This is a genomic window from Candidatus Erwinia haradaeae, from assembly GCF_900698955.1.
GTDB lineage: Bacteria > Pseudomonadota > Gammaproteobacteria > Enterobacterales > Enterobacteriaceae > Erwinia_E > Erwinia_E haradaeae_G.
This window is the reverse complement of record NZ_LR217720.1, coordinates 230686-346028: the sequence shown is the minus strand read 5'-3', so window position 1 is coordinate 346028 and position 115343 is coordinate 230686. Positions and strand designations below refer to the sequence as shown.

The 115343-nt window shown below is 34.3% G+C and carries 66 protein-coding genes, 3 tRNA genes and 2 pseudogenes; 26 read left to right on the top strand and 45 right to left on the bottom strand.

The features are described 5' to 3' along the window. Nucleotides 1-1224: 1224 nt before the first annotated feature. The 4 genes from ERCILAFE3058_RS01065 to rsmH form a co-directional block, all read right to left on the bottom strand. Nucleotides 1225-1312: transfer RNA gene (locus ERCILAFE3058_RS01065), tRNA-Ser, on the bottom strand. A gap of 1054 nt (nucleotides 1313-2366) precedes the next feature. After that, complete coding sequence (mfd, locus tag ERCILAFE3058_RS01060; RefSeq protein ID WP_157989638.1) at nucleotides 2367-5816, bottom strand: transcription-repair coupling factor; 3450 nt, start codon at nucleotides 5814-5816, stop codon at nucleotides 2367-2369. Between the two features lie 856 nt (nucleotides 5817-6672). Beyond that, the gene (gene ftsL, locus ERCILAFE3058_RS01055; protein ID WP_157989637.1) at nucleotides 6673-6942 is read right to left on the bottom strand and encodes a cell division protein FtsL; all 270 of its coding nucleotides are present in this window, start codon (nucleotides 6940-6942) and stop codon (nucleotides 6673-6675) included. Continuing rightward, complete coding sequence (rsmH, locus tag ERCILAFE3058_RS01050; protein WP_157989636.1) at nucleotides 6939-7880, bottom strand: 16S rRNA (cytosine(1402)-N(4))-methyltransferase RsmH; 942 nt, start codon at nucleotides 7878-7880, stop codon at nucleotides 6939-6941. Before rsmH ends, ftsL begins: the two co-directional genes overlap by 4 nt. 1785 nt (nucleotides 7881-9665) lie before the next feature. Here rsmH and ERCILAFE3058_RS01045 point away from each other — a divergent pair. After that, nucleotides 9666-11009 carry a UDP-glucose dehydrogenase family protein gene (locus ERCILAFE3058_RS01045; RefSeq protein WP_157989635.1) on the top strand — a complete coding sequence of 448 codons (1344 nt, stop codon included), beginning with the start codon at nucleotides 9666-9668 and terminating at the stop codon, nucleotides 11007-11009. Nucleotides 11010-11561: 552 nt separating this feature from the next. On the opposite strand, the gene tldD is transcribed toward ERCILAFE3058_RS01045, so the two are convergent. The 17 genes from tldD to rpsB all read right to left on the bottom strand — a co-directional run bounded on the left by tldD (nucleotide 11562) and on the right by rpsB (nucleotide 32945). After that, nucleotides 11562-13013 (bottom strand): metalloprotease TldD, encoded by a 1452-nt coding sequence (tldD, locus tag ERCILAFE3058_RS01040; protein WP_157989634.1) that lies wholly within the window; start codon nucleotides 13011-13013, stop codon nucleotides 11562-11564. A 364-nt stretch (nucleotides 13014-13377) separates the two neighbouring features. Further along, nucleotides 13378-14352: an acetyl-CoA carboxylase carboxyl transferase subunit alpha gene (gene accA, locus ERCILAFE3058_RS01035; protein WP_157989633.1), complete on the bottom strand. Its 975-nt coding sequence runs from the start codon at nucleotides 14350-14352 to the stop codon at nucleotides 13378-13380. A gap of 12 nt (nucleotides 14353-14364) precedes the next feature. Next, nucleotides 14365-17850: a DNA polymerase III subunit alpha gene (dnaE, locus tag ERCILAFE3058_RS01030; protein WP_157989632.1), complete on the bottom strand. Its 3486-nt coding sequence runs from the start codon at nucleotides 17848-17850 to the stop codon at nucleotides 14365-14367. Nucleotides 17851-18442: 592 nt separating this feature from the next. Beyond that, entirely contained in the window at nucleotides 18443-19588 is a 1146-nt protein-coding gene (gene lpxB, locus ERCILAFE3058_RS01025) for a lipid-A-disaccharide synthase (protein ID WP_157989631.1), read from the bottom strand. A gap of 3 nt (nucleotides 19589-19591) precedes the next feature. Next, nucleotides 19592-20380 (bottom strand): acyl-ACP--UDP-N-acetylglucosamine O-acyltransferase, encoded by a 789-nt coding sequence (gene lpxA, locus ERCILAFE3058_RS01020; protein ID WP_157989630.1) that lies wholly within the window; start codon nucleotides 20378-20380, stop codon nucleotides 19592-19594. Between the two features lie 3 nt (nucleotides 20381-20383). After that, complete coding sequence (gene fabZ, locus ERCILAFE3058_RS01015; protein ID WP_157988364.1) at nucleotides 20384-20839, bottom strand: 3-hydroxyacyl-ACP dehydratase FabZ; 456 nt, start codon at nucleotides 20837-20839, stop codon at nucleotides 20384-20386. 126 nt (nucleotides 20840-20965) lie between these two features. Continuing rightward, nucleotides 20966-21994 (bottom strand): UDP-3-O-(3-hydroxymyristoyl)glucosamine N-acyltransferase, encoded by a 1029-nt coding sequence (lpxD, locus tag ERCILAFE3058_RS01010; protein ID WP_157989629.1) that lies wholly within the window; start codon nucleotides 21992-21994, stop codon nucleotides 20966-20968. Between the two features lie 3 nt (nucleotides 21995-21997). After that, nucleotides 21998-22495, bottom strand: a complete 498-nt coding sequence (locus tag ERCILAFE3058_RS01005) for an OmpH family outer membrane protein (RefSeq protein ID WP_157989628.1) — start codon at nucleotides 22493-22495, stop codon at nucleotides 21998-22000. A gap of 135 nt (nucleotides 22496-22630) precedes the next feature. Beyond that, the gene (bamA, locus tag ERCILAFE3058_RS01000) at nucleotides 22631-25048 is read right to left on the bottom strand and encodes an outer membrane protein assembly factor BamA (protein WP_157989627.1); all 2418 of its coding nucleotides are present in this window, start codon (nucleotides 25046-25048) and stop codon (nucleotides 22631-22633) included. 46 nt (nucleotides 25049-25094) lie between these two features. Continuing rightward, complete coding sequence (gene rseP, locus ERCILAFE3058_RS00995) at nucleotides 25095-26447, bottom strand: sigma E protease regulator RseP (protein ID WP_157989626.1); 1353 nt, start codon at nucleotides 26445-26447, stop codon at nucleotides 25095-25097. Between the two features lie 21 nt (nucleotides 26448-26468). Then, nucleotides 26469-27323, bottom strand: coding sequence for a phosphatidate cytidylyltransferase (locus tag ERCILAFE3058_RS00990; protein ID WP_157989625.1), 855 nt, complete (start codon nucleotides 27321-27323; stop codon nucleotides 26469-26471). A 26-nt stretch (nucleotides 27324-27349) separates the two neighbouring features. After that, complete coding sequence (uppS, locus tag ERCILAFE3058_RS00985; protein WP_157989624.1) at nucleotides 27350-28093, bottom strand: polyprenyl diphosphate synthase; 744 nt, start codon at nucleotides 28091-28093, stop codon at nucleotides 27350-27352. Between the two features lie 119 nt (nucleotides 28094-28212). Next, nucleotides 28213-29445 (bottom strand): 1-deoxy-D-xylulose-5-phosphate reductoisomerase, encoded by a 1233-nt coding sequence (gene ispC, locus ERCILAFE3058_RS00980; RefSeq protein WP_157989623.1) that lies wholly within the window; start codon nucleotides 29443-29445, stop codon nucleotides 28213-28215. A gap of 111 nt (nucleotides 29446-29556) precedes the next feature. Beyond that, the gene (gene frr / locus ERCILAFE3058_RS00975) at nucleotides 29557-30114 is read right to left on the bottom strand and encodes a ribosome recycling factor (protein ID WP_157989622.1); all 558 of its coding nucleotides are present in this window, start codon (nucleotides 30112-30114) and stop codon (nucleotides 29557-29559) included. 67 nt (nucleotides 30115-30181) lie between these two features. Further along, a complete protein-coding gene (gene pyrH, locus ERCILAFE3058_RS00970) occupies nucleotides 30182-30907 on the bottom strand; it encodes a UMP kinase (protein WP_157989621.1) in 726 nt (241 codons plus the stop codon). A 223-nt stretch (nucleotides 30908-31130) separates the two neighbouring features. Next, nucleotides 31131-31937, bottom strand: coding sequence for a translation elongation factor Ts (gene tsf, locus ERCILAFE3058_RS00965; RefSeq protein WP_157989620.1), 807 nt, complete (start codon nucleotides 31935-31937; stop codon nucleotides 31131-31133). A gap of 282 nt (nucleotides 31938-32219) precedes the next feature. Further along, entirely contained in the window at nucleotides 32220-32945 is a 726-nt protein-coding gene (rpsB, locus tag ERCILAFE3058_RS00960; protein WP_157990053.1) for a 30S ribosomal protein S2, read from the bottom strand. Nucleotides 32946-34322: 1377 nt separating this feature from the next. Between rpsB and map the strand changes: the two genes are divergently transcribed. From map to serS, 4 genes are all read left to right on the top strand, one after another. Beyond that, nucleotides 34323-35117 carry a type I methionyl aminopeptidase gene (map, locus tag ERCILAFE3058_RS00955; protein WP_157989619.1) on the top strand — a complete coding sequence of 265 codons (795 nt, stop codon included), beginning with the start codon at nucleotides 34323-34325 and terminating at the stop codon, nucleotides 35115-35117. A gap of 2600 nt (nucleotides 35118-37717) precedes the next feature. After that, nucleotides 37718-38299, top strand: a complete 582-nt coding sequence (gene gmhB, locus ERCILAFE3058_RS00950) for a D-glycero-beta-D-manno-heptose 1,7-bisphosphate 7-phosphatase (RefSeq protein ID WP_157989618.1) — start codon at nucleotides 37718-37720, stop codon at nucleotides 38297-38299. A 736-nt stretch (nucleotides 38300-39035) separates the two neighbouring features. Then, the gene (gene asd, locus ERCILAFE3058_RS00945; protein WP_157989617.1) at nucleotides 39036-40142 is read left to right on the top strand and encodes an aspartate-semialdehyde dehydrogenase; all 1107 of its coding nucleotides are present in this window, start codon (nucleotides 39036-39038) and stop codon (nucleotides 40140-40142) included. A 944-nt stretch (nucleotides 40143-41086) separates the two neighbouring features. Continuing rightward, on the top strand, nucleotides 41087-42385 hold the full coding sequence (gene serS, locus ERCILAFE3058_RS00940; RefSeq protein WP_157989616.1) for a serine--tRNA ligase: 1299 nt from the start codon (nucleotides 41087-41089) through the stop codon (nucleotides 42383-42385). Between the two features lie 548 nt (nucleotides 42386-42933). Here serS and thiL read toward each other — a convergent pair. From thiL to ERCILAFE3058_RS00900, 8 genes are all read right to left on the bottom strand, one after another. Further along, nucleotides 42934-43926: a thiamine-phosphate kinase gene (gene thiL, locus ERCILAFE3058_RS00935; RefSeq protein ID WP_157989615.1), complete on the bottom strand. Its 993-nt coding sequence runs from the start codon at nucleotides 43924-43926 to the stop codon at nucleotides 42934-42936. A 51-nt stretch (nucleotides 43927-43977) separates the two neighbouring features. Then, nucleotides 43978-44397, bottom strand: a complete 420-nt coding sequence (gene nusB, locus ERCILAFE3058_RS00930; RefSeq protein WP_157989614.1) for a transcription antitermination factor NusB — start codon at nucleotides 44395-44397, stop codon at nucleotides 43978-43980. 14 nt (nucleotides 44398-44411) lie between these two features. Beyond that, nucleotides 44412-44885, bottom strand: coding sequence for a 6,7-dimethyl-8-ribityllumazine synthase (gene ribH, locus ERCILAFE3058_RS00925; protein WP_157989613.1), 474 nt, complete (start codon nucleotides 44883-44885; stop codon nucleotides 44412-44414). Nucleotides 44886-44975: 90 nt separating this feature from the next. Then, the gene (gene ribD, locus ERCILAFE3058_RS00920) at nucleotides 44976-46076 is read right to left on the bottom strand and encodes a bifunctional diaminohydroxyphosphoribosylaminopyrimidine deaminase/5-amino-6-(5-phosphoribosylamino)uracil reductase RibD (RefSeq protein WP_157989612.1); all 1101 of its coding nucleotides are present in this window, start codon (nucleotides 46074-46076) and stop codon (nucleotides 44976-44978) included. A 673-nt stretch (nucleotides 46077-46749) separates the two neighbouring features. Further along, nucleotides 46750-47775 carry an NAD-dependent epimerase gene (locus ERCILAFE3058_RS00915; protein WP_157989611.1) on the bottom strand — a complete coding sequence of 342 codons (1026 nt, stop codon included), beginning with the start codon at nucleotides 47773-47775 and terminating at the stop codon, nucleotides 46750-46752. A gap of 197 nt (nucleotides 47776-47972) precedes the next feature. Further along, nucleotides 47973-50417 carry a glycerol-3-phosphate 1-O-acyltransferase PlsB gene (plsB, locus tag ERCILAFE3058_RS00910; protein WP_157989610.1) on the bottom strand — a complete coding sequence of 815 codons (2445 nt, stop codon included), beginning with the start codon at nucleotides 50415-50417 and terminating at the stop codon, nucleotides 47973-47975. 2971 nt (nucleotides 50418-53388) lie between these two features. Beyond that, entirely contained in the window at nucleotides 53389-54030 is a 642-nt protein-coding gene (yfhb, locus tag ERCILAFE3058_RS00905) for a phosphatidylglycerophosphatase C (RefSeq protein ID WP_157989609.1), read from the bottom strand. Nucleotides 54031-54543: 513 nt separating this feature from the next. Then, nucleotides 54544-54879: a Grx4 family monothiol glutaredoxin gene (locus ERCILAFE3058_RS00900; RefSeq protein ID WP_414973850.1), complete on the bottom strand. Its 336-nt coding sequence runs from the start codon at nucleotides 54877-54879 to the stop codon at nucleotides 54544-54546. Nucleotides 54880-55344: 465 nt separating this feature from the next. Between ERCILAFE3058_RS00900 and ERCILAFE3058_RS00895 the strand changes: the two genes are divergently transcribed. Next, complete coding sequence (locus ERCILAFE3058_RS00895; RefSeq protein WP_157989608.1) at nucleotides 55345-56244, top strand: sugar phosphate nucleotidyltransferase; 900 nt, start codon at nucleotides 55345-55347, stop codon at nucleotides 56242-56244. 95 nt (nucleotides 56245-56339) lie between these two features. Here ERCILAFE3058_RS00895 and rluB read toward each other — a convergent pair whose 3' ends face one another. Further along, nucleotides 56340-57134, bottom strand: coding sequence for a 23S rRNA pseudouridine(2605) synthase RluB (gene rluB, locus ERCILAFE3058_RS00890; protein ID WP_157989607.1), 795 nt, complete (start codon nucleotides 57132-57134; stop codon nucleotides 56340-56342). A 442-nt stretch (nucleotides 57135-57576) separates the two neighbouring features. After that, a complete protein-coding gene (gene pgm / locus ERCILAFE3058_RS00885) occupies nucleotides 57577-59223 on the bottom strand; it encodes a phosphoglucomutase (alpha-D-glucose-1,6-bisphosphate-dependent) (RefSeq protein WP_157989606.1) in 1647 nt (548 codons plus the stop codon). Between the two features lie 2283 nt (nucleotides 59224-61506). Between pgm and ERCILAFE3058_RS00880 the strand changes: the two genes are divergently transcribed. Together ERCILAFE3058_RS00880 and ERCILAFE3058_RS00875 are read left to right on the top strand one after the other, a co-directional pair. Continuing rightward, on the top strand, nucleotides 61507-62634 hold the full coding sequence (locus ERCILAFE3058_RS00880) for a glycosyltransferase family 4 protein (RefSeq protein ID WP_157989605.1): 1128 nt from the start codon (nucleotides 61507-61509) through the stop codon (nucleotides 62632-62634). Between the two features lie 3 nt (nucleotides 62635-62637). Then, nucleotides 62638-63738 carry a glycosyltransferase gene (locus tag ERCILAFE3058_RS00875; protein ID WP_157989604.1) on the top strand — a complete coding sequence of 367 codons (1101 nt, stop codon included), beginning with the start codon at nucleotides 62638-62640 and terminating at the stop codon, nucleotides 63736-63738. 552 nt (nucleotides 63739-64290) lie between these two features. On the opposite strand, the gene ubiA is transcribed toward ERCILAFE3058_RS00875, so the two are convergent. Further along, the gene (gene ubiA / locus ERCILAFE3058_RS00870; RefSeq protein ID WP_157990051.1) at nucleotides 64291-65160 is read right to left on the bottom strand and encodes a 4-hydroxybenzoate octaprenyltransferase; all 870 of its coding nucleotides are present in this window, start codon (nucleotides 65158-65160) and stop codon (nucleotides 64291-64293) included. 1240 nt (nucleotides 65161-66400) lie between these two features. Here ubiA and clpP point away from each other — a divergent pair. From clpP to ERCILAFE3058_RS00855, 3 genes are all read left to right on the top strand, one after another. After that, nucleotides 66401-67027, top strand: a complete 627-nt coding sequence (gene clpP, locus ERCILAFE3058_RS00865; RefSeq protein ID WP_157989603.1) for an ATP-dependent Clp endopeptidase proteolytic subunit ClpP — start codon at nucleotides 66401-66403, stop codon at nucleotides 67025-67027. Nucleotides 67028-67158: 131 nt separating this feature from the next. Beyond that, nucleotides 67159-68457: an ATP-dependent protease ATP-binding subunit ClpX gene (gene clpX, locus ERCILAFE3058_RS00860; protein WP_157989602.1), complete on the top strand. Its 1299-nt coding sequence runs from the start codon at nucleotides 67159-67161 to the stop codon at nucleotides 68455-68457. 828 nt (nucleotides 68458-69285) lie between these two features. After that, the gene (locus ERCILAFE3058_RS00855) at nucleotides 69286-69960 is read left to right on the top strand and encodes a DedA family protein (RefSeq protein ID WP_157989601.1); all 675 of its coding nucleotides are present in this window, start codon (nucleotides 69286-69288) and stop codon (nucleotides 69958-69960) included. A gap of 244 nt (nucleotides 69961-70204) precedes the next feature. On the opposite strand, the gene ERCILAFE3058_RS00850 is transcribed toward ERCILAFE3058_RS00855, so the two are convergent. From ERCILAFE3058_RS00850 to rplU, 7 genes and pseudogenes are all read right to left on the bottom strand, one after another. After that, entirely contained in the window at nucleotides 70205-71944 is a 1740-nt protein-coding gene (locus tag ERCILAFE3058_RS00850) for a proline--tRNA ligase (protein WP_157989600.1), read from the bottom strand. Between the two features lie 908 nt (nucleotides 71945-72852). Continuing rightward, nucleotides 72853-73470 carry an outer membrane lipoprotein periplasmic chaperone LolA gene (gene lolA / locus ERCILAFE3058_RS00845; RefSeq protein WP_157989599.1) on the bottom strand — a complete coding sequence of 206 codons (618 nt, stop codon included), beginning with the start codon at nucleotides 73468-73470 and terminating at the stop codon, nucleotides 72853-72855. 645 nt (nucleotides 73471-74115) lie between these two features. Continuing rightward, on the bottom strand, nucleotides 74116-75648 hold the full coding sequence (murJ, locus tag ERCILAFE3058_RS00840; RefSeq protein WP_157990050.1) for a murein biosynthesis integral membrane protein MurJ: 1533 nt from the start codon (nucleotides 75646-75648) through the stop codon (nucleotides 74116-74118). A 1116-nt stretch (nucleotides 75649-76764) separates the two neighbouring features. Beyond that, nucleotides 76765-78075 (bottom strand): annotated as a pseudogene (locus tag ERCILAFE3058_RS00835) (TerC family protein); the annotation flags it as partial. Between the two features lie 592 nt (nucleotides 78076-78667). Beyond that, nucleotides 78668-79705, bottom strand: a pseudogene (cgtA, locus tag ERCILAFE3058_RS00830) (Obg family GTPase CgtA); the annotation flags it as partial. Nucleotides 79706-80666: 961 nt separating this feature from the next. Then, on the bottom strand, nucleotides 80667-80930 hold the full coding sequence (gene rpmA / locus ERCILAFE3058_RS00825) for a 50S ribosomal protein L27 (RefSeq protein WP_157989597.1): 264 nt from the start codon (nucleotides 80928-80930) through the stop codon (nucleotides 80667-80669). Further along, nucleotides 80920-81264, bottom strand: a complete 345-nt coding sequence (rplU, locus tag ERCILAFE3058_RS00820; RefSeq protein ID WP_157989596.1) for a 50S ribosomal protein L21 — start codon at nucleotides 81262-81264, stop codon at nucleotides 80920-80922. Before rplU ends, rpmA begins: the two co-directional genes overlap by 11 nt. A gap of 266 nt (nucleotides 81265-81530) precedes the next feature. Between rplU and ispB the strand changes: the two genes are divergently transcribed. After that, on the top strand, nucleotides 81531-82505 hold the full coding sequence (ispB, locus tag ERCILAFE3058_RS00815) for an octaprenyl diphosphate synthase (protein ID WP_157989595.1): 975 nt from the start codon (nucleotides 81531-81533) through the stop codon (nucleotides 82503-82505). Nucleotides 82506-82928: 423 nt separating this feature from the next. Here the strand turns inward: ispB and ERCILAFE3058_RS00810 are convergent. From ERCILAFE3058_RS00810 to dnaK, 4 genes are all read right to left on the bottom strand, one after another. Then, nucleotides 82929-83004, bottom strand: a tRNA-Asn gene (locus tag ERCILAFE3058_RS00810). A gap of 267 nt (nucleotides 83005-83271) precedes the next feature. Beyond that, nucleotides 83272-84000: a bifunctional 2-polyprenyl-6-hydroxyphenol methylase/3-demethylubiquinol 3-O-methyltransferase UbiG gene (gene ubiG, locus ERCILAFE3058_RS00805; RefSeq protein WP_157989594.1), complete on the bottom strand. Its 729-nt coding sequence runs from the start codon at nucleotides 83998-84000 to the stop codon at nucleotides 83272-83274. Nucleotides 84001-84924: 924 nt separating this feature from the next. Next, nucleotides 84925-86067: a molecular chaperone DnaJ gene (gene dnaJ, locus ERCILAFE3058_RS00800; protein WP_157990049.1), complete on the bottom strand. Its 1143-nt coding sequence runs from the start codon at nucleotides 86065-86067 to the stop codon at nucleotides 84925-84927. 110 nt (nucleotides 86068-86177) lie between these two features. Continuing rightward, a complete protein-coding gene (gene dnaK / locus ERCILAFE3058_RS00795; protein WP_157989593.1) occupies nucleotides 86178-88091 on the bottom strand; it encodes a molecular chaperone DnaK in 1914 nt (637 codons plus the stop codon). A gap of 968 nt (nucleotides 88092-89059) precedes the next feature. On the opposite strand from dnaK, the gene ERCILAFE3058_RS00790 reads away from it, so the two are divergent. The 8 genes from ERCILAFE3058_RS00790 to thiI all read left to right on the top strand — a co-directional run bounded on the left by ERCILAFE3058_RS00790 (nucleotide 89060) and on the right by thiI (nucleotide 102449). Beyond that, nucleotides 89060-89136: transfer RNA gene (locus ERCILAFE3058_RS00790), tRNA-Pro, on the top strand. A 2140-nt stretch (nucleotides 89137-91276) separates the two neighbouring features. After that, nucleotides 91277-92557 (top strand): lipid IV(A) 3-deoxy-D-manno-octulosonic acid transferase, encoded by a 1281-nt coding sequence (waaA, locus tag ERCILAFE3058_RS00785; protein WP_232037570.1) that lies wholly within the window; start codon nucleotides 91277-91279, stop codon nucleotides 92555-92557. Further along, nucleotides 92558-93334 (top strand): glycosyltransferase family 2 protein, encoded by a 777-nt coding sequence (locus ERCILAFE3058_RS00780; protein ID WP_157989592.1) that lies wholly within the window; start codon nucleotides 92558-92560, stop codon nucleotides 93332-93334. Continuing rightward, nucleotides 93331-93807 carry a pantetheine-phosphate adenylyltransferase gene (coaD, locus tag ERCILAFE3058_RS00775; protein ID WP_157989591.1) on the top strand — a complete coding sequence of 159 codons (477 nt, stop codon included), beginning with the start codon at nucleotides 93331-93333 and terminating at the stop codon, nucleotides 93805-93807. The genes ERCILAFE3058_RS00780 and coaD overlap by 4 nt, the downstream gene beginning before the upstream one ends. Nucleotides 93808-94965: 1158 nt before the next feature. After that, a complete protein-coding gene (gene gndA / locus ERCILAFE3058_RS00770) occupies nucleotides 94966-96369 on the top strand; it encodes an NADP-dependent phosphogluconate dehydrogenase (RefSeq protein ID WP_157989590.1) in 1404 nt (467 codons plus the stop codon). A gap of 1524 nt (nucleotides 96370-97893) precedes the next feature. After that, nucleotides 97894-100182: a class 1a ribonucleoside-diphosphate reductase subunit alpha gene (nrdA, locus tag ERCILAFE3058_RS00765; RefSeq protein WP_157989589.1), complete on the top strand. Its 2289-nt coding sequence runs from the start codon at nucleotides 97894-97896 to the stop codon at nucleotides 100180-100182. Nucleotides 100183-100254: 72 nt separating this feature from the next. Continuing rightward, nucleotides 100255-101388, top strand: coding sequence for a class Ia ribonucleoside-diphosphate reductase subunit beta (gene nrdB, locus ERCILAFE3058_RS00760; protein WP_157989588.1), 1134 nt, complete (start codon nucleotides 100255-100257; stop codon nucleotides 101386-101388). Between the two features lie 686 nt (nucleotides 101389-102074). After that, nucleotides 102075-102449 (top strand): thiazole biosynthesis protein, encoded by a 375-nt coding sequence (thiI, locus tag ERCILAFE3058_RS00755; RefSeq protein WP_157989587.1) that lies wholly within the window; start codon nucleotides 102075-102077, stop codon nucleotides 102447-102449. A 471-nt stretch (nucleotides 102450-102920) separates the two neighbouring features. Here thiI and ERCILAFE3058_RS00750 read toward each other — a convergent pair whose 3' ends face one another. Further along, nucleotides 102921-103319, bottom strand: a complete 399-nt coding sequence (locus ERCILAFE3058_RS00750) for a Z-ring associated ZapG family protein (RefSeq protein WP_157989586.1) — start codon at nucleotides 103317-103319, stop codon at nucleotides 102921-102923. Nucleotides 103320-104985: 1666 nt separating this feature from the next. Here ERCILAFE3058_RS00750 and rplM point away from each other — a divergent pair. The 5 genes from rplM to glyS all read left to right on the top strand — a co-directional run bounded on the left by rplM (nucleotide 104986) and on the right by glyS (nucleotide 110792). After that, entirely contained in the window at nucleotides 104986-105414 is a 429-nt protein-coding gene (rplM, locus tag ERCILAFE3058_RS00745) for a 50S ribosomal protein L13 (protein WP_157989585.1), read from the top strand. Between the two features lie 15 nt (nucleotides 105415-105429). Next, nucleotides 105430-105822, top strand: a complete 393-nt coding sequence (gene rpsI, locus ERCILAFE3058_RS00740) for a 30S ribosomal protein S9 (protein WP_157989584.1) — start codon at nucleotides 105430-105432, stop codon at nucleotides 105820-105822. 980 nt (nucleotides 105823-106802) lie between these two features. Further along, on the top strand, nucleotides 106803-107315 hold the full coding sequence (locus tag ERCILAFE3058_RS00735; protein ID WP_157989583.1) for a ClpXP protease specificity-enhancing factor: 513 nt from the start codon (nucleotides 106803-106805) through the stop codon (nucleotides 107313-107315). 483 nt (nucleotides 107316-107798) lie between these two features. After that, nucleotides 107799-108713, top strand: a complete 915-nt coding sequence (gene glyQ, locus ERCILAFE3058_RS00730; RefSeq protein WP_157989582.1) for a glycine--tRNA ligase subunit alpha — start codon at nucleotides 107799-107801, stop codon at nucleotides 108711-108713. Between the two features lie 6 nt (nucleotides 108714-108719). After that, nucleotides 108720-110792, top strand: a complete 2073-nt coding sequence (gene glyS / locus ERCILAFE3058_RS00725; protein ID WP_157989581.1) for a glycine--tRNA ligase subunit beta — start codon at nucleotides 108720-108722, stop codon at nucleotides 110790-110792. A 3359-nt stretch (nucleotides 110793-114151) separates the two neighbouring features. Here glyS and ERCILAFE3058_RS00720 read toward each other — a convergent pair. Beyond that, nucleotides 114152-114430: a hypothetical protein gene (locus ERCILAFE3058_RS00720; RefSeq protein WP_157989580.1), complete on the bottom strand. Its 279-nt coding sequence runs from the start codon at nucleotides 114428-114430 to the stop codon at nucleotides 114152-114154. Nucleotides 114431-114744: 314 nt separating this feature from the next. Here ERCILAFE3058_RS00720 and rsmD point away from each other — a divergent pair, with 314 nt between their 5' ends. Further along, complete coding sequence (gene rsmD, locus ERCILAFE3058_RS00715; RefSeq protein WP_157989579.1) at nucleotides 114745-115335, top strand: 16S rRNA (guanine(966)-N(2))-methyltransferase RsmD; 591 nt, start codon at nucleotides 114745-114747, stop codon at nucleotides 115333-115335. The last annotated feature ends 8 nt before the right edge of the window (nucleotides 115336-115343 follow it).

The following is a 115343-nucleotide window of genomic DNA, read 5'->3' as shown; positions in this document are numbered from 1 at the left end:
TATTTAAAAAAATATAACTATTATTCTTATTTCGCTGTAAGATATATTTTTCTTAATTATGAAAATTTTATTTTAGTGCAGCACCCTGCATTATTTTATGCTAATGTCTCAACTCTAGCATAGAGCGATTATCTTGCAAGAAAATAACTACCACGAATTATGTTATGTATGGTTATTAGAACCATCTCATAAAGATGTGTAATATAGCAGAAAAAATATTTTTTCCCTAGTGAGTTACTATATAGAAAAATATTAAGAAAAAGAAATTAATGAAGGAATACTAACGTTGAGAAGATAATAGATACAATGACAGAAGTAACTTTAAACAACTGGTAACTTACATTAGTTTATCACTAAGATAATGCAATATTCTCTGATATAGAACATGCAATTCACTGTATAGTAGAGACTTCTCTAAACACTCATACCATATTCTAAGGTGATTGATACAGCATCCTTATGTAGCGAAAAATTACTACCAAAACACTATAAAGACATTTATGCATAAAAATGGGAAGATATTAGTAAACAAACTAAACATATACGCATACTTCTTCACACTCGTATGCTATGCAATGAACTGTCAATTCATATGATCACGTTAATAACTTATCATCATCAATCCACATTCTGTGGAGATATTAAAATATTTTTTTATAAATGCTTGCGTAATGAATACAACTGCATTTAATATATATAAACAAAACAAGCACAATAGTAAAAAGTGAAATATTAAATACATATACATCAGATATATAATGAAAAAGATGATGCAAGCAATACACACAATAGCTAATAAATGCAAAAACCTCTAATAATACAGAAATTTTCTCATATGCATGCCTCTCTTTCTATCATTCAATATTTATATCTCGCAAAGAGAAATGCGGCGCGTATAATCACCATCATGTATGCAGTGCTCACATAAAATTTTTATATTTAGAGGGTAATTCTATACGAAATAATTATAAGAACAAAAGTTATAAAGATCACTTTTTCGAAAAACTACTGTATTACGTAAAATACGCGCTGTTATAGGTCGATCTTGTCGCGCTTCGTTAGCCATTTAATATCTAAAAATATACATACTGTGTGATCGTTATAAACTTCTTAATACAGATAGAATGGATGCATATAATATTATGTATAAATCAATCTAGATTGGATACTGTATGGGGAGGAAGATATGTACAACTATCTTAATAGTACCAAAATAGCATTTTTTGGCGGTGAGAGAGGGATTCGAACCCTCGATACGTTTCCATATACACACTTTCCAGGCGTGCTCCTTAAGCCACTCGGACATCTCACCTAATGTAGTTGTGAATTGTTTGAGAAATTTTATCCTTGATACAAAAAATAGTCAATGCAATCCTCTCAAAACATATAGAAGTTTCTCGAAAGTAATCCACTTATATGCTTGTTGCAATAATACTTTTGTATATTAGAAAGCTTCTATATAACGAGTATATATCAGCACCATAATGGCATTTTACAAAATTACCACTGAGTTAGTACAGAACGCGATATCAATAATATATTACAAGAAATACATGCCAAATATACGCGTTATATTTCTCCGTAAAATATTAGGGGAATAACAATTATAAATATCCCTTCTATACCTTGTATATATAAACACTACTAGATTAGATACAGCAACATTACCTATGATATTTATCATACAGAAAAGTGATATATTTAGTACATATTGAACTTATGATATATGTTATCCAAATATTTTACTATCATATTCATTTTCTTCACCTTTATATATCCTACCACCCATTAAGCGGAAAAACTCACTAATGATTCACATCGCATGTTACAGATTTACTAAAATATAAAAAAACGTGGAAATTTATAAAACATCAACATAAGATATTGTCATAGAGTACTGAGGTGTGCAGTATACTCATCGTATACATTATGCCATTAGAGAAAAAAAATAGCATATTGCTATATAATAGAATTCATTAATTGATGTTTCAGACGACATGATATAACTATAAGGTGATGCTTTGATGACACTATTTATTAATGATTTTTATCATTTATCATGTTAAAATATTCACTTTAAAAAGCATCTTGAATATAACTTTCAATCTATCTATATTTTCAACCTTAAAATCACGCAATATATTTACAATTAACACCTTTTCGTACTAACATTATATAATATCGCTATACAGTAAGTTACACGTACCATGTCATGTCAGAAAATACAGACTAGGTCTCTTTTAATATTCAGAAGACATGATCAATAATATACACATTACTTGTGATAAATTATATCTTTAAACCACGCAGTTACTAACAGTGCGGTTATAAAACACAGAAAATATAGGAACCTAAAGTCGAATACGTTATATAACAGTTTTATTTTTTGCTATTTTATAAACAAACTCAGTCACCCATTTCATTCTGACTGTGTATTCTGATAAATCACAGATAAACCGGATGCGTGTTGGACCATCCAGTACCCATGAATGTGGTTCTTGTGTTAATAAATCGATAAATAATGCAACATCTACTTTATTATCTTTATCTAACTCTATAACCCCCCCTCTTGCACTAGCTTCGATCTTTCTTATTCCCAATTTTTTCGCTATTATACGTAATTTAGAAATATCTAAGAAAGTACGAGCAGTATCTGGTAGTAACCCAAAACGATCAATTAAATCTATCTTAATTTTTTCTAATACATTGCAATTTTGTGCGCTAGCAATAAGTTTATAAAATGATAATCTAGTATTGACATCAGGAATAAAATCACTTGGAATATAAGAAGGAATTCTGAGCTCAATATCAGTCTGGTTGTATGTTAAATCTGCTAATGATGGCTCACGTCCCATTTTCAAAGCATCAACAGTATTATCTAAAAGCTCTGTATAAAGTGAAAAACCAATATTTTCTATTTGACCACTTTGCCCTTCACCAAGTAATTCCCCTGCCCCGCGAATCTCAAGATCATGAGTAGCAAGTGCGAGTCCGGCTCCTAAATCCTCTATTGCTGTAATAGCTTCTAAACGCTTATGTGCGTTAACAGTCATCACTTTTGGATGTGGTGTTAATAACCAAGCATAAGCTTGATGATGGGAGCGCCCCACCCTACCACGCAATTGATGTAGCTGTGCAAGACCAAATCGATCAGCACGGTCAATGATGATGGTGTTAGCAGTAGGTACATCTATGCCAGTTTCAATAATAGTCGTGCATACCAATACGTTGAAACGCTGATGGTAAAAATCATGCATTACTTGTTCTAATTCACGCTCGTGCATCTGACCATGACCGAGTGAAATACGTGCTTCAGGTATTAACTCAGAGAGTCGTTTCGTGACTTTTGCAATATTATCAATATCATTATATAAATAATATGCCTGTCCACCACGTAAAACCTCACGTAAAATTGCCTCACAAACTATCCGTTCATCATATTCATGCACAAAAGTTTTTACCGGCAAACGACGAGCTGGTGGCGTTGCAATAATAGATAAATCACGGATACCATGCATAGCCATATTTAAGGTACGCGGGATAGGTGTGGCAGTAAGGGTAAGAATATCAACATTAGCTCGCATCGCTTTAATACGTTCTTTATGACGTACACCAAAACGATGTTCTTCATCAACAATAAGTAAACCTAAATCATGCCATTTTATCTTATTTTGTAAAAGCTTATGAGTACCAATGAGTATATCTACTTGCCCACTTAATGCGTACTCCAATACCTGAGACTGCTCTTTATCAGTACAGAAACGTGATAACATCTTGATGCAAATAGGCCAGTTAGCAAAACGATCACGGAAATTATCGTAATGTTGCTGAGCTAGCAGTGTAGTGGGTACTAATACTGCTACCTGCTTTTGATTAATCACCGCTAAAAACGCAGCGCGCATAGCTACTTCTGTCTTACCAAAGCCCACATCACCACACACCAACCGATCCATAGATACAGGCTTACACATATCGTTCAATACTTCATTAATAGCTCTTTCTTGATCGATAGTAGTGATGAATGGAAAGCTCTCGCAAAATAATTGATACTGTTTTTGGTCATGCTTAAAAGAAAACCCAGATCTTGCTGTACGTTGTGCGTAAAGATCTAATAACTCAACCGCTACATCGCGTACTTTTTGAACAGCCTTTTGTCTAGAGCGCGACCAGGCGTCTCTTCCTAACTTATGTAGCGGGACATCTACGTTAGAAATTCCAATATAACGAGTAATCAAATGTAGTGATGATATAGGCACGTATAGTTTAGTATCCCCCGCATATACTAGCATTAAGTATTCTACTGAAATGCCATTGGTGTCAAGCGTTACTAGACCCATATAACGCCCAATACCATGTTCAGTATGTACCACAAGTTGACCAGGGTTAAGCTCTGAAAAGTGATGAATGAAGATATTTTTGTTCATCTGATGAAGAGGATCTGGCTCATAACAAACAAAGTTTTCACCAAGAAGGTTACTTTCACATATTAAAGCACGATTGCGCCGCTTATCAATAAACCCTACCTCACTGGCGCTAATTAACAAATAATTTTCTATCGCTTGTGCCTGCGCTAGTGAGTGGATAATATTTAATTTTAGTGGAATATGTGCTAAGCGCTCTTGTAATACCTCTCGGCGTCCTTCACTTTTTACTGAAAATACCACTTGACCTTTAAAAGAAGCTAAAAACTGACATAGTCCGTCAAGTGGTTTTTTAGAATGCGCATGTATTGTCAGGTTCGGTATGGGTGCGTACTCTAGATTAGTATTAACACTATTCTCTACTAGTCGTTCAGTGCTAAATTTTATAGATGGCCAACCATTTAATTCATGTAATAATTCATCGCCGCTAAACCACAAAGAAGCAGGAGGCAATAAAGGGCGTAGAGCATTAGCATGATTTTTTATATAACGACTATTAATATCATCCCAAAAGGATTTTGTACTAGTTTTTAAATCATCTGTCATTACTATTAGTGTACGCGATGGTAAATAATTAAAGAGCCCAGAAAGTGGTTGTGCAAAAAACAATGGCTGCCAATATTCAATGCCAATAGGCAATACTCCATTTCTAACTTGCTGATATATAAAAGAAGACTCACATTGCACCCCAAAATACTGATGCCATTGCTTTAAGAAAAGTGCAAGCATTTCTGGGTGAGTTGGAAACTCATTCGCTGGTAGTAAATTTATTACAGTTACCTCTTCCTCTATATCTTGACTATCAATATTAAATACATGCAAACTATAAATACTATTTTTAGAAAAAGTAATACGGCAAGGTTTCTCACTGCCCATGGGATAAATATATAATAACATTCCGCAATGAGAAAACTCACCGTGTTCCATTAAATGATGGACGCTGCGATAACCAGCTTGTTTCAGTTCAGTACATACTTGATGAAGAGCAATATTTTGCCATTTTCTGATTACACATCTAGAATTATTTAAAAAAACACGAGGACAAACACGCTGCATTAATGTACTAATCGGTAATATAAGAATACCGCTTGTTAACATAGGAAGTTGGTATAGAATAGATAGACGAGTGGAGATAATTGCCTTATCTGGTGAAAATTTATCAAACGGGAGCGTTTCCCAACTTGGAAATCTTATGACCCTCTTCTTAGTAAACTGTTTAATTTCTTCATATAAACGCTGCGCCTTCTGTATATCTTGTGTGATTAGCATCACTAAACCATCATGACGTTCTACTATTTCGGCGCATTCAATAGCGTAGGCTGCACCGGTAAGTTGTCCTATATGGCGTTTATCACCTGCTCCAGATGGCAAATCATAACAATAGATTTCTAACATAATTAATTAAGAAGTATCTTCGCAAAATAAATCAGCTATACCCTGATTAAAACAATGGTTTTATACAAGCTAACAAGGCGTTATGTATGCCTGATTGTCCTATCATAAACATAACAACTAGACAATATAACATTAAAAATAACTTTTCATATATTATCAGATTGTGAGAAAAATTCTTGTATCGCAGAACTAAAATATTCTACGTTATTATCTTGGTCACCAAGATCTATGCAATTAGAAAATAAGCTACGTATCAAGATACGATACCCCCGGGGATACTGTCTACTATATCTTTATATGCTAATATGAATCATATTAATCTCTCGCAGAGAAAATATTAATTATTAAAAATCATTTCCCTGTTGCTTGAACATTAATCGAACATAAGTAATATGTATCGCAATGTCAAAAGAACAAGTGCATATCTGTAATGCTTATTACATGTACACGCTGCTAGCTCGCTAACCATATTTCAAATTATTTTCAGAGAAATCAAAATATTTTACCAATATAAATGCATATAAGTTCCATTAAACATCATAATGCATGTTAATGAAATGCGTAGTAATAGCCATGTTCTGCCTGTACTGTATACATGACATGCCTACACATACTATAATAGTTTATTTTTATTTTTTAGTGGAATTAGCAAACCTATATCATTCAATATAGTCACATGTATGCATAGCCTAACATAAAACTAATATTCAACTTATGATAATTTATCACAATATCAAACAATGAAAAAGTGCTTCATAGAGTGTGAATAATGCATTTTATCAAATCATGAAGCACAAATGATATATTACTACATACTCTAAGTATTTTTTTCTATTGAGATACGCATACCCTACATCTATTTTTCCTTCATAGTAGTTATAGACATTTGATGATGATAAATTAATGCATTTTCTTCAAGAATTAAATTACGCCACTCAGTGTCTAAAATCTGACGTTCTAAAAATAACTTCTCACGATGAACCGTATATAAACGTGTTTGATATGTAATAATCACCACTAATAGTGCCGAGATAAGTATTGCTATTAATAACAATAAAGGAACCTTACCATGGTGCATTAAATCTATAAAAATAATCTGTGGTAAATTATATCGTCTATTTTTCATTCTCTAATACGCTCAGCAACACGCAAAACAGCGCTACGTGCACGTGGATTGCTAATAACTTCAGCTCTACTCGGTGTGATTTTACATATTTCCTTTAGATGATGCATCTCTAGTAGATGGATCTGTGTTTCTGATATCGGTAAACCATTTGGTATCTGTACCCTGCCACTGTGCGATCTTATAAAACGTTTTACCAAGCGATCTTCTAGTGAATGAAAAGTAATAATGGATAAACGACCACCATCTTTTAAGATATTTAATGCACCATGCAGTACCTGTTTTATCTCCTCGATTTCATTATTAATCACGATACGAATTGCTTGAAAGCTACGCGTGGCGGGATGCTTGAACGTATCTTTACGTGGTATTGCAGTATTAATGACATTAGCAAGATCGGCAGTACGAACAATGAGACGTTCCTGATTTCGTTGTACAATAGCATGCGCGATACGTTTGGAAAAACGTTCTTCGCCGAAAGTCCTTAATGCCAGGGAAATTTCCTTTTCTTTAGCATAACGTAACCATATAGCAGCTGACTTTCCACACGTTGGATCCATCCGCATATCTAATGGTCCATCTCGCATAAAAGAAAATCCACGTTGCGCATCGTCTATTTGAGGGGAAGACATACCAAAATCTAAAATAATTCCGTCAATTTTTCTTGTCAATCCACGCGCTTCCATACATTTAGCCATAGATGAAAAGAAACCATGAATAATAGTAAAGCGAGAATCAGTGAGCTCAGATGCAGCAATAATTGCCTGTGGATCGCAATCCATGGCATATAAATGACCACCGGCACCGAGCTGCGCAAGAATTACACGCGAGTGCCCGCCTCTGCCAAATGTACCGTCTATATAAATACCGTTAGGCTGAATATTGAGCCCATTCACGGCCTCATCGATTAATACTGGTATATGTTTAAAAATCTCCCTCATTATACTCTCATCAATACTTAAATAATCTAATATAAATATCATAATTACTATGATGCATATATCTTGTATGGTTCTGTTGCGAAATAGACCTTCTTTTCACTCAAAAAATTCTTTATATCTCGTACATATACATAACTATATACCTGAATAATAATACTGATAGTATATATATACTATGATGATCACACAATCAGTCAAAAAATCATTGTAGACTTTTATATAAGAAGCATCCTATTAACATACACTGAAAATATTCTCTATGTCTACATTCAAGTTTTATTTTCTGCGTTAAATATTGTACCAGAAATGCACCCCAGTACATTGTACATTGATAAGGATTAATGTGAGTAAAATAATACTAAAAAAGGAACACATACATGCATACAATGCAATCCCATTCGATTGCTGTGAATATCCAACACATATGAGGAAATAAGATAGACAACTACCCTTTAATATGAGACATCAATTACACATCTATATATCATATGTATACATAGCATCTTATGTTACAGCGCGCACAAATTTGTCTACAGTATCCAATAGCTCAAAAAGAATCATGGTGTCAATATACTATAGTAAGCACATTAAGATACCATCACTGCCCTTTATTAAAAATAATATACACCTGATTAATCTCAATATATATTGTAGCTCATGCTAATTAGCCCCGTACTATACGATATATAATGATCTTTAAAAATCATACGTACTAAAAAGTTATCCTTTACTTAGCTATGTCTCAGATGACTACTAAATATACGCAAGCATATTATTACACCATAATATGAAAATACATCCACTACTAAGTGATCAGTACAATAGTTATCTTATATATCTATCAATATCCTGTGCACAAAATGGACATATACATAATATCACATATACTTCATAGCCATATCATCCTCAACATTAACTATCTCTAGTATTTACCATAATGGTATAATTATAGGACTTTAACCACTAATGAATTAATACTTTACATAGAAGAAATGAATATTCTGTACTCTAGCATAGTTTAGTGGTATCTTATTGAAACGCAGAAAATAAAGATAATAGAATGACTGTGTGTACATTCAATGAGATATTGTCAATGTTATGTAATACTACCTGTAATATGTTGTACCTTATTTACCGATAATGTACATAAAGTAATCACATACGATAAAAAGATATAATCTCTATTATCTCTATGCCATATTAGAAATCTACGTCACATATGATATTGTATAGACTTGTGTGCAATAAGAATAGACAATGATGCACGCATAGTTCTGCGAACCAAGATAAATTACCAAAAAGAAATTTTCTTTTGTACCTTATAGTTTGCAGAACAATACATCACAATGGATATTGTGGATGAAAAACAACTTCGATTACAATGCGATAACAGCTACTAATTATGCTTGGCATCAAGTATCATGTCTACAAAAATAAAAATATAATATAGTATATGAGGTAATGATGTTGAGTATACACTCAGCTTCTGATTCGCTCCTCTCAAAACCTTCTGTAATTATAGTTCATCATCCTCCGGTGCATCAGTAACCTCTATATGCTGATATCCATCCAAAAATATTGCTACAAGTGAGAGAGATGATAATAATACACTATTAAAAATAAATGCAATCATTCTATCGCACGTATACAACAACTACACTTACTTATGCGATAAATGAGCACAAACATAATAATAAATCAACAGACTAAAATATATACATATTATGTATAATTTTACTTTACTAATTTCTATTGACTTACAGCATTATTTTATCGGAAAAACTCATGAAAGTTACAGTATTTGGTATTGGTTATGTGGGTTTAGTGCAAGCTGCTGTTTTAGCGGAAGTTGGCCATAATGTCCTCTGCATTGATATTGACGATATCAAAATTAAAAAACTAAAGAAAGGTGATATTCCTATTTTTGAAGCTGGTTTACAGACCCTTATTACACAAAATTATCAGTCAGGACGCCTGCAGTTTTCCTCTCATGCAGAAGAAGGTGTGCAGCACGGGTTGGTGCAGTTTATTACTGTTGATACCCCCGCAGAGAAAGATGGATCCGTAGATATAAAAAATGTGTTATCTGTATCACGCACTATTGCTCAATACATGCAAGATCAAAAAATAGTACTGAATAAATCTACTGTGCCTGTTGGAACAACTGAATATATACGTCAGGTAATCAAAAAAACACTACAAGGTCGCGGTGTAAACTTTCTCTGTGATGTGGCCTCTAATCCAGAGTTTTTAACAGAAGGCACAGCTGTTAATGACTGTATGAACCCGGAACGCATTATCATTGGTACTGATAATGGTAATATTATTGATCTCCTACATGAATTATACAAACCATTTAATCAGAGTCATAATTGTATATTATTCATGGATATACGTAGCGCTGAACTCACAAAATATACTGCAAATTGTATGTTGGCGACAAAAATTAGTTTTATGAATGAAATATCTAATGTAGCAGAACGACTAGGTGCTGATATTGAAAAAGTGCGTCAAGGTATTGGTGCTGATTCACGCATTGGATATTCCTTTATTTATCCAGGTTGTGGTTATGGAGGATCTTGCTTACCAAAAGATATGCAAGCCTTAATACGCACTTCTCAAAATATAGGGTACTCTCCAAGGATCCTCCAGGCAGTAGTAGACGTCAATTCTTTCCAGAGAAATAAATTGCCCACTTTAATTAAGCGTCATTTTAGAGATGACTTACGAGGAAAAACTTTTGCCTTATGGGGGTTGTCCTTTAAACCTAACACAAACGACATGCGTGATGCTTCGAGCAGAGTATTAATGGAAGAACTATGGAAAGCGGGCGCTGTGATACAAGCGTTTGATCCAGAAGCTATGCATGAAACAAAGCGTATTTACGGTCTTCGTCATGATCTTAAACTTATGGAAAGTAAAGAACTAGCTCTACAAAATGCAGACGGTCTTATTATCTGCACAGAATGGCAACATTTCCAATATCCTGATTTTACTTTGATGAAAAACAAACTTAAAACCCCTGTAATTTTTGATGGTCGTAACATTTATGACCCAGAAAAACTTAAACAATACGGATTCATTTATTATGCTATTGGGCGGGGGGCATCGCTTCAAAAAAAACTATAATCAGATTATATATCACTCATAAGTACGTATCAGAAGAATCATTAAAATTTTACCCTATAAAGATAACATGTCTCTTCAATTAATATCCATGAATACCCCTTATAACCATTGCATCAATATCAACCTTATGAAAGTTCTTACCTGTACTGTCTGTTAGAAAACTATGCGCTACTGTGATACAAACATTACAGTATATAGCACATATAAACATATCAATACTCATGCTGATACTCTAATTTAGGAGACTTGAAAACTAAGAGTATAGGGTAATTTTAATAAAAACAACTCTCTTGCATTACATTCGTAATCAATATACTTTAACTAAAATGCCCAATATTTTGCAAAACAACATGGGAAAATACACACTATACATCTAGATGTTATATATCAATATATCTACTATACATATCATATATATTACTTCTATACTATTGAATTTTACATCATATAATCATGTTTAATGCATGATCTCGCCAGTATTTATAAAATTATTTTATAAATCTATCACTACATCATGAGAAAAAACATTCTATCTATGCATAATTACAGACTCTAAGAAGTGCCTCCCACTGTTAGATGATCTACTTTTAAAGTCGGCTGACCAACACTGACAGCTATATTTTGTCCTTCTTTGCTACAAACCGAAACCCCAGTATCTAGTGCAAGATCACTGCCAATCATTGAAATATTCTGCATCACTTCAATACCAGACCCAATCAATGTAGCCCCCTTAACGGGTTTAGTCACCTTACCATTTTTAATTAAATAAGCTTCCGAAGTAGAAAATGAAAATGAGCCGGATGTGATATCCACCTGACCACTGCTTAATGTGGTGATATATAAGCCAAAATCAACACTTTCAATGATTTCTGCAGGTGTTGAATTTCCAGATAATATATATGTATTAGTCATACGTGGTATTGGTAAATATGCATACGATGCACGACGTGCATTACCAGTGGATACAACACCCATTAGACGTGCATTCATTTTATCTTGCATATAACCTTTTAAAATACCTTTTTCAATTAGTATGTTATACTTACCTGATACACCTTCATCATCAATGGAAAGAGACCCTCGTAAACCATCGAGAGTACCGTTATCGACTACGGTACATAGTTCAGATGCTACTTTCTCACCTATCTTTCCGCTAAACAAAGATGTGCCGCGACGATTAAAATCGCCCTCTAAACCATGGCCAACTGCTTCATGCAAAAGAACCCCAGGGCATCCTGCTGCTAAAACAACAGGGAATGAACCTGCCGGAGCTGATACAGCATAAAAATTTACTAACGCCATTCGTACTGCATTTCGAGCCCATGAGATTACCCGAACTTCACCGTCTATTTGATCTAAAAAAAACTCATAACCATAACGACCACCGCCACCATAAATACCTTTCTCAAACTTTCCATGATCCTCTATTTGTACGCGCATAGATAATAAAACAAGAGGGCGAATATCAGCTGCTAACGTACCGTCAGTTGCTGCAATTAATACTTGTTCATACGCCCCTGTTAAATTGATTGTCACATCCTGAACACGTTTATCCACCTGACGTGCTGCCATATCAATCTGATGTAGTAAACTAATTTTATCTTCATTGGTTAGGCTATTTAATGGATCCTGTGTGCTATAACGAGGATAATGTGTCTCTTGTTTAAAAACACTACACTTACACTGTCCATTATTAGGTTCTAATATAATACTACGCGCAGCCAGTGCGCTTTGACGTAAAGATTTTAGTGTAATACTATTAGCATAGGCAAAGCCCGTTTTTTCACCCACGATAGCTCGAACCCCTACACCATTCTCGACAGAATATGAAACATTTTTAATAATCCTATTCTCCAGCATCCATGATTCATTATAAATATATTGAAAATATAAATCACCGTAAGTTAACTTTCGTTCGGAAAGATAACCTAAAACGGAAGTTAAATCTTTCTCACTTAAATTATTTACAGAAAGTAATTGCTCACTTACTATATGTATACTCATGCATATTCTCTTAAATTATAGATAGGTTCACAAATATCTAGCACTATCATGGATCATGCTATAACTGAAATTATAATGGTATTATTATCATCAGGATTATTTTTTGCAAAATTTGTCACTGTTCATACTACATCTACTATAAGTTATAAAATGCATTATATACTCCTCCATCATTATTGTGTTTTTAAGAAAACATGCAAAATATCTATCTTCATAGAATCTCGAAAGACACATAATATTCCTGCATATCCCTCTGCACACAAGTATTGTATTTAACACTCTATTATACTGTAGCACATAGCATCGGCACATCAAAACGATTGCACCTACAATAAATCAGTACACATATACACGCATTATTAGTTTATGCTGAATAAAAAGAAGTGGTACCATAGCTCATTAAACGCTTAAAGCGACGATCTAGTAATTCTTTTATACTAAGTGATTCCAGATCAGATAAATCAGTTAAGAGTTGGTTCTTCAATGTCTCGCTACTGACTAGTGGATCACGATGTGCTCCACCAAGAGGTTCAGGAATAACGGAATCAATGAGATTTAACTCTTTTAAACGAGGCGCAATAATAGCCATTGCTTCAGCCGCTACAGATGCCTTATCTGTGCTCCTCCATAGGATCGAAGCGCAACCTTCCGGGGAAATTACCGCATATATACTATACTGTAACATGTTCACTTTATCGCCTACACCAATTGCTAACGCTCCTCCTGATCCACCTTCACCAATAACCGTACAGATTACTGGAACTCTTAATCGAGACATCTCACGCAGATTATGAGCAATAGCCTCTGCTTGTCCGCGCTCTTCAGCACCCACACCAGGGTATGCACCAGGTGTGTCAATGAATGTAATAATCGGCATTTTAAAACGCTCAGCTAATTCCATAAGACGTAATGCCTTACGATAACCCTCAGGCGCTGGCATACCAAAGTTACGACGAATTTTTTCTTTCGTTTCACGCCCTTTCTGATGTCCAATGATCATTACAGGGCGCCCAGAAAGGCGCGCTAAACCGCCAACAATAGCTTTATCATCTGAATAAACGCGATCGCCTGCTAGCTCATCAAAATCAGTAAATATAGTATGAATATAGTCTAAGGTATGGGGGCGCAAAGGATGTCGAGCTAATTGCGCAACTTGCCAAGCACTTAAACTAGCAAAAATCTTGCGTGTCATATCGACACGTTTATGACGTAAGCGCTGGATTTCTTCATCTAGATGTAGATGAGTATGTGTATCCTGACGACTTACTGCTTTTAATGAATCAATTTTTTCTTCAATCTCTATTAGAGGTTGCTCAAAATCAAGGTAATGCAAACTCATGCTAATCCTATTTTAATCAAATTCTAGTGTTACTTCTTTGGATCCTATTAATGATCTTAAATCATTTAATAAAGAATCGTTAAATGTAATTTTCCAAGATGCACCTATACGTAAATTTTCTGTAGTCGCCCCTTTCTTATAGTATAAGTTAACAGGAATACCCTCTTCTTTTCGATATGGTACAAGTAAGACATATATACGCTGTATGAACTGTTTACCTATTTGTCCATCGTTAAGATATAGTCCAAGACTGCGTACATATCTTTTGCGAGCCATATGAAGATCGATAATATCACGGGCTACTATCTTCATCCCTCCAGTAAAATGATCTAAACTCACCTCGCCACGAACAATCAGAATACGATCTTTTTCTAAAAAATGCTGCAATTTATCTAAAACATCAATAAATATTTTTAATTCAATACGACCTGAGTGATCTTCTAGTGTACATACTCCTATTCGATTACCATTTTTAGTGTCTATAACTCGAGCGGATACCACTAAACCTGCAAGAGTAGTCATTTTTCCCCTTTTAGTGGGGGATATATCCTTCAAACTCTGTTCGCTCACATAGCGCTTTATTTCTTCTAAATATGGATTAATTGGATGACCCGTTAGATAAATCCCTAATGTTTCTCTCTCGTAATTCAATCGGATATTTTCTGGCCATGGCTGCACTTCTAAATATTTTTCTTTTACTCGCTCATGAGGTCCCGATAGCACCCCGAATATATCTGTCTGTCCAATCTCTAATGCCTGAGTGTACTGGTTAGCAGTTTTTAAAGCATCTGGTAAAGCCATCATTAAAGCAGCACGATTTTGACCAAAACAATCTAAAGTCCCAGACATAATTAATTTCTTGAAGACTCTATTAGTGACTTTTTTAGTGTTTATACGGCCACACAATTCAAAAATATCATAAAAACAACCGCCTGTATTACGTGCTTGCGTAATATCTAGGATGGGATTAGCGCCAACTCCTTTAATTGCTCCCATGCCATAAACAATCTCCCCTTGATCATTAACATGAAAGTTATATAAACTGGCGTTAATATTCGGTGGTAACACCCTTAAACCCATTCGTAAACATTCAGCTATCAAAACAACAATTTTATCCGTATTATCCATATCAGTATTCATTACGGCTGCCATAAATTCAGCTGGATAATGCGACTTTAACCATAAAGTCTGATAAGATAGTAGAGCATAAGCAACAGAATGTGATTTATTAAACCCATATCCCGCAAACTTCTCTACTAAATCAAAAATTTTTACTGCCAACGCACCATTTATGCCATTTTTTCTTGCGCCATCTTCAAATATTTTTCGTTGTCGCGCCATTTCTGTCGGATTTTTTTTCCCCATGGCGCGACGTAACATATCTGCAGCACCTAAGCTATACCCAGAGAATACTTGAGCGATCTGCATAACTTGTTCTTGGTATAAAATGATTCCATAAGTTGATTCCAGCACTGGTTGAAGTAACTCATGCTGCCATTGTACATCCGGATACGAAATATTTTCTCGTCCGTGCTTACGATCAATAAAATTATCTACCATGCCAGATTGTAATGGTCCAGGACGAAATAAGGCCACTAACGCAATTATATCTTCAAAGCAATCAGGCTTTAACCTGATCATTAAATCTTTCATACCACGTGATTCAAGCTGAAAGACCGCAGTGGTTTCCGCGCGTTTTAACATATCAAAACTTTTTTTATCTTTGAGAGAAATGGAAGCAAGATTAATCAATGTATCCGCACTTTTTTTCCGACGGGTGTTGATCATGTCTAATGCCGCATCAATAATGGTTAAAGTACGTAAACCCAGCAAATCAAACTTTACTAAACCGGTATATTCCACATCATTTTTATCAAATTGAGTAACTGGATTATTCCCTTTTTCATCACAATATAAGGGTGCAAAATCAGTAATCTTTGTTGGGGCAATCACCACACCTCCAGCGTGTTTACTAGCGTTACGAGTGACGCCTTCGAGCTTTCTAGCCATATCAATCAAAGCTTTAACTTCTTCATCTCTCTTGTATAGCTCTATTAAATGAGAAGAATATTTCAATGCTTTTTCTAGTGTCATACCAGGCTCTAGTGGAACCATTTTAGATATACGATCAACAAAACTATAAGGATGTCCTAATACACGTCCTACATCCCGAATGACTGCTTTCGCTGTCATAGTGCCAAAAGTAATAATTTGTGAAACCGCTTGACGACCATACATTTCTGCTACATGTTCAATTACTAAGTCTCGTTTGCTCATACAGAAATCGATATCAAAATCCGGCATGGATATACGCTCAGGATTCAGAAAACGTTCAAAAAGTAAATTAAACGCTAGTGGGTCTATATCTGTAATATTTAACGCATATGCAACTAATGAGCCTGCACCAGAACCACGCCCGGGACCAACTAGCACAGAATTTGCCTTAGCCCACTGAATAAATTCCATAACAATTAAAAAATAACCTGGAAAACCCATCTTATTAATCACTTGTAACTCACTATCAAGTCTTTGATCATAATTAATGCGATGCAGAGCACGAATTTTCTGATTTGTGAATAAAGACGCCAGGCGTACTTCTAAACCTTTTTTAGACTTTTCAATAAGAAAATCTTCCGTAGAGACCATGCCAGTTGGGAATTGTGGTAAAAAGTATGCACCGAGCTGGAGGGTAACATTGCAACGACGAGCAATTTCTACGCTATTTTCTAATGCCTCTGGAATATCCGAAAACAGATAGCACATCTCCTCCTCAGTACGCAAATATTGCTGTGGACTATAAAATCGAGGACGTTTGAGATTATTAAGAGTGTATCCATGGTGAATGGCTACTCGAATCTCATGAGCATCAAAATCTGATTCAGAGATAAAGCATACTTCATTGGTGGCTACAATAGGAAGACCTAGTGATACTGCTAACTCTACTGCTTGATGCAAGTATATCTCTTCATCTCGTCGTCCCGTACGACTTAATTCAAGATAGTAGTGCTGAGGAAAATATTTCTGATAAAATTCCATAAACACTTGCACGTTGTTCTGATCACCACGTAATAAGGCTTTACCAACATCACCTTTATATCCACCGGATAGCAAAAGTAAACCTTTATGGTGCTCAACTAACCAATGCCGTTCGATTGTGGGACCAGATACAGCATAACCCCTGCGGTAGGCCCTAGAAATTAATAAAATTAAGTTTTGGTAGCCATGATTGTTCATTGCTAGAATAGTAATTTGTGCTAGCTCCTTTCCTAGTTCTTTGCAATTCATGTTCAAATCAACACCAATGATTGGCTTAAGACCTATTGCATGTGCTGCATTATAAAACTTAATTAAACCAAACAGATTATTAAAATCCGTAAGACCCAGAGCTGGCATCCCAATATTAGCTGCATGATATACCAGTGACTCTATTTTTGATAATCCATCTATCATTGAGTAATCACTGTGGACGCGTAAATGAATAAAACGAGGTTCCGGCATCGTAATTCCTATGTAATCTTGAGGAAGGGGTAATATCGATGCTGCAATAATTTTGAAAATATTAGCATAAAATGAGATACTAACATGATAGAGAAAAATTAGAATAATACATCGAAAATATAGCATTACACCATTTTAATAATCGTAATGTACGGTGCATGATTATTGCGTCAGTTATACTGACTATCATATGGACCAGCGATACATATCAAAGATTTTTATCGACAAAGGCTCCCATGTTAGACATAAACCTACACTGAGCTCGCCATAACTCATCTCAATTAAAGATATACATGCAATAGTACAAGAATAATGAGCAGCTCTTATGAAGGATCAAATCTTTAGCTATAATGATTCTGACAAAGATCGTGAATGATAGTGTCATCCCTCTAAAAATAAGGCCAGTTGACCTCAACGCTAGAAGGATGATCCGAATATGATACCGCAATGTTCTTGTATATAATTTCAGAATACCATCATACTAAAAAATGTTATAAGCATTATCATATAATAAAATACATATGCACGAATGTAGCATAGCGCCAAAAGTGTTAACTCTATACTATGGATAATATAGTATAGACGAAATATATCATGTGCACAGCTCTAGTACTGCCTCTGCAGCCTGCTTGTTTGCATTCCGGCGAATTTTCTGATGTAAGTCCAAAAAGGTTGTATGCAATAACGAAGAAGAGTATTCTTTTCTTAAAAAAGGTTCTAGTGCCATTGCTAGTTTTAATGGGTGACATTCGTCTTGTAAGAACTCTGGCACTACAGCACCGCCTGCTAGTATATTAGGTAAAGATATATAATCTGTTTTGACTAATCGTTGTGCAACCCAAAAAGTAATAGCTGTCATACGATACGCGACGACCATGGGACATTTTGCCAGCATACATTCTAATGTGGCTGTACCAGAAGCTAATAAAGAAGCGTCGCTAGCTTGCATCACCTTATGCGATTGTCCATCTAACAAACGCATAGGTAAATTTGGCGATACTAAAGCCTTGATTGCTTCAAATTGTACTCGACGCTGCGGGTTTACTAACGGTACAAGAATTTCTAATTGTGGGTGTTTTTCTCGTAAAACCAGTGCGGTTTTTAAGAAACCTTGACTTAATGTCTGTACTTCAGTGCTACGACTACCCGGTAATAAAGCTAAACACAAAGCTTCCGGCTTAATGCCTAACTCGTGACGTGCAGACAATTTATCCGGCATTAATGGCATTTCATCCGCTAATGTATGTCCGATAAACCGACAAGCAACATTAAAACGATCATAGAAAGCTTTTTCAAATGGAAACAACACCAAGATAAGTTCAGCAGAACGAGCGATTTTAAATATACGACGCTGCCGCCATGCCCACAATGATGGACTAACATAATGAATAGTACGAATACCGTAACTTTTTAGATATCGCTCTAATGTTAGATTAAAATCTGGGGCATCAATGCCAATAAACACATCCGGCTTTAAAAGTATTAAGCGACGTAAAAGGGTGTGACGAATGTACCAAAGGCGTCTTAAGCTTCCAAGCACCTCAAAAATGCCCATCACAGATAACTCATTCATATCATACCATGCTATACATCCCTCTGATTTCATCAACGGTCCAGCTATCCCAACAAAAGAAGTATGAGGATGTATTTCTTTCAATGCACGGATCAGTCCAGCTCCAAGTATATCCCCGGAGGGCTCTCCTGCAACAAGAGCAATGGTTAAAGAAAATGGAGACATCAGTTAACGAATTAGGCCTCTGGTCGAGCGAGCAAAAAAATCATAAAATGGTTGAACTTCTGGGTGAGCACTAGCAATACTGGCAATCTCAGGCTTAACCTTATCAAGTGTTTTTCCACTACGATATAGCATCTTGTAAGCAGAACGAATGGCATTTACGGCCTCCTTGCTAAACCCATGTCGTTGTAAGCCTACCATGTTAATTCCAAACGGTCTTGCATGATTACCTTGTGCTATAATATAGGGTGGCACATCCTGAGCGACACCAGAACATCCACCTACCATAACATACGAACCAATAATGCAAAATTGATGAACCGCTGTCATCCCCCCAATAATTGCAAAATCATCCACACGCACATGTCCAGCTAATGTAGCATTATTAGACAAAATGCAGTTACTTCCAACTACACAATCGTGAGCAATATGTGCGTTAACCATTAATAAATTATCATCACCAATACGGGTGATTCCAGAAGCTTGTATGGTCCCACGATGAATCGTCACACTTTCACGTATATGATTACGATCACCAATCTCCACGCGCGTAGGCTCACCGGCATATTTCCGATCTTGATTAACGTCCCCAACTGAAGCAAATGGCCAAAGAGTATTATTTTGTCCAATAGCAGTATGACCATGAACTACAACATGTGATTTCAGAACCGTGCCTGCTCCAATTCTAACGTTAGCGCCAATAACACAAAACGGATCAATCCGAACACCAGCGCCAATCACAGCACCTTTTTCAATAATTGAACTAGGGTGAATAACGGCTGTAGTATCGATCAAAAGTTAAACCTCCCGGCTGCGGGCACACAGCATTGTTGCTTCACAGACAATTTTACCATCAACGGTAGCGCCACCCTTGAAGCGCGTCAATCCACGACGAGTTTTTTCAAAATGTACTTCCATGATCATTTGATCACCAGGTACTACTGGACGCTTAAAACGCGCTTCATCGATACCTGCAAAATAATAAAGTTCACCTGGCTCTAATTTACCAACACTTTTAAACGCAAGGATTCCAGTAGCCTGAGCCATCGCTTCTAAAATCAACACCCCTGGAAAGATGAGCTTTTCAGGAAAATGACCTTGAAAAAATGGTTCATTTGCTGACACATTTTTTACTGCCCTGAGATATTTATTTTCTTCGAATGCAATCACTCTATCCACTAAAAGAAATGGATAGCGATGTGGTAAAAGTTCAATAATCTCTTCAATTTTTAGAGTATGAGTGTTAGTAGTCAAAATACTCTTCCCGTCCTAAAAGCTAATAGCTTTAGTAATACGACCTATCACAATCTCTATTCTTTGCTGTGCTCATTTTTACATGTTATATCTCATCCATTCCAGATAGATAGAATAGTGCCATCCTTATTTTTTAAGATTCGTAACTTCAAATTCAAGCTTTTTCAAACGTGTCCTAATATTATCAATATTCATTACTAAAGCAGCGGTTTTACGCCAGATTTTATTAGGTTGGACTGGAATCCCGGATGAATATACGCCAGGTTCAGTGATGGACCGCATCACCATTCCCATCCCGGTTACAATGACTTTATCACAAATTTCTATATGACCATTAATTACGCTTGCACCACCAATCATACAATAGCGACCAATTTTTAAGCTTCCAGCCATAATTACACCACCAGCCACTGCAGTATTATTTCCAATGACGACATTATGTGCAATTTGGCATTGATTATCTATAACAACATCATTACCAATTTGAGTATCATCAAGAGAGCCACGGTCAATAGTAGTGCAGGCACCAATCTCTACATCATTTCCAATAATAACCGTACCAAGCTGAGGAATTTTTACCCAATGGCCACGAGCATTAGCATAACCAAATCCATCGCTACCAATGACGGCTCCAGATTGAATGAGACAATTACAACCAATTTCCACTTCATGATAAATAGACACATTCGCCCACAGACGACTACCATCCCCAATGTGAGCATTCTTACCAATAAAACAACCTGCACCAATTACAACATGATCACCCAATACCACATCAGACTCAATAACTGTATTAGCACCAATGGCCACATTTTTCCCAACACAGGCTGTCGCGTTAATCACGGCACTAGGAGAAATATCTGTAGCTGGCTCCGGTGTGGTATCTAGTAATTGTGCTATACGAGCATATATTAGATAAGGATTACTGACCACCAATACAGAACCATGATAAAACTCACGATCAGATGGTGTTAAAACTACAGCTGAAGCTTGACAATCCACAAGATTCTTACGGTATTTTCTATCTGAAAGGAAGGTTATCTGACCTTTTCTTGCGGATCGCATAGATGCAATACCGGAGATATTTATATCTCCGTCGCCATATAATTCCGCATCCAACTGCTGGGCTAAATCAGCTAGTCGAATTGAAAGCATAAGTTATTTAACCTGCTTTAAAACATCGGCGGTGATGTCTTTGGATTTAGTACAATAAGCAATTGCACTTTGATCGATGACTAAATCGTAACCTTGAAGATTAGCAACTTTCTGCACAGCATTTTGAATTTTGTGTAAAATTTTATTACGCTCTTCTATCTGACGCCGACGATTATCTTGTTCAAAAATCCGTGCTTTAGTATTAAATTCTTCACGCTGTTGCAGAATATCTTTTTCCATACGAAGCTGCTCACTCTCCTTCATGGTTAATCTGTCACGTTGCAGATGCTGGATTTGAGTTTTTAGCTCGCGCTCCATACTTTGTAAAGTATTTGTGCGATCTCTAAACTCATTTTCTAATGTTTGTGTAACTGTTACAAACTCTGGTAATTGTTGGAAGATATCCACAACATTTACTACTGCAATTTTATTAGCGGCTTGAGCAGATATAGAAACTATTAATGCACAGCCTAGAGTTACAGCATATAAGACCTTCTTCACTATCCAGCTCCTTTACTCTTTTAACTGGCAATATAATCACACGGATACTGACATTTTACTCTATCGTATATTACATACAGCCTGTTCCACTCATGTAGATCCACCTCATTTTTTAACCTTGCGCACAAGCACATATTACCAAGTCTTCCCTATATAAAACTGGAACGGTTCTGATTTATCTCCATCGATAGGATGAATAGGTTGTGCATAAGAAAATACTAACGGTCCAATTGGTGACATCCACTGTAATGCCAATCCAGCTGATATACGAATCTTATTATGTTTACGATAATCTGGAATATGAGATATGCTCATTTCTTGAGAATGTTCCCAATGTGTATCCCATAATACACCTGCATCAACAAATAAAGAAGTACGCATTAAATTTGTATATTTGTCACTCAAGAATGGTGTTGGTGTAATTAATTCAGCGCTTACAATAGCGATAGCATTTCCTCCTACAGCATCATTGGATTGGCAAGTGCTATACGGATGACTCATAGAACACTTAGACGATCCATTTTTATAATATACAGCCTTAGGACCAATAGTGTTGGATCGCAAACCACGTACTGTACTTAAACCACCAGCATAAAAATTTTCATAGAATGGTAATTCTTTATTACCAAAACCATCTCCGTAACCAAAACGACCACGACCTAATAGAATCCACGTGCATTTTGAATTAAGCGGTAAGTATTGTCTTGCTTGAATCATGACTCTATAAAAATTATTTTTTAAGCCAGGAACGGTTATTTTCCCACTCAGATTTACGTGATGACCCATAGTTGGGAAAAAGCCACGATCTAATGTGTTGTATGTCCATCCATAATTCACAGTGATGTCATCTGTGGAAAATTCTTCATTAGATGATAAAGATGGATTTTCTCCATAAGAGTGCAAGTATCTCCACATAGATACTTGTGGTGTCATATTAGAAAGGCTGTGGTGCAAATAACCTAACCCAATATTCACAGTATTAGTTTCACTTAATGGAAAACCTAAGGTACTATCTAAACCATAATGCTTGTTAGCATAATCTGCAAGATCAGAATTGTTAACCTTAAAATCATTATACATCAACCTACCACCAAGACTAACACCAAATGTTGTAAAATAAGGGTCAATCAGTGAGATTTCTGCGTAAGTCATTGAATCGTTTTTTGTACCATTGATACCAAGAGAATTACCAGTCCCTAACCAATTCTCCTGAGTAAGACCAACCTGAAAGTTTACACCATTTTCAGTACCATACCCTACGCCTAAGTTAATTGTTCCAGTATTACGTTCCTGGACTGTATAAATCACATCTACTTGATCTACCGAACCAGGGAGACGTTGTATACGTTGAGTAACTGAATTAAAGTACCCCAGACGAGATAAATGCTCTGTACCTTGTTCCACTAAATCACCAACTAACCATGTTCCTTCAATTTGTCGTATTTCACGACGAAGAACGGCATCTTTAGATACATGATTACCTTCAAATCGTATTTCATGTACATGATACCGGTGTCCTGAATTAACATTCAGAATCAATTTTACTCTTTTTGTCACATCATCAAAAACTAACTTACTCTGAATTTGCGGATATATGTATCCTTGATTTCCTAATATCTTTTTAATTAAATTCTCTATATGCAGACTGTTCTCTCTATTATACAAAGAGTCACACTGTTTTTCTATTATCTTGTCTAGCTCCACTGATTTTATCTTTACATTACCGTCAATTGACACATCAGACACTTTATACTGAGAGCCTTCTGTAATATTAATAGTAATATACATACCTTTTTTATCTGGTGTTAAGCTAACTTGAGTCGAATCAATGTTAAAACGTGCATAACCATGATCCAGGTAGAAATTCTGTAACACTTCTAAATCGGAATTTAATTTTTCTGTTTGATATTGATCATGGTGTAATATTTTCGACCAAAAATCTGTATTCTTGTCACGCAGTTGTAAAAGAGAAATTAAATGATCTAAAGTAAATGCTTTATTTCCTACCACGTTAATCTTTTCAATATATGTAGAAACACCCTCAGCAAAAATAAACTTTAAATCCACACGGTTACCTGGTAGTGAGGTGAAAAAAACTTTTACACTTGCGTGATAATGACCGATACTTTCATAAAAATCTCCTAATCCTTGCTCAATCAGTCTAATAGTAGCACGATTAAGCACACCACCAACATACACCCCGTAGGAAGATAAATGCTTCTTTAATACCTCCTCTTTCATTATTTTATTTCCGGTAAAAGTAATACTAGAAATAATGGGACGTTCTTTTAGTCGCACAAGCAACGTACTACCATCACGAATCAGGTGCACATCATCAAAATTTCCGGTTGCAAAAAGTGCAGGGATGATCTTTCTAATATCTTCATTAGAAACGACTCCTGAAATTCGCACCGGAATACTATGTAATGCAGATGCAATAGAAACTCGCTGAAGTCCTTCAAAATAAATCTTATTTACTATGAAGCTATCTGCACCATATACAGTAGCGCTGCTAAAAAGCAGAGATGCTATGAGAAAATTTTTCATCGCCATCCTTATGATACATGTAGCTAGGCTTGCTTCGCAGATCATAACATGATTAGAAATGCGAAAGATCATTAAAAAACGCTAGTCCGGTCAACAACATTAGAATAATTAAACTGACACTGTAACTCAGCTGATAAATGACCTCAGACACAGGTCTTCCTATGATTTTTTCAATGAACAGAAACAGGAGATGCCCGCCATCTAATACTGGTAATGGCAAGAGATTCATGATTCCAAGATTAATGCTAATAAGCGCAAGAAACATCATATAATAGATTAATCCATATTCTGCTGACTTTCCTGCACCCTTTGCAATCGAAATAGGTCCAGAAATATTATGGAGCGTCACCCCCCCAGTCATCATAGTTTTTAACATACTTGTCGTAAGATTGATAATCTTCCATGTTTGCATACTAGCTTTACCAAAAGCATCGAATATACCATATTGGCGCAATATTCGATATTCATTAGGCAATGATATAACACGCGGCGCTATACCGGCAAACCCTTGAGTATTATGATACGGATCCATTTCGGGTATTAGTATACATGTTATCTTTCGGCCTTCCCGCTCTACTTCTAATGGAATGGGTATTCCTGGATTTTGACGCACTATCGCATTAAAACTATACCAATCTTTCTGTAGCCGACCGCTAGCCGTAATGATTATATCACCAACCTGTAAACCAGCACGACTACCTGCAGAGTATTTCTGCACCGCGGCTAATACTAATGAACTTGATGGTAAAGTTGGTTGAATGCCTAAAGATAGTACAGGATCCCGTTCATCTATTATATTGCAATTATTCTCATGCATATGAATGATTTTGTGACTAATTTCTGTACTATGCAAGGGAGCCACTTTTATATCAATCACTTGATCACAAGTTGTTTCTGATAACACTGCATACACAGCATCCCAATCAGGCGTCTCTATACCATTAATAGACCTTAGTTCCATACCTGGAGAAACACCTGCTTCTGCTACGGGCGAACCTTCTATGATACTTGCAATCACTGGGCGAACCCCTGGTACTCCAATAACAAAGACCACCCAGTAAGCAAATAAGGCAAAAATAAAATTAGCAAGGGGTCCTGCTATAACAATAGCTGCACGTTGCCAAATACTTTTATTATTGAAAGTTTGGTGGGATCGCATACTAGACACAGTCTCTACGCGATTATCTAGCATTTTAACATAGCCACCTATTGGAATTAAAGCGAGCACATATTCAGTACCTTTTTTATCTATACGACGCCATAGTACCTTACCAAACCCAATTGAAAATCTTTCTACTTGCACCCCACACCAACGTGCCACCAAAAAGTGCCCAAATTCATGTACAGAAATTAAAACGACTAATGCCAAAATAAAAAATAACAAACTCCAGAAAAAACTTAGCATGATATTTTCCTAGAAGGCTCCTCACATAAGCCATGGTAAACTAGCAAAAACTGGAGCGGCAGCGGTAAGACTATCAATGCGATCTAATACCCCCCCGTGTCCGGGAAAAAAGTTACCGCTATCTTTAACATCAGCTTCACGCTTAAACATGCTTTCATTTAAATCACCCAGAAGAGATGCGAACACCACTATAATAGTGTAAAATAATAAGCGTATACATGGTATGCTTACTGAGGACAATCCGCTCAATAAGACAAAAAATAAAAAAGAGGTGCAAAAGCCACCCATCAAACCCTCCACAGTTTTTCCTGATGAAAGATTTGGTGCTAATTGATGCTTTCCAAATAACTTACCAAATACATAAGCACCAGAGTCCGCGCCCCATACTACAATTAATAAATAAAACAAAAGCCAAACACCGGCATTATGATCTACTGCATAGTGATACTTCCGGATAGCAAGCATACCACAAAAAAATGAAAAAATAGTCAAAAAACCAAACAAAATACGTAATATACATGATCTACGCCAAAAAATAGCTGAATGGGGATAATAATACACCAGTGGTATTGCTATCACCCACCAACATAGTGCAATCCATAAGAACGTAGTCGTATTTAAGAAAGATATTCCATTCTGTATATTAGCATCAGACAGTATACGTAACATACACCCTAATAATATCACCCCACATGATGTGGTTAATAGAATCTTCATGGGGTAAGAAGATAGTCCTGCTAATACACTCCATTCCCACGCAGCTAACATGCTTATCGCTAGAATAGCGATAGCAAATGCTATCATAGACAGGTAGCAAAGTGCTATAATAATCACTGGCATTGATATCAACGCAGTTATTAAACGTAACTTAAACAAAACCCCTCCAAAATTTCTGAGGTCATTTAAATAGTCATACTACCAAATCGGCGTTCACGTTTTAAAAACGCATTGATTGCACCCTCAAAAACACCCTCATCAAAATCAGGCCATAAAATCTCTGTAAACCAAAACTCCGCATAGGCTACCTGCCATAGCAAAAAATTACTAATACGGCACTCCCCTCCTGTCCTAATAACTAGATCTACAGGAACCATTTTATTCAAACATAAATACGCACCTAATGTTTTTTCTTCTATTTGATCTGGATGCAACCGTCCATCTTGCACTTGCGCTGCTAATATTCTCACGCCGCGGATGATATCCCAACGCCCGCCATAATTGACAGCAATATTAAGAATCAACCCCTTATTGTGTTGAGTTTTTTCTTCAGCACAACGAATACAAGCTTGTAAGCGCGTGCTCAAACGACTTGTATCACCAATAATATTGAGACGAATGTTGTGCTTGTCTAAATTTTTAACTTCAGTCTCAAGTGCTCTTATAAATAATTCTAATAACGCCACAACTTCTTGATGTGGACGCTGCCAATTTTCACTACTAAAAGCATATAAAGTTAATGCATCTAAATGATAACTAACAGCAAAACTCACCGCACGACGTACCGATTCCACTCCCGCTTGATGACCAAAGATCCGTAACTTCCCTTTTTTATGAGCCCAACGACCATTGCCATCCATAATAATCGCTACATGATGAGGTTTTATACCTCTTTGGTTATGATGTTTGAATTTATTTTCGGATGACATAACGTGTTATGCTTCCCTTAATACAGACTGGTGTAGCTGCTAAATGTTTTACTCCCTATGTAAGATAGTATATTTAGAGCATCTACACCACCTTCACTTAGTCACTGCTACCATATATTTTATTCATATCGTGGTATAACATGATCTATAGCACCTTTTGTCATGAATTTTTGCAAGAACATACAAGCTACCGATCGAGCTTCACAGTCAATAGCAAGCACCTCTTCAATACTTGTTGGTTCACGATACACTAGGCGATCTAACACCGCTATATTCAGCGAAAAAATATCGGTAAAGTTAATATCTGAGGATAAAAATGCCGCTACCGCAACCTCATTAGAGGCATTTAATATTGTAGTAGCCGCCTGCCCTACTTGACTAGCTTCTATTGCTAACTGCAAACACGGATAGCGTACGTAATCAGGTTCTAAAAAAGTTAAAGATGCCATCCGTTTAAAATCTAATATGGAAGCCCCTGAATGCACGCGTTGAGGCCAGCCCATTGCATAAGCAATGGGTATGCGCATATCCGGAGAAGCAAGCTGTGCAATCACGCTTCCATCAAGGTAACGAACCATTGAGTGGATAACAGATTGTGGGTGAATGATTACTTCTATCTGTTTATGAGTAGCATTAAATAACCATCTTGCTGCGATATACTCTAAACCCTTGTTCATCATCGTGGCTGAGTCGACTGATATCTTACGCCCCATTAACCAATTTGGATGTGCACAGGCTTGATTAGGTGTCATATAACGTAACCGTGATAATGGGGTTTCGCGGAATGGACCGCCAGATCCTGTAAGCACAATACCATCAATTCCACTGCATTCTAAAGAATAATATCCAGATTTTTCCTGTAAGGATAGAGGTAAGCTTTGAAATATGGCATTATGCTCACTATCTATTGGTAAAATATGAGCTTTTGAGGAATGAACTGCTTCAAAAAAAAGACGACCGCATGTTACAAGTGACTCTTTATTAGCCAGCAAAACCTGTTTACCTGCCCGCACAGCGGATAGCGTGGGCAACAAACCTGCTACACCAACAATGGCGGCTACAACTTGATCGACATCATCGAGTGCAGCCACATCACAAGCTGCTTGATTACCACTTAGCACCTCAGTAGCAATATAAAGATTATTTAGTTGACATCGCAGTTCATGTGCAGATTCTTCATCTACCATAACCGCAAAATCTGGACAAAACTCTAAGCATTGCTGTGTCATTAGTTTAATATTACGCCCTGCAACTAATGCTTTAACAGAAAATAGTTGCGGATTCTCTCGAATAACAGATAAAGTGCTGTTACCAATAGAACCAGTGGAGCCGAGAATAGTTAATTGCTTCATACGTTTCTCAGCCAATGAAGATGAAATTGTGATCGAATAGAGAAAAGATACATCTCTTGAGTATAGGTAATGGACACGTCATACTAATGCACAACCACTGATAGAAAAATATTAAAAATCTAATATTTCCATCTCTTTTTCGGATAGAATTTTATCTATTTTTTTTATGAAAGCGTCAGTTATTTTCTGCACTCTTTCTTGAGATCTATGCTCATCCTCTTCACTAATCTTTTTATTTTTTACTAAAACCTTAACTTGATCGTTAGCATCACGCCTGATATTGCGAATCGATACACGCCCTTGTTCAGATTCACTGCGCACCACTTTAATTAATTTATGTCGACGCTCTGTGGTGAGAGAAGGTAGTTGTACACGAATATCACTACCTATTGAGCTAGGATTTAAACCTAAATCTGAGGTCATAATGGCTTTCTCAACAACAGAGATCATAGATCGATCAAAAACATTAATCTTTAAAGTCAACGAGTTTTCCACTGTAATATTAGCTAATTGTAATAAAGGTGTAGGCGCACCATAATAATCAATTATGATACCATCAAGTATAGATGGTGAAGCACGACCAGTACGAATTTTTCTTATGTTTTGGATGAAAACCGCTACGCATTTTTGCATGCGCATCTCTGTATCATTTTGAATCGTATTAATCATGCTAATAACCTTTGGTTCTATGTAATAAAAGTAATAGTGTCTACCTAATCATATGCTAACATTACTATTACTTCACAATTAATGTCCCTTCTTTTTCACCCATCAGAACACGAAGTAGTGCACCTGGTTTATTCATATTAAATACACAAATAGGTAACACATGATCGCGTGCTAAAGCAAAAGCTGCTACATCCATGACTTGAAATCCATTCTGTAATACTTCAGAATAAGTTAATTTTTCGTATAAAACTGCTTCTGGGTGATGCATTGGATCGGAAGAATAAACACCATCCACTTTAGTGGCTTTGAGCATTATATCCACTTGCATCTCAATACCACGTAAACAGGCAGCCAAGTCAGTAGTAAAGAATGGATTAGCAATGCCAGCAGAAAAAATCACTACATAATTATTGTGTAATAAACTAATGGCTTCATTCCAATTATACATATCGCACATACCATTTAAAGGGATGGCAGACATTAGTCTGGAATGGACATGCACACGATGCAAAGCATCACGCATTGCCAAACCATTCATCACTGTCGCTAACATCCCCATATGATCAGCAACAACACGATTCATACCGGACTTCTCCAAACTAGCTCCGCGGAATAAATTACCTCCTCCGATAACTATACCTATCTGAATCCCTAATTCTACCAAATCTTTAATTTCTTTGGCTGTGCGGTTCAATACAGCAGAATCAATACCAAAATTTTCAGAACCTTGCAGCACTTCCCCGCTTAATTTTAGCAATATACGCTGATATATAGGTGTTATATTAGTCGCCATAGCGATTTCCTAGATGATATCCGTAACCATGGATACTATATTTAATACTAGTCTTATCTTCCAGAACTCACAAAATACTTCTTACTATACTTATTTTTATACAGGTTTTGATATAGAGCACGCTTTTGCGTTATAATGAATAAATATCTAAGCGGGAAGCCTCATCATATCTATTTATTGAAAATTCCTAGTAAGTGCTTCCCCTAAACTCTAAGGGATATCATTAGGCCCCTCTAATACCCTCACCTACTTCAAATCGTATAAAATTGGTAACGGAAAGATTTCTCTCATTTAAAAATGTCCCTACAGTTTTTTCTGGAGCTAAAATAAATGGCTGACCCACCAATGAGATCTCTTTCATAAATTTCTGCATGCGACCTTGAACGATTCTATCCGCAATCTCTTTTGCTTTTCCAGACTGCATAGCCATCTCTAATTGTAATTGATATTCTCTTTCGATCACTATAGACGATATATCTTCTGGATAAATAAATTCAGGTTTACTCGCTGCGATATGCATAGCGATCTGCTTCATATATTCTATATCAAAAGTATTCATAGAAACCAAAACCCCAATACGCTCACCATGAACATACTGCCCTACATACGCACCATCCAAAAAACCTATGCGTCGAATATTAATATTTTCACCAAGATAAGTTATCAGCTCCATACGTTCTTCTTGAAACTGTGCCGCCAAAACTCCAACATCATTGGATTTATTTAAAAAAGCAAAATCTAATATTTTATCTGCAAATAATTGAAAACTCGCGTTTTTAGCCACAAAATCTGTCTGACAATTCACTTCTATGATGACGCCGTAATTATCTTGCACTTTACTTCTAATCATGCCCTCTGTTGTTATATGACTTGCTTTTTTTGCTGCCTTAATCATACCAGATTTACGCAGATTTTTAATAGCTAAATCAATGTCGCCATTAGCTTCAGATAGTGCCAACTTGCAATCCATAATACCTAAGCCTGTGCGTTCGCGTAAGTCTTTTACTAGCGCAGCAGTAATATTAGACATTCTCTTTCTTCTCCTCGATCAACAAATGTATACACATATCAAAAAACATATACATAGGTTTACTAAAATACATTATTAAAACATTTTTTGAAAAGCCATCTTTCAGTATCAAAACACCATTATCATTGAGATAATGCTAATTAATTAGTGTATAGAAGAATCTGCATACCCCTCCCACATTATGTCGTATTCATCAACTATTTTTATAGTATTCATGATTCCTTAACGTATACATGGTTATCGACTCAATTATAACCCATTTCTAATGATATATTAAATTTCTCAATTAATAGATGCACTAGATTTATCCGATGTATGCACTAAAGTGTGAGAGAGACCTGTACGAATAGTATCTTCTACTGCTGCAAGATATAAGTTTACTGCACGAATGGCATCATCATTACCCGGGATAATAAAATCTACCCCATCTGGGTTAGAATTAGTATCTACAATAGCGAATACTGGGATACCTAAATTATTTGCTTCTTTTATAGCGATATTTTCATGATGAGCATCAACCACAAACAGTGCATCTGGTAGGCCACCCATGTCTTTAATACCACCTAAGCTGTTTTCAAGCTTAGATAATTGTCCTGCACGGATAAGTACTTCCTTCTTAGTAAGTTTGTCAAAAGTACCATCCTGAGATTGTACTTCCAGATCTTTTAGGCGTTTAATCGATTGACGAACAGTTTTCCAATTAGTCAGCATACCACCTAACCAACGATGATTAACAAAAAACTGATCACAACTTATAGCGTACTTTTTGACAGCTATGTGTGCAGAACGCTTAGTACCCACAAATAAAATCTTACCTTTACGAGAAGAAATTTTTTTAATCTCTGCTAAAGCCTCATTAAACATTGGTACAGTTTTCTCAAGATTAATAATATGAACCTTGTTGCGAGAACCAAAAATAAACGGCTTCATTTTTGGGTTCCAATAACGAGTCTGATGACCAAAGTGCACGCCAGCTTGGAGCATATCATGCATTGAAATCGTAACCATCATTACCTCTATGATATAATATTTTAGAGTGCAGCCTGCATGTCTCCTATACGCAAGACATTATTAGTGCTGCAAAATGAAAAATAAACACTTTAAAAATTCCAGTGTAACCTGATCATGCATGTAACTAGAAATAGCATTATTTCCTTTGATCGATCATATCTTGATATATTTGAGTGTTTCCATGTCTAGCCCTATCCATCTTCCATAGAAACTCATTATTAACACAAACCCAATAGAATGTGATTCTATATCAATATTTTTGTAGATAAAAAAGAAAAAATGATGATCTCTGTATCATCTCCTTTTACATCAGTCTACACGGACATTACCGCAAAATAATCGAAGACAAATAACTTCTATCAATGGTCACGCACGTATTTTATAAAATATAAATCCTCTCCTTAAATATAATATATATTAAAATACGTGTACGTTGGTACTGCGTCAATCTTGTTATCAATTTTCTTCTAACATCTCTATATGCCTTCCTAGAGCCTTCCTACAAAAAACAAAACACAACTTAACTTATTGCTACTTAAGATTCACTAATGTGTAAAGAACTTGATAGGGTATACTAGTAATAAAAAATCCTACAAAAACAATAAAATTCTAAAGTGCTATACACTTAATGAAACTGGTGTGCAATTAATGAAATTAATGACTAAGACAAACAAGCTGCGTGCAGTAGTCTATAATGACTTACATTGATATTAAAGTGATACGACAGGAACAGTGTTATATCTAAAAAAAATAAAAAGCATCCTCTCAGTATTTAAAATTCTACTATATTTTTTCCTTTCAGGTAAAATAAAATGAAAAACATAGATGGAGTTATGAATATACGCCATAAAATAAATGCAGCTCCGATCCCCAGTAGTTTTTATATATCATCATGTATTATTTTATAATAAACGTAGAAGTCATATGTAAAATGACATGAGATATTAGAAACTCACTAATAATGATGAGAATGCATGAGAAATATAAGTATGTATATTTATGAAAACAGTATAATATATCATATCAAATCTCATTCAATTGATATATTAAAATCATTCTATGTTATCATAATAAATAGATACAATATAAAAAGTGCATAATATGCATGAAATAGTTACCTTCATGCTCAGTCATATTCTTACATCTCGTAAAAATCTACATTCTAATTATGATATAACCACTTTCTTATCTGAAAGTAAGACATTTATATACCATTACTAGCATAGGCAAACAGTAACAGTATAAAAATATAAAATTCTTTAGATAAAATATAGTTTTTTACTTGACTCTCCACCATTTGGTACAGCGATAATAATTATTCTAATTATGCTACTACCGCTTGTAGCGCTTACACTAAAATTCACGGATAAATATATGGCAATTATAATTAAAACCCCTAAACAAATTAATAAAATGAGAATAGCTGGTCGCTTAGCAGCAGAGGTTCTTGAAATGATTCAAGCATATATTATTCCTAATATTAGCACAGCTACACTAGATCGCCTATGCCATCAGTATATTACTACAAAGCAAAACGCATTATCTGCCTGTCTAAATTACCATGGGTTCCCAAAATCTGTATGCATCTCCATAAATGACGTGGTGTGCCACGGTATTCCAAGTGAGGACGTGATCCTCAAAGAAGGTGACATTGTGAATGTTGACGTAACTGTTGTAAAAGACCAATATCATGGAGATACCTCTGCCATGTTTATGGTAGGACAACCGACTACCCACGGTCAATATCTATGTCAGATCACACAGGAAAGTCTCTACCTCGCCATACATATGGTTAAACCAGGAATCCGTCTGCGTACTCTAGGCATCGTAATTCAACGTTTTATTGAAAAACAAAATTATTCAGTAGTGCGCGAATACTGCGGACATGGTATTGGAAAGCAATTCCATGAAGAACCTCAAGTCCTGCATTATGATGCAGACGATGGTGGTGTAGTGTTGCAGCCAGGTATGGCTTTTACTATTGAACCTATGATTAATGCCGGTGACTCTAAAGTGTATTGCATGTCAGATGGGTGGACGGTGAAAACTCAAGACTCTAGCTTATCAGCACAGTACGAGCATACTGTAGTCGTAACGCAGAATGGGTGTGAAATCTTAACATTACGTCAAGACGATACTATTCCTAGGATAATAGTACATAAACACTAATAGGACAGAAATTTTACATCTTGTATCATATAACATCCAAAAAACTTTTAAGAGATATCTAAGACTTTATATCACATACAGAATTCATTACGATGCATAATAAAATATTATAATATTTAATTTTATTAAAAATATCATTTTACTAAAAAGAGTTTGAATTCCAAGCATTAAATATCCTATCTAAAGTCTAGGAAAGGTGGATCATCGGCAATTAGCAGCACGTTATACCGGTTAAGTATACTATCAGCGTTTAAAATACCATACACAGTTGACTTCTTTGTGTACCTCAGAATAAGCCAGCTATGTTTATGTGCACAAACAATATTTAAATATATTTATCAAGCTCTGATATATAATAAAATTAATAATGGGTGTTATCCGATATCTATAATATCATAAAAAGTGTAATCTAGAATCAACCTCAAGACCAGTACTAGAACTTTTACCGATTTGTGGTAAATTAACTTGCATTTTTATATATCAGGAATTCTAATATTTCCCTCTATAGATGCCATACAAGACATATGTTACCTCAACATAACGTACTATACTCATCATCTTACTCACTATTAGTCAAGTGCCTTTATGTGATCAAACTAAATATTTTTGCCATTACCACCTTTGGCAAAATAACTAACATTACCGGGTTCGTTTCTAAAGACCCCCACAAAACTTCAATGAAATAAGTGATAGATGTTATCCCATTTATGCTATTATCTATTACGTGAGTAATACATAAGAAAATCTCAGATTTTACGCCATCTCTCTTAAAAGTTGCTCTGCTTCAAGGCGATATAGTCACACTATAGTGCAATGATGAAACGCGCTGCTGTCTGTAAGTTTGACTCTATCTTGGTTATGTAATAAATGCAATATACATATCCGTCGAAATAGAAGAATTATTCTAATTAATGCTACCTACGAAATATGTGAGAGGTATACAAATAAGCACATACTCCACCCCTCATTTCATAATATTCACATGTCTAATAAAACACTCACATCAACAACTTATTGCATAATAAACCAAACAAAAAATTATATAGGCATGTGATTTTATTGTGTATCCATGTGTTATAGCTATGGCTATTATGTAGCACCTGACTGTCCACTTACTTATCAAGTGATCAGGTACACTTTAACCATCATAACAACTAACAAGAATTACATTTTCAAAAAAATCAACCGATGTCATGATCTATACTTCGTACAATAAAACCTAAGAACCCTTACAAAGTATACTGGAGAGCATTTAAGTTATAAAGAGATTTGCCGGATAAAAAATCCTTATCACGCTCACCTGAGAAAAATACACCTCTTATAATACGCTATATTACTTTCGTGAAGCTATGCTATTTTCATGTTATTATGACTATTGTGACTTATCACAATGTTGCGACATTGACTATAAAGAAAGAGTCCTGTACAAATTATAGTATGTTTACATAAAATACATATAGTGGATAATTACTTCACTCTGTATTATATTACAGTTGATCAAAAATAAAGGATAGAGAAACACTTACTTCGTTCTCTTATGATATGTTATTTTTCTATCTGCGTTCAAACACCCGAACGATCACCACTAATGTATATATTATTTTTTCATTTTTATAGAAAGTGATAAGGGCTCAATGACGTTCACGCCATGTATATTTTCTTTACTTTTATCACATGTTACCGAACAGACTTATATATTTTATTGACTTGAATTCAGATTGGCGGTTCATATGATTTTCATATATATAGTCATATTAACACATCATTGTGTCTAGACTCCTTGCTGTAACAAAAATATTTCTTCCGTTTTTAATAAGAAATACCAGTAAACTCTCAATCTTCATTTTTAATTTTTACAAATTATATTTATATTGTATTGTCATATTATTTACTTATTTATAATAATATTATAATCTATTATTATAATTTAATTACATTAATAATCTGATACAGATATCATGATATGATTCATTATTATGATAACCTTTTATATTTACTATTGTGTATAGTAAACAAAGGTATCATTGTATGCTATAATTATTAATAGATAGATTTATATATTGAATATATTCATATTATATAATTATGAAGATATCAACACACCTATAGCATATACTACATGTACACACCGCTTCATATCAAATGTTTAATCTTGATTAAATTCTCACACCTTTACTTACAATATGACTTTATTTTCATTCAAATCACTTTATAACACTTAGTGAGAATAAACTCTGCCTTTATTCTTTATAATATCATATATAAGCTTATCCATACTCAAATATTTCATTTAAAATATTTAGCATCACACATTCAACATTAATAATTATTGGAAATATCAGTAATGTTTAATAACATACAGAAAATATACATGAATTAATGAATTCTAATCCAAGAATAAAAGATGATTACTACAGAGATGATTTTAGAAGTGATATATTCTGACTCGAAAAATTATAGACTATGTTTTATATAATATATATCAATAATGAAAAAAATTCTCATTTACTATACATATATTGTATACTTTTAAAAAAAATACAATATCAGGAAAGACTACGATCCTTACATTTGATACTGTCAAAAAAATAGGAGCTCTCATGCTTTTTTATAATACCAATCCTGCCATCTTTGTAGATAGAGATGGCACTATTAATCTCGATCATGGCTACGTTTTTCAAATAGACCATTTTCAATTTATTGACGGTATTATCAATGCAATGCAGGAATTAATACTTATGGGTTTTTCTCTCGTGATCGTCACAAATCAATCAGGTATTGCACGTGGTGTATTTACCATAACGCAATTTATTATATTAACTACATGGATGAAAAAAAGTCTATTAGAACATGATGTTCACATAGATGGTGTATATTTTTGTCCTCACCATCCTATGGCAGCGATAAAAGAATGGAGACAATTATGTAGTTGTCGTAAACCGAAACCAGGGATGCTGCTAACCGCAAAAAAAGAATTGCATATTGACATGTCAGCTTCTTATATGATAGGCGATAAAATAGAAGATATGCAAGCAGCGCAAGCAGCTGGAGTAGGAAAAAATATATTAGTGCGTAGTGGTAAGGTGATCCCAGAAGAACATATCCACAGCGCTGATTATATACTAAATAGTTTCAAAGACCTACCTCAGTACATTAAAGAATCTGCAGGATCTATACGTTAGTTTGATATAAAACTACACGATTGAGGTATTTATTTTATTCTTATTTCTAAAATGGTGTGAATTATTGGGGTCACAATACAAAATATGATTCTCTAAAAGAGAACAAATGATACAAGATCTCAGAAAAACGTGTAATATCTACAAATAAATTGAATAACATCTACAAATAGATTATATTCTGACAAAAGAATAACCAAAGTCATTATTTTCCTACATAACACATATCATATGTTCTAACATTACAAACTAAATCATGCAACAGAAATTGACTTAAATACTTGGGATATGTTATACGTGTTCATGAACTCTTTATGATTCTCATCATATGGTATTATCATCAATACCGCTATCGCTTTTGACAACTCAAAATTATCACGCATAATAATAGGCATTATTCCACATCATTAAATGGAAGAACAGGTACAGAATAACTTAATATAAAAATATACAATATTCATGAACGTGAGCTTACCAAGCTATATTATTTTTATTTGGATGAGGTTAATATAGTTATAGTACACCCCTCTTTTTGTGGTACGCGTAAATATTTTGACTAAAAGTAGAAAGAGTTTTACTCACTACCAAATGAAGGCAACCATCTGATACGCATATCTGAAATCATGCATACCCGAAATATAGTAATATATATAAATCACCCACTTGATCTTGCATCAGATAAGGGTTGTCTTAAAAATAAAATTTACCATAAGCACCACATAAAAAAGCACTACATAAAATGAAAACTCTAGGATTAATTGGATGGCGGGGAATGGTCGGCTCTGTGCTGATGCAGCGTATGCGCGAAGAAGGTGATTTTAATGTAGTCAATCCAGTATTTTTTTCTACCTCGCAGCACGGACACGCCGCGCCTTTATTAAGTGGAAAATCATGTGGAGTCTTACAAAATGCCCACGACATTGATGCTCTAAAAGCACTTGATATTATTCTTACATGCCAAGGTAGAAGCTATACGGAAAAAATATACAATCAGCTTCGGAAGACAGGGTGGTCTGGTTATTGGATTGATGCATCTTCCACGCTTCGTATGACAGAAGATGCTGTGATTATTCTCGACCCTGTTAATTATCAGGTGATTGATGATGCATTAAGTGTTGGAATAAAAACTTTTGTTGGCAGTAACTGTACTGTGAGCTTAATGTTGATGTCTCTAGGTGGGCTTTTTGCCAATAATTTAGTTGAATGGATATCTGTTGCCACATATCAAGCCGCGTCTGGTGGGGGCGCACATCATGTGCGTGAATTGCTCACTCAGATGGGGGCAATACATCATTGTATCGCTCAGGATCTAAGTGATCCCTCCGCTACGATTCTAGATATGGAACGCAAGATTACTAAAATAAATAATCAAGGGATACAGATAGGGAGTAGTACCGTCCCCCTAGTAGGGAATATCATCCCCTGGATTGATAAAAAATATAAAAATGGACAAACTTTTGAAGAATGGAAAGGGCAAGCGGAAACTAATAAAATTCTGCAAACTTCTCACATTATTCCAATAGACGGTATATGTGTACGTATTGGAGCATTACGCTGTCATAGCCAAGTATTTACTATAAAATTAAGAAAAGATATCCCATTGTGGGAAATTAAACAACAAATCGCAGCACATAACTCGTGGGTTAAAATAGTACCAAATGATCTAGATCATATTTTACGTGAACTAACACCATCAGTAGTATCTGGTACACTATGTATCCCTATTGGTCGATTACGCAAGTTGAGTATAGGGGCAGAATACATCTCCGCCTTTACTGTTGGTGATCAATTACTATGGGGAGCTGCTGAACCACTGCGACGCATGCTTCGTTTATTGGTAGATTAATATATTGTTACAACTGTGTCCTTCTCATTACGCGTCTGTAAGAATACATAACGTGATACTAATAAAAAAATTCTCAATCTCTCAGAGATATGATTGCAAAATATTTTACAATCAATATCTGGTATTACAGGGGATCAAAAACTACAGACACAGTTTGAAATCAGAACCCAATGCATAATGTCATTATATACAAGGACGATATTTATATTATACTACGCAAATGGATATAATATAGAAAATATGACGATCAAATACTTGCACACCATATAACTTCTATATTGATAATAGACAATTCTTTATATGTGCTTATTTTAGTAAAAATAAAATAATTGAATAGCGCACACTCATTGTATCTTCAGAAAAATAAAAACTACAGATCTTGTTATAAGATAAAATCACCATTTTAATACATAAAGTTCTAAATTAAATAAAGCTATAAATATTTATAGATGTTTATGTGTGATGCACACCATGACCTCTTATTCGCTCTCTGCATAAACATAACACATAATCTAATACGAAGATATATTGAGAGGATATCACAATTATTATTTAAAATGAGATTCATCACTATTATGTATGAGAGCAAACTATCTAATGCACGTACTACAAGTAAAAAATTAGAAAACATGAAAATAACATTTACAACTTTTACATAGTAGAACATCGCTAATAAATCAAATTTTGTATAAAAATATCATATCATAAATAGAATACCTTTAGTGCATACACTGATATTGATTACTATTACCGATATAGCATTAACTTATAGTTTTTAGTACCATTGCTTACTTATCAATATAAGTTTTGGCAGACATCAGATACACTAATGCAGTCATTAAACCTATGATCAATACAGTCATACCTATGAATTTCTATATCTACATTTGTAACATTACACGGTATTATTCTTTAATCATTCATGCTTATTATATAGGATCATTATGATTGATATCCACTTACTACGTAGTATTCCTGAAATAATCTCTACAAAACTAGCAAGAAGGGGATATCACTTAGATATCACTACTCTACATGCGTACGAAGAAAAGCGTAAAATACTACAAATAGAAACGGAAAGTATTCAAGCCCAGCGTAAAATAAAATCTAAGTTTATCGGACAAGCAAAACAAAGAGGAGAAACGACAGAGCTCTTATGTCAAGAGGTAAAAATACTATCCAAGCAACTTGATGTAGTGAAAAAAGAGCTATCAGTAGTATTGACTAATATCCATACAATCTTAGTTACAATCCCAAATATTCCAGATGATATAATTCCCATAGGGAAAGATTCCAGTGATAATCAAGAACTTTACCGATGGGGTCAACCAAAAAAATTTGATTTTCCGGTGAAAGATCATGTTGTATTAGGTCAACAAATGGAAGGTTTAGACTTCGATACTGCTGTAAAAATAACAGGTTCGCGTTTTGTGGTTATGAGGGGACATATAGCACTTATGTATCGTGCATTAGGTCAATTTATGCTCAATTTACATACTGAACAACATGGGTATCAGGAAACTTACGTACCATATTTAGTTAACAACACGAGCCTATATGGTACCGGACATCTTCCAAAATTTAGTCAAGATCTATGCTACCTCAATCCATCAGACGCCATAAACTCTAATATAAATTACGCACTCATACCGACGGCTGAAGTATCTCTTACCAATATAATCCGAAATAAAATTATAGAAGAAGATTCCCTACCATTAAAAATGGTAGCAAAAACACCTTGTTTTCGTTCTGAAGCTGGTAGTTATGGTCGCGATACACGAGGTCTCATTCGTATGCATCAATTTGATAAAGTAGAAATGGTACAGATCACTCGCCAAAAAGACTCAATGAATGCACTGGAGGAATTAGTTGGACATGCTGAGAAAGTGCTACAACTTCTCCAACTACCGTATCGGCATGTACTACTATGTACGGGCGATCTTAGTTTTAGCGCACAGAAAACCTATGACCTAGAAGTATGGTTACCTGCTCAAAACACATATCGTGAGATCTCTTCTTGTTCAAATATGGGGGATTTTCAATCTCGTCGTATGCAAGCTCGTTGGCGTGTAAATGGTCAAAAAAAGACTCACTTTGTACATACTATAAATGGCTCTGGTTTGGCTATAGGACGCACTTTAGTCGCAATACTAGAAAATTACCAAGAGAAAGATGGTCGAGTGAGAGTACCAGAGATCCTACGACCGTATATGAATAATATAGATTATATAGGACAAATTTAGTTAATAGTTATATGAGTATCACCAATCATAACAAAACAGCAAACATTAATCCCATCACTGACATGTCACTGATGTGGAAATGAATGCAGTATATTTTTAATCACAGCCTGCCTTTCTATTTTATTGCACCATATCTCCCTATTAAGTGGGAATTGTAGCTCATTATGTATGTTGATAGTATCTTTAAATAATTAAGTATGTTGCATATAATAAAGATTTATACAAAACATAAAATTTTATTAGTTACAATTCTGTCACTCATATCTTTGACTGGATGCATGCTTATGAATCACACCAGTATTCTGTATAGAAAATTAGAAAGATAAATATGATTGTATTGGTGCGATATAACTTTACTATATACTTATAGTCACTGCGGTAAAAACTATTTTTTTAAAATCCTGATTGAGCATAATACCTTTAACTTAACGATTCATTGTAGTGATATGATCCAATCATCAAGCATAAAACAGAAATGACTATTGAGACCACTATAATTCTCCACATTTTTTACAAAACGATACTCTTTGTCACCGGGAATATCCAAGCTATTGATGACCTTCTGAATGTATACTAAAATGATCAAAACCTTTGAGAATGATCTGAACCGGCTGTTTATTTTGAAAAAATGTCAATCCATTCCTCTGTGACGAAATTTTCCCAATACAAGTATATAATATTCCGTGATCTCTGAATGCTATATCTAAAGCACTACGATTTTCTTCTGGAATAGTAAAACATAACTCATAATCTTCTCCACTACTTAGCGCCCAGCTTAAAACTTTCTGTTCTGGAAAATTTTTCCTCATCACCAATGAAAGTGGTAATACATCAAGATTCAGTATTGCTCCACAAGCACTAGCTTTCAAGATGTGTCCAAGATCCGCAATTAAGCCATCTGATAAATCAATAGCAGCACTAGCTAAATCACGTAACACCTGACCTTGTAAAACGCGAGGTATAGGGCGTAAGTGGCGCTGAATCAGCTTGTCTCGAGCAACCTTATCGTGAATATTTACTTTATTCTGTAATAATTCAAAACCAGCAATGCTATCACCTAAAGTGCCTGTCACATAAATTGCATCGCCAATACATGCACCACTTCGCTTTAAAGCTCGCCCCCGTGGTACGGTGCCGTAAATACCTAACGTTACACTTAAAGGACCACGTGTAATATCCCCGCCAATAAGTTGCATCTGATAATGAGCTAAAAGATCAAATAAGGTGTCACTAAAAGATTGTAACCAATCATCATTAACCTTAGGCAATGTAAGTGCCAGGGTTAACCATGTAGGCTTCGCCCCCGTCGCCGCTAAATCACTAAGATTTACCGCCAAAGCTTTATACGCAAGATCCGATGGATCGATGCTCTGTAAAAAATGCACGCCTTCCACTAAGGTATCAGTACTAATAGCTAGAGTGTGTTTTTCTGGTACATGCACTAGTGCACAGTCATCCCCTATACCTTCTTCTACATCATGTCTAGAGCATATGTCACGATCAAAATAACGCGCGATCAGTTCAAATTCACCACATGCCATAATTGGATTCCAAAATAAAAAAACAATACTGATTCAGACGACCCACAAAGATCATTTACGATTAGGTCGAATCTCTAAAGCCACTTTATCTAATACACCATTAATAAATTTATGACTATCCTCAGCACCAAACACTTTAGCTAACTCAATCCCCTCATTGATTGCTACCTTATATGGAACGTCCCAGCGTTTATTTAATTCAAATAATGCAATACGCAGAATAGCCTTTTCCACTTGCCCAAGATCGTTAATGTGACGAGAGATATACGGTTGCATCAGCTTATCCAGATAGGCACCATCAGTCACAATTCCGCTAATAATCTCCCGAAAATAACTAATGTCCATATTGTCAATGTCTTGCTCTGCCAAAAATTGATGTTCAATATCTATGATATCATTTTTAGACATTTGCCAAGCATATAAAGCTTGTACAGCGCATTCTCTGGCACGACGACGAAAAGCAGGGTTCACCGATAGTCCTCTTTCTATGATACTGTGATATTTTTTAAAATATTAATCATTTCTAAAGCAGTTAAGGCCGCTTCAGCCCCTTTGTTCCCTTTTTTAGTTCCCGCTCGCTCAATCGCTTGTTCAATATTCTGTGTTGTCAAGATACCAAATGATACTGGAATATCAGTATGTGTCATAATATTCATTAAACCAGAACTAGTAGCGCTGGCTACAAATTCAAAATGGGGAGTATCGCCTTGAATTACCGTTCCAAGCGCTATAATAGCATCATATTTTTTTGTTTTAGCTAAAACCTTAACGATTAAAGGTAGCTCATAAGCACCGGGAACCCACACTACTGTAATATGTTCATCCTGGATATGACCCATACGCTTTAGTGTGTCTATTGCACCACTTAATAAACACTTATTAATAAAATGATTAAAACGTGCAACCACTAAGGCAATATGCGCATCTGGGGCTACAATAGTAGCTTCAATTAAATTCATAGTTTTCTTCTAGGACTGTGTAAGATACTAATAGCGAATAGGGTCTCAGATTCACTATCGACCTATTTCGTATTAAATATGTATAATGATCTATGGTTCTAAAGTCACTCTGATATCTGGACCCAATGAAATCATATCTGTAAAAGTTAAGATGGGCACATCACTTAATTTTTCTAAACCCCTTAAGTGACATAATCCAAGACCAGTATTACCTATCAATTTAGGTGCAATATATACGATTAATTCATCAACCAAATTCGCTTGTAATAATGCGCCAGAAAACTCTGCACCCGCCTCTACTAATACGCTATTAATTTCTTGTTCCGCAAGGTACTCTAACATAGATCTTAAATGAGGGCGCCCATTATCATAGGGCAATAATAATTGCTTGACAGTATCGGGCCAAACATTCATATCACCCACATCGCGAATCAACCACGTTTCTCCAGGTTGTTGGATTAATTTATGTGCTGTAGTGATACGATGATGAGTATCTATAATGATTCTTATAGGTTGTCGTAAATTACTTTTTGGGTATACGTCTCGAATAGAGCGATCTAATTCTTCATAACGTACAGTTAATTTTGGATTATCTGCTAATATAGTAGCACTAGTACTTAGAATAGCTGAACTTTGTGCCCGCAGTCTTTGTACGTCTTGTCTGGATTCTAAAGAAGTAATCCATTGACTATCCCCATTAAACATAGCTATACGACCATCTAATGAACAACCTAATTTCAATTGTACCCAAGGTACACCACTACGCATACGTTTAAGAAATCCACGATTAAGTTTTTCTGATTCAGACATCATTAATCCATAACTAACTGTAATCCCTGCTTTCTGCAAACGACAGATACTGTGCCCCGCTACTTTTGGATTTGGGTCCTTCATTGATATGAAAACATGACTAACTCCGGCCGCAATCAGTGCATCACAGCATGGCGGGGTACGTCCATAATAACTGCATGGCTCTAGCGTTAAGTAAACCGTAGCACCGCGCGATTTCTCTCCAGCTATTCTTAATGCATGCACTTCTGCATGGGGTTCGCCGGCTCGTAAGTGATAACCTTCACCAACAATATGATCATTACGCACTAGTATACATCCAACATTAGGATTAGGCATAGCGGTAAATCGTCCACGATATGCTAATTCTAGTGCACGAGCCATATAAGATTTATCACTCATCCTTCTACACCATAGATAAAAATTATTATGTAATAACATTCACGATTAAATTAACAAATAGACGTGGGCGTAAAAATTACATATACGAAAATCACTGCGAATTGCTATTAGTCTCTGAATTTAAGATTATCATACATACCATGAGGCATAAAAATTTTTAAAAAACGTGATGAATTCTTAACTCTCTCTACACGCATATGGTGTTAAATATAACTTATGTCATTACTCTTTATAAATTTAACAAAGTCTAAACATGCTACCTTCGTCACGTTTTTACCTGTACGTACGATATAAAGTGTATCTTTTATTAAAAATATATTTAATGTATATATAGAACGGTAGGATCATCAATGATGTATAGTACTCATACTCTAAGCAGTAGATAATTTTATTACAAAAAGACAGAACAATACTGATAGATAAACATACATGTAGAGTCTAGTAAACATCTTACTATTGCATTAATGAATCATGCATTATGTATTAATGTTTGTAAAATCATTATATTGCATTAACTCATCCTCATCATGAATAGAAATAGAGTGAGTACTTCTGTGAACCATACAATACGACCTCTTAATATATCATGAAACATACGACTGGTCGCATCTTCTACATAGAGTATTTTAGCAATCTATATGTCGATTACTGAATAAATGCCACTGCTATACTCTTATGAGGTGTGTATGTTGCTTGCATAAAATTCCTGATACCATTTTACAAAACGGCGCACACCTTCTTCCACTGAAGTTAATGGTTGAAAACCAATGACCCGAATTAAACTACTAATATCTGCGCTAGTTGCAATCATATCACCAGGTTGTCGTGGTAACATCTTAATAGTTGCAACTTTTCCTAATGCATTTTCTAACGCCATAATATAAGTCATTAATGTCACCGGTTGGCCCCTTCCAATATTATAAACCCGGTAAGGTGCTGTGCTACTAGACAACTGGCCATTTTCAGCTACCCACTCTTTATCTATCGTTGGGATTATGTGATGCAATGCCATAATCGCCTCTACTACATCATCAATATAAGTGAAATCACGCTCCATCTGTCCATAATTATATATACTGATCGCTTCATCTAAAAGAATAGATTGAATAAATTTAAATAACGCCATATCTTGGCGCCCCCATGGGCCATATACAGTAAAAAAACGCAAAGCAGTAGTAGGGATACCATATAAATGAGAGTAGGAGTGGGACATCAACTCATTCGATTTTTTAGTAGCTGCATATAAAGAAAGGGGGTGAGTTGTGTCATCGTTTACAGAGAATGGCATTTTATGATTTAAGCCATATACTGAACTAGAGGAGGCATATAGAATGTGTTCAACGTGATATTGACGAGCACCCTCTAAAATATTCAAATACCCTACAAGATTAGCGTGAACATAAAGAAAAGGATTTTCAAGGGAATAACGCACACCTGCCTGGGCGGCTAAATGTATAACACGCTGCACCATATGAACTCGAAATAAATCTATAATCACCTCACGATTCGCGATATCTTCTTTAATAAAAGTAAAATTATTATAGTCACTAATAATTTTTAAACGAGCCATTTTTAAATGTATATCTTGATGATAGTTATTTAAGTTATCCAGTCCAATCACTTCATCACCATCTTCAAGAAGATGCTTAGTGACGTGAAAACCAATAAATCCTGCTACACCAGTAACTAAAAATTTCATATTATCCTCATCAAGATAGATTGCAAAAGATACCCCACCATATTACATAGGATGGAAACTACGATGATTGTGCATGATTAAAAAATAATTTTACTATATTATACAGTCCATTTGCCATCTAAAAAACTTTGTATTCGATATAAGATTATTAAAATTTCTTTAAAATACCTGCGCATGTAAATCATAAAAGAAAAACTCTATAGATGTGCATCACGTCTAACTGCGCTTTCAATCGCCATTCTCACATCCTGTGATACCAGATCAAAAAGAACAATACAAATATTTTGAGTATGCATCTCCTGTATATCATTAGACCCTATGGAATCTTTTATATATCCTGCATCGTATATTGCACAAATTATAGACGTTAACAGACTCTGATCACAAAAATCTAAAGCACGCATACAGCACAAAACAGAAAGAATTTGTACTATAATGCTACTCTTTTTTACAAGACATTTACGAGTAATGTTGGGATAATGCATCAAAATTGAGAAAATAATAGTGTACAGCTGTAAAATGTCGCATATACCTGCAGCTAATAATGTTAATTGATCGCTACCACCCTCTCTCACATTAATAACGCCTTGATCTTCTCTAACTAATTCTTGACGTACTAGTTCAGATACTAAAAGATCCAGTACGTCAGGTAACTCATCTAACTGCCAACGTAGGAATAGTTCGTTTTTTAACATAGGATAGAGAATACTAACTTGACGACATAACTCAATGCGATTTACTTTTTTGTGCTTTATGATAATAGTGGCAATCAATGATGGTATTACCAACATATGGTAAATATTATTACGATAATAGGACAACAACCTCACAGACTCTCTCGGCAGAATAACCGCCTGACCTAGACTATCTTTTTGTAATGTAAGTTTTTTCATGCGCAATGCATGTTCTATCAATTCTTGAGCGGACATATCTGGTATGGTAGCATCGGGCGAATAAGGTACATTGTGTAATAAATCTAAGTAACACTCTAGTTGTTTAGTTAATTGTTGACGACTTAAAGAATGTTCCTGAGACGCTAACACCGCAGTCACAGATAAGTTAATGGCATTTGCTGCTGCTGCGTTATTAATACGTATCATGATCTCTTGTGCAATATTATGTGCAACTGGGGTAAGCCAAAATGGGTGTTGCAAAGAGTTTTGATTAATACACTCACGCCACTCTGGTATGCGCTGATCCAGATAATTCACTAATGATAATGGCTTTCCAAAATTTATATAGCTTTGACCAAAATTACGTAAACGACCTAATCCACGCACCATGGATATACACCCCTCTTTCTTCTTAGTGGCACCACGTAATTCATTTGTATACGCGCTTACTTCAATGATATGTTCATAACCGATATAAATAGGCACTAGAGAAATTGGACGATGACCTGCACGTAACATAGACTGCAAAGTGACTAAAAGCATACCAGTTTTAGGAGATCTTAGATACCCACTACGCGAACGCCCGCCTTCTATAAAATATTCGACTGAATGACCACGCTGCAATAGCTCTCCTAGATATTCACGAAAAACCATCGAATATAATTTATTACACCTAAATTCACGTCGAATAAAAAATGCTCCTAAATAACGGAAAATCATGCCTACTGGCCAAAAATTTAAGTTAATACCAGCAGCAATATGAGGCAAAAACAACCCTTGATGATAGAGAATATAAGAAAGTAACAAATAATCCATATGGCTTCTATGGCAAGGTACATACACAATAGTATGTCCACTTTGAGATAACTGCAGGACACTCTGACTACCACGAATCTTAATACCCTGATAAAGTTTTCTCCACACCCAACTCATCAGATAATCTGTAAAATAAATTGCTATACAGGAGAAATTTGCACTAATCTCTTTTATTAAAAATAAAATATTTTTTTGAACGATTTTTGGAGAAATATGTTTTTTATTTGCTTCTTCTCGGATGACATGAATGATCACCTTAGACTTTAATAATTTTTCCAACAAATCACGACGTGCTAATAGATGTGGGCCTACAGTTACTACACGCTCTCGGATAAAATATATGTGAGCTACACGGATTAATTTATTGATAATGTCGCTGTTATACCCATGTTTAATTATTATATCACGTATTGATATTTTTGGTAAAAAACGTATTACACTATCTCGACCCCAGAAACATACTGAAAAAAATTTATAGAACCCAAATAATTCTAAATATCTCTTAGTCCTAGAAGTCGTATGTCTTTCTCGACCAGGAAAGCGCCCAAATATTATTGAAACAGGGACTACTTGAATATCAAGTTCAGAATAACAATCATGTAAAACTACGATATCATTTAATATTTTAAGTGATGACAATTTCACCACACGAGCAGCACAAGTGGTGATAAAATCCTGAAGATACATATAATGCGGAAAAGTGTGTCCAAAAATATCCAGAGGTTCTAGTGGATCAGGTAAATCTATTTGAAGACATTGTTCTCGTAATGTAAACAGATCAATCTTGGAGTGATCAAGAAGGAGGTACATCATAGGGCGAGTTATATCAATATCAAGTGTGGAAATTACATTATTGGGGAAAATCTGACTATGCACAAAAATTTGAATCAATTTATTAAAGAAAAAATGACCTGAGCGACCACCAATGAACATAGATTACACCAAGCCTCTTTCAGTAAAATACAAGATACTCATACACAAAACTAATAGTATTATACTTGCTATATTAAATACATGAAATCTTTGGTGGCTAAATCATATAGCATAAATTATATCATAAAATATAGAAATAAAGTAGATTTCTTATATTCATTTATTATTTTCATAATAACATTGTAAATCAAGACCAAGTAGTACGTATCATTTTTCTATGGTGCTAATACAAACTATTATAATATTTCTTAGTTTACGCTACTAAAAATATACTCTAAGATGATAGTAATACCACAAGGAAACGTTGATACAAAGTGAGTATTCGAGAGATATCTTGCATATATGAGTCTATCTCCAGTCCATATCTTAATGGAAATATTAAAAATATTGTAGCAATTAACATAAAACAATATACCTGTCATAACTATCTCTAATATTTACTATAAAACTCTCTGCGTTAATAGAATATAATAATATTAAGATAGATCGTTAACACTTCTCATTTACCTCCAAAGATGATTAATATGTAGTGCATAAAGTATTGACATGTCTACAAGATCTTCGTATATATAATGTAACATCGTATTATTATTGATGTACCATAATGAGACCATGTATTAAAATACTACAAGCATATCCGTACATTTATGCACTACAATAAATTCATTAAGCATATACTATTGTTTTCTTACCTCATGGATTTTTTGGCTTGTATTGGCATACAAGTATATTTAAATACCATCACACATACCTCATTCTATTGGAAAATATAGTGATGATGATCAACATATTACTACGTTTTATATTATTTTCTATATTAATGCTATCGTATATTACGGATATCTTTTAAAAAACAATATAATACATTGCTTGCAAATGTACGCACTAATATTATAGTACCGATGGTCCTTTAACATGCAATAAACCCCCTCCCTTATTAAACTGAATCCTTTTATTACAAGAAAATAACGTATTTTATATATAAAACTCTATAGTTTACACCTACAAAAACAATTGTTACATATTTTTATATCGGCTATGATTACACTTACTGTTCTTTGTGCTATGCATTATGTAACTCTTAGTTCACTATCATAAAATTATGCTCTTCACTCATATCTTATACATGATCGATATTCACATAAAATAATAACATAAATTTAAATATAAACCTTACTTCTTCATCAACATTACTTATACACATAAAATATGATGATACTCTAGTATCAGAGTATATTATTGTTACTTCTAGTACAGTATTTATACATGTCTATGCGTCTTGAGTACTGATTATGATAAACAAGCATATTTTTCACGTTCACAAGTGTATATAGCGAGTTTAATATATATTAATAATATACCTCTTATTATAAAAATAAAATACTGGAATCTCCGAATAATTGCATAATTATATATTATACATAAATAAAAAAATCAGGACAGAATATAGTAAAGTATTTATTTTGACTATTACTATAAAAATAAGATAGATATTATCTCAATTTATCTGCAAATATTAATAAAATAACACATAATATTTTGTGCTATTCAAAGCATAATATCTTATAGATATATATCCTGATAAAATCTAACAAGAATATAAGAATCCTGTGTAATCGATAGAAAAACTAATGAAATAGAGATAATAAAATAAACTAACTCATAGTATAAAACATTAATATTTTTAATATCTATATATTTTACTTCCTATAGTAATAAATAAAAATTAACCTTTTCTGTATGAATCTCAGGCACATATGAAAATTTTTATTATATAGCGTATCTTTGTCAGATCGTATACATCTTAAATAATAATAATCATACATATAGGCTGAATACATGTATATGATCTTCATCACCTTACCATTAAGCCATATGCTACAAAGTAGAATAGGCGTGGTATAGATAAAATGCGATATGCTGTACTTCATGCTGCACTTCTAGTATCTCAATATGGGCAAAAACTGCGAATAAATCATTATTATTACAACTAACCTCTATCGACTTACTTTTCCTAAACAATCTCCAAAATGGTAAAAAGTTTGAATACAACCCCTGCATAAAATAGCATATAACTGAACTAAACCTTGTGATCGTCCTGAATACATCATACGATATGTTGTCACATATGACGTGACATCATATAGAACATCAATGTAAAAATGTACAAAAATAGTATATGATGAAAATTGGAGAAGCGTGAATGGATAGATAAAAATAAAATCCTGCTAATATAGGACGGTTGGTACAGGGAAGTGATTGTCAATCACTCTTAATTATTATATTTTATATACAAAAAATCATTTAATATAAAATATGATACTCCAATATGTTTTTACTTATTATATAATATATTATAAGTAGAAAAGATTATGATGAGCTATGTAAAATCCACAATATTTTATACTGATACCTAACATGCTAATATTTCACTATCGTATACTAAATCTAGTGAGCACTAGATTACTACAAGCCTATAAAAACACAATAATTATTTAAATTATGACTTCATTTGACCGCCTATCTTATATCTACTATACCATCATGTATGATTAATAATAAAATACATCATCTTATAAAAACAATTTATTTTTTTAAAAATTTCTTTTTAAGAAATGCTCTACTTTAATATCAGTAATTATGCAATAATAAAATATTCAAAATATATGCAATAATATTGCCAGTGTCTTTATCTATATGTAAAAATGTAATAAAAATATTGCATGTGTGAAATATAAATCAAATTTTAATTTTATTGATTTGCAATATGTTCAATATTACGCACTCTTTTCCTTATACCTTATAAAATTTTAAAAACATAGCATTGGTTATTCTAAAAAAGACAACTAACTATTCTTTCAAGTTATGATCACTTGTAAGGGTTAAATGATCTGCATTTGAAAGATAACACGCGTAAAAATTATACATACAGAAACAGTCCGTAAATACGTGATTATAGTACTTATGTTACTTAGTATTCTAAAACTTGAATCTCTCCAAATTGAGTAACACGAAAACGATGCTGACAAAAAAATAAAAGAGGATCATCTTGCTGGCTATCACTATATCCGCTTTCTAGTTGTAAGGGCTCCCCGATTCGCTTAATTAATTGTTTAACTTTTTCATCTCCCACACACCTTGTAATTAGTATACGACCTCCATAAGCTCGCGCCATCTGACTAGCAATCAGCATAACGCGCGGAAAAAAAATCGTGTCACAATAAACCATTTCTACTAAGGATTTTGGTGAGCCAGTAATTAACCAGACATCAGTATTATCATATTGCAAATATTCTATGAGTCGTTGACGCACTACTTGAAAAGGCGTTAAGCGTTTGCAGAACCAACAAGTAAATTGCTTTTCTCGCTTCAACAACATAGACTCACTATGACCAAAAGTCACTGACCATAACACTACACTAACAGGCCAACGCGTTGTACGACCCTGGATGAGTAGTCCAGCTCCAACAAAAGGCAACAATGGTAAAAGTACAAAAATATTTAACATATGCCGCCATAATAACCAGTATATAAATGCACTAAATATATCCTGTTGATGCAAAGTACCATCAAGATCAAAAAAAACAATACGTCGCTTAGGATGAGCGATCAAAAACTATACCTCGCTGACTCTACACGCCTTGTTAAGTGGTTTTTAGTAATAGAAAATATATAAGGAGGTGTATTGGATACACAGTACATGCATGTAAGCCCCTTACTGATCACCTCTAATATATATTTCTATGATATCTCATACTAGGTTCATAAAGGATTAAACATTAAATAAGATTGAAACATAATCTGTCATTAGTACTCTCTCGCTCGTTATACCATATCTGTTTTCAGAATTATCAAGATTGGAACGTTGTTCAGATGCTCCCTTTCATTCAATGTTAGGTGTGGCTTACTCTGTATACTTTGGATACATTATAAAAATTTAAATAAAAACGATCTATGCTAATTCTACAGCACAACATTGTATTATGAGGGCATTATCTAACAATAATGATAATACCTTACAGATAAAAACGAAACCCCTAAACTATAATCTTTGGATCCTGATGCTGCTCCAAATGCAAAAAAAAACAAAAAAATATTCTTTTATATCTATACCTCTTTCGAATTCCTAATCCGGAAGATTATATTTTCTTTGTGCAGCATCTGTAATCAGCTTTTGAAGTTCACCTTTTTGGAACATCTCGAGAATAATGTCACAACCACCACATAACTCACCACAAACCCATAACTGAGGAAAAGTTGGCCAATTAGCATATTTTGGTAGTACCGCACGAATGTCTGGGTTTTGCAGGATATCTATATAAGCAAAACGCTCTCCACACGCTGTTAGTGCCTGAACGGCCTGAGCTGAAAACCCACAACTGGGTGATTTAGGAGAACCTTTCATATACAGTAAGATAGGATTTTCTATAATTTGGCGTTGAATGATCTCAACAGTATTCACGATACCCTCCTAAAAATAATATTCCATACTCGATTTCTAGAACTAATTCCCATGTCATCTCTCACAAATTAATATTGATATCATCGTCCTAAGCTATATTGCACGGATACCCATATAAGATACCCATCTAAGCAAATTTATATCTTTATTACAATAGATTATCTATATTATCTTAATGTATTCAAAATATCCTATGTGTGGTATATACTTATATGCTTACAAGTAACACTTGGGATATAATACATATACCATACACCTTACAAGACATGCACAAAACTACACAACAGGAGATAGTTTCTTCATAGTTATACTATGGTTCTAATACTATAGTAGTATAGTAGTATAATAGACTAAATGATGTAGCTGTTAACAGCCACGGTCTCACTAAATCATATACATTCCTTCGATGATGCATCAAATCACGCACACTTACGGTCATTTACGGTCGATAAGGAGAACTAGGTAATGTCTACCCGTCATTCAAATATAATGAAAGCAGTAATCCCCGTTGCTGGTTTCGGGACACGTATGTTGCCTGTAACAAAAGAGGTCCCAAAGGAAATGCTACCACTGGTAGATAAACCATTAATTCAATATGTTGTGCATGAGTGTATTTCTGCTGGTATCCATGACATTGTTTTAGTAACAAATTCCTCTAAAAAATCTATTAGACAATACTTTGATTCTAACATTGAATTAGAAACCATTTTAGAAAAACGGAAAAAACAAAAAATACTAAAAGACATACAGTCTATCTGTCCACCATATGTTACCATTATGCAAGTTCAGCAAGAGCTAGCACAAGGACTTGGCCACGCCTTAAGTTGTGCATGGCCAATCATTGGATATAATCCGGTGACTATCATTTTACCAGATGTTGTGCTAGACCAATACACATCTGATCTATCACAAGATAACCTAGCCGCAATGATAAAAAGATTTAATCAAACCCATTATAGTCAAATCATGGTTAAACCAGTCAATGATGTCACAAATTATGGCGTAGTTCATTGTTTAGATAATCAATTCAAACCAGCTAACCATTCCACTATAGTTGATGTTATAGAAAAACCTATCCAACACAAAACACCATCCAATCTAGCAATAGTAGGTCGCTATGTACTTTCTGCAAAAATATGGCCGTTACTGACTCAAATCACTCCAGGGAGAAATAGAGAAATTCAATTAACAGATGCCATTGCCTTGCTAATAAAACAAGAAAAAACAGAAGCTTATTTTCTAAAAGGTGAAAGCTATGACTGCGGCGATAAACTTGGTTACATGCAAGCGTTCTTTAAATATAGCATGCATCATAAACTACTAGGTAATAAATTCCAAGCTTGGTTGCATAGCACACAATGTTAACCATGCAACGATAAATCTTTAATTCTCTTCTCAACATAGAGAATCATGCAGCAGAAATAAAAAAACTGTTATGACGGAACATTTTAATTTTCTTCTTATAATGTTGTATTTTTTACACACGTTTTATATTTCCGAGCGTCCGTCTGCAAAGCCAATCCTACTCGATGACGCAGAGAGTTCACAGAAAGTAAATCAAGTTCCCTCCAACATCCACGTACTAGGTTTTTCGGTAATACTACATCCCCATAGCGTATGCGTATCAGACGACTCACCTTTACACCTATAGCTTCCCACAAGCGGCGCACTTCTCGATTTCTACCTTCTAGTACAGTCATATGATACCACCGATTCATTCCTAATCCACCGGCAAACTTCAAGGCTGTACAATACGCTAACCCATCATCTAACATCACGCCATTACGCAGAAGATTAATACACTTATCGTTAACAAACCCAAACACCCGTACTGCATACTCTCTTTCCACCTTGTAACGCGGATGCATTAAGCGATGGGCTAATTGACCATCAGTAGTAAATAGTAGTAAACCTCCAGTATTTATATCTAAACGACCCACAGAAACCCAACGTTCTGTATGTAATGGCGGTAAATGATCAAATACCGTAGCCCGTCTGTGCAGGTCATGACGACTGCATAACTCTCCCTCTATTTTATAGTAAGCTATGACGCGACATTTTGTACAAAATACATCAGTACATACTATCAACTGATCATCTATGTAAATATGCAGTGTCGGGTTCCACTGTACTCTCTCTCCCAAACGGGATAACTTACCATTAATACTAATACGTCCAGCTTGAATCATTCTTTCTATTTCACGTCGCGACCCACACCCAAAACGTGCTAAAAATTTTTGTAATTTTTCGCTCATAAAAATCCCTTTATAGGCCCGTTTGGAAAAACTGAATATAAAATTATGATAGCGATATATAAATATATGCAATGACATACCAACTTAGTCCATTGATTGAAACATCATTACAAATAATAATTAGGAGGTAACAATAGAATATGGATACAGGTAAGCACGAATTTCCTGTTCATAGATTACTTTATTATACTATATAGCTATATCATTATCACATGTACATTTGCTCTTCTATGAACCAAACATCATGTTGTGCTCACACTTGCAATTCTCACATGTACTCCAAGACCTGGAAGACATATTACATTATATCATTATAACCTATCCGCATGTAATCATCATTTCAGTGTTATCTTGTTGGTAAAGGTGAAGATGCGATGCACTTACACAATGTGATTATAAATGCAATGTATAAAGTGCATGTACTACCACCACAATGATTATACTATCGATGTAATTTTTTAAAGATCAAATCAATAAGCTGCAACGCTTCCTGTTCTATTTGATTACGATGTTTAATCCCCACAAGGCTCTCACAATAAAGTTTATAGGAATCTTCTGTACCAGACAGGCGTAAAGCAAACCATCCATTATTTGTGATTACTTTTAATCCACCAATAGATGCTCCATTCCCTGGCGCCTCTGTTAAACAAGCGCGAATAACTTCACCTGCTAACATATGAGCACCCACTATATTAGGTGATAAATGCATTAATGCTATTTTTTGCATAGATGTCACTGGACTTTGTAAGCGAATATAACTTGATTCACCAAAGCGTTTAGCGAGCATATTATAGTACTGTTGCGGATTTTTACCAGTCACTGCGGTAATTTCTGCGGCTAATAGGCACATAATAATACCATCTTTATCAGTGGACCATGGTGTACCGTCAAATCGCAAAAATGAAGCACCGGCACTTTCTTCACCGCCAAAACCTAAACTACCCTCAAATAAACCGTCTACAAACCATTTAAAACCCACTGGTACTTCTACCAATTTACGACCAAGATCTTGCACCACGCGATCTATTATCAAACTAGAAACTAGTGTCTTACCGACCGCGACCTCTTTGTGCCACTTCGGTCTATTCTGAAATAGATAATGAATAGCCACTGCCAAATAATGATTAGGATGCATAAGACCAGAAGGAGTAATAATACCATGACGATCATTGTCTGGATCATTAGCAAATGATAAATCAAATTTATCACGTAGCGCTACTAACCCAGTCATTGCCGAGTGTGATGAACAATCCATGCGGATTATACCATCATAATCCAGGTGCATGAAACGAAAAGTTTGATCAATCACATCATTCACAATAGTAAGATCAAGATGATAAAAATCCGCAATACGCTGCCAACATGCAATACCAGCACCACCTAGTGGATCCACACCAATTTTTAAATTAGCCTTCTGTATGGCTGGTATGTCTACTATATATAATAAACCTTCAATATAAGGTTGGAGAACATCCTCTTCTCTAATATGACCACTACCCCATGCTTCCTCTAACGTCATTCGTTTGACTTCTTTTAAACCATTCTGAATGAGCGCATTAGCACGCGCCGATAAGCGTTGAGTACAACTAGTGTGTGCTGGTCCACCATTTGATAAGTTATATTTAATACCACCATCTTCTGGCGGATTATGGGATGCCGTAATCACAATGCCGTCAGCTTGTAAGCCCCCACATTTATTGTGTTCGATAATTGCATGAGAGATAGCAGGTGTTGGCGTGTACCCATTATCTTTTTGTAAGATAATATCTACACCATTGGCAGACAATACCTCTAATACCGAGATCATTGCTGGTTCCGACAGTGCATGTGTATCTTTTCCTACATAAGAAGGACCTGTCACCCCATTTTTAATGCGCTCTTCAGCAATAGCTTGTGTAATCGCTAAAATATGTGTTTCATTAAAGCTGTAACGCATAGCACTTCCACGATGCCCAGAAGTGCCAAACTTCACCGCGTGCTCAGCATAGCCAGTCTTCGGCCGAAGAACATAATATTGAGAAGTTAATTGCGCTACATTCACTAAATCACTCTGCCGGGCCCGTTGCCCAGCCCAGGAGCAAGATCCCATAGGTTCTGCTTCCTCATGCTAAATATTACAGGGGAGGTGGGATGTATACATTTATCGAATCTCTGCAGAGCTCACTTTATAACTAACTGCCCATCAAATATTATTTATTCATAAAAATTACATGCTGATGTAAAACTCTATATTGACAGACGGCATTAACATGTATACAAAATACATACTAAATCTCTACATACAATTAGATATGATGCGCTCGGATATTATTATATTGATAATATCACTATATGACTGATTGTTCATTATTGCCAACAAATTCTTGAGTAATCCGCTGGGTTGTATAGGATAATGTCCTACCTCCGCTGCTGTTGGCAAAACATTAAAAATGATGATTTTATTACACTTTTTCGTTGTTCGTACACACATATGTCATATGCTACTATGGAAAAATGCCATATCATGGTAGATGTGGCTCTGTAGTTGATATGACATCCTAATATTTTCTGCGCTACCAATAAAGGAGAATTCGAACATTTCTTGCGATAGGGGTACGGGAAATACTTTACAACCCATTATATTTTATCATTATCATAGTAGCTATGTAAGCATTTTCAATGAATTATAATGTATATATATATTATTTTCAATACTACTAAATCATCATTAATCTTAGGATGCTTATAACATAATTTTATATTTAAAAATTAGTTTATAAAATCATATCATACATATGATGTCATATATCATTACCGTGATATGCTGACTCAAATACATGAACTTTCATATCAGTGACATTTGTTTTCTTCCGGAAAATGTAATCATAATTGCAAACATATATGGCGATACTATCGATCATACCTTTATTTTCTTGTAATGTACTACACACTCTTATTTGGTACAAGACTATTAATACATAATTAATAATTAATAATTAATAATTAATAATTTACATATATTTTATTCATCCTTCCTTTTCATATGATTTTAATAATAATGCAAGATGCATATTTCTTATCATGTCTCGCTATAAAATATCAATAATAGAACTTATATTCTATAAAAATATATGATATTTATAATATGATGACGTACCTTGAACACATGCAATATAGAATGTAAATTAATCTTAATAAGATATTTTTATTACTATATTATGAAAAATAATTAATTAATATGCATATCTAATTTCATATACTGCTATATGAAATTTATAAACTCATACCTGTACTGCAAGCACAACGCCTAATACACAGGATGATGAAACATAAGTGTATTACTATCATACTCAATACATCACATTGATAGGTAAAATGTATATAAAAAAATTTTTACATATAGATTTAAAGGATAAATCCTCTTTTATAACTTATACGCTATGCGTATATATATTATAAATATAATCAATATTATAACATAAGGTGCAATCATTATAATATAGACTTTACAAAATAGTATTTATTGTAAATAATATATTTATATTATCATTATAAAAATATTTATTATTATAACTGAATTCCATTAAACAATGAATTTTATGATAAAAATAAATAATAAACAAAACAAATAATATTAAAATGCATCAACTAAAATAACCAAACTTGAATTATAGCATTTTAATATTTACATCTCACAGTGCAACTATATCGCCTATAATAAAATACACACTAAATAAGATTATTTTGCGTAAAAATATTTTTCATATATCATTAATAAAACCACTATAAAACAAATTAAGAAAATTCTGGAATGTTTCTCTATCATCTACTTACTTATTATAGCATGAATGAATATTCCATGCGATTTATGTTAACTTCTTCTATCATAGTCCCAAAAACTAAAAATATTTAAGATACACATTCCAATCTATATATCATACGTATAATTTATAAAACCCTAAAATAGAACTATCATTCTTTATTATAGCCCTCTATGTATATTTATTATAATTCTATTCCATATCTCTATTCACTCGCTTAAAAGTGAAGGATGCAATCTCATGATATATAATGTGTTCATGCACTAAATGCTCGTAGAGTAATAGTCTATTTTCTTAACATAATATAGTATATTGAAATCACTAAGATACTGACCACATACATGTATGTATCCATACACATTGTATTGCAAATCGGTGTATTACATGAGTATTAAAATAAAATGTATACTTCTGTTGCATCTCACCACGTATTTTCACAAACATTATAAAGGTAAAAATAGTAAGTTTATGACTATTAGTACACTATTACTAAATTGACAAAATCACATTATATAAAAATTATTTTATACTATCCTAGTATATTTTATGACTTATAGATGGGAAGTTTGATTATGAAAATACTTCGATTTGCAATAGTACGACAGAGATATCGTCTTGATGGCGGTGCAGAAAAGTTTATTACTTCTGTGTTAGAGGCACTTTCACTTTTAAAGATGATCAATCTTAACATTATTACCCGTGAATGGGAGCATAAAACAGAAGCACACTGGAAGATACATCTATGTAATCCAATCCAATGGGGACGTGTTAGTCGTGAAAGAGACTTTGCAAAAATTGCACGAGCGCTCTGGCATCGTGAAGGTTTTCAGATAGTCCAAAGTCATGAGCGTATTGCCGGATGTGATATATATCGTGCAGGAGACGGTGTCCATACAAAATGGTTAAAACAACGCTGTCGTATTCTACCAATATGGCGACAAAAATTATTATTCACTAGCCGTTATCATCGTCATGTGATAGCAGCGGAACGCGCACTATATCAATCTCCGATACTCAAAGCGATCATATGTAATTCACAAATGGTAAAAAAAGAAATTATCGAAGAATTTGGGATCAGTGAAAATAAGATTCATGTTATCTATAACGCCATTAACACTCAAAATTTTTTTCCAGTAAATAATTATCAACGTGTACAAATCAGAAAAAATCTTTCTTTGCCATTAGGGGTACATATTTTGATTTATGTTGGCTCCGGTTTTGAACGCAAAGGACTGGCGGCAGCCATTCATGCCATAGCAAATACTCATTCTTATCTACTAGTTATTGGTCGGGATAAAGCAGAAAAAAAATATAGAGCCATAGCTAAAAAACTTTGCTGTGCTAACCGCGTCATTTTTGCTGGCATACAGGTAAAAGTACGCCCATGGTATCAGGCGTCAGATGGATTACTACTACCTACATTGTACGATCCATGCCCTAATGCAATTTTTGAAGCACTAGCTTGTGGCTTACCGGTTATTTCTTCCACTACTTGTGGCGGTAGTGAATTTATTTCACCTGGTATAAATGGATATATTTGCGATGCACTAGATATTAGCGCTTTAACAGATGCTATAATTGCATTAACCACCACTGGTAATAGCCAAAGCAGTATCTACTCTCGTGCAAAAGTTATGCCCCTGTCTTCTAAACACTTATCTCAACAACTATTCTCCCTTTATAAAAAAATTCTGGATTAACCTATGCGTATCTTAATGATTATTGATGGCCTCCCTGGCGGAGGAGCTGAAAAGGTCGTCTTGACATTGTGTAAGGAAATGCGTCAAAGAGGGCATTGGATCAGTCTGTTATCACTACGTAATATCTGTCATTACACTTTACCAAAAGAAGTACAATATCAAGAACTGAAACCAAGCACCTACCCATTCTCGTGGAAAAATTTTACGACGCGCTCGCGATTTGCGTATGCACTGAATCAATTCATTTCACTCAATGAAAAAAAAGATGGAAAATACGACCTTATTTTTTCTCATTTATATAATACTGACCGCATTGTCTCTTCCTCTCACATTTGCTCTGATAATATATGGTTTTGTGTTCATGGCATGTTGTCTACTGCTTTCTTAGGACATCGCCATGGACTAGATCGCTGGATCAAAAAACAACAAATTACCCAGCTCTATTCTAATAAAAATATTATATCTGTTTCCCAATCAGTAGCAGAAGATTTAATATTCAATCTTTCTGTTACACCCCGTCGATTATCCATCATTAATAACCCATTTCACATTAACAATATTCTCACTAAAGCTAATGAAGAATATAAGATACCAAGTTCGCCATACCTAATACATGTAGGTCGTTTTCATCCGCATAAACGTCACGATCGCCTATTATTTGCGTATGCAGAATCAAACATTCCCGCCCCCCTAGTACTGGTAGGTTCTGGACAGATACAATACATTAATGAAATAAAAAGACTAGTAGACAAATTAAATCTTGTAGAACGAGTTGTTTTTACTGGTTTCCATCAAAATCCCTATCCTTTAATTAAAAATGCAAAAATGTTAATACTTAGCTCAGACAGCGAAGGATTTGGTAATGTACTTATTGAAGCATTACTTTGTGAAACACCGGTTGTGAGTACGCGCTGTCCAGGTGGGCCTACAGAAATTCTAGAAAAAGTTGGTATGGATCACATGCTAACAGCGTTAAATAGTCATGCGCTAGCAGAAAAAATGCAAGAAGTATATTTCGCTCCACCCGCTCCGGTGGATAAAAAAAAACTAATGATCTATGACGCCACAGTAATTGGTCAACAATATTTAAATCTCGCTATGTAATCTTACATTATACCTCACCTAAACTACCAATCTAGTCTAGAGCACGAAAAACTATGAAAATAATCTCTATCACACAGAATCATCATTCTATTACAGTGTAATTAGTCTTACATACTATTATTCATATAAGTTACTAACCCAACAAACAGTCTCAATAAATATATCATGTAGCATATAGAAATAGCCAACTACATTATATGTCAGCAATACTTTTAAGGAATACGCATAAATACTATTACATCTATAGTGTAGATCTGCCTTGAGCTATATAAATTTTTCTACCCAACGTGATATATATCCTCTAAGTCTTCATACGTATAAATCTTACTAAGCTACACCTCAGATGAAAATAAGATGGATGATATTCACTTCTTTATACATAGAGAGTGATAAAATATTGAGAGATTTCCTTGACATTACAGCGCAGTATGGCAATATCTGATACACTAAGCATTAAAAAATACTTAAAAACTACTTTATTTATATAATCTACTATATTGCATTAATGATGACATCACACAACAATAGATATTCTATCCAAAAATAGAATGATTATACGCTGAATGCTATACCAATAAAAACGATCAAACCAACCCAGTTATTATGGTGAAATGCTCTCAAACAGAGACATTCCTGACGCTTAGCTATTAAGACTTGCTGATATATAAATAATATACATGCAATAAATATTGCACCGTAAAACACATAGTGTAAACCTGTCACAAAACCTACTAATATCAGTAATATTAATACTGCTAACTGTAACATACCAATAATTATTCTATCATAACTATCAAATAAAATTGCTGTAGATTTTACACCAATTTTTAAATCATGAGAGCGATCAGCCATAGCGTATTGTGTATCGTAAGATACTACCCAAAAAAGATTGGCCAAAAAAAGCAACCAACAATTGATAGGAGTGTTATCACTTACTGCTGCCCAAGCCATTGGAATGCCCCAGCTAAAAGATACCCCTAACACCACCTGTGGTAAATCAGTATATCTTTTCATGAATGGATACATACAGGTTAAAGCTAGTCCACATAGAGACAAGTATAGCGTTATCATATTCAAAGTTAATACTAAAAAAAAGGACATCAATAATAGCCCAATAGATAATATTTTTGCTTCTGGAATAGATACCCTACCACTAGGAAGCGGGCGGTCTTGCGTCCGTGGAATATATCCATCAATAGCGCGATCAATTATATCATTTACTACGCAGCCCGCTGAACGCATAAATACCACCCCTAATATAAACACTAAGAGTATTTTAATAGGCGGGCTCTGCATAGCAGATAACCATAATGCCCACAAGGTAGGCCATAATAATAAAAATAAACCACCAGGTTGATTAATGCGCATCAGATGACAATAAGCCCTGAAATTTCTTATTTTTAATAACACGGACTTCAAAATAAAATAAACCCTCTTTGGAAATACTGCTTTCACAAACGTAAACACAAATATTTACTTACTTAACAAGGAAATATGATAGATAATTGCAAACAACTACTAAACATGCTTATAACTCTAATAATAATTAGAAATAAAAAATATATTTATATAAAATAAAATATATGAATACATATAATTATCGATCATACCATTATGAGGATATTTATTTAAACATCCATAAGTATGCTATATATATAATACTGTTATGATATATCATATAGATACTGTATCTATACATAGCATATCATTTCTATATAATACTGCTATTATTACCTATATCTATTATTACCTATATACGTGCCATTTCATTGCACAGGATACTTGCACTACTATTTGATCAATAATACACACGAAACATCGCACAAGTCATTTAAACGATCTCTTTTGTTTTTCTGTATCATCAGTCACTACAAGGCTCATTGAATAAATATGATGTATTTTAATAAAATGATGATACTTACTAATTTCTTATCGAGCATATTACGCGTACTGTCTTAATTCTCACAGTAATAGTGGTTCCTTCTAAAGAGATACAAAATATCTCATAAAAAAATAACTTTAATTATGAATAACTATAAAAGTGTATATCCTTTCTTTTCACTCAATGTAGATCTCAGCTTTAGAAATGCATATATAACCAGCGCTTCTATTTAATATGATACTACATATTTAACTCAAATAATCTATACTGCTTTTGATTTTATGAACTATGATCAATAAGGATCGTCCTGTGATTATAATGTACCGTTACATAATATTGACATCGAAATAAAAAGCAGTCTAATCAATTTCTTCTGCATAACTTAGCGATGACACCACTTAAATTAGTTACTAAAGAAAATATACTACATCTTTATTAGAATATATATCCTACCACTTCACGATCAATGATCATTACACGTTCCTGTATAGGAAATCCTTCTATAGCAGATAAACTATCTGCATATAGAACTTCAAAGAACTAGGTGTATGCTAAAATATTTTCTATACTATAACCTTCTGTGCTATAGTATTGTACTATACTATATTTTTTGATGTATGTTACAGACGACGTGACAGTCCATACGCATCCATTAGACTACACATGCCAAGTCTGTTTATGGAGCGATATTCTGTTAATAGACATATATTAAGTATACTCCTACTCTACTAATCGCTAACAATCTCATTGTAATAGTACAAGCTGTATATGAGGAGAAAAATGCTATATCTTAACAAAGACAAACCTGCTCAATCTCATTACATGGAATTAGTACCCATGGTAATTGAACATACCGCTCGTGGAGAAAGATCTTATGATATATATTCACGACTGCTCAAAGAGCGTATTATCTTTCTGATTGGGTCGGTAGAAGATCACATGGCTAATCTTATTGTAGCGCAAATGCTGTTCTTAGAAGCGGAAAATCCAGAAAAAGATATTCATCTGTACATTAACTCTCCCGGTGGCATCATTACTGCTGGCATGTCTATTTACGACACCATGCAATTTATTAAACCAGACATTAACACAATTTGTATGGGGCAAGCATGTTCTATGGGAGCTTTATTGCTTACTGCTGGTACAAAAAATAAACGCTATTGTTTACCACATGCACGAGTCATGATCCATCAACCTCTAGGCGGATTCCAAGGGCAAGCCTCTGACATTGATATTCATGCGCGTGAGATTCTTAGAACTAAAAATCTGATCAATCAATTGATGGCTCACCATACTGGCCAAACCGTTCATACTATTGATTATGACACAAATCGTGATAGATTTCTTTCAGCTCAAGAGTCCATCGACTATGGTCTCGTAGATTCCATCTTATCTAAACGCAATTGATATCATCTATCATCGTATCAGAACGAATGAATACCTATTATAAAGATATCTGCACATAACACGATCCAGATATTAACCGGATCCTATTCCCTCTTAATGGGATATAAAGAACAATAATGCGAGGTTAATACATGACAGATCAGCGCAAAGACAGTTCAGAACAAATACTGTACTGTTCTTTTTGCGGTAAAAGCCAGTATAAAGTTCGTAAACTCATTGCTGGCCCGTCAGTGTGTATCTGTGATGAGTGTGTAAACTTATGTAATGATATTATCCGTCAGGAAGACGAAGAAATCATCACAGATAAAAATAATAGCGCTTTACCGACACCTCATCAAATTCGCAATCACCTTGATGACTATGTGATCGGTCAGGGGCAAGCTAAAAAAGTGCTATCAGTTGCAGTTTACAACCACTATAAACGTTTACGAAACAATAATACAAATGACAATATTGAAATCGGTAAGAGTAATATTCTTCTCATTGGTCCCACAGGAAGCGGTAAAACGCTTTTAGCTGAGACGATGGCAAAATTTTTAGATGTTCCTTGTACAATAGCAGATGCAACCACTCTTACTGAGGCAGGCTATGTCGGCGAAGATGTCGAAAATATTATCCAACAACTTTTACAAAAATGTGATTACGATGTAGAAAAAGCTCAACGTGGTATTATATATATTGACGAAATTGATAAAATATCACGCAAATCAGACAATCCATCTATTACCCGTGACGTCTCTGGCGAAGGTGTACAACAAGCGTTACTTAAGCTCATTGAAGGGACCATAGCATCCGTACCTCCGAAAGGAGGTCGCAAACATCCACAACAAGAGTTCTTAAATATTGACACATCAAAAATTCTTTTTATTTGTGGAGGAGCGTTTGCAGGCCTAGATAACGTTATCTCACAACGCATAGATAATGGCGTTGGTATTGGATTTAGCGCGTTATTAACACATCAGTCCACAAAACCCACCGAAGGGGAAATTCTAGCGCAAGTAGAGCCAGAAGATCTAATCAAATTTGGTCTCATTCCAGAATTTATTGGGCGCCTGCCAGTACTGGCCACACTGAAAGACCTAAAAGAAGAAGAATTAATTCAAATATTACATAAACCTAAAAACGCCCTCACAAAGCAATATCAAGCGTTATTTAGTCTTGAAGAGGTAGAGTTAGAGTTTAAAGAAGAAGCACTACAAGCTATTGCACAGCAAGCGATTAAACGCAAAACTGGTGCGAGAGGGCTACGATCTATTATAGAAGCCATATTATTAAACACAATGTATGATCTTCCCTCAAGCAATAATGTGCAAAAAGTGATCATTAATAAATCTGTCATTGCTGGTGAAATGGAACCATTACTCACTTATAGAGCTGTAAATACAACGAACTCTCCCAAGGAGGAAGTATTAAGTAATTCCGCATCTTAACAAAACTCTAACACTTAGGTAATTAAGATTGCCTTGAAGATGATGATATGTAAAATTAACGGCTTCCAGAAAGCAAGCAATGCATTGACCTATATAATATACTTTCGAGTAGTCATAACTATAAGTTATAATATTAATCCATTGTACATAAGAGGCCATGCATTTTATTCAGTGACAAACTGATAGACTTTTTATGATCTTTCTATAGAAAATCACCACATTTTTTCATCATGATTCCAGCTCAATCTTTATAGCAGATTTAATTCCAGAAAAGTGTTTTAAAAAATTTATTCTTCCTACTCGCTAGCAGCGATGAGTATATGGTTGTTTTAAAGGATGGGTGTAATCACACAATATAACGAGATTATTGCAAGTACTGGCATTGAGTGAGAATCACTGATTCTCCACAATAATCTTGTTACTCCTAAAATATATCTAAGATCATATCTTATAATAAGATCTATAAAAAGTGTCTATAAAACATCTTTTGTTGTTCAACAAATACTTGAGTAAGAAAATTAAAATAAAATAACATGATTTCTCTTATTCAGACAATAGACATCAGTATACTGTCTTAATATTGAATGGATTATTGAAGATAAAAATTGAGACTACCATAATCACTAAGAAAAATATATTTTACAACACCGATATTAGACATGCTGAATCATTTATAAACACACTGTAAATACTACAACCTTTTATTGAGCAAAGTATATCCGATATCACACGCTATGACAATGATTACATCAATACCTAACTCTAACAAAAACCATCTATACGATGTCCTATGACATCGTATAGATGATCGCTGAGATAACTATAATTATGGATATTTTAAAATCGCTTTCCTGTGCCCTGTGGCAGCATGATTATACTACACTTACAGACCCCTCTCTGATCTGGGCATTATATATTCTCTTATTTGTTGTTTTATTTTTAGAAAACGGTTTACTACCAACATCTTTTTTACCAGGAGATAGTTTATTAGTGCTAGTGGGTGTACTCATCGCTAAAGGAATAATAAATGGTATCCTGACCTTGATTATTTTGACCCTCGCTGCTGGTCTAGGTTGTTGGGTAAGCTACATACAAGGCAAATGGCTAGGAAATACTTTTATTATAAAAAAATGGTTATCATACCTTCCCGCACATTACCACCAAAAAGTGAACTATCTCTTTCATAAATACGGGCTCTCTGCATTATTTATTAGTCGTTTTATTGCATTTGTACGTACACTTTTACCGACTATTGCCGGGCTATCGAGCTTAAACAGCATACAATTCCAATTTTTTAATTGGACTAGCGCTTTTCTCTGGGTGCTAGTTCTTTTACTAGCCGGTTTTTTACTTGGTAATACAGCAATATTTTATTATTATGAATCGCAGTTCATGCTCTTTCTAATCGTGCTTCCATTAGGGCTCATGCTGTTTAGTGCCATGGGCATTGCATATATCTTGTGGCGTCACAACATCTCAGAAAACAAAAATAATCATCTATGATAGATTAAATATCAATATATAAATATGAAGAGAAATTTAAAATTGACTGATAATTTTCTAGAAAATCCAGTGTTATGATAAGTTATTTTGAAAATGAGACCATACTTTCCACATTCATTCTGTCATGCTGTAATAATATATTATGAGAACAGAAAAAATAAACCTCTTATTTTAAATCATCTATCCATAACACGCAATAGTGAATTACAAACTAAAGTACGCATAATAATGCACAAATAATTCCTTATTTTCTCATTTGACGTGGCAATTTTAAAGATGCAGTTAGATATGCAAAAATTTCACTTATTTTGAGAATGTGTTTTTGATTTAATGCACGAGATTGGCATTCCACTACCTCATGATTCGCACTACGATCATTTATGATTAAAAGATGTGGAATGCCAATAAGATCCATTTCTGAAAACATAACGCCAGGTCTTTCTATACGATCATCTAAAATAACATCGATACCTTGAAGTAATAATTGATGATATAAATCTTCAGCTATACATCGAATACGAGGCGATTGTTGTACAGACACAGGCACAATAGCAACCTGAAATGGCGCTAAAGATGGCGACCAAATAATACCACGTTGATCATGATTCTGTTCAATGGCCGCAGCTACAATACGACTAATACCAATACCGTAGCAACCCATTCTTAAAATCTGGCTAGAACCATCATTATCCTGAACTAAAGCTTTAAAAGCTTGAGAGTATTTTGTACCTAACTGAAAAATATGACCTACCTCAATCCCACGTTGGAGTAATAATGTACCTTGACCATCTGGACTGAGATCCCCTTCAACAATATTACGAATATCCTCAATTCGCGGAAGAGGTAGATCACGCTCCCAGTTTACACCGCTCAAATATTGACCATCAACATTAGCACCAACAATAAAATCACTCATGATAGAAACAGAACGATCAGCTATAATAGGTATACTTATACCTACTGGTCCTATAGATCCTAGCCCTGTTAAAATATATTGACGAACCTCTTGGTCAGTCGCAAACATCAGCGGAGCGGAAACTATATCGATGCTTTCTGCTTTAATTTTATTTATTTCATGATCCCCTCTTATCAATAAAACCACCAACTCATGGTCGCTTTCTTGACTCGCTTTAACGACAAACGTTTGTACTATGTTTGTAATTGAAAAATTACCATGTGTTGCAAGAGAGGTAATGTCTGTAGTAAGATCTGGTGCAGAAAACTGTATTTTTTTTTGAGTAGGAGGAGAGCGCATAGCAGTTGGTGGTAATGTCTTTGCTATTTCTATATTAGCTGCATATTCAGATACAGTAGAAAATGCAATATTATTATCCCCACTAGACGCTAATACCTGAAACTCATGCGACACACATCCACCAATGCTACCTGAATCTGCTTCGACAACACAAAAATTTAAATCCATCCTCCGTAAGATATTACTATAAGTATTATACATAATAGAATAAGTATGCTCTAGAGAGTCCTGATTTATATGAAATGAATAACCATCTTTCATTAAAAATTCTCTTGCACGCATAACACCGCATCGTGGACGAACTTCATCACGAAACTTTGTTTGAATCTGAAATACATTAATCGGTAATTGTTTATAAGAGTGAATTTCTTTACGCATTAAATCAGTAATAACTTCCTCATGAGTAGGTCCCATTACAAAAAAACGATGATTACGATCCATCAATCGTAATAATTCTGCACCATACTGGTCCCAGCGTCTACTTCTCTTCCATAACTTAGCTGGTTGTACTATGGGCATAGATATTTCCACCCCACCCGCTTTTTGCATCTCTTCACGTACAATATTTTCAACTTTTTTTAAAACACGCAAGCCAGTTGGTAGCCAGGTATAAAGACCTGATGCTAATTGTCGAATCATCCCAGCACGTAACATCAGTTGGTGGCTCATTGATTCAGCACAAGAAGGTTTCTCTTTGAGAGTCGCAAGTAAATATTGAGTAGTACGCATAAATTATAATATCACACTAATGAAAAAACCTCTAGGCATCACTATACTAGTAGTGATTGTTATATATCACATTTTTTATACAAGATTCTACGTGATCAATGCACCATACGAGCATTATTTCGCACAATACGCATTGTGCTGAATTTGATAAATAGATCACACGCTGTATTAAAAAAACATTTGTCTATCTATACAGTTATGGATTGGTGTACTTTACAACATAATGTTAGAATTTCATCGGAAAATAGAATAGACATAACATTCCTATATTCTGATTAAAATTTCATAAAAATAATACTAACAACATACTTAGAATCGCATGCTGAATTGCTCCCTAAAAGTTTGAGTACTCTTTATTCTACATTATTCTATGTAGTCTATGGTTGAAAAACCATCATACTAAAAAATATAATAAATAAGATTATTTTGCCAAAATACTGAACGATAAATTTTCCTTCTAATCTGCATTAGTAAACTACAGGCTAGTCACCAATACACTCATCCGCTCTTTTGATTCTTCCTGAATATTTAACATTTATTATCACAATAAGTATAGATGGATATCTGTGTTATGAAATACAAATATCCTTATGCACGCATCAAGGATCTTGATATACAAGTAATATTTATTACACATCTTCTTATCATAAGATATTACAAAATATCTTCTCATTTTCTTATATACTACATTGTATACTCAGTATTTAACCACATTAAAAAAGAAGTTAATAACACATTGAAATCTTCCTATTTCATACTCTAATTATCAAACTAATAACTAGTATAATAGATAAGAAATCACCCATGCGTAACATAGACGCTATATATATTATTATTATGATAATAATACACACTGTTATATTGTTATGTTATAATTCTCTTATGTCTTATATGCAATATATGCTCTATTATCTCTGGTCATCTACTGTGATTCCATTTGGTACAGAAAATTGGAATTTATCAGAAGATATAGCTTCAATCTTATATTTAGTGAAAATATAGCTGATGCATATACCATCCTCTTCAAAAATACTTACTTTTTTAATAATACCGTTCTGTGATACATTCATACTAAATTTTTTTATATTGTTAAACGATACCTTAGGAGTCAAAGAAAAATTATCTCCTTGTTGCAAAATATGATATTGTCTCCAATATTTGAGATGATTACACGATATGAGTATTAATGGAGTACTATGGATTGCTTGTTGCATAGAATAGATGCTAACTTGTTGAATGCAGGGGGTGTAAAACCATATCGTATTACCATTTGAGATTAAGATATTTTCATTGGGTGCAGACAGATGCGAGTAAAAATAGTTTGGTCGCGCTACCCAAAGGTGTCCATCTTCCTCTTGCAGTATAACATTGCGATGATCACTAACTTTCTGATGAAAGTCAGCATGAAAACTGTTCACTTTATTAAGACGCTGCTGTAAAACGCTAATCGTATCAGCATATACAATACCTCTCGAGCTAAGAATACTAACTAATACACAAATAGTGATAAATATTTTTTTCATCATTGCTGTAAATTCGTACACATAAAGTGATATTGCTTGAAAACCAACTCATCAAAGGTACCACTGAATAAAACTTTTTAAAATAATTATGCTAATCAATTATTAAAATAAATATTCAGATCATGAATAGTTTATCTACATATAATTAGAGCATTTTATAATAAATCATCCAAAATATTTATAATAAATAATTCTTTTAACAACCGATATAAAATCATAACTCTCTTCTAAGCATATACCTATGCCCTTTGGTGTATTCAACGGGATATACAAAAACCATTAGTTTTTTATCTAAAACCACTAGACTCATTATGGTTATATAAGCCATCTCTTTTTTCATACTAACCCTGCAATGACTATATAGATATGCTGATATTTTCTCTTCATGCTTACAGGCTAACACTATCAAATCATTCCGAGGTATACTCTATCTAAGCAAATAACCCATGCGTATATCGTGCCTTAATAACAACATGCTTATAGCGGATCATCCGGTACTTCTATGGATGCCATGCTTAGGTGTAGTATATATCCATTATTAATTTTAATAAAATAAAATATACTACTAGTATAGGATAACTGCTATTCAGATGACATCTGCAACCATATGTTGTGATTTAATAACCACCATGAATCTACTTCATTCTCCTAGATAAAGCGAGAAAAGTCACGTAGACGAAAACCAACTATAAACAACATTAAAATATAAACACTCATACCAGTCAAACAAACTACTGTTAGACGTAATATCCGTGCTGGCATATCACCAAGAGTCCAATCTGGACTCATATGCAATACCAAAACTAGCGAAACACTCATTACTAGCACAGAAAAAAATACACGCATAAAAAAACACAACCATCCTGGCTGAGGTTGAAAAAAATTCTTTTTACGTATTTGCCAATACAATAGACCGGTATTTACACAAGCTGATAGCCCAATGGATAATGATAATCCAGCATGTTTTAACGAACTAATAAATGCTAAGTTCATTATCTGCGTTGCTAGCAATGTACACATAGCAACCTTCAAAGGAGTATTCATATCCTGACGGGCATAAAACCCTGGAGCTAAAACTTTTACTACAATTAATCCGACTAGGCCAACAGAATAAGCTAAGAGAGAACGCTGTGTCATTTCCACATCAAAAGCAGTAAATTTTCCATACTGGAATAAAACAATAGTAAGAGGTTTAGCAAGGATACCAAGCGCTATAGCGCTTGGTATCGCTAGCAAAAAACATAGACGTAAACCCCAATCCATGAGAAGTGAATATTCTTCTTGATGACCACTCGTAAAGCTTTTTGCTAACGAGGGAAGAAGAATAGTCCCAAGAGCTACACCAAGCACTCCAGCAGGAAATTCCATTAAACGATCCGCATAATACATCCATGACACTGAACCTGCCTCTAAAAAAGAAGCAAGAATTGTGTTCATTATCAACGATAACTGACCGAGAGATACACTAATCGTTGCAGATACCATTTGAGACACCAATCGCCATATTCTCTTATCATATAAATGAAAAGATGGAAGGACAAGCAATCCAAGTTTTTTTAAAAAGGGTAATTGATAAATAAATTGCAGTATTCCACCTACCATAACGGCCCATGCAAGTACCATAACTGGTGGGTTAAAATATGGAGCAGCAAATAAAGCAAAGATAATAATACTGATATTGAGCAAGGTTGGTGTAAATGCCGGAACAATAAAATAGTTCCATGTATTTAAGATTGCTCCAGCGAATGAAGCTAAAGAGATAAAAATGATATAAGGAAACATAATACGCAAAAGCGACATAGTTAAAAAGAATTGATCATTAGTGTGAGAAAAACCAGGTGCAGTAATGAGGATGACCCATGGTGAAGCCAATATTCCTATCGAAGTGACCAAGAATAATACAAATGTAAGCAATCCAGATACCTTAGCTAAAAAAACTTTTGTTGATTCTATGCTTTCAGTATCTTTATACTCAGATAGAAGCGGAACAAACGCTTGAGAAAAAGCACCTTCAGCAAAAATACGACGTAGTAAATTGGGTAGCTTAAATGCAACAAAAAAAGCATCAGTGACCATTCCTGCACCAAAGATACATGCTATGAGAGTATCCCGTGCAAAACCCAAAACCCGCGAACATACAGTAACTAAACTAACTACAGCTAGTGATTTTAAAAGATTCATATATGTTCCCACTATAATCTCTGCAATCCCCCTTATACTAGCCATCATCCATCACATCACCTCACATACATTATAGAAACGGTGACGCTGCTAATATAAAAGAAAAGATGAATTTCTGATAATTTTCTATTCTGGAAGGGTGGAGTGAAAATATGAAGAAAACAAATACCATCGAAGAATCGCTGTAAACTCTGTTTTTATTGTTTTGACATAAAATCACTCTTATACACAGCGTCTCTTTTTTTCAGTATCCCTTGATCCTTACTCATCGTCTTAGTATCTTTTTATTAGGCGGTCTTATAAATGACTATAAATATTTTATTCAATATTATATATAGTATCTTTTGTGTGACTAAGTATCTCTGATCTCTCGTAAACACTACCTTATTAAATTTTGAGATTTAAATATTATAAAAATCATCTATTTATATCATAAATATCATTATCTACTCTACTCTTGAGTAGATCAAATTGCATACGTACCTTAATACATATAACGCCAATATCAATACCAAGCGCTCATATTACACTACAATCAGACGATTAATCACCACATCGCACATATCACTGTATAATAATGATACAACTCTCATAAGTTACTAGTGCACGATGCATGCAGAAGAATACTATATGCTTGTTTTTTATAACAAATCCTTTATATCTTACATACCTATAAGCTTTGTGCACTACTGACATACTATGTACTATCTAAGAAAAAAACAAAGTATATTGTTATCATGAAACATATAAAAACATGCAATATTGTATTATAATCATCGTTATTAGATACCTAAAAATAAATAAAAACTCACTTTAAATACAATATTTGGATAGTATTAAAATAGAAGAGTATCTGACGCATCAGACTCTGTATTTTGAGATTGTCATGACATGTATAACACTAATATAATCATCAGTATCTGCTATTATTTGATCTCTCATAGGGTACATGTAGTAGTACCGATTACCTTACTGTCTGCGCTAATACAATATATAAACAGACCATCCCTCATGCATATCGTATGCATGTGACAGTCTTTCATATTTTATGAAAACAATATTACCTACTAGTAAACACTATAAAGCACTTACAGAAGACACACCCAGTAACTAACAACCACATCCATCAGGTATACTCTCTAGAATTTCATCTTCATCAGGAAATTCACCGGCAATAGCTTCTAGTACATCAAGTGGTGTAATTAACCCCTGAACTATACCACACTCACTAGTCACCACAACAAAACTACCTTTGGCTCGTCGTAAAATTCCAAGAAGATTGAGCGGAGTGAGAGTGTCTGATATAATAATAGGCGGTGTTCCGCTTGCAAAAACAGCCACATCAATACCATGATCTAATGCAACTAAAAGCTCCTTGGCCCGAACTACACCGATAATAGAATCCAGTGTGCCACTGCACACTGGGAATAGACTATGTGGAGTATCTAAAAGCTGCATACGCACTTCATCGCGAGGTCTAGTCAGGTCGACCCAAGAAATATCTCTACGTGGTGTCATGATACTACGTACTGAACGAGCAGCAAAAGTTAATACGCCATTCATCATATAACGTTCTTCGTCTTTAAATTCTTCTTTAGGTGACAATGTCTCTACTACATCATGCACAAAGCTATGGCTTACATTTTGCCGATTATTACCCATCAGACGTTGAATAGCTTCCGCAGTTCTTTCTCGCATAGGTCGTCGTTCTTGATAACGGATTAAATTACGTCGTGCCATCTGATTAAATAACTCAATTACAATGGAGAAACTAATAGCTGCATATAAATATCCTTTTGGTATGTGAAAATTAAAACCTTCCGCTACCAAACTAAATCCAATCATGAGTAAAAAACTCAAGCATAGTACCACTACTGTTGGGTGCACATTAACAAAATTAGTTAATGGTTTAGAAGCAATCAGCATAACCCCCATAGCTATGACTACTGCCATCATCATTACTGATAAATGATTGACCATGCCTACTGCAGTAATAACTGCATCGAGGGAAAAAACAGCATCAAGTACGACCACCTGCACCACAACGGACCAAAAACTCGCATAACCTTTCTGCCTCACGCCATGAACATCTCGGTTTTCCAGACGCTCATGAAGCTCCGTTGTGGCCTTGCATAATAGAAACACTCCTCCCGTGAGCAGCATTAAATCACGTCCAGAAAAACTAAAATCACCTACGGTAAAAAGTGGATGACTCATCGTCACCATCCACGAGATCAAAGAAAGAAGACCCAACCGCATAACCATAGCTAAAGATAGCCCAGTTAAACGAGCTTTATCACGCTGTCTCGGTAAAAGTTTATCAGCTAGTATGGCAATAAATACTAAATTATCGATACCAAGGACAATTTCAAGAACAATTAGCGTGAGAAAACCCGCCCACATAGATGGGTCTAAAAGAAATAACATGGAATACTCCGGGGAAAAACACGAGAAAAAATAAAGAGAGTGCGTCTAGTAGACTCACAAATAATGTTTATATACGCGTTAGACAATATTGCAAAATATACAAGGAAGACTATTTTCATTATACAGTGAACATAGTGGCAATACATCTAAAGGCTAATGCCATTTACTCCTACATTTAAAAATATTTATTTTATCTAGGCTGCATTGAATTAGAAATCTCTTTCAATGTGAACGTAGAACGAAAAGCATCTAAAAAGATAATACATTATGTTAACTCTACTTAACAATAAAAAGAAAAAACTACGCATGAACCTACTAGATGAATAAAAATATTTTCCAAAAACATGTAAACTAATTGTATCAGTTAATAACATAACAGCATGCATACGATAAAACCTATATACCGTAATATTTTATTTCTAATTACCGTTAAACGATAGTCATCTCTGTTATCATAATCTCTTTTCACACTTCTAGCTTTATGTATTCACAAAGATTCATCAGAACGCTGTATCGTTTATGCTTATTGTTAGATATATGACTTAATTATCATTCACTATCATTATTGCTTGATACGCACAATATCTTATCATTCCTGTTCGGAAACCTTATCTATCTGCATAGAATTAACCCGCATAAATGACATCAAATCCAAACATAATTCCTGTATACCAAAATGATTTACTGCAGAAATAAGGTAATATCGCTCTGTCCAGCCAAGTGCTTGTACAATAGTGTGAGCACGTAATTCTGCTTCTTGTTGATCTAAAAGATCAATTTTGTTGAACACTAACCATCGTGGTTTTTGAAATAATTGTATTTTATAGTTTTGTAATTCACCCAATATTGTATACACATTATCTATAAGATCTCTATCGTCACTGGCATCTATATCAATAATATGCAATAACACTCGACAACGTTCAAGATGTTTTAGAAAACGAATCCCCAGCCCTAAACCTTTAGAAGCCCCCTTAATCAAACCCGGTATATCGGCAATAACAAAACTATTCTCGCTATCTATAGATACTACACCTAAACTAGGAGCTAACGTTGTAAATGGATAATCTGCTACTTTTAACTTGGCGGAGGACACTGAGCAAACAAAAGTAGACTTTCCTGAATTAGGTAATCCGAGCATACCTACATCAGCTAACAGCATCAGTTGCAAGTTCAAATCTCGTTTCTCGCCTAATGTACCCATAGTCCTCTGACGAGGAGCACGATTAATGGATGATTTAAATCGTGTGTTGCCCATGCCATGCCAACCGCCTTTAGCAAGCATCATTTTTTGATTATGCTGTATCATATCACCCAGTATCTCATCGGTGTTTTGATCAATAATCCGTGTCCCAATGGGAACTCTAATTAGAAGATCTTTTCCTCTCTTACCGGTACAGTCGCTATTCTGACCATGTTGACCACTTTCAGCACAGAAAATTTTCTGAAAATGAAACATAATTAATGTATTGATATTTTCATCTGCCTGCATATAAACATTGCCGCCATCTCCGCCATCACCGCCATTAGGGCCTCCTCGTGGAACATATTTCTCGCGACGAAAACTAACACAACCATTCCCACCATCACCAGCAACTATTAAGATATTTGCTTCATCGATAAACTTCATATCACTTCTCTATTATATCTCATATATTATGTATATTCCATTACACATAAATCTGCTGCCTATTACATCTAATATAAAAGATACGTGACTACGAGTCACGCACTTTACTACATGATACAAGTGATCGGTTCAGATGACTTGTTTTTAACGTATATACAATCAAATAGTAATGCTAATGATAAATACAGCTCATGATTCACTTGCAAGGCAATTGTATTCTTTCAATACCAAAAACATATAAAACATAGATATTATAAAAAATATCATTTTCGTATCTTATTGATAGTAATATCTTGAATGCACAGAGTATATACTGAAGAGTATCATTTAAGTGATTCACGAATATAATTCTCCTGGAATAACTCCCACACATGACATCTTATCGGATTATATGAATAATATGCATCAAACTCTTTTTGTTCTATCTGTCTTAAAAATAAATAGGTAGCAAGAACATGTGCAAAGATTGATATAGTTTTTTGACACTATACATGCTTGAGCACTGACCGAAAAATTTTAATACATGACGATAATAATGAAGATTTAATTTAAATGTATATTTGCATACATTCAATACAATGTGCATATGCATAATAATCGCACTCATAATGTTGGTATATAGTAATAGCATGAAAGAACAAATTTTCATTGATGCTTAAAACGATATACGTCATTTTAAATAAGCAAGATAATCAGCATTTTTCATCGGAAAAGCCATAATTACAATATAAAAATGGCCACCAAGTAATTGGGGAAGAAAAATTTCCATCTATAAATATGTAAAAATATCATGGTCAAGCATTTGGACTGAAACATATAACGTGGTTTCTAAGAGTCATAACTATACACAAGTCACAATCATCTACTCATTAGGTAAAAGCTCTTATTATCTTTTTTGTAAATAATTTACAATAGTTCACCTTCATCTTTAGTTTTCTCAGAAAATCGTTAACTTACATTTTTACATTGTATGAGAAATTATACTAATGTATTTACGTCTTTCTGCCCCCTTCACTTCGAATTTCACCTGACCATTAATAGTGGCAAACAAAGTATGATCACGACCACAGCCTACATTATTTCCGGCATGGAACTTTGTTCCACGCTGTCGTACGATAATACTACCAGCCAATACACTTTCGCCTCCAAAACGCTTAACTCCAAGTCGTTTTGCATGAGAATCACGACCATTCCGCGTAGAACCGCCTGCTTTTTTATGTGCCATTTAGTAAGTGACTCCCTTCTTCTGTAAACATTATAGAGATAATCTTTAAATCAGTGAAATACTGACGGTGCCCTTGATGTTTACGATAATGTTTACGAGCGCGGAACTTAATAATATTTATTTTATCACCACGACCATGAGTCATTATTTCTGCTGTAATCACTCCACCTTTCACTAACGGTGAACCTACATTAATCCTATCATTGTTTACTATCATTAAAACCGTTGTAAACGATACAATTTCACCAATTAAATGGTCTATCTTTTCTAGACGTACTACCTGTCCTTCACTCACTCGGTATTGCTTACCACCACTTTGAAAAACCGCATACATATCATACTCCGCTTATGCACCTACCTAGTTTCGGTTTTATGCTATTCTATAATATTTATTGAAATTTTAATTTTACGAGATTTTTGTACTAAAAACAAGTATTTGTTCGCACGTAGAACAGAAAAGAAAAATACCCTCAGAACAAACACATCACTAATGTATTTTCCAGTACAATCTATTTTAAAATCTGTTATACATGTTACGATATAGGTGTCACTAAAGGCACTTATCATGTCTTTAAAACTATACCATTACTAAATAAACTTATGAATTTAACACACATCAACACACTGATTGCGCATGATATGACAGCGGTCAATACCGCAATACGCGAGCAGCTAAACTCAAATGTTCCTCTGATTAACAACTTAAGTTGCTATATCATTAATAGTGGCGGTAAACGTATTCGTCCAATAATTACCATATTATCTGCACGAGCAATTAATGATTATTCAGGTAAAAAACATATTACTATGGCAGCATTAATTGAATTTATTCATACTGCTACGCTACTTCATGATGATGTGGTTGATCAATCCGATATGCGTAGAGGCCGATCTACCGCAAACGTTAGTTTTGGCAATGCTGCAAGTGTATTAGTTGGAGATTTTATATATACCCGTGCGTTTCAAATGATGACTGGTCTTGGTTCATTGAGAGTACTAGATTTATTAGCAGAAGCAGTAAATGTAATTTCTGAGGGAGAAGTACTACAATTACTAAATTGTAAGAACCCGGACATGACAGAAGAAAGCTATATGCAGATTATATATAGCAAAACTGCGCGTCTTTTCGAAGCAGCAGCTCAATCTGCTGCAATTCTCGTAGGGTCCACCGTAGCGCAAGAGAAATCATTACAGAACTATGGTCGACATATTGGTACTGCATTCCAAATTATCGATGACCTATTAGATTATATCGCTCAAGATAAGCCATTTGGAAAAAAAATAGGGACTGATTTGAATGAAGGTAAACCTACACTCCCATTGCTGCACGCAATGCAGCATTCCACTCTTAAACAAGCTGAATTTATTCGTTCAGTGATTACTCAAGGGAATGGGCGTCATTTTTTAGAAAAGATTCTAAGCATCATGCATCAATACGACTCACTAAGATACACTCACCAGATCGCCAAGAAAGAGGCGGCTAAAGCTATTCATGCATTAAAGATATTACCAAAATCACCATGGCGTCACGCACTCGAAGAATTAGCTAGTATGTCTGTGCAACGTGCAGTATAAGGATACCAATATGATCTATTGCGCATTACCTACACATACACACTTTGTATTAAATTTTGTTGTAAGTATGGCTATTATGCTTTATATAAAAATTGTGATATATTAAAGATATATCAGCATAGTCAATTCTATTTTATATTCCATTATCGAATCTATAAAATTCGTATGACAACATTTTAATGCAACAGTTGTACATGCACACTCATAGTACAATATATATCTATTGAATATACAATTCAATATATGCATTATTATAATCTATAAAATAACTTTGTTTTATTTCTCATTACTTTATTATATAAAGTGTGATATGTAATTCTATATTTTTATAATCTGATGATTTTATCATCTAGCACCGATCTATCCTATATATCCCTTGCATCTCTCCAATCAACGATAAGTATCATCATACTTCCTTTAAAATGGCTCCCCTGACTGGGCTCGAACCAGTGACATACGGATTAACAGTCCGCCGTTCTACCAACTGAACTACAGAGGATTAATGAATCCACAAACTACATTATATCTTAAAAATTTAATGATGTCAAAATGTTATTTTCTTTCTGCTGCATCACACACCGAATAAGCTGTATTATCATAATAATATTCTATATTTTAATGTTTTAACATAACACTCTTTCACTGTACTAACATAGCTTTAACTTAACAGACACCTTGCTCCCAAAGGGGTCAATCACTTTACTTTATCATATAGTGATCTTAAGGACTCGTGATTCTATTAAATAAAAACATCATCTAACGCAGATCAACCCATATGTAGTCGCGCATGAACCATATAGTTAACATCAATATTTGATGTTAACTGAAAACACCTGCGAAGAAGGCTATAGTCTAAGCCAATAATATTATGTGCATATAAAGATGTTTGATCAAACCAACCTAACAGTTCACTCGGTTTTATAAATTTTTTGAAAGTATGCGTTCCACGCGGTAACATATGTAACACATATTCTGCACCAAATATTGCTACCACTAAAGCTTTACTAGTACGATTAATAGTAGAGAAAAACACATTACCGCCGGGTTTAATAAGAGTGGAGCAAGCGCAAATAATAGAATATGGATCTATAACATGCTCTAACATCTCCATACAAGTTATAACCTCATAATAACCAACATACTCTTCTGCATGATCTTCTACTGTTTGCTGAATATAATTGATGAACATATTATTTTTCTGAGCATGTACACGTGCTACATGTAATAACTCTGCGCTCATGTCTAAACCAGTAACATGCGCGCCTTCTCCTGCCATGCTTTCGGACAGAATGCCTCCCCCACAACCTACATCTAGTACATTTTTTTTAAATAAACCATTTGTATACCGACTAATCCAATCCAAACGTATAGCGTTCATACTATGCAATGGTTGCAGCTCACCTTCTAAGTTCCACCAACATGAAGACAAAGCAGAAAATTTATTAATTTCATGCTCATCAACATTATGCGCACCTTCCATATGTTCTTTTCCCATGACGAAGTCACCTTATGGTGAGTGGATCCAGATAGTACAGCATTCATATAGGAATATTACTTCTATATATGAAATTACTCTCTCATAGCAAGAAGAAATCATACAGAACACACCCTATTGGTGATTATATAATAATTCTAATAATTGTTACCGAATAAAAATTATAAGACAAATCCGTGTATATCCAGATGGTTGTACAACATTATCTAACATAATACATGTATATCGTCTTCTTATGATCTTTTTATAAAGATAATCACAATACCCTGACCTAAAAAATACTGTATGATCACATTTAATTTTTTATATACATATCAAAGATATAATACGATACCTGACCATAGTCATCTTCAAAAATCGGAAGATACATCCTCATCCTTGCTCCTGATAACTTACACAACTCTCTTATCTTTATGTCCTGTAGTTCATATAAAAAATTGTCCCCTCTCTCTATTAAGAGGATAAATAATAAAAATATATCTAGTATATTGACTCTACTAATATGCATGTAGGTCTATTCACTACCGTCAAAAAAAATACCTATTGGTAATTAGAGCACCAGATATCATGAATAAAAAATACACATCCTATATTAAAAAAAACGAAATAAAATGTATTCACATAACTGGTAGATTGGATATGAGCGAGAATGGTATCTCTAAGAGACACATATCACTATTAAAATTATATTATCACTCTTCAGATATCTATCATCATACTCATACTAGCGATTAATTCGGACCCATTGAATCGAGATTTAGAAATATTCTATATAACTCACGAAATAGTACATATATTTATATGTATAAATATAGTTATAGATGGAAGAGTCTGACATGGTATTTAAAGTAAAAACCACCCCTCCCTCTTTTGGTAACTGGTAATCTTATACTATGTCATCATTGACGTATGATATTGAGCTACTTAGTGCGTAAGATCATCAAAAAACTTTCTAACACCATCAAAAAAAGTTTTCGAACGTGGGCTATTTTTTTCTCCAGATGCGCCGCTAAAACTATCATTTAAATTACGTAATATCGTTTTTTGATGCTCATTTAAGTTTACAGGGGTTTCTACAACTACTCGACATAGTAAATCACCTGAGGCGTGACTCCGTACTGAAGTAACACCTCTACCACGCATACGAAATAATCTTCCAGTTTGCGTCTCAGGTGGTATTTTTAAAGTTACTCGTCCATCGAGAGTAGGAACTTCAATTTCTCCACCTAATGCCGCCATGATAAAGTTAATGGGCACCTCACAATATAGATTATTCTCCTCGCGCTCGAAAATATGATGTTTACGCATCTGGACCTCAACATATAAATCACCTGCTGAGGCGCCTTGTTCACCAGCTTCACCTTCACCAGTAAGACGAATACGATCACCTGTATCAACCCCGGCAGGTATTTTTACTGATAAGGTTTTGGATTTAGCAATGCGGCCTTTAGCATTACAAGACCTACATGGATCTTGTATTTTCGATCCGCGTCCATGACAATATTGACATGCCTGTTGAACGGTAAAGAAACCCTGTCGTGTTTGCACCTGGCCCGAACCATGACATGCTGCACAAACCTGCGGTTTATTCCCTGTTTTTGTTCCATTTCCATGACATACACTACATTTTTCAAATGTAGGGATGCGGATTTCTTTAGCTGTACCACGTACAGCTTCTTCTAGTGATAACTCCATGGTGTAACGCAGATCAGCACCGCGTGTAGCACGCTGCTGACGTCTACCTCCTCCAAAAATATCACCAAACACATCTCCAAAGATATCGCTAAAATCAGCGCTACCACTACTAAATCCAGCTTGACTGCCTCCACCCATACCACCTTGCTCAAAAGCAGCGTGGCCATACTGATCATAACTTGCACGTTTCTGAACATTAGTTAAGATTTCATATGCTTCTTTGATCTCTTTAAATCTTCCCTCGGCACCTTTATCCCCTAGATTACGATCGGGATGGAATTTCATCGCTAAACGTTTATATGCTTTTTTAATCTCACGCTCATCTGCTGATTTAGGCACGCCTAAAATCTCGTAATAGTCTCTTTTCACCATTGCTCGTAGTCCTGCCATTCACACACATGCACGGACATAGAGTATCTCTACACCCGTGCTAGTTATATCATCGGTGACCTTGACGGCGTACCACGCCTTGTCACAGGCAATTATTTGATGTTATCTTTCACTTCTTCAAATTCCGCGTCAACCACATCATTATCTTTTTTGACATTGTTAGTTGCATCAACGGACCCTCTAGAATCTGCCTGTTTTTTAGCACACTCTATAAGCTTCGTGGAAGCTGCGATCAATATCTGCATTTGAGATTCGATTGCGGATTTATCTTCACCCTTTAACGCTTTATTCAAGTTTAGTAATGCAGATTCAATGTTAGCTTTATCACCTTTCTCTAATGCATTCCCTGCTTCATCGAGTTGCTTACGAGTACTATGTGCAAGCTGATCTCCTTGATTTCTTATTTGAACTAATTCTTCAAATTTGCGGTCTGATTCAGCATTATTTTCTGCATCGCGTACCATTTTCTCAATTTCTCTATCGTTAAGTCCAGAAGAAGCTTTAATAGTAATTTTTTGCTCTTTCCCGCTATGTTTATCCTTAGCAGATACATGCAAAATACCATCAGCATCGATGTCAAAAGTTACCTCAATTTGAGGCATACCACGCGGAGCGTTCTGAATACCATCTAAATTAAATTGTCCCAGAGATTTATTATCAATCGCGCGTTTACGCTCACCTTGTACAACATGAATAGTTACTGCGGATTGATTATCTTCAGCTGTTGAAAATATCTGGCTATGCTTGGTGGGAATAGTGGTATTTTTAGTAATCAAGGCAGTCATAACACCCCCCATCGTTTCAATACCCAACGATAGAGGAGTTACATCCAACAATAATACATCTTTTACTTCACCCGCTAATACACCACCCTGTACCGCTGCACCAATAGCGACTGCTTCATCTGGATTAACGTCTTTACGAGGTTCTTTACCAAAAAACTCCGCAACTTTAGCTTGCACCATAGGCATACGTGTTTGTCCGCCAACAAGAATTACATCATTAATGTCAGAGATAGACAAATCTGCGTCTTTTAAGGCTACTTTTAATGGTTGAATAGAACGGGTGATCAAATCTTCCACTAAAGACTCTAACTTAGCACGCGTAACCTTGATATTTAAGTGTTTCGGTCCAGCAGAATCTGCTGTAATATATGGCAAATTCACATCGGTCTGCTGAGAAGAAGAAAGCTCAATTTTTGCTTTTTCTGCAGATTCCTTCAAACGCTGCATTGCTAACGGATCATTGTGTAAATCAATACCCTGATCTTTCTTAAATTCAGATACAAGGTAGTTGATCATGCGACTATCAAAGTCTTCACCACCTAAATGGGTGTCACCATTCGTAGAAAGGACTTCAAATGTTTTTTCACCTTCTACTTCATCGATTTCAATGATAGAAATATCAAAAGTCCCACCACCTAAGTCATACACTGCAATCGTACGATTTCCATGACTTTTGTCTAGTCCGTAAGCTAAAGCAGCTGCAGTTGGTTCATTAATAATACGTTTCACATCTAAACCTGCAATGCGTCCAGCATCTTTTGTAGCCTGACGCTGCGCATCATTAAAGTAAGCTGGTACTGTTATCACAGCTTCACTCACTGACTCACCTAAATAATCTTCAGCGGTTTTTTTCATTTTTTTCAGCACTTCGGCTGAAATTTGTGGTGGTGCTACGCGCTTTCCTTTAATGTCCAGCCATGCGTCGCCATTATCCGCATTAACAATTTGAAATGGCATGATTTTAATATCACACTGTACTTCTTTATCTTGGAAACGGCGACCAATTAAACGTTTGATGGCGAATAAAGTATTTTGTGGATTAGTTATTGCCTGACGTTTAGCAGGTTGACCTACTAATGTTTCACCATCCTTTGTATAGGCAATGATAGAAGGGGTGGTGCGATCACCTTCTGAGTTTTCTAATACTCGTGCTTTACCACCATCCATAATCGCTACGCATGAATTCGTTGTACCCAGGTCAATTCCAATAATCTTACCCATCTATATATCTCCTACTCAATTATTATTTTATTCATTAATCACATATTCAATCAGAGTATTGATATCAGATGCGGGCATCTTCTGCTATTTCAACTGTTTTTATACGTTTTTTTCAATTTAATACCTAAAATTTAGTACATTTCAAAACTGGAAAATAATACAAACATACACAGAACAAAAACTCTATTCTTGCTCTATTTATTGAGGAAATATATAAACACCATTCCTTAGCGTGTACAGAAAAATGCACATATGTCTCACTACGATAAAAGCGATCAAAAATTTCTTCTAAAAAATAAGATAAAAGAACGTTAAAATTATATGTACAAAAATATCTCGTTACTATATAATAATCCATAATAAAACAAAGACACGCTCGATATATAATCCATATCATTACTTTCCATTAATAAATATTTTAACACTATTACTTTAACGATATGAATTCATGTTAATTAATTATTCATCTATATTATTATTTATTTTATAAAAACAATCTAATTGTTTAATATATCTATGTATCATTTAATAACATATGCGCACTATTTTCTTTTCTTGCAAAATAATACAATTAAGAAAATCTTAAAATCCTGATTGCAAAATATTTTCCGCATAGAAAACATACAACATACGAGTTTTTACATGAAACTTTTGCCAAAAATATTAGTATATTTATCAACTTTAATTAAGTAAGAAAATAATATACTCAATAATTATTATTGAACTTATTAACCCATTCGTCAATTCGTCTTTGTGTTTTGTAAAAGAAGAATATATTAATGATAAATTCACATCATTATTTCATATAAACTATATAAATATATAAACCAATAAACTAATAAACATAAAATGGAATATATTGAAATATTTGTGTTTTCCATGTATTATCAACTAACTTATGGGTTTTTTATTATTTTGATCAGTTGAAGAAAAAACGCAATAATGCATTACATGATATAATATAGATACGGCACGTAGCGCAGATTGGTAGCGCACCGTCATGGGGTGGCGGGGGTCGGAGGTTCAAATCCTCTCGTGCCGACCAAAATATATTAGTTTTTACGCCATAATAAAAAACAAAAATACTACTTTTCTACATAAAATTCACTGTGCTAACACCGCTCTATTAAAAATCATAGAAGTAAAAATGCTAAAATATCAGCATTGCTGCTGTCCTTTCTTCTTCCTAAGATGTATAGCCTAAACAAATATAGCACATCTATACAATCTCAGAAAAATCAAAAACAGAAGATCTTTCTTTATTATGATCCATATAAATACCTAATGAGCACATACGCAATACTCCTACACCATATATAGAATGTAGTTTAGCTAAAATGATTTTTTCTAGATGATCTTTTTATCATTTTTACCTCATCCATTTTTTGATAAAACATAAACGCTCAATATTTTGTGTATTTACACCCATTAAATATTAAAAAACATAAAGAACAGTGAGAATGACTTAGTAGTTAATACTAAACATATAATTTAATTAATTGTAAGTATCAGTAACCACTATAAGTATCAATTAAAATAAAGATTATATATATACTTAATGATTGCAAGATTACATTAATATAAATGCTGTGAATGTTAATTCATATCGTACGTATAATAAAATAAAAAGATTTTTTCATACAAAACATTTTTTTAAAATACCAAAATAAAATACAAATTAATCATAAAGCATTCTTAACATTTCACCTAAAAATTATATAAACCATATTCTTCATACTAAATTTCTTAAATTTATAAACACTACGGTTCTTTCTAGAACATATTAACACATGATTAATCTCATTTTAAAATCATATCTAAATAAAATGTTCTTTGTTTTTCTCTGTGCTGCCTATATTTTTGCTAGATCTAAAATACGAACATACAGGCACGCAGTGCGCTATAAATATAAATGTATCTATACATTCTATATTTGTCGCTAAAAAATACAAATCATTACGTCCTGTGTTGTGTTGTATTAATAATAAATAACATCAATATTCTCTATTTTAACATTACTTTTATTTTTATTAAGAACCAACTCAAGAGTTCCAGTTCCAGGATAAAAAATCTGCTTAGATGCTGATGCTATATATAATTTTATGACATAAAATAAAATAGTAGTTTTCCTCTCAAAAAATATTTCTATACAACAATAAATATATACTTTATATAAATAAATATTTATATAAAGTATCACTGAGATATAAATAATATTGCATGACACACTATTATTTATAATGTTTTCTTACAAATTATTGTTATGTTTTATTCCTAAGATAACATAAAGATTCCTAAAACGACCTCGCGCTCCGCTACCCTCTCTGTACTTAATGGCTCTATATGGTATTTTTTGAAAACAAAAGATAAAAAGATAAAATTATAACCCTGTCACCATATATACTTTTAGGACGTGCAATGGATTACACTAAACATTCTATCCAAGACTCTCTGAACATAAGGAGACAACATATCCTATAATAAATTAAATACCACAAAAAACAATGATAATCATAGATTATGTATTCTAAAAATCATTTATCATCACCAATATATCGTGATTCATACAATAGAAAAAAACAAAAAATAAACATAAACGTAACATCACTAATACATACAGTACAACAATAAAAACATATTATCTAATTCTCTCATCGAGAGAAACATATATAATTCATGACAGATATGATATGTATGATGCATATATGACAATATTTAATAACTAACTATATAAATATATTATAATTATTTTAATTAATCTGTATATGCATATTGTAAAAATTTGCATAATAATGATATTGTTTTAAATATGTATCATTTTATACATGTAATACATTATCAATACAATTGATATCTTTAAAATATACGTAGCGATGTGTTTATATTACAAAAATATGTTATTATAAAATTATAAACATAATCATCCTATATTAATCTAACTATAACATATAATAATGGGTTTTATCCATGCGTCATCATACATATAAAAAAAACATAAAACACTATATGTGTTACGATAAATAACATTATACTATTACAATAGAGCGATATAATACTCATTTAATAAAAAGCAATTAGATATAAGGTATAAACAATATTACTCCATACATCTGTGATTACCCCTCTATTGATTCTCGTCCATCCACCAATACCTTAGTCCCTACGCACTCGGTAATAATAAAAACATGATGCTAATGCTTTATACAACACTGCTCTATCTACTACAGCCAGCTATCTGGCTGCATCTTTGGATTCGCGGACGAAAGTCTTCTGCTTATCGTACACGATGGGCCGAGCGATATGGATTCTGCACAGGCAAGGTAAATAAACATGGTATTTTACTCCATGCCGTTTCACTGGGTGAAACTGTAACCGCAATCCCGCTAATACGGGAACTAAATCATCGTTATCCACATTTACCAATTGTGGTAACCAATATGACACCAACTGGCTCAGCATTTGCTAAAGGTGTACTCGGTACCACTGTCTCTCATGTTTACCTACCATATGATTTACCTGGAGTCATGAAACGTTTTTTAAATACTGTCCACCCTAAATTAGTAATCATTATGGAAACAGAAATTTGGCCAAATATGATCACTTTATTACATACTCAAAAAATTCCACTAATAATAGCTAATGCACGTCTTTCAGAGAAATCCGCCAAAGGGTATCATATCTTTGGCGGGTTCATAGCAACTTTACTACAAAAAATTACCTTAATTGCCGTGCAAAATCACGAAGATGGTAAGCGTTTTCTCAAGCTAGGGGTCAAAAAGTCTCAACTTATAGTGACAGGAAACTTAAAGTTTGATATGAGTATTATGCCGGAACTGGCAGAGACTGCTATACGACTGCGCCAGCGGTGGATACAACATAAGCGACCTATATGGATTGCTGCCAGTACTCACCAAGGCGAAGAAAAGATTATCATTGAGGCGCATTGCCAACTTCTGAAAAAATTTCCAGACCTTTTATTAATTATAGCACCGCGCCACCCTGAACGCTGTAAAACTGTGTGCGACTTAATTCAAAAGAAACGCTTACAACACCTTGTGCGAAGCAGCCAAGAAACGCCTTCTTTAAGTACACAAGTAGTAATTGAAGATGCCGTCGGTGAGTTAAGATTACTATATGCTATTGCAGATATGGCATTTGTAGGTGGTAGTTTAATAGAGCGTGGGGGTCATAATCCATTAGAGCCTGCTGCTAATGCTATTCCAATTTTAATGGGCCCATATACTTTTAATTTTACAGAAATTTGTCATGATTTAAAGACAGCGTATGGCTTAATTACTGTCACTAATACCAGATCTCTGTATCAAGAAATTAGCACACTCCTTACTAACTTAGATTATCGTCTACATTGTGGCCAACAAGCCTGGTATGTCTTAAATAAGAACAAAGGCGCACTAGAGTCTCTACTGCATATACTAGAACCTTATCTTATAAAGAGCAAATATTAAATGAGTACACGACAAAAACTTTCAGTAGTCATGATTACTAAAAACTCAGAAGAATTACTCTCTGAGTGCCTTGAGTCAGTGGAATGGGCGGATGAAATCATTATATTAGATGCAAATAGCAATGACGCAACTATGACGATAGCCGCTAAGTATGGCGTAAAAATTTATCAATCTAATATATGGTCTGGCTACGGCAAGCAGAGGCAAATGGCACAAAACTATGCTAGCCATCCAATGATTTTTATGATTGATAGCGATGAACGTATTACCCCTCAATTACGAAGATCGATTGACTTTGTCCTCACACAACCGCCTGCAAAGATAGTATATAGTGTATCACGATGTAATCTCTTTCTTGGTCGATGGATGCGCCATGGCGGCTGGTATCCAGATCGTGTGATCCGTCTGTATCCACGATGTTTTCAATATAATAACAACTTAGTACATGAGTCTGTAGAATGCTTTCACGCAAAAATAAAACCACTATATGGTGATTTACTGCATTTAACCAATCAAGATTTTTGCACCTTTCAGTGGAAACAATGTACGTATGCTAAAGCCTGGGCTATGCAACACTACCAGCAGGGCAAACATTATGGTCTGTTAAATATTTTTTATCGTACGGTATGGGCCTTTATCAGGACATTATTTATTCGTGCTAGCTTTTTAGACGGTAAACAAGGATGGCTCCTCGCTGTAGTGATTTCACAATATACTTTTAATAAATACACGGCCCTCTGGGCTCTGAATTACACATCAAGACACAAAAATACATGAACAAAAAAACAATCTATCCTGGCACATTTGATCCAATAACCAATGGTCACCTCAATATAGTGACACGCGCAGCAACAATATTTCAGAATATAATTTTAGCGATTGCAGATAATCCGTCTAAAAAACCGATATTTTCTATTCAGGAGCGAGTGGTTTTAGCTACAAAAGTAGTGTGTCATCTCCAGAATGTAGTAGTAATGAGATTCAGTAACTTATTGGTTGATTTCGCTCAAGAACAAAAAGCTTTTATTATCATTCGCGGCCTACGTACAACATCTGATTGGGAGAATGAGAAACAAATAGCTGAAATGAATCATAATTTATATCCTGCACTTGAAAATGTCTTTCTTATGCCAATGGGTCAATATACATACCTTTCTTCATCCCTGATAAAAGAAATATTCCAATATGGTGGTGATGTAACACAATTTCTACCTTCTGAAGTATACCAGGCACTCAAAGCACGTCTTTAAACATACAGGACCTATGCAAATAATTTTTATCGAAATATGAAAAAGAACATTTTACATTAAAATTATAGGATACAAAATAAAGTATCTATAATCTTTCCTATATCTATAAGATATGTATTTTTTATATACAATTGTGTTACTTGCATGATGTCTATCATGATATGTAAATCATACTTACAGGTGTATCAAAGATTCTTTTTGTTAATATTTTTCATAATTAAGGTACTAAATATATGATCGATAATACTTTTATACTAAATACAGGCTATTTCTATCCATAGAGATCATAGAAGATACCTGTTATCACCAATCATGCTACGTAATCTTTGCGTTACTTTAAGTCTATTATAATATGTACTTTTATAACGCACAGGAAAATTACTATCCGTAAGCTAGGCGCTCTTCTTTTAATAAACTGACACTAATAAAAATATCGATCCTTATCATGTAGTCAACTGCATGATATTTTAATGTTTAACATTTAAACTAACATTTAACTCATTTCTATCTATTTTATAAAAAACAGGTTTATAGCCTCAAGCTATATATACTAATATTAGTAATATCAACCGCACAAAGTTCATATCTAGAAAATATTTATTTCTCACACTACATATTATAAATTATATACACTGCTTCCGCGACTTATTAATCTCAAAAAGCAGAAGGTCTAAATATGGTTGGTATGCATAAAAAGAATGTCATTGATATTTTTTATCATACTGAATAATACTTATGTTTTAACTGTCATTACATTTAATATAAGTTTTATTATATTATGGCACTCATATTACTACTTCATCATGTTTCCAATAATTATTTTATCATAAATAAATGTCCACTGTCCTATACCTATGATCTCTGAAAAGATCTAACGCAACATAGATTAATAAATTACAGTAAACGTGGCTATACGATACTGAAATCGCATATCGAAAATCATAGTTAAGCACCATTGCATAACAGACATATGTGGTGCATCAGTGATAGAATACATCAATGCTGATATACCCTAATAGCCATCAGCATCTTTTGTTTAATGTAGTGATTGGATTTTATTCATGCATATCATTATTTTAAGTTACAATAGAAAATATTCATATGATATATATCTGTCGATAATTTATTCTTTAACACTTTTACTAATAGGAATATGTAATGTCAAAGCAACATATCGGTGTTATAGGTATGGCAGTAATGGGACGCAACTTAGCTCTGAATCTTAATAATAAAGGTTACTCAGTTGCTATTTTTAATCGGTCTCACGAAAAAACAGATCATTTCCTCTTAGGAAATGCAGGAACTAATTTAGTACCATATTACACTATAAAGACATTTATTAACGCTCTTCAAAAACCACGATGTATTCTATTAATGATCAAAGCTGGCGAAGCTACTGACAAGATTATTGGCGCCCTTCTTTCATATCTGGATCATGGTGATATTATCATGGACGGTGGTAATGCTTTCTACAAAGATACTGTGCGCCGTAACTATGAACTGGCTAAAAAAGGTGTATATTTCCTTGGTGCTGGTATATCTGGCGGCGCAACAGGAGCATTACATGGACCATCTTTGATGATTGGAGGTCACGAAGAAGCGTATAAGATAGTCGCCCCCATTCTTACTAAGATCGCAGCTATCTTTCAAGGAGAAGTCTGCATAGCTCACATAGGACCAGGTGGTTCGGGTCATTATGTTAAGATGGTACATAATGGTATTGAATACAGTGATATGCAATTAATTGCTGAATCGTATTCCCTACTAAAAAACGCATTGAATGTAAATAATAAACAGTTAGCACAGATATTTCATGACTGGAATAAAGGCGAGCTAAACAGTTATTTAATAGGTATCACACAACATATTTTTAATAAAAAAGATGAAAACCATAATTATCTCTTAGATTTTATCTTAGATGAATCTACACACAAAGATACAGGAAAATGGACCAGCCAAAACGCATTAGATCTTAACGAACCACTGTCATTAATTACTGCATCTGTATTTGCTCGTTACATATCTGCATTAAAAAGCCAACGTATCAAAGCTGCTATAACTCTCTCTGGACCTCATATACATACTGTTAGTGGTAACAACATAAGTATATTTATTGAAAAGGTCCGCCAAGCGTTATACCTTGGCAAAGTAATATCTTATGCACAAGGTTTTTCACAGCTAAAAGCTGCATCAGTAAAAAATAACTGGTCTTTAAAATATGGTGAGATTGCAAAAATATTCCGAGCTGGTTGTATTATTCGCGCACAACTTCTACAAAAAATCGCCGATGCCTATTCACAAAATTCTGACATTGATAACTTAATTTTATCACCGTACTTTACAAAAATTGCTAATGAATACCACACGGCATTACGTGATGTAGTCACGTATGCAGTTATAAATGGAATTCCTACACCAGCTTTCTCTGCTGCTATTGCATATTATGATAGCTATCGTTCAGCGCAGCTTCCTGCAAACCTTATTCAAGCACAGCGAGATTACTTTGGTGCTCATACCTATAAGCGTACAGATAAAGCAGGCGTTTTTCATACTGAGTGGTAAAATACTAATGCATCATTAGAGACCCTCAGAGCTAGCTCTTAGTAAGACAGGGGGTTTCATAAGCAATATCTTTCTATATTGCTTTAATGATGAAAAATCGATGCAGACTATTTTCTGTAAAATATGATTAAATCATAGATCACAAAGAAATATCCACATACGTACAATCTTGTATCATAACATTTAAAAAACAGAGTATGTGATCCATCCTCAAAAAACATAGTAAAAGAAAAAACAAATGCGATTTACGTGCTACATAGTTTAACCATGCATATAAAGCTCAGCACAAGTATCGTAACATATTACCCATACTTTCTCTTTATGTACATAATAGGTCTCTTCGGTGATAAGGCACCTGCATAGATTTTATGTGACCTCTGAATACAATATATCTCATATTAACATCAACCATAGACTATGACATGACTGGCATAAAATGACATTAAATACATGCATGTGCTGTCATTATTGACAGCAAGCTTACCTATACATGTTTTATGATATCTTACTGTCTATGATCTCACTATATAAAAACTATCTCCATGCTTATTTGAGACCAGAGATATAAAGATAATATATATAGATGGTATTGTATTATTCTATATGCGATACCTCTGACCATCAAGGTGTGTATTGTGCACAATATGCTGGAGCATATCAGCATTTACTCTAGGATGAGGTGTAGTGCAAAAACCCATCCTGCTATACAGTATAGCAATCACATAACCACAACTTATACCTAACACTCTACTACTAATATAAAATATATAAAATCCACACAAAAACATTTAATATAGTATATGCACATAAAGATATTAAGACATTAGCAAGCATAGAAAAAACCATTAACCCCCTCATGATATATGTTTTATCTGAAGAAAAATCTGCTGTAGTAAAAGTATGACATGAATATATAATACATACTATTGTAACCAAGTGTATAATTAAGTGCGCTTCTCTCTCTAGGTACAATGTAATAACGCATAATCAGCAAATAACATTATCAAGTATTAGTCCAGTACTATCATGTAGTATCGTACACACACCCTTCTGGATACTAATCTCAATATAACTTATTATGATTACTAGGCAAGAGCCCACAAGATAAGAATAAAGCTGGGATTATAGATGGCACTTATGTAACATATGAATAATCTGCTAGATTACATGACACCTCTCTGTGGCAGAGGTAGACGAAAATGCGTATTACTTAATTTACATACCATGCCATTCTATAACTACATAAGACAACCACATAAAAATTAAAAATGAATATACATCGTTCTGTAATCATTCTATAAAAATATTAAAAAATAAACAGTACAGCAGAGAAAACGGCGTCTGCCTCTATTCATGCTACAATAAAAATTGTGTAGTAGGTTTTAGCTACTAGCATGTGCACTACTATATGCATAGTAATTTCATTTTACTCCGATTATGTAGTATGGACACACAGAAGTACTCACACAGATCTATCGGTACATAAACATAGGGATTTTTTGTTAAGAATAGGTATAACACAACATGAATCAGAGTATGTTTGTCACTAAACGCGATGGTCGAACTGAACTTATCGATCTGGATAAAATACACCGTGTGCTCCACTGGGCGGCCGAAGATTTACATAACGTCTCCGTCTCGCAAGTAGAGCTGTATTCCCATATTCAATTCTATTCAGGTATTCGTACATTTGATATTCATGAAACGATTATTAAATCAGCTGCGGATCTCATTTCAGAAAAAGCACCCGATTACCAATACATGGCTGCACGATTAGCCATTTTTCATTTACGCAAAAAAGCCTATGGAACATTTGAGCCGCCAAAACTCATTGACCAAGTCAGACGCATGGTTACGATGGGGAAATATGACCCGCATCTTTTAAGAGACTATAGCGCAACAGAATTTGAACAAATGAATAGCTTTATCGACCATTGGCGCGATATGAACTTCTCCTATGCTGCTGTAAAACAACTAGAGGGAAAATATCTAGTACAGAACCGTGTCAATGGTGAGATTTATGAAAGCGCTCAATTTTTATACATCTTAGTATCTGCCTGCCTTTTCTCTAGTTACGCAGGAAAAACCCGTCTGGATTATATAAAACGTTTCTATGATGCTATTTCCACTTTTAAAATTTCATTACCAACACCTATAATGTCCGGAGTACGCACTCCTACTCGTCAATTTAGCTCTTGTGTTCTTATTGAATGCGATGATAGCTTGAATTCCATTAATGCTACTGCAGGTGCTATTATTAAATACGTCTCGCAACGAGCCGGTATTGGTATTAACGCTGGTCGCATTCGTGCTTTAGGTAGTCCAATACGAGGTGGTGAAGCATTCCATACTGGCTGCATTCCTTTTTATAAACACTTTCAGACTGCTGTAAAATCGTGTTCTCAGGGAGGAGTCCGTGGTGGAGCTGCTACATTATTCTTCCCTATGTGGCATAGGGAAGTAGAAAGCCTATTAGTTCTAAAAAACAATCGTGGTGTAGAAGATAATAGAGTGCGCCACATAGACTATGGCGTGCAACTAAACAAATTAATGTATCAGCGCCTACTTCGCAATGAGTATATCACTCTTTTTAGCACCTCAGATGTGCCAGGTCTGTATGATGCATTTTTTGCTAACCAAGATGAGTTTGAACGTCTCTACTCTCAATATGAAAAAGATATACACATTCCAAAAAAACGTGTAAAAGCAGTTCATCTTTTTTCATTAATGATGCAAGAACGAGCCTCAACTGGTCGTATCTATATTCAAAATGTTGATCACTGTAATACACACAGCCCCTTTAATCCAATTATGGCACCAGTGCGTCAGTCCAATCTCTGCCTAGAAATCACACTTCCTACTAAACCCATGCAGGATATCAATGATGAGCATGGCGAAATCGCACTCTGCACTCTTTCTGCATTCAATCTTGGTGTCATTGAAAATCTTAATGATCTTAAAGACCTAGCAATGTTAGCGGTACGAGCGCTTGACGCGCTATTAGATTACCAGCATTATCCTATTCCAGCGGCTAAACGTGGTGCCATGGGGCGGCGTACACTTGGTATTGGGGTCATTAATTACGCGTACTACTTAGCAAAACACGGAGTACGTTATTCTGATAGCAGTGCAAATATATTAACCCATCAAGTATTTGAAGCCATTCAGTACTGGCTTTTAACAGCATCTAATGAGCTTGCAATTGAAAAGGGTGCTTGCCCGTGGTTTGCAGAAACCACTTACGCTCAAGGAATTATGCCAATTGATACCTATAAAAAAGATCTGGATACTATCTGTGATACTCCCCTATTACTTGACTGGGAAGCGTTACGCAAGTCTGTTAAAACTTACGGCCTGCGTAACTCAACACTTTCTGCTGTAATGCCAACAGAAACATCTTCCCAAATTTCTAACGCCTCTAATGGAATTGAACCACCAAGAGGACACATTAGCATCAAAGTATCGAAAGATGGCATACTCCGTCAAGTAGTACCGGAGTATGAACGTCTCAAAGATCATTATGAGCTACTATGGGATATCCCAAATAATGATGGATACCTGCAGCTTGTAGGTGTAATGCAAAAATTTATTGATCAAGCTATTTCATCGAACACACATTACGACCCCAGGCGATTTATTACCGGTAAAGTACCTATGAAACAACTTTTAAAAGATTTGCTTACTGCTTATAAATTTGGCATTAAAACGCTCTATTACCAACATACCCGTGATGGATCAGAAGCAGCACAGGAGGAGTTGATTTCAGTGCATGTGCAAGATGATGACTGCGAAAGCGGTGCCTGTAAAATGTAATTCTTGCATTATAGTGGTGGCCCACCTCCTAAGTATCATAACACTTACTCTTGTAAACGTTTAGGAATCCAAATGGCTTATCAAACCTTCTCGCAACATAAAAATAACCAATTATTAGAGCCCATGTTTTTTGGTCAACCAGTGAATATTTCAAGATTTGATCAGCAAAAATATCATCTATTTGAAAAACTCATCGAAAAACAGTTATCTTTCTTCTGGCGCCCAGAAGAAATAGATGTCTCACGTGATCGCATTGATTATCAATCATTACCTGAGCACGAAAAACATATCTTTATTAGCAACCTGAAATATCAAACACTACTAGATTCTATTCAGGGGCGCAGCCCCAATATTGCACTATTACCTTTAATATCTATTCCAGAATTAGAAACATGGGTTGAAACATGGGGCTTTTCTGAAACTATTCATTCACGTTCCTATACCCATATCATTAGAAATATTGTACATGATCCATCAGTAATATTTGATGATATTGTGACTAATACACAGATTTTATCACGTGCTAAAGATATCTCTGGATATTACGATCAACTTATTATGATGACAAATGCATGGAATCTCTTTGGTGAAGGTACTCATAAAGTCGGTAGTAATACCACCATTACTGTAAACTTGCGAACATTAAAAAAACAACTGTATCTTTGCTTGATGAGCGTTAATGCTCTAGAGGCTATACGCTTTTATGTTAGCTTTGCCTGCTCTTTTGCTTTTGCAGAACGAGAACTCATGGAAGGTAATGCTAAAATTATCAAGTTAATTGCTAGAGATGAAGCTCTGCACCTTACTGGCACTCAGTATATAATCAACCTACTACGTCATGGTTCTGACGACCCAGAAGTCGCAGAAATCGCCATAGAATGTCAACAAGAGTGTTATAATCTCTTTGTTCTTGCGGCGCAACAAGAAAAAGAGTGGGCGGAATATCTATTCCAGAGTGGGTCAATGATTGGTCTAAATAAAACTATTCTATGCCAATATATTGAACACATTACTAACATCCGCATGCATGCTGTAGGACTCGAGATGCCATTTGAAACCAGCTCTAATCCTATTCCATGGATTAACTCATGGCTGGAATCAGATAATGTGCAATCAGCACCCCAAGAAGTAGAAGTAAGTTCATACCTAGTTGGCCAAATTGATTCTGAAGTGAATATCAATGACTTTAGTGATTGTCGATTGTAGTGCCGGTACTATGCTCTATAAGTACTCTATACTTAGAATATAGATATATAGCAACATACCTACGTCTACAGGCATCTCTATTATTTACGTTTGCAGAACATAATATAAATATATCAAATGGCGGTACCACGCAGGATACTGCCGTTTCTTTTTGAAATCGTTGAATATGAGAGCTGATTAGACACCATCTGGAAAATCGTATCAACCTGATGAAAAATATAGTAAATATTTTATCTTTATGTGCACGTGTGTAACTCGATGACAATCACACTATATTGTATGTTATATATATAGAGGGTGCATATATATAGAATGATATATTTTTGTACATATGTGATATAAGACATCAGGGTAATCATCACTTGTTATCAACAACTATCATACGTTATCTTTCTACATCAACCTTCTACAGAAAAAACTTGTTAGCGCTGTGCAATGTTTATGCATCATCTTACCACTATACATATACAATACATTGTTAATACATCATGCTTAAAATTATGATTAATACACCAACCGCACCATGTGTGAATATTGTTATTGATTATTATACTTACTCATGGAAACAGAGGATCAGATAACACTACAGAAACATATGATTACTTCATGACCTAAACTTTTAATGCATTCATTTGATTAATCAAGTATCTAGTATGCAGAAGATAAACGTGCTACACTATTAATAGATGTATAATGTCTCTCTAAGAGCGCACGTGGAGAAGAAAAACCACGCATGGATAAGAGTCCTCGTCATAAAAAACAACAGACACAAAATAGAGCGAATTGAGAACATTAAGTGGTGTAATTTGAAATATATTATCTTGGACATCCGTACGCAAGAAGAGCAAGAAAAATGCCCTCTTAGTCTAGAAAACGTACTGATAAAATCATTGCCATTCTATAAACTATCTAGCCAATTTAACACTTTAGATCCAAATAAAACCTATCTACTGTATTGCGATCATGGCATAATGAGTCGACTGCAAACGCTTCTTTTGCATGAAAAAGGCTTTCAAAATGTGCAAGCTTACAACTCAAAACAAAAAATAAAAGATGATTAGATATCACCTAATGAAGACGTATAAGCTACTTTGTGTCAAAAATATCTAACATTGTTATTCGGCACAGGGTAATTATAACCAGAATCTTGATGACTACGTAAACTTCAAATCTATATTTTTATAGAAAATTACAAAAAATGCCGATTGGGACCAGCGTGCAATCGCCTGCTCAATAATCAGAAATAATTTCTAATTTTTACACGTAAGATAAAAATAGCCATCTGAATGCCATTGAAGAAAATATTTACATATCAATACTTTATGTACCACCTGGTAGGTATTTAGAATAAAATTGCAAATATTAAGCGATTCTCTCTAAAATATTCAACAAATCTTCTAATTATGTAGACTTATATAGCACATATAATACCAAGATAATTGAAAAAATTAACATGAAACAGAAAAATTATGAGCAAAATAAAATACATTGTCAGCAAAAGAAATAAGCAACTATATGATATCTCTTTTTTATTAACACCGCTCCCTTCTATGTAAAATACTGGAAGTATGAATAGGATAATCCCGTGGTAAATGTATCGAAATTTGATCCTGTTCTCTTTCAATATCTCTGTTACTATCATTAAATATTTTTGATTCACCTACTAAACGATCGCGCAATACATTTGCTCCCTGATCGATATGTCGATATAAATTCTGATAATCGCGTTCTAAATTTTCTAATAGTTTCATGCTTTTTCGCAAGTAATCACATAATTCCTCCTGATGATCTCTTAATGCTGATTGACTTTTCTGTAAGTCATAACTTTCATTGCGTGTTTTTTTAACACCTCTTGTTGTAAAGTGAATCACTACAAGCCCTGTAATAATGCCTGCAATTAATCCTACAAACCCGGATATCCACATTATCATATCTTATTCCCTGTTGTGTGTGATACGATCTAAAAATTTTAGAGATAGAAGTGCTAATTGCATGATAAGAGTGACTCGATTACCTATATCCCAATAGATCATGCTTACTTTCTCACCTAACAGCATTGTGCTGATGTCATAGTACAGTTCATAGCAAAATAAATAATAATGTTAGATCATAATGATGATAAATCATAGAGAGATCTTGATAATATATCTAATGTTAGTTTTCTTACTTCACAGTCTCAATAATTATGAAAATCCTAAAGTTCTCATAATGCTATAATGATGTTTAGTATTGTCACTACTACTATTTTCTATATTTTAGATACAATCTATTCCACTTCACATTATCTCTGTAATGTAATTCTGGATATGCCGTTAGAAAATTATGATATATGATTCTTCGCACTTAATGGACAGATGCTCTCCATCAACAAGGGAGTCTCTTGCAAATTCTGTATCGGTTTAAAATCGGCGCGATACGTCTGGCTATTAATATTTAATGTAAGTGTCCCTGAAATGGTGTCTTGGTTTGAATATGTGATATGATAAGCATATGTAAAGCACGAAGCGCTATAAATCTATGTTATTCTATTACAGAATATTACAATACACCGTGCATCTTACATCCATAATGAATCTTATTTTGATATATTAAACATACTACATTAGTTTTATATCATAATATTCTTCAAGAACATAGCAGGTTATCTTCATTTTGTTGAAGACTTATTTTTTGTTCTACCAACCTGCGCAAACAAAAAATAGGATGGTAAAAATATCTCAAAGATATTCATGTGTACTACATATCTTTTATTCATGTTTAAAAAAGCGCACAGCATCAATTTTTTAACTAAATGTTATATATCTAGCACATCTAGGCTACAACTATAAACTCCTAGTTATCGTAATATAACTCACAGAGGTTAATCTTAATAAACAACACACAACGTCACGTTTTTACACTCAAGAGATACCTTCTATAACAGAATAAATGAGCAAAAAGGTATTGTTATAGTATGATTTACCTGTATTCGTAATCTCAGTATCACCTTGACTATCTTTGCAGCAACACACGTTGCGTGACTATAAGTCATCTTATATCACAAGGATGATAATTTATATGTATATCATGATGCTGGAAATAACAAAATGTAACTTAACAAATATCACTTCTGGTACATGTTGCTACAAAAACTATCATTCAAGTAGCATTTTTAATACATTTCCCACATGATCAGACTGTTTATAGATTACAAATCCAGCACACGTACAAGTCTAAAAATATCAATATCACAGTTCTATATAACACCTACATAGCATACATGAATAGAGATATGTATATTTATCACCTATATTTAATAATTAAAATCAATGTGCAGCGCAATGATTAATTTATGAGCTACGAGATATAGTCTGATAGAAAACATTCGATTTTTATCGATGATTTCTTTATAATCATTGTAGAGCTACTTTTGTAGAATACATTAGGCCTGTAGTAAATAAATTAGGACTCAGAGTCATAGGGGTCTATGTTGTTTGCGTTACTTTCTACATATAGGTAAAAATTACTAGTCTAAGCAGACTGATAAATAAATGCTAAATACTAGCTTTAATGCTTTAAACTTTATAAATGTAAAATTTAATATGGGTATGTTTTTAGATGAAAACTTTTACAGCTAAGATAGAATCCGTCCAGCGTAATTGGTATGTTGTGGATGCTACACATAAAATCTTAGGTCGCTTAGCAACAGAGATAGCTCGTCGCTTACATGGAAAACATAAAACGACGTATACTCCACATGTGGATACTGGCGATTATATTATTGTGCTCAATGCTGAGAAAATTGCCGTCACCGGCCATAAACGTAGCGATAAATTATATTATCATTATACTGGGCATATTGGTGGTATTAAAAAATCTACTTTTGAAGAAATGATTAATCGTTCTCCTAGAAGAGTAATTGAACTTGCGGTTAAAGGTATGTTACCGAAAGGGCCGCTAGGTCGTCAGATGTACCGTAAACTTAAAGTTTATACGGGCAATAAGCACAAACATGCGGCGCAACAACCGCAAGTTCTTGACATATAATTAGGATACCAGGAAATGGTGGAGAAGACAAACTATGGCACGGGTCGTCGAAAAAGCGCTTCTGCACGTGTCTTTTTAAAAAAAGGTAGCGGTAACATCACTATCAACAAACGTTCTCTAAAAGAGTACTTTAGTCGTAAAACTGCTTGTATGGTAGTTTGTCAGCCTCTGGAACTACTAGATATAGTAAATAAGTTTGATTGGTATATCACAGTAAAAGGTGGTGGAATCTCAGGACAAGCGGGTGCAATTCGTCACGGTATCACACGAGCACTCATAGAAAGAGAGCAATCCCTACGCAGTACATTAAGGAAAGCAGGTTTTGTTACACGCGATGCTCGGCAAGTAGAGCGAAAAAAAGTCGGGTTTCGTAAGGCGCGTCGTCGTCCACAATTCTCCAAACGATAATTGACACTCTATCTGAGAAAAATAAACCCGGTCCTTAGCACTGGGTTTTTTTACACAGAATATATTACAGCAATATTGTTTAATTATCTTTCTTTTCACGTACTAAAAACCTCGCTAGATACCCTCTATGGGATAATCATTAATGGTGTATATCTGCATCTTTAATTAATAGTTTATTATATATCTTCTATTTTATCTGATACTATATATGTATAGTGGGGGCACACAAAAACTCTGTGTTTTTAACAAAATAATATAGCACCCGATAAATATTATGATTACTACATCACCGTGAAAGTATATATAACTGTTTCTGAATCACCCATAGATCAATCCCATAATCATACTCTTTTTTGACTTTGAAAACCATAGTACATTATCCACAGTACAGATTGTACTTGTGTACAGAACAATCGTCATCCAAATCACAACAGCAGAGTAGCATCATACTTGCTATAGTCGATCATGACTCTTAATTTTTAATTGACTAACACCACTTTATGATTATGAGCGGCAACTATATGAAGCATATCATAGTCTTATATACTTAGACACATAACTTCCGTGCTAAAATTTATATGAATTATTTTAGTAGACAGACACACAATAGAATTGTAATAGATGGTTATACATTAAAAAAGAATGTTATACCCTGATAGGTAATGTACAATACAGATAATTATAAGCGTTAGCACCAACACGACAACAGTGTGTGATTAAAAACTATTATCGCTCATCTCATGTATTTTCACACAAACCATGTGATATACAAACGAATACACTTTAGCCTAGCAAGCTACTTTTGATTACATCACTTGAGCATTACTTGAAGAAGAGATAGATATTGGGTTGCTATAAAGAATAGAACCATCAGAATCACTCAATGATGATATCACATATATTCAAAGTTATTCCTGTCTATATTCTTACCCATCCATAATTCGTAACATGTAAATAAAAACGCGGAGGTAATATAAAATATGAGAGATACTCAACTGACAGATCGTCGCCCGTACATAATACGCGCCTTATATGAATGGATGATTGATAACGATCTGACACCACATTTAGTTATAAATATTGACGTTCCTTCTGTTATAGTGCCTATCGAATATTCCAGTAATGGTCAAATTATTCTCAATATCGCACCAAATGCAGTAGATGGTATAGATTTTAAAAAAGAGAGAATTTCGTTCTCCACTCGCTTTCAAGGTGTTTTACAGCATATTTTATTACCCCCTGTATCAATTATAGCAATTTTTGCACGCGAAAATAGCGAGGGAATGGTATTCGAAAACCATATAGACACTGGTAATGCACATTTCCCTCCACCATTACACGAATATAAAAACGCTACAAAAAACAAAATCATTTTATCTATCATAAAAAAAGATGATACAGGTCAGCCTCAAAAAGAACAAGTCCCTCATCAAGCGGACAACAAAAAAAAATTAGAAATAAACAACAACTTTCCAGGATTACGTCTAGTATAAAAATCCTATCTGTTTGATGTAAAAATAAAATTTTATACAATATAAGTCATATCTTTATCTACATTGTGCATCTCCAGTGCTTTATTATGTCTTCTCACCATGGATTTAATATTTTTAATATAGACTAAACTAAAAAAGTATGTAATATTAAATGAAGAAAATAGAATAATATTCAGTATGTATTTTCAATATCCCAACATATTTTTGCTATAACAATCATCTATATTAATGAACTATAGTTACATCCATCACATATGCATGATATAAGTACTATATTAGAATAATATACGTATTAAATATCTTTGGATATATGTAGAAAGAAAATAAGTATAAAATACAAATATCTATATATATCCTATAAATACCTTAAGTAGTCCGATCATGAAATCTATCAGATATATCAAGTCGGCTCTAATACAACATATAGTTAAGATAATACAATTACTTCAATATCCTCGGTAATACTTACAACAATAAAAATATATGACACCATTTAATACTAAAACATTTCAGGGACTCATTTTAAGATTACAGAATTACTGGGCTCGAAGAGGGTGTAGTATTACACAATCGCTAGATATGGAGATTGGTGCAGGCACATCTCATCCCATAACTTGTCTGCATGCAATAGGCCCCGAGCCATTAGCAGTAGCGTACGTGCAACCCACCCGCCGTCCCACTGACGGGCGATATGGAGATAACCCTAATCGTTCACAGCATTATTATCAGTTCCAAGTAGTCATTAAACCCTCACCGCATGACCTCCAAAACCTCTACCTGGACTCTCTCAAAGCATTAGATATTAATCTACACATGCAAGATATACGATTTGTAGAAGATAACTGGGAAAATCCAACCATAGGTGCGTGGGGATTGGGTTGGGAGGTATGGTTGAATGGCATGGAAATCACACAAATAACTTACTTTCAACAGATTTGCGGATTAGAATGCAAACCAATTAGCGGCGAGATCACCTACGGATTAGAACGTCTAGCTATGCATCTCCAAAACGTTGATAATCTTTATAGTTTAGTGTGGAACGAAGGACCGTATGGCAAGCTCACCTACGGTGAAATCTTCCATCAAAATGAAATCGAACAATCCATGTATAATTTTGAATATGCCGACATTGATTTTCTCTTTACTTGCTTTCAAAAACACGAACAAGAAGCACAACATCTTCTTGCGCTAAAAAAACCGCTACCCCTACCGGCCTATGAACGTATTTTAAAAGCAATACATAGTTTTAATATGCTAGATGCACGTAAAGCCATTTCTAGCGCCGAACGACAACGATACATCTTACGTATTCGAACCCTTACCAAATTGGTAGCAGAAGCTTACTTCATCTCTCGACAAACACTAGGCTTCCCTCGGTGTAGAAAGGATCATACATAAACTTCAATGAATAAAAAAACTTTTCTAGTAGAAATTGGAACTGAAGAATTACCTCCTAAATCTCTTCGATTCTTAGCAGAATCCTTTGCAAAAAATTTAACTTTTGAATTACATGCAAAATGCCTAGCTCATAGAGAGGTACACTGGTTTGCTACACCTCGACGTTTAGCCCTTCTAGTATATGATCTTAGCGTAGTGCAGCCTGATCGCATAATCAAGAATCGTGGCCCAGCCACTAATATATCCTTTGATAGTCATGGTCGTCCGACTTCAGCGGCCTTACGATGGGCCTCTAGTTGCGGGATTACAATTGATCAGGCTGATCGCATGATAAATAGTAAAGGTGAATGGCTCATATACAATGCGCGTATAACTGGAGAACAAACCGAGAAACTACTACCAGAAATCGTTTCTTTATGTCTTAAAAAATTACCAGTATCAAAACAAATGCGGTGGGGTACATCAAATTTTCAATTTGTTCGTCCCGTGCATACTGTTATCCTTATGTTAGGTGATATATTAATCCCAGCTAATATTTTTGGGATTGATTCTTCCCGCACGATTAGTGGTCATCGTTTTATGGGAGAAAAAAATATCATTATTAATCATGCTGACAATTATTTGCAGATATTATCTGCAAAAGGAAAAGTAGAAGCAAACTATTTAGTGCGTAAAAAAATTATTCAAGAAAATGCCAAAGCTGTTGCTGCAAAAATTAATGGTGTAGTTCATTTAGATAAAAGACTTCTAGAAGAAGTGACAGCACTCGTAGAATGGCCCATTGTTCTCATCGCGCAATTTGAAGAAAAATTCCTGGAACTACCAACTGATGTAATAGTTCATACTATGATGGATCACCAAAAATATTTCCCTGTATATAGTTACACGGGAAAATTATTACCTTACTTTGTCTTTGTAAGTAATATTGCGTCAGAAAATCCCCAGTTAATTATCTCTGGTAATGAAAAAGTAGTGCGAGCCCGTCTAGTAGATGCTGCATTTTTTTTTAAAAATGATTGCCAACACCCATTGGAAAAAAATCTTCCCCTCTTAGAAAATGTAATATTTCAGAAAAATTTAGGCAGTCTACGTGATAAAACTATGCGTCTCCAACTCTTATCTGAATGGATTGCAAAACAAATTAATAGTAATGTGGGTCATGCAAAACGTGCAGCACTACTCTCTAAGTGTGACCTTCTAAGTCAGATGGTATTTGAATTTTCCGATATTCAAGGTGTGATGGGTATGCACTATGCACGTCTTTACGGAGAACCAGAAGAAATTGCAAGAGCTATTATGGAGCAATATTATCCACGATTTTCAGGGGACAGTCTACCTTCTCACTCCGTATCTTGTACGCTCGCAATTGCAGATAAAATGGACACCCTGGCAGGAATATTTGGTATTAATCAATACCCTACAGGAGACAAAGATCCTTTTGCACTACGTCGTTCAGCGCTAGGTGTTCTGCGTATTATGATTGAAAAAGAAATTCCATTAGACCTATACACTCTCTCAGTAACAGCAGTAGAGTTATATGGTCAGAAAATAGTTGATACTGATAAAACAGTAAGTGAAATGATCAAGTTTGTATTAGGTCGCTTATATGTATGGTACAAGGAAAGAGATTATAGTCGTGATACTATTCAAGCAGTGTTAGCATGTCGCCCGACAAAACCTCTAGATATTCATGCACGTATAAATGCAGTCAGAAATTTCCGTAATATGGAGCAAGCAACCAACCTATCTTTAGCGCACAAACGTATTACCCATATTCTTTTGCATACCACAGATGACTTAAACCAAAAAGTACATGATGATTTTTTAAAAGAAAAAGAAGAAAAAAAACTAGCAAAGAATATTGATATCATCAATCTCCACTTAAAAACACTGTTATCGCAAGGAAAATATGAAGATGGATTACTTTCCCTCACTCCTCTGAGTGAAGACATTAATAATTTTTTTAATAAAGTTCTTATCAATACCACAGATACAGCAGTGCGTATCAACCGCCTCACTTTATTATCTCAGTTAAATACCCTATTTCTGAAAATCGCTGATTTATCTCTTTTAAGATAAGAAATTATTACAGTAACTATAAATAACATACTACTGAAACATCATCCACCTGAAAAAATTACGCATAATCGTAATATACAACGAACGCTTGTACATCTTACCTTAGAAGCATCACTATAAAATCTTATGCCAAAAGAGCATATATTAATTTTCTCCAATGACAGATAGCTCATAATATTTATACACTTCGATAATATAAGGGCGTGATAAACTGATATAGAATCATGACGCCACCCTGATGTCATCCAAATTACTTCTCTAAGTCCCCCTTTAATCATAATTAACATTCTTTTATAGAAAAACCATTCAGTATAGATATTTAATTAAAAAACGACGGTCAAATATTTACCATCTACCTATATATCAGATAGGTTCGTAAAATATTAATAATTACATTCAAGACTCACTAACATTCTTATATAAGATACATCAGGATAGCATGAAAAATGGAAAAACATACATGACATGCTACTAATAACACATCAGTAAAAGCGTGATTTTTCTCAAAAGGAAAAAAGAACATCTGTTCTCATTTAAGTAATATATAATATACATAAAAACCTTCTAGTAAGAATAAACTATGACACTATTATTATCTCTCATATATACCGCTACTACACTGTAATTTACATATCTAGATGGTCTAGATTATAAACATAACCCTTATTAACTCAAGAAAAAACAAACGCTATTCTAAATGCTATCCTTCTTTGAAAACTATGTATCTTATAGTGAATTATCAATATTGCAATCTTTGCAATCATAAAAGATTAAACGTATATACTCTGTCCACTGTACATCTCTTATGGGATTCTCTGTTAAATGTAAATGATCCTACCGCCATTAAGTCAAACTCTGAATTACGAAAATAAAAACCACTTCGCTAAAGACTTAATAAAAAATGCATGTAAAATACATAATAATCAAATGCAAGTACAGCATCTATTGATTACCATATTATACTACAAATATATATAAGATATAATATTTAAGAATATGAAGTAATAATGAGAAATTTTTCATCAATGAACCACTTTTTTGGCGATCTCTTTCGCTTCATCTTCACATACACATAGCATTTTTATCCATCAAACATCTATTGGTTTATGATTATTAATCTAGACTATTTCTTGACAAAAAATATAAAGTTAATATTACTATAACTATCGTCACTATATAAAATAAGATAAAAATTCAAAACTCAATAAATCTCTCATCACTGTACCTTAATAGTACATTATATACATATGCGATAATAATATATGTAAGTTATCCAATCACTTATCATTTTAAAATAGCACTGACTTACAAATATTGCTCGTGCTGAAAAGATAGTATTCTCTATTGTCTATTGTATATTATTAGACTCTATATAAAAAATCATGCATGATAAAACTATGACAGCACATGGTGTGTTATTAATTCCTATATTTGAAAAAGTGCAAGAGGTTATTTTCAATTTTAAAGCAATTAGAAAAAATACAACAAGCTATTGATACTATAGCGCTATTACATATGAATTCGAAGAATTAAAAGAACAAGATAATAATCTAACACACTAAAAGCAACAAACTTTAATAGATCATGCAATGTTAAAACACAAAAATCAAAAACTTAACACAGAGCAACAAGTTTAGGAAGAATGTTTACATTCTCTTCTATGCAACATGGAAGAAGTGTAACTGCACTAGTAAATAAAAGATTTACCATACAGATGGGGTGCTGCACTAACATGCTCCATCTAATACCACTATAATGCCAGAATTATTTTTTACGAAGTGAAGATAGAGATAAAAACCCTTCTAAAATACAAACTATGCTACTCAGCAATAGCAAATACACATGAAACAACACTCATGAATGGATTATCGATCTTACGAGCAATATGTAATTTTAACATTATATCCGGCATGATAGAGGACCCCCTTCCTAAATATTTATATTGAGTGCATAGAGACATAATATCTGACATAAAGACATAGAGATAAAAAAGACAAGATAAGATACCTAATTCCTCTATATGCGCTCACATGATACTACTATGGAATATTGTCATAACAGAAAGACTTCTCTCGACATACAATCGATATATGCTCTTCTATAAAAATTTAAGTATGCATATCACATCATTTATATATTTAATCTCTGAAGCTCACCTAACAATATTATAAGTATTGAGCACATTATGATATCTTGATGATTCTGAACTATCTCAATACATATTACAATAGTGTGACTTCCAAAATAAGAAGATTTGATGTAATCTTTATTAAAAATAACACACAGAATTTATTTTAGTTTTGACGACCATAGATTCATCATGTGTAATAATCATGACATAGCTAGAGTCCAGTGGGACGCATATGCATGCCATGTTTGTAATATATCCATCTTACAAATATTGAAAAAAAAAGACCTTGCAGTCACCTCCCACACTACACAGTTATATAACGCATGCAATGTTCATATCAAAAATAATACCTCATCTGAAATACACTTCAAGACACAATAGATACTGGAATGTAGATGTATTTTTCTTTAACTGTGAATCCACATATACATAAACTTCTGAACTACAAATACAAATAAAGAAAATAGATTTCAAACAACAGTTACAAACTAAGATGTTCAATGCGCATAATGTTATTACTATTCTGACAATAGACGTACTATTTCCAAAAAAAATATCAGATTAATTACAAGTCGTGAAAAAATTTCTTAGCTCATATCAAGTATCTTTGCATCGCAAGAGAAAAATGATGAATATATTAATCGTACTATAATGACGTCTACAATAGACAAAGATAGATCACCATATAATGATATTACGAAATAACACTTTTAATTTACTCTAGAAAACCCTAACGCATTCCAAATCCTTAAAAATTCCCTATCGTAGATATTGATAATATTCTCATACTTGAATTCAATCATTGCACTTCACAAAGAGTTACAGGTATGCTCCTTCTTGCTATCTATAAAACTTATCTTGGCCAATCTAAAGATTGTGCCGTTACACTCATGGAGTGTAATCCTCTTATTTTGCAAAAATATATTTTAATCTTCTGCCTATAAATTAAAATGTATCCCTCAATAAAATCTCAATGAGGCAGAAAAAGATAAAATCTCGCAAAATATAGATATGGAATTACAAATATAAATAGTGTAAGATGCCCACCTCAGCTATATTATTAATTAATTCTTACCGTGCCATGCTATGTCTCATGCTGTGTTATATGTATATAAAAATCTATTGCATTTCTCCATGTATCTCCAATTTTAGATGCTTATATGCTATATCATACACATGAATGATAAATCAAATTATTGATGTATACAATTGAAGAACTCATATTAATTTATTGACTCTCTAACTCTTTCATGTAGTACCAACGCTCTATCGGCTTAGGTGGTAAAGTATGTACCACTGTCGAATCCTTATGCACCACTCTTAGAATCTCTTCTTTCTTATTATATAATAAACAAAACCAGAGTGCATAAAGTAACCCACCTAATATAATAGATATTATTATCATTACTTTTAAGAAATCTCTATTTCGTTTTGGGCTAACACTATTCATTTTTTTACGATATCGTGTTATTTCCCGTCTATAGCTTATATAATCTTTTTGAACCACTTTCTCACTTATCAGCTAGTTATATAGTTGGATTAGATACAATCATCCTATGACTTGTTGCTAGATGCAATAGTCTAATACTATGGAGTACGTTACATAACTAATAACTATCCAATATTTCATATGTGCCATATTTTTTCAATAACAACAATCCCTTATCATTACTTATCTCTAGATCATTTACTGCAACAATTTTTCAACACACCTAAAGACTCTTTACTTATTTAAGAATATACTAGTGATGGTGGTATTTATTACTAATCTATAGTCGAACTCATCAACAAAAACTAACACACGCTGAGAAATAGTTAACAATGCACAAAGGTCATACTGCTCAAGCTCGTGGACAAATACGTATTATTGGCGGCCAATGGCGAGGACGCAAGATCCCTGTTATCAACCGTCCTGGTCTTCGACCTACACCTAATCGAGTGCGAGAAACGCTTTTTCACTGGTTAGATGGGGCTATTAAGTACTCCAAATGTCTCGATTGCTTTGCTGGTACTGGTGCTCTAGGATTGGAAGCACTTTCACGTTATGCTACAAGCACCACTTTTTTGGAAATACAACCATCTATTATTGTACAAATGCAATACAATCTCGCGACTTTAAAAGCAAAAAATGGGTATATTATTCACACTAATACATTGAAATTTCTATCGCAAAAAGGTGAATTATACCATCTAGTATTTGTTGATCCACCATTTAACGCAGATCTTATCAACATCACTCTAGCGTTATTGGAAAATAATTCTTGGTTGCATCATGAATCATTTATTTATGTAGAGAACTCTGTAAAAATGAGACCACCAACAGTACCAAAAAATTGGTTGTTATATCGTGAGATAATCGCTGGTCAGGTAGTTTCTCGCTTATATTGTCGCACTGAAGGTATATGTAAGTAATGAGTACA

Bases quoted from the DNA above. Each gene is read 5' to 3' on its own strand.
- lpxB (WP_157989631.1), bottom strand. From the start codon at position 19,588: ATGTCTCCATTTTCTTTAACCATTGCTCTTGTTGCAGGAGAGCCCTCC.
- gmhB (WP_157989618.1), top strand. From the start codon at position 37,718: ATGCTTTTTTATAATACCAATCCTGCCATCTTTGTAGATAGAGATGGC.
- lolA (WP_157989599.1), bottom strand. From the start codon at position 73,470: ATGATGAAAAAAATATTTATCACTATTTGTGTATTAGTTAGTATTCTT.
- ERCILAFE3058_RS00880 (WP_157989605.1), top strand. From the start codon at position 61,507: ATGAAAATACTTCGATTTGCAATAGTACGACAGAGATATCGTCTTGAT.
- rplM (WP_157989585.1), top strand. From the start codon at position 104,986: ATGAAAACTTTTACAGCTAAGATAGAATCCGTCCAGCGTAATTGGTAT.
- asd (WP_157989617.1), top strand. From the start codon at position 39,036: ATGAAAACTCTAGGATTAATTGGATGGCGGGGAATGGTCGGCTCTGTG.
- clpP (WP_157989603.1), top strand. From the start codon at position 66,401: ATGCTATATCTTAACAAAGACAAACCTGCTCAATCTCATTACATGGAA.
- nrdA (WP_157989589.1), top strand. From the start codon at position 97,894: ATGAATCAGAGTATGTTTGTCACTAAACGCGATGGTCGAACTGAACTT.
- rseP (WP_157989626.1), bottom strand. From the start codon at position 26,447: ATGCTAAGTTTTTTCTGGAGTTTGTTATTTTTTATTTTGGCATTAGTC.
- tsf (WP_157989620.1), bottom strand. From the start codon at position 31,937: ATGTCTAATATTACTGCTGCGCTAGTAAAAGACTTACGCGAACGCACA.
- plsB (WP_157989610.1), bottom strand. From the start codon at position 50,417: ATGTTCATTGGTGGTCGCTCAGGTCATTTTTTCTTTAATAAATTGATT.
- ERCILAFE3058_RS00850 (WP_157989600.1), bottom strand. From the start codon at position 71,944: ATGCGTACTACTCAATATTTACTTGCGACTCTCAAAGAGAAACCTTCT.
- dnaE (WP_157989632.1), bottom strand. From the start codon at position 17,850: ATGCCGGAACCTCGTTTTATTCATTTACGCGTCCACAGTGATTACTCA.
- tldD (WP_157989634.1), bottom strand. From the start codon at position 13,013: ATGAGTATACATATAGTAAGTGAGCAATTACTTTCTGTAAATAATTTA.
- coaD (WP_157989591.1), top strand. From the start codon at position 93,331: ATGAACAAAAAAACAATCTATCCTGGCACATTTGATCCAATAACCAAT.
- ERCILAFE3058_RS00750 (WP_157989586.1), bottom strand. From the start codon at position 103,319: ATGATAATGTGGATATCCGGGTTTGTAGGATTAATTGCAGGCATTATT.
- rluB (WP_157989607.1), bottom strand. From the start codon at position 57,134: ATGAGCGAAAAATTACAAAAATTTTTAGCACGTTTTGGGTGTGGGTCG.
- rsmD (WP_157989579.1), top strand. From the start codon at position 114,745: ATGCACAAAGGTCATACTGCTCAAGCTCGTGGACAAATACGTATTATT.
- accA (WP_157989633.1), bottom strand. From the start codon at position 14,352: ATGAGTTTGCATTACCTTGATTTTGAGCAACCTCTAATAGAGATTGAA.
- murJ (WP_157990050.1), bottom strand. From the start codon at position 75,648: ATGAATCTTTTAAAATCACTAGCTGTAGTTAGTTTAGTTACTGTATGT.
- rsmH (WP_157989636.1), bottom strand. From the start codon at position 7,880: ATGAGGGAGATTTTTAAACATATACCAGTATTAATCGATGAGGCCGTG.
- pgm (WP_157989606.1), bottom strand. From the start codon at position 59,223: ATGGGATCTTGCTCCTGGGCTGGGCAACGGGCCCGGCAGAGTGATTTA.
- ERCILAFE3058_RS00780 (WP_157989592.1), top strand. From the start codon at position 92,558: ATGAGTACACGACAAAAACTTTCAGTAGTCATGATTACTAAAAACTCA.
- ERCILAFE3058_RS00895 (WP_157989608.1), top strand. From the start codon at position 55,345: ATGTCTACCCGTCATTCAAATATAATGAAAGCAGTAATCCCCGTTGCT.
- ribH (WP_157989613.1), bottom strand. From the start codon at position 44,885: ATGAATTTAATTGAAGCTACTATTGTAGCCCCAGATGCGCATATTGCC.
- mfd (WP_157989638.1), bottom strand. From the start codon at position 5,816: ATGTTAGAAATCTATTGTTATGATTTGCCATCTGGAGCAGGTGATAAA.
- ERCILAFE3058_RS01045 (WP_157989635.1), top strand. From the start codon at position 9,666: ATGAAAGTTACAGTATTTGGTATTGGTTATGTGGGTTTAGTGCAAGCT.
- ispC (WP_157989623.1), bottom strand. From the start codon at position 29,445: ATGAAGCAATTAACTATTCTCGGCTCCACTGGTTCTATTGGTAACAGC.
- rpsI (WP_157989584.1), top strand. From the start codon at position 105,430: ATGGTGGAGAAGACAAACTATGGCACGGGTCGTCGAAAAAGCGCTTCT.
- bamA (WP_157989627.1), bottom strand. From the start codon at position 25,048: ATGGCGATGAAAAATTTTCTCATAGCATCTCTGCTTTTTAGCAGCGCT.
- glyQ (WP_157989582.1), top strand. From the start codon at position 107,799: ATGACACCATTTAATACTAAAACATTTCAGGGACTCATTTTAAGATTA.
- map (WP_157989619.1), top strand. From the start codon at position 34,323: ATGGCAATTATAATTAAAACCCCTAAACAAATTAATAAAATGAGAATA.
- rpsB (WP_157990053.1), bottom strand. From the start codon at position 32,945: ATGGTTACGATTTCAATGCATGATATGCTCCAAGCTGGCGTGCACTTT.
- rpmA (WP_157989597.1), bottom strand. From the start codon at position 80,930: ATGGCACATAAAAAAGCAGGCGGTTCTACGCGGAATGGTCGTGATTCT.
- gndA (WP_157989590.1), top strand. From the start codon at position 94,966: ATGTCAAAGCAACATATCGGTGTTATAGGTATGGCAGTAATGGGACGC.
- ftsL (WP_157989637.1), bottom strand. From the start codon at position 6,942: ATGAAAAATAGACGATATAATTTACCACAGATTATTTTTATAGATTTA.
- ERCILAFE3058_RS00875 (WP_157989604.1), top strand. From the start codon at position 62,638: ATGCGTATCTTAATGATTATTGATGGCCTCCCTGGCGGAGGAGCTGAA.
- frr (WP_157989622.1), bottom strand. From the start codon at position 30,114: ATGATTAATACGATTCAAAATGATACAGAGATGCGCATGCAAAAATGC.
- ERCILAFE3058_RS00915 (WP_157989611.1), bottom strand. From the start codon at position 47,775: ATGAAATTTTTAGTTACTGGTGTAGCAGGATTTATTGGTTTTCACGTC.
- thiL (WP_157989615.1), bottom strand. From the start codon at position 43,926: ATGGCATGTGGTGAATTTGAACTGATCGCGCGTTATTTTGATCGTGAC.
- ubiG (WP_157989594.1), bottom strand. From the start codon at position 84,000: ATGGGAAAAGAACATATGGAAGGTGCGCATAATGTTGATGAGCATGAA.
- rplU (WP_157989596.1), bottom strand. From the start codon at position 81,264: ATGTATGCGGTTTTTCAAAGTGGTGGTAAGCAATACCGAGTGAGTGAA.
- dnaJ (WP_157990049.1), bottom strand. From the start codon at position 86,067: ATGGTGAAAAGAGACTATTACGAGATTTTAGGCGTGCCTAAATCAGCA.
- thiI (WP_157989587.1), top strand. From the start codon at position 102,075: ATGTATAATGTCTCTCTAAGAGCGCACGTGGAGAAGAAAAACCACGCA.
- lpxD (WP_157989629.1), bottom strand. From the start codon at position 21,994: ATGCTTTCAATTCGACTAGCTGATTTAGCCCAGCAGTTGGATGCGGAA.
- ispB (WP_157989595.1), top strand. From the start codon at position 81,531: ATGAATTTAACACACATCAACACACTGATTGCGCATGATATGACAGCG.
- clpX (WP_157989602.1), top strand. From the start codon at position 67,159: ATGACAGATCAGCGCAAAGACAGTTCAGAACAAATACTGTACTGTTCT.
- ERCILAFE3058_RS00735 (WP_157989583.1), top strand. From the start codon at position 106,803: ATGAGAGATACTCAACTGACAGATCGTCGCCCGTACATAATACGCGCC.
- pyrH (WP_157989621.1), bottom strand. From the start codon at position 30,907: ATGGCGACTAATATAACACCTATATATCAGCGTATATTGCTAAAATTA.
- uppS (WP_157989624.1), bottom strand. From the start codon at position 28,093: ATGTCATCCGAAAATAAATTCAAACATCATAACCAAAGAGGTATAAAA.
- ERCILAFE3058_RS00855 (WP_157989601.1), top strand. From the start codon at position 69,286: ATGGATATTTTAAAATCGCTTTCCTGTGCCCTGTGGCAGCATGATTAT.
- nrdB (WP_157989588.1), top strand. From the start codon at position 100,255: ATGGCTTATCAAACCTTCTCGCAACATAAAAATAACCAATTATTAGAG.
- glyS (WP_157989581.1), top strand. From the start codon at position 108,720: ATGAATAAAAAAACTTTTCTAGTAGAAATTGGAACTGAAGAATTACCT.
- serS (WP_157989616.1), top strand. From the start codon at position 41,087: ATGATTGATATCCACTTACTACGTAGTATTCCTGAAATAATCTCTACA.
- dnaK (WP_157989593.1), bottom strand. From the start codon at position 88,091: ATGGGTAAGATTATTGGAATTGACCTGGGTACAACGAATTCATGCGTA.
- waaA (WP_232037570.1), top strand. From the start codon at position 91,277: ATGATGCTAATGCTTTATACAACACTGCTCTATCTACTACAGCCAGCT.
- ribD (WP_157989612.1), bottom strand. From the start codon at position 46,076: ATGAGTGATAAATCTTATATGGCTCGTGCACTAGAATTAGCATATCGT.